The sequence below is a fragment of the Roseibium sp. RP-7 genome, from assembly GCF_053005225.1.
The window spans coordinates 283,031-398,373 of sequence record NZ_JBRKQA010000004.1 but is presented as its reverse complement, the minus strand read 5'-3'; the positions used below and the strand labels follow the sequence as shown (position 1 = coordinate 398,373).

Annotated in this window: 96 protein-coding genes (2 of these 96 running past the window's edge); 48 read left to right on the top strand and 48 right to left on the bottom strand. The window is 58.3% G+C overall.

Going from position 1 to position 115,343, the window contains the following annotated elements:
- From ACVDG9_RS28075 to ACVDG9_RS28055, 5 genes are all read right to left on the bottom strand, one after another.
- Positions 1 to 803, bottom strand: partial view of an FAD-binding oxidoreductase gene (locus ACVDG9_RS28075; RefSeq protein WP_161633227.1) — the 5' portion only. The gene continues 658 nt to the left of window position 1, outside the view; 803 of the gene's 1,461 nt are visible here — the first part of the coding sequence; its start codon is at positions 801 to 803; the stop codon falls past the left edge of the window.
- A gap of 114 nt (positions 804 to 917) precedes the next feature.
- Complete coding sequence (locus ACVDG9_RS28070) at positions 918 to 1,934, bottom strand: LacI family DNA-binding transcriptional regulator (protein WP_022999577.1); 1,017 nt, start codon at positions 1,932 to 1,934, stop codon at positions 918 to 920.
- Positions 1,935 to 2,089: 155 nt separating this feature from the next.
- Positions 2,090 to 3,430, bottom strand: a complete 1,341-nt coding sequence (locus ACVDG9_RS28065) for a sensor histidine kinase (protein WP_447239601.1) — start codon at positions 3,428 to 3,430, stop codon at positions 2,090 to 2,092.
- Positions 3,427 to 3,861 (bottom strand): putative pterin-binding protein, encoded by a 435-nt coding sequence (locus ACVDG9_RS28060; RefSeq protein WP_447239600.1) that lies wholly within the window; start codon positions 3,859 to 3,861, stop codon positions 3,427 to 3,429. The genes ACVDG9_RS28065 and ACVDG9_RS28060 overlap by 4 nt, the downstream gene beginning before the upstream one ends.
- A 442-nt stretch (positions 3,862 to 4,303) precedes the next feature.
- A complete protein-coding gene (locus ACVDG9_RS28055; protein ID WP_031268848.1) occupies positions 4,304 to 5,284 on the bottom strand; it encodes a hypothetical protein in 981 nt (326 codons plus the stop codon).
- A 201-nt stretch (positions 5,285 to 5,485) separates the two neighbouring features.
- On the opposite strand from ACVDG9_RS28055, the gene ACVDG9_RS28050 reads away from it, so the two are divergent.
- The 3 genes from ACVDG9_RS28050 (at position 5,486) to ACVDG9_RS28040 (ending at position 8,583) form a co-directional block, all read left to right on the top strand.
- Positions 5,486 to 6,607: a response regulator gene (locus ACVDG9_RS28050; protein WP_447239599.1), complete on the top strand. Its 1,122-nt coding sequence runs from the start codon at positions 5,486 to 5,488 to the stop codon at positions 6,605 to 6,607.
- 203 nt (positions 6,608 to 6,810) lie between these two features.
- Positions 6,811 to 7,782 (top strand): ATP-grasp domain-containing protein, encoded by a 972-nt coding sequence (locus ACVDG9_RS28045; protein WP_447239598.1) that lies wholly within the window; start codon positions 6,811 to 6,813, stop codon positions 7,780 to 7,782.
- A 129-nt stretch (positions 7,783 to 7,911) separates the two neighbouring features.
- The gene (locus ACVDG9_RS28040) at positions 7,912 to 8,583 is read left to right on the top strand and encodes an HAD family hydrolase (RefSeq protein ID WP_447239597.1); all 672 of its coding nucleotides are present in this window, start codon (positions 7,912 to 7,914) and stop codon (positions 8,581 to 8,583) included.
- Positions 8,584 to 8,608: 25 nt separating this feature from the next.
- On the opposite strand, the gene ACVDG9_RS28035 is transcribed toward ACVDG9_RS28040, so the two are convergent.
- The 20 genes from ACVDG9_RS28035 to ACVDG9_RS27940 all read right to left on the bottom strand — a co-directional run bounded on the left by ACVDG9_RS28035 (position 8,609) and on the right by ACVDG9_RS27940 (position 34,306).
- Positions 8,609 to 9,754, bottom strand: a complete 1,146-nt coding sequence (locus tag ACVDG9_RS28035) for a glycosyltransferase (protein WP_447239596.1) — start codon at positions 9,752 to 9,754, stop codon at positions 8,609 to 8,611.
- A gap of 4 nt (positions 9,755 to 9,758) precedes the next feature.
- The gene (locus ACVDG9_RS28030) at positions 9,759 to 10,589 is read right to left on the bottom strand and encodes a sulfotransferase family protein (RefSeq protein ID WP_075283062.1); all 831 of its coding nucleotides are present in this window, start codon (positions 10,587 to 10,589) and stop codon (positions 9,759 to 9,761) included.
- Positions 10,582 to 11,775 (bottom strand): glycosyltransferase family 4 protein, encoded by a 1,194-nt coding sequence (locus ACVDG9_RS28025; protein WP_447239595.1) that lies wholly within the window; start codon positions 11,773 to 11,775, stop codon positions 10,582 to 10,584. Before ACVDG9_RS28025 ends, ACVDG9_RS28030 begins: the two co-directional genes overlap by 8 nt.
- 13 nt (positions 11,776 to 11,788) lie before the next feature.
- Positions 11,789 to 12,958, bottom strand: coding sequence for a polysaccharide biosynthesis/export family protein (locus tag ACVDG9_RS28020; protein WP_447239594.1), 1,170 nt, complete (start codon positions 12,956 to 12,958; stop codon positions 11,789 to 11,791).
- A 240-nt stretch (positions 12,959 to 13,198) separates the two neighbouring features.
- Positions 13,199 to 14,458 (bottom strand): O-antigen ligase family protein, encoded by a 1,260-nt coding sequence (locus ACVDG9_RS28015; protein WP_447239593.1) that lies wholly within the window; start codon positions 14,456 to 14,458, stop codon positions 13,199 to 13,201.
- Entirely contained in the window at positions 14,455 to 15,792 is a 1,338-nt protein-coding gene (locus ACVDG9_RS28010; protein WP_022999565.1) for a lipopolysaccharide biosynthesis protein, read from the bottom strand. Before ACVDG9_RS28010 ends, ACVDG9_RS28015 begins: the two co-directional genes overlap by 4 nt.
- Positions 15,792 to 17,198 (bottom strand): pectate lyase family protein, encoded by a 1,407-nt coding sequence (locus tag ACVDG9_RS28005; RefSeq protein ID WP_447239592.1) that lies wholly within the window; start codon positions 17,196 to 17,198, stop codon positions 15,792 to 15,794. Before ACVDG9_RS28005 ends, ACVDG9_RS28010 begins: the two co-directional genes overlap by 1 nt.
- The gene (locus tag ACVDG9_RS28000) at positions 17,188 to 18,960 is read right to left on the bottom strand and encodes a GumC family protein (RefSeq protein WP_447239591.1); all 1,773 of its coding nucleotides are present in this window, start codon (positions 18,958 to 18,960) and stop codon (positions 17,188 to 17,190) included. The genes ACVDG9_RS28005 and ACVDG9_RS28000 overlap by 11 nt, the downstream gene beginning before the upstream one ends.
- A 295-nt stretch (positions 18,961 to 19,255) precedes the next feature.
- The gene (locus tag ACVDG9_RS27995) at positions 19,256 to 21,166 is read right to left on the bottom strand and encodes a GumC family protein (protein WP_447239590.1); all 1,911 of its coding nucleotides are present in this window, start codon (positions 21,164 to 21,166) and stop codon (positions 19,256 to 19,258) included.
- A 132-nt stretch (positions 21,167 to 21,298) separates the two neighbouring features.
- The gene (locus ACVDG9_RS27990; RefSeq protein ID WP_447239589.1) at positions 21,299 to 22,426 is read right to left on the bottom strand and encodes a glycosyltransferase family 4 protein; all 1,128 of its coding nucleotides are present in this window, start codon (positions 22,424 to 22,426) and stop codon (positions 21,299 to 21,301) included.
- Positions 22,427 to 22,429: 3 nt separating this feature from the next.
- Positions 22,430 to 23,419 carry a glycosyltransferase family 2 protein gene (locus tag ACVDG9_RS27985; RefSeq protein ID WP_022999559.1) on the bottom strand — a complete coding sequence of 330 codons (990 nt, stop codon included), beginning with the start codon at positions 23,417 to 23,419 and terminating at the stop codon, positions 22,430 to 22,432.
- Positions 23,416 to 24,378, bottom strand: a complete 963-nt coding sequence (locus ACVDG9_RS27980) for an NAD-dependent epimerase/dehydratase family protein (RefSeq protein ID WP_447239588.1) — start codon at positions 24,376 to 24,378, stop codon at positions 23,416 to 23,418. The genes ACVDG9_RS27985 and ACVDG9_RS27980 overlap by 4 nt, the downstream gene beginning before the upstream one ends.
- Before the next feature lie 9 nt (positions 24,379 to 24,387).
- Complete coding sequence (locus ACVDG9_RS27975; protein ID WP_447239587.1) at positions 24,388 to 25,632, bottom strand: class I SAM-dependent methyltransferase; 1,245 nt, start codon at positions 25,630 to 25,632, stop codon at positions 24,388 to 24,390.
- Between the two features lie 164 nt (positions 25,633 to 25,796).
- Positions 25,797 to 27,029, bottom strand: a complete 1,233-nt coding sequence (locus tag ACVDG9_RS27970; protein ID WP_022999556.1) for a DegT/DnrJ/EryC1/StrS family aminotransferase — start codon at positions 27,027 to 27,029, stop codon at positions 25,797 to 25,799.
- A gap of 30 nt (positions 27,030 to 27,059) precedes the next feature.
- Positions 27,060 to 28,196, bottom strand: coding sequence for a CDP-glucose 4,6-dehydratase (gene rfbG, locus ACVDG9_RS27965; RefSeq protein ID WP_447239586.1), 1,137 nt, complete (start codon positions 28,194 to 28,196; stop codon positions 27,060 to 27,062).
- A 10-nt stretch (positions 28,197 to 28,206) separates the two neighbouring features.
- Positions 28,207 to 29,013 carry a glucose-1-phosphate cytidylyltransferase gene (gene rfbF, locus ACVDG9_RS27960; protein ID WP_022999554.1) on the bottom strand — a complete coding sequence of 269 codons (807 nt, stop codon included), beginning with the start codon at positions 29,011 to 29,013 and terminating at the stop codon, positions 28,207 to 28,209.
- Between the two features lie 112 nt (positions 29,014 to 29,125).
- Positions 29,126 to 30,778 (bottom strand): ArnT family glycosyltransferase, encoded by a 1,653-nt coding sequence (locus tag ACVDG9_RS27955; RefSeq protein WP_447239585.1) that lies wholly within the window; start codon positions 30,776 to 30,778, stop codon positions 29,126 to 29,128.
- Positions 30,775 to 31,203 carry a GtrA family protein gene (locus tag ACVDG9_RS27950; RefSeq protein ID WP_447239584.1) on the bottom strand — a complete coding sequence of 143 codons (429 nt, stop codon included), beginning with the start codon at positions 31,201 to 31,203 and terminating at the stop codon, positions 30,775 to 30,777. The genes ACVDG9_RS27955 and ACVDG9_RS27950 overlap by 4 nt, the downstream gene beginning before the upstream one ends.
- The gene (locus ACVDG9_RS27945) at positions 31,200 to 32,489 is read right to left on the bottom strand and encodes a glycosyltransferase family 4 protein (protein WP_447239583.1); all 1,290 of its coding nucleotides are present in this window, start codon (positions 32,487 to 32,489) and stop codon (positions 31,200 to 31,202) included. The genes ACVDG9_RS27950 and ACVDG9_RS27945 overlap by 4 nt, the downstream gene beginning before the upstream one ends.
- Positions 32,489 to 34,306, bottom strand: a complete 1,818-nt coding sequence (locus tag ACVDG9_RS27940; protein ID WP_022999550.1) for a polysaccharide biosynthesis protein — start codon at positions 34,304 to 34,306, stop codon at positions 32,489 to 32,491. Before ACVDG9_RS27940 ends, ACVDG9_RS27945 begins: the two co-directional genes overlap by 1 nt.
- Positions 34,307 to 35,571: 1,265 nt before the next feature.
- Between ACVDG9_RS27940 and ACVDG9_RS27935 the strand changes: the two genes are divergently transcribed.
- Genes ACVDG9_RS27935 through ACVDG9_RS27920 form a run of 4 tightly spaced genes read left to right on the top strand, consistent with a single transcriptional unit; the run spans position 35,572 to position 39,003 of the window.
- Positions 35,572 to 36,192 carry a sugar transferase gene (locus tag ACVDG9_RS27935; protein ID WP_447239582.1) on the top strand — a complete coding sequence of 207 codons (621 nt, stop codon included), beginning with the start codon at positions 35,572 to 35,574 and terminating at the stop codon, positions 36,190 to 36,192.
- A complete protein-coding gene (locus tag ACVDG9_RS27930) occupies positions 36,189 to 37,109 on the top strand; it encodes a methionyl-tRNA formyltransferase (RefSeq protein ID WP_447239581.1) in 921 nt (306 codons plus the stop codon). Before ACVDG9_RS27935 ends, ACVDG9_RS27930 begins: the two co-directional genes overlap by 4 nt.
- Positions 37,106 to 37,795: a PIG-L deacetylase family protein gene (locus ACVDG9_RS27925; RefSeq protein WP_447239580.1), complete on the top strand. Its 690-nt coding sequence runs from the start codon at positions 37,106 to 37,108 to the stop codon at positions 37,793 to 37,795. The genes ACVDG9_RS27930 and ACVDG9_RS27925 overlap by 4 nt, the downstream gene beginning before the upstream one ends.
- An 11-nt stretch (positions 37,796 to 37,806) precedes the next feature.
- Complete coding sequence (locus ACVDG9_RS27920) at positions 37,807 to 39,003, top strand: DegT/DnrJ/EryC1/StrS family aminotransferase (RefSeq protein ID WP_447239579.1); 1,197 nt, start codon at positions 37,807 to 37,809, stop codon at positions 39,001 to 39,003.
- Between the two features lie 102 nt (positions 39,004 to 39,105).
- Here ACVDG9_RS27920 and ACVDG9_RS27915 read toward each other — a convergent pair whose 3' ends face one another.
- A complete protein-coding gene (locus ACVDG9_RS27915) occupies positions 39,106 to 40,197 on the bottom strand; it encodes an acyltransferase family protein (protein ID WP_447239578.1) in 1,092 nt (363 codons plus the stop codon).
- 1,120 nt (positions 40,198 to 41,317) lie between these two features.
- On the opposite strand from ACVDG9_RS27915, the gene ACVDG9_RS27910 reads away from it, so the two are divergent.
- The 3 genes from ACVDG9_RS27910 to ACVDG9_RS27900 all read left to right on the top strand — a co-directional run bounded on the left by ACVDG9_RS27910 (position 41,318) and on the right by ACVDG9_RS27900 (position 43,265).
- Positions 41,318 to 41,974, top strand: a complete 657-nt coding sequence (locus ACVDG9_RS27910) for a glutathione S-transferase family protein (RefSeq protein WP_447239577.1) — start codon at positions 41,318 to 41,320, stop codon at positions 41,972 to 41,974.
- Positions 41,975 to 42,110: 136 nt separating this feature from the next.
- A complete protein-coding gene (locus ACVDG9_RS27905; RefSeq protein WP_447239576.1) occupies positions 42,111 to 42,557 on the top strand; it encodes a VOC family protein in 447 nt (148 codons plus the stop codon).
- A 270-nt stretch (positions 42,558 to 42,827) separates the two neighbouring features.
- Positions 42,828 to 43,265, top strand: a complete 438-nt coding sequence (locus tag ACVDG9_RS27900; RefSeq protein WP_447239575.1) for a PACE efflux transporter — start codon at positions 42,828 to 42,830, stop codon at positions 43,263 to 43,265.
- A 70-nt stretch (positions 43,266 to 43,335) separates the two neighbouring features.
- Here ACVDG9_RS27900 and ACVDG9_RS27895 read toward each other — a convergent pair whose 3' ends face one another.
- The 3 genes from ACVDG9_RS27895 to ACVDG9_RS27885 form a co-directional block, all read right to left on the bottom strand.
- Positions 43,336 to 43,956, bottom strand: a complete 621-nt coding sequence (locus ACVDG9_RS27895; RefSeq protein ID WP_168687825.1) for a YdeI/OmpD-associated family protein — start codon at positions 43,954 to 43,956, stop codon at positions 43,336 to 43,338.
- 289 nt (positions 43,957 to 44,245) lie between these two features.
- Complete coding sequence (locus ACVDG9_RS27890) at positions 44,246 to 45,571, bottom strand: four-carbon acid sugar kinase family protein (protein WP_447239574.1); 1,326 nt, start codon at positions 45,569 to 45,571, stop codon at positions 44,246 to 44,248.
- Positions 45,568 to 46,836 (bottom strand): ribulose-bisphosphate carboxylase large subunit family protein, encoded by a 1,269-nt coding sequence (locus tag ACVDG9_RS27885; protein WP_447239573.1) that lies wholly within the window; start codon positions 46,834 to 46,836, stop codon positions 45,568 to 45,570. The genes ACVDG9_RS27890 and ACVDG9_RS27885 overlap by 4 nt, the downstream gene beginning before the upstream one ends.
- 116 nt (positions 46,837 to 46,952) lie before the next feature.
- Here ACVDG9_RS27885 and ACVDG9_RS27880 point away from each other — a divergent pair, with 116 nt between their 5' ends.
- The 8 genes from ACVDG9_RS27880 to ACVDG9_RS27845 all read left to right on the top strand — a co-directional run bounded on the left by ACVDG9_RS27880 (position 46,953) and on the right by ACVDG9_RS27845 (position 55,920).
- The gene (locus ACVDG9_RS27880) at positions 46,953 to 47,777 is read left to right on the top strand and encodes a phosphogluconate dehydrogenase C-terminal domain-containing protein (protein ID WP_022999529.1); all 825 of its coding nucleotides are present in this window, start codon (positions 46,953 to 46,955) and stop codon (positions 47,775 to 47,777) included.
- A gap of 110 nt (positions 47,778 to 47,887) precedes the next feature.
- Positions 47,888 to 48,826 carry a D-ribose ABC transporter substrate-binding protein gene (locus ACVDG9_RS27875; protein ID WP_152512465.1) on the top strand — a complete coding sequence of 313 codons (939 nt, stop codon included), beginning with the start codon at positions 47,888 to 47,890 and terminating at the stop codon, positions 48,824 to 48,826.
- 113 nt (positions 48,827 to 48,939) lie between these two features.
- Entirely contained in the window at positions 48,940 to 49,608 is a 669-nt protein-coding gene (locus ACVDG9_RS27870) for a DUF2291 family protein (RefSeq protein ID WP_447239572.1), read from the top strand.
- Entirely contained in the window at positions 49,605 to 51,167 is a 1,563-nt protein-coding gene (locus tag ACVDG9_RS27865; RefSeq protein ID WP_447239571.1) for a sugar ABC transporter ATP-binding protein, read from the top strand. The genes ACVDG9_RS27870 and ACVDG9_RS27865 overlap by 4 nt, the downstream gene beginning before the upstream one ends.
- The gene (locus ACVDG9_RS27860) at positions 51,164 to 52,228 is read left to right on the top strand and encodes an ABC transporter permease (RefSeq protein WP_447239570.1); all 1,065 of its coding nucleotides are present in this window, start codon (positions 51,164 to 51,166) and stop codon (positions 52,226 to 52,228) included. The genes ACVDG9_RS27865 and ACVDG9_RS27860 overlap by 4 nt, the downstream gene beginning before the upstream one ends.
- Positions 52,229 to 52,238: 10 nt before the next feature.
- Complete coding sequence (locus tag ACVDG9_RS27855) at positions 52,239 to 53,264, top strand: Gfo/Idh/MocA family protein (protein WP_447239568.1); 1,026 nt, start codon at positions 52,239 to 52,241, stop codon at positions 53,262 to 53,264.
- Between the two features lies 1 nt (position 53,265).
- Positions 53,266 to 55,095 carry a D-apionate lactonase gene (apnL, locus tag ACVDG9_RS27850; protein WP_447239567.1) on the top strand — a complete coding sequence of 610 codons (1,830 nt, stop codon included), beginning with the start codon at positions 53,266 to 53,268 and terminating at the stop codon, positions 55,093 to 55,095.
- A gap of 72 nt (positions 55,096 to 55,167) precedes the next feature.
- Positions 55,168 to 55,920, top strand: coding sequence for a transcriptional regulator NanR (locus ACVDG9_RS27845; protein ID WP_228148160.1), 753 nt, complete (start codon positions 55,168 to 55,170; stop codon positions 55,918 to 55,920).
- A gap of 221 nt (positions 55,921 to 56,141) precedes the next feature.
- Here ACVDG9_RS27845 and ACVDG9_RS27840 read toward each other — a convergent pair whose 3' ends face one another.
- The 4 genes from ACVDG9_RS27840 to ACVDG9_RS27825 all read right to left on the bottom strand — a co-directional run bounded on the left by ACVDG9_RS27840 (position 56,142) and on the right by ACVDG9_RS27825 (position 59,264).
- The gene (locus ACVDG9_RS27840) at positions 56,142 to 57,353 is read right to left on the bottom strand and encodes an HlyD family secretion protein (protein WP_447239566.1); all 1,212 of its coding nucleotides are present in this window, start codon (positions 57,351 to 57,353) and stop codon (positions 56,142 to 56,144) included.
- Positions 57,350 to 57,832: a hypothetical protein gene (locus ACVDG9_RS27835; RefSeq protein WP_447239565.1), complete on the bottom strand. Its 483-nt coding sequence runs from the start codon at positions 57,830 to 57,832 to the stop codon at positions 57,350 to 57,352. The genes ACVDG9_RS27840 and ACVDG9_RS27835 overlap by 4 nt, the downstream gene beginning before the upstream one ends.
- 443 nt (positions 57,833 to 58,275) lie before the next feature.
- Positions 58,276 to 58,968, bottom strand: coding sequence for a DUF899 domain-containing protein (locus ACVDG9_RS27830; RefSeq protein WP_447239564.1), 693 nt, complete (start codon positions 58,966 to 58,968; stop codon positions 58,276 to 58,278).
- A 2-nt stretch (positions 58,969 to 58,970) separates the two neighbouring features.
- Entirely contained in the window at positions 58,971 to 59,264 is a 294-nt protein-coding gene (locus tag ACVDG9_RS27825; RefSeq protein WP_447239563.1) for a hypothetical protein, read from the bottom strand.
- A gap of 104 nt (positions 59,265 to 59,368) precedes the next feature.
- On the opposite strand from ACVDG9_RS27825, the gene ACVDG9_RS27820 reads away from it, so the two are divergent.
- Together ACVDG9_RS27820 and ACVDG9_RS27815 are read left to right on the top strand one after the other, a co-directional pair.
- A complete protein-coding gene (locus ACVDG9_RS27820) occupies positions 59,369 to 60,589 on the top strand; it encodes a helix-turn-helix domain-containing protein (RefSeq protein WP_447239562.1) in 1,221 nt (406 codons plus the stop codon).
- 9 nt (positions 60,590 to 60,598) lie between these two features.
- Complete coding sequence (locus tag ACVDG9_RS27815; protein WP_447239561.1) at positions 60,599 to 61,243, top strand: NHL repeat-containing protein; 645 nt, start codon at positions 60,599 to 60,601, stop codon at positions 61,241 to 61,243.
- 106 nt (positions 61,244 to 61,349) lie between these two features.
- On the opposite strand, the gene ACVDG9_RS27810 is transcribed toward ACVDG9_RS27815, so the two are convergent.
- Positions 61,350 to 62,057 carry a GntR family transcriptional regulator gene (locus tag ACVDG9_RS27810; protein WP_296596446.1) on the bottom strand — a complete coding sequence of 236 codons (708 nt, stop codon included), beginning with the start codon at positions 62,055 to 62,057 and terminating at the stop codon, positions 61,350 to 61,352.
- Positions 62,058 to 62,232: 175 nt separating this feature from the next.
- Here ACVDG9_RS27810 and ACVDG9_RS27805 point away from each other — a divergent pair, with 175 nt between their 5' ends.
- The 6 genes from ACVDG9_RS27805 to ACVDG9_RS27780 all read left to right on the top strand — a co-directional run bounded on the left by ACVDG9_RS27805 (position 62,233) and on the right by ACVDG9_RS27780 (position 69,051).
- Positions 62,233 to 63,270 (top strand): C-terminal binding protein, encoded by a 1,038-nt coding sequence (locus ACVDG9_RS27805; protein ID WP_447239560.1) that lies wholly within the window; start codon positions 62,233 to 62,235, stop codon positions 63,268 to 63,270.
- Positions 63,271 to 63,354: 84 nt separating this feature from the next.
- Complete coding sequence (locus tag ACVDG9_RS27800) at positions 63,355 to 64,371, top strand: TRAP transporter substrate-binding protein (protein WP_447239559.1); 1,017 nt, start codon at positions 63,355 to 63,357, stop codon at positions 64,369 to 64,371.
- A gap of 231 nt (positions 64,372 to 64,602) precedes the next feature.
- Positions 64,603 to 65,199 carry a TRAP transporter small permease subunit gene (locus ACVDG9_RS27795; RefSeq protein ID WP_447239558.1) on the top strand — a complete coding sequence of 199 codons (597 nt, stop codon included), beginning with the start codon at positions 64,603 to 64,605 and terminating at the stop codon, positions 65,197 to 65,199.
- A complete protein-coding gene (locus ACVDG9_RS27790; RefSeq protein WP_447239557.1) occupies positions 65,192 to 66,520 on the top strand; it encodes a TRAP transporter large permease in 1,329 nt (442 codons plus the stop codon). Before ACVDG9_RS27795 ends, ACVDG9_RS27790 begins: the two co-directional genes overlap by 8 nt.
- Before the next feature lie 36 nt (positions 66,521 to 66,556).
- Positions 66,557 to 68,164 carry a GMC family oxidoreductase gene (locus ACVDG9_RS27785; protein WP_447239556.1) on the top strand — a complete coding sequence of 536 codons (1,608 nt, stop codon included), beginning with the start codon at positions 66,557 to 66,559 and terminating at the stop codon, positions 68,162 to 68,164.
- Positions 68,165 to 68,202: 38 nt separating this feature from the next.
- Positions 68,203 to 69,051 carry a fumarylacetoacetate hydrolase family protein gene (locus tag ACVDG9_RS27780; RefSeq protein ID WP_447239555.1) on the top strand — a complete coding sequence of 283 codons (849 nt, stop codon included), beginning with the start codon at positions 68,203 to 68,205 and terminating at the stop codon, positions 69,049 to 69,051.
- 255 nt (positions 69,052 to 69,306) lie between these two features.
- On the opposite strand, the gene ACVDG9_RS27775 is transcribed toward ACVDG9_RS27780, so the two are convergent.
- Both ACVDG9_RS27775 and ACVDG9_RS27770 read right to left on the bottom strand, forming a co-directional pair.
- Positions 69,307 to 69,555: an integrase core domain-containing protein gene (locus tag ACVDG9_RS27775; protein WP_366514590.1), complete on the bottom strand. Its 249-nt coding sequence runs from the start codon at positions 69,553 to 69,555 to the stop codon at positions 69,307 to 69,309.
- Positions 69,556 to 69,568: 13 nt separating this feature from the next.
- A complete protein-coding gene (locus ACVDG9_RS27770) occupies positions 69,569 to 72,352 on the bottom strand; it encodes an autotransporter outer membrane beta-barrel domain-containing protein (RefSeq protein ID WP_447239554.1) in 2,784 nt (927 codons plus the stop codon).
- 750 nt (positions 72,353 to 73,102) lie between these two features.
- On the opposite strand from ACVDG9_RS27770, the gene ACVDG9_RS27765 reads away from it, so the two are divergent.
- Positions 73,103 to 73,345, top strand: coding sequence for a WGR domain-containing protein (locus tag ACVDG9_RS27765; RefSeq protein WP_447239553.1), 243 nt, complete (start codon positions 73,103 to 73,105; stop codon positions 73,343 to 73,345).
- Positions 73,346 to 73,411: 66 nt separating this feature from the next.
- On the opposite strand, the gene ACVDG9_RS27760 is transcribed toward ACVDG9_RS27765, so the two are convergent.
- Positions 73,412 to 74,563, bottom strand: a complete 1,152-nt coding sequence (locus ACVDG9_RS27760; protein ID WP_447239552.1) for an RHE_PE00001 family protein — start codon at positions 74,561 to 74,563, stop codon at positions 73,412 to 73,414.
- A gap of 179 nt (positions 74,564 to 74,742) precedes the next feature.
- Between ACVDG9_RS27760 and ACVDG9_RS27755 the strand changes: the two genes are divergently transcribed.
- Complete coding sequence (locus tag ACVDG9_RS27755; RefSeq protein WP_447239551.1) at positions 74,743 to 76,011, top strand: tyrosine-type recombinase/integrase; 1,269 nt, start codon at positions 74,743 to 74,745, stop codon at positions 76,009 to 76,011.
- 1,170 nt (positions 76,012 to 77,181) lie between these two features.
- Here ACVDG9_RS27755 and ACVDG9_RS27750 read toward each other — a convergent pair.
- Both ACVDG9_RS27750 and ACVDG9_RS27745 read right to left on the bottom strand, forming a co-directional pair.
- Complete coding sequence (locus ACVDG9_RS27750) at positions 77,182 to 77,454, bottom strand: hypothetical protein (protein WP_447239550.1); 273 nt, start codon at positions 77,452 to 77,454, stop codon at positions 77,182 to 77,184.
- Positions 77,455 to 77,999: 545 nt separating this feature from the next.
- Positions 78,000 to 78,794: an IclR family transcriptional regulator gene (locus ACVDG9_RS27745; protein ID WP_228933149.1), complete on the bottom strand. Its 795-nt coding sequence runs from the start codon at positions 78,792 to 78,794 to the stop codon at positions 78,000 to 78,002.
- 372 nt (positions 78,795 to 79,166) lie between these two features.
- On the opposite strand from ACVDG9_RS27745, the gene ACVDG9_RS27740 reads away from it, so the two are divergent.
- The gene (locus ACVDG9_RS27740; RefSeq protein ID WP_447239548.1) at positions 79,167 to 81,269 is read left to right on the top strand and encodes a TonB-dependent receptor; all 2,103 of its coding nucleotides are present in this window, start codon (positions 79,167 to 79,169) and stop codon (positions 81,267 to 81,269) included.
- Between the two features lie 144 nt (positions 81,270 to 81,413).
- Here ACVDG9_RS27740 and ACVDG9_RS27735 read toward each other — a convergent pair whose 3' ends face one another.
- The 5 genes from ACVDG9_RS27735 to ACVDG9_RS27715 all read right to left on the bottom strand — a co-directional run bounded on the left by ACVDG9_RS27735 (position 81,414) and on the right by ACVDG9_RS27715 (position 87,010).
- Complete coding sequence (locus tag ACVDG9_RS27735; RefSeq protein ID WP_447239547.1) at positions 81,414 to 82,457, bottom strand: methyltransferase; 1,044 nt, start codon at positions 82,455 to 82,457, stop codon at positions 81,414 to 81,416.
- A 73-nt stretch (positions 82,458 to 82,530) separates the two neighbouring features.
- Positions 82,531 to 83,316: a 2,3-dihydro-2,3-dihydroxybenzoate dehydrogenase gene (gene dhbA / locus ACVDG9_RS27730; protein WP_447239546.1), complete on the bottom strand. Its 786-nt coding sequence runs from the start codon at positions 83,314 to 83,316 to the stop codon at positions 82,531 to 82,533.
- Positions 83,306 to 84,172: an isochorismatase gene (locus ACVDG9_RS27725; protein WP_075281848.1), complete on the bottom strand. Its 867-nt coding sequence runs from the start codon at positions 84,170 to 84,172 to the stop codon at positions 83,306 to 83,308. The genes dhbA and ACVDG9_RS27725 overlap by 11 nt, the downstream gene beginning before the upstream one ends.
- A gap of 9 nt (positions 84,173 to 84,181) precedes the next feature.
- Complete coding sequence (locus tag ACVDG9_RS27720; RefSeq protein WP_447239545.1) at positions 84,182 to 85,816, bottom strand: (2,3-dihydroxybenzoyl)adenylate synthase; 1,635 nt, start codon at positions 85,814 to 85,816, stop codon at positions 84,182 to 84,184.
- A 33-nt stretch (positions 85,817 to 85,849) separates the two neighbouring features.
- Positions 85,850 to 87,010 (bottom strand): isochorismate synthase, encoded by a 1,161-nt coding sequence (locus tag ACVDG9_RS27715; RefSeq protein WP_447239612.1) that lies wholly within the window; start codon positions 87,008 to 87,010, stop codon positions 85,850 to 85,852.
- Between the two features lie 101 nt (positions 87,011 to 87,111).
- Between ACVDG9_RS27715 and ACVDG9_RS27710 the strand changes: the two genes are divergently transcribed.
- From ACVDG9_RS27710 to ACVDG9_RS27700, 3 genes are all read left to right on the top strand, one after another.
- Positions 87,112 to 88,770 (top strand): condensation domain-containing protein, encoded by a 1,659-nt coding sequence (locus ACVDG9_RS27710; RefSeq protein ID WP_447239544.1) that lies wholly within the window; start codon positions 87,112 to 87,114, stop codon positions 88,768 to 88,770.
- 16 nt (positions 88,771 to 88,786) lie between these two features.
- A complete protein-coding gene (locus ACVDG9_RS27705) occupies positions 88,787 to 91,876 on the top strand; it encodes an AMP-binding protein (protein ID WP_447239543.1) in 3,090 nt (1,029 codons plus the stop codon).
- 77 nt (positions 91,877 to 91,953) lie between these two features.
- Positions 91,954 to 93,339, top strand: coding sequence for a condensation domain-containing protein (locus tag ACVDG9_RS27700; protein ID WP_447239542.1), 1,386 nt, complete (start codon positions 91,954 to 91,956; stop codon positions 93,337 to 93,339).
- Between the two features lie 88 nt (positions 93,340 to 93,427).
- Here ACVDG9_RS27700 and ACVDG9_RS27695 read toward each other — a convergent pair whose 3' ends face one another.
- A complete protein-coding gene (locus tag ACVDG9_RS27695; protein WP_075281880.1) occupies positions 93,428 to 94,447 on the bottom strand; it encodes a LacI family DNA-binding transcriptional regulator in 1,020 nt (339 codons plus the stop codon).
- A 140-nt stretch (positions 94,448 to 94,587) separates the two neighbouring features.
- Here ACVDG9_RS27695 and ACVDG9_RS27690 point away from each other — a divergent pair, with 140 nt between their 5' ends.
- From ACVDG9_RS27690 to ACVDG9_RS27640, 11 genes are all read left to right on the top strand, one after another.
- Positions 94,588 to 95,619: a Gfo/Idh/MocA family protein gene (locus ACVDG9_RS27690; RefSeq protein WP_023001540.1), complete on the top strand. Its 1,032-nt coding sequence runs from the start codon at positions 94,588 to 94,590 to the stop codon at positions 95,617 to 95,619.
- A 17-nt stretch (positions 95,620 to 95,636) separates the two neighbouring features.
- On the top strand, positions 95,637 to 96,569 hold the full coding sequence (locus ACVDG9_RS27685) for a sugar phosphate isomerase/epimerase family protein (protein ID WP_447239541.1): 933 nt from the start codon (positions 95,637 to 95,639) through the stop codon (positions 96,567 to 96,569).
- A gap of 47 nt (positions 96,570 to 96,616) precedes the next feature.
- Positions 96,617 to 97,825: an ABC transporter substrate-binding protein gene (locus ACVDG9_RS27680; RefSeq protein WP_075281840.1), complete on the top strand. Its 1,209-nt coding sequence runs from the start codon at positions 96,617 to 96,619 to the stop codon at positions 97,823 to 97,825.
- Between the two features lie 115 nt (positions 97,826 to 97,940).
- Complete coding sequence (locus tag ACVDG9_RS27675; RefSeq protein ID WP_023001537.1) at positions 97,941 to 98,843, top strand: carbohydrate ABC transporter permease; 903 nt, start codon at positions 97,941 to 97,943, stop codon at positions 98,841 to 98,843.
- Positions 98,844 to 98,854: 11 nt separating this feature from the next.
- Positions 98,855 to 99,670 (top strand): carbohydrate ABC transporter permease, encoded by an 816-nt coding sequence (locus ACVDG9_RS27670; RefSeq protein WP_447239540.1) that lies wholly within the window; start codon positions 98,855 to 98,857, stop codon positions 99,668 to 99,670.
- On the top strand, positions 99,667 to 100,743 hold the full coding sequence (locus ACVDG9_RS27665; protein WP_228873062.1) for an ABC transporter ATP-binding protein: 1,077 nt from the start codon (positions 99,667 to 99,669) through the stop codon (positions 100,741 to 100,743). The genes ACVDG9_RS27670 and ACVDG9_RS27665 overlap by 4 nt, the downstream gene beginning before the upstream one ends.
- A 576-nt stretch (positions 100,744 to 101,319) precedes the next feature.
- On the top strand, positions 101,320 to 101,937 hold the full coding sequence (locus tag ACVDG9_RS27660; protein ID WP_447239539.1) for a DsbA family oxidoreductase: 618 nt from the start codon (positions 101,320 to 101,322) through the stop codon (positions 101,935 to 101,937).
- Positions 101,938 to 102,001: 64 nt separating this feature from the next.
- A complete protein-coding gene (locus tag ACVDG9_RS27655; protein WP_152507773.1) occupies positions 102,002 to 102,322 on the top strand; it encodes a DMT family transporter in 321 nt (106 codons plus the stop codon).
- A gap of 59 nt (positions 102,323 to 102,381) precedes the next feature.
- Positions 102,382 to 102,753 (top strand): DMT family transporter, encoded by a 372-nt coding sequence (locus tag ACVDG9_RS27650; RefSeq protein ID WP_023001531.1) that lies wholly within the window; start codon positions 102,382 to 102,384, stop codon positions 102,751 to 102,753.
- Positions 102,753 to 103,241, top strand: a complete 489-nt coding sequence (locus ACVDG9_RS27645; RefSeq protein ID WP_447239538.1) for a nucleoside deaminase — start codon at positions 102,753 to 102,755, stop codon at positions 103,239 to 103,241. The genes ACVDG9_RS27650 and ACVDG9_RS27645 overlap by 1 nt, the downstream gene beginning before the upstream one ends.
- Before the next feature lie 81 nt (positions 103,242 to 103,322).
- Entirely contained in the window at positions 103,323 to 103,742 is a 420-nt protein-coding gene (locus ACVDG9_RS27640; protein ID WP_447239537.1) for a MarR family winged helix-turn-helix transcriptional regulator, read from the top strand.
- A gap of 38 nt (positions 103,743 to 103,780) precedes the next feature.
- Here ACVDG9_RS27640 and ACVDG9_RS27635 read toward each other — a convergent pair whose 3' ends face one another.
- The gene (locus ACVDG9_RS27635) at positions 103,781 to 110,428 is read right to left on the bottom strand and encodes an autotransporter outer membrane beta-barrel domain-containing protein (RefSeq protein WP_447239536.1); all 6,648 of its coding nucleotides are present in this window, start codon (positions 110,426 to 110,428) and stop codon (positions 103,781 to 103,783) included.
- Positions 110,429 to 110,701: 273 nt separating this feature from the next.
- Between ACVDG9_RS27635 and ACVDG9_RS27630 the strand changes: the two genes are divergently transcribed.
- Both ACVDG9_RS27630 and ACVDG9_RS27625 read left to right on the top strand, forming a co-directional pair.
- Positions 110,702 to 111,844 carry a sensor histidine kinase gene (locus tag ACVDG9_RS27630; protein WP_168687742.1) on the top strand — a complete coding sequence of 381 codons (1,143 nt, stop codon included), beginning with the start codon at positions 110,702 to 110,704 and terminating at the stop codon, positions 111,842 to 111,844.
- Positions 111,832 to 112,578, top strand: coding sequence for a LytR/AlgR family response regulator transcription factor (locus ACVDG9_RS27625; protein ID WP_447239535.1), 747 nt, complete (start codon positions 111,832 to 111,834; stop codon positions 112,576 to 112,578). Before ACVDG9_RS27630 ends, ACVDG9_RS27625 begins: the two co-directional genes overlap by 13 nt.
- A 75-nt stretch (positions 112,579 to 112,653) precedes the next feature.
- Here ACVDG9_RS27625 and ACVDG9_RS27620 read toward each other — a convergent pair whose 3' ends face one another.
- Positions 112,654 to 112,986, bottom strand: coding sequence for a VOC family protein (locus tag ACVDG9_RS27620; RefSeq protein WP_023001524.1), 333 nt, complete (start codon positions 112,984 to 112,986; stop codon positions 112,654 to 112,656).
- A gap of 27 nt (positions 112,987 to 113,013) precedes the next feature.
- Positions 113,014 to 113,460 (bottom strand): SRPBCC family protein, encoded by a 447-nt coding sequence (locus tag ACVDG9_RS27615; RefSeq protein ID WP_367021747.1) that lies wholly within the window; start codon positions 113,458 to 113,460, stop codon positions 113,014 to 113,016.
- Positions 113,461 to 113,509: 49 nt separating this feature from the next.
- Here ACVDG9_RS27615 and ACVDG9_RS27610 point away from each other — a divergent pair, with 49 nt between their 5' ends.
- The 3 genes from ACVDG9_RS27610 to ACVDG9_RS27600 all read left to right on the top strand — a co-directional run.
- Complete coding sequence (locus tag ACVDG9_RS27610) at positions 113,510 to 113,887, top strand: ArsR/SmtB family transcription factor (RefSeq protein ID WP_075281831.1); 378 nt, start codon at positions 113,510 to 113,512, stop codon at positions 113,885 to 113,887.
- Positions 113,888 to 114,733: 846 nt separating this feature from the next.
- Complete coding sequence (locus ACVDG9_RS27605; RefSeq protein ID WP_447239534.1) at positions 114,734 to 115,075, top strand: GNAT family N-acetyltransferase; 342 nt, start codon at positions 114,734 to 114,736, stop codon at positions 115,073 to 115,075.
- A 163-nt stretch (positions 115,076 to 115,238) separates the two neighbouring features.
- Positions 115,239 to 115,343: the beginning of a PAS domain-containing protein gene (locus ACVDG9_RS27600; RefSeq protein ID WP_081713180.1), read on the top strand. 1,074 nt of this gene lie beyond the right edge of the window; only the first 105 of its 1,179 coding nucleotides appear in the window; the start codon lies at positions 115,239 to 115,241; the stop codon falls past the right edge of the window.

Sequence of the window (115,343 nt, the reverse complement as noted above, 5' to 3'; positions counted from 1 at the left end):
GCGGTTTCCTTTTCGTCATAGAGACGAACGATGCGCGGATGCAGCCCCGCCTGCATGATGCGCTTGGCAAGCGAGAGGGCTGCGGTGCGATCGGGAAGTGCCAGCACGATCGCCTCTTCGGCGGGCGGCAGCGTCCAGATGCGCAGGGTCAGTTCCGTTATGACGGCAAGCGTGCCTTCACTGCCGACGATGATATCGAGAACCGATGGTCCGGAGGCCCGCTTGGGCAGCGGCCTGATTTCCAGCACGCGCCCATCCGGCATGACCGCCTTGAGGCCAACGACAATGTTCTCGATTTTACCGAAGCGGCTCGATTCCTGACCGCCGCCGCGGCAGGCGGCCCACCCGCCGACCGTCGAGATGGTCAGCGATTGCGGCAGATGACCGGATGTAAAACCTTCTGCGTTCAGCGCGTCTTCGAACACTTCGCCGTTCATGCCGGCTTCGACCGTTACCAGATGGTTGTCCCGGTCGATCTTCAGGATGCGGTTCATGCGCTGCATGTCGAGCATGACTTCGCCGCCCAGGGGAATGATCCCGCCGAGAACACCGGAGCCGCTGCCATAGGGAATGAGGGGGTGATCGGCCTTGCTTGCCTTCCCGACAATTGCCGAGACCTGTTCCGTTGTGGCGGGGCGCACGACGAGGCCTGGCAGCGTACCGACCAGGGCGCCTTCCCTTGCACGGAAGTTCGCATAGGGCAGACGGTCGTGTGCATAGCCGGCGCGCGAACCTTCGTCAACCAGGACGTTTTCCGCACCGACCAGCTCCGAAAGCTCGGAAACGAGATCACGATTACTCAAAGATTTTTCCTCCTCCATGCCCAATCGGATTGTCAGAAATCGCGTTGGGCAAACGTTTGCTCAAACACAAACAATTGCACTTTGGTCTGGATGTCAAGCCCGGTTTGCTGAATTTCAGATGGAGGCGACCGATGCGCGCACGATGAGATCGCCTGGAGGAAGAAGGAGACTTTCGAGCGCTGAGCCCTCGTCAGGCGCAGTTCCCTGGATCAGGTCGATGAGCCGGCTGGCTGCCGCGCGCCCCATTTCCTGGGAGGGTAAAGCCACTGTGGTCACCTGGGGATAAACGACCCGGGCAAGCAGGTCGTCATGCATCGTGACGACGGAAACATCTTCCGGCACACGGAGCTTGAGTTCGTGCAATCTGGCAATGGCCGCAGCTGCGGTCAGCAGCGTCGCGGCGTGAATAGCGGTCACGCCGCAGGCCAGCAGTTTGTCGACGGCCGCAGGTACGGCTGCAGGATCGTAGCCTGCCTGTGCAACGAATTCCTCGCCGTGGTCGAGGCCGGCGGCTTCAAGAGCCTGTTGCCATCCCTGGCGCCGCATGTCGCCATTGAACCGGCCGAGCCGCCCGGCCAGATGCCCGATCCGGCGATGCCCCATGGCGATGAGGTGCTCAACCCCGATGCGGGCTGCCTCGCGGGTATCGATCGCAACGCAATTCCGGTCACCGGCCAGATGTCGGTTGAGGATCACATGCGGCAATCCCGTGCTGTTCAGCATCTGTCGCAACCGGTCATCCTCATCGAAACTCGCGATGATGACACCCTCGATGATGCTTGATCGAGAAATGTCCGTGATGATCTCGCGCCCATCCCCCTTGTCATAGGAGACCAGAAGGGCAAAACCTTTCTCGCGTGCCTCGATTTCGGCTCCCACAATCGCCGACGCAAAGATCGGGTTTTCGATCTGGGGAACTACCATCAAAAGTGTCGAGGACTTTGCGGTTTTCAGGGCTCTCGCAACCGGGTTGCCGTGGTAACCGAGACGTTCGGCTGTTTCCAGAATATGGGTTCTGGTCTTTTGCGAAACACGTCCCTTGTTCTGAAGCACGCGCGAAACTGTCGACACGTTGACACCGGTTGCCTCTGCCACATCGCGCAGGGTTACAAGTGGTTTTTTGCGCTTCATTTCCCCTCCCCTGGAAACTGATGGATCACGAGCTCAGACCCTGATTTCGCAAAATCTGCGCAAGTAGGTTAGTGCTCAGATCAATGTTCGCGCTTCACGTGCGAACGAAAGCCGTGAATCCAGTCTCATAGCAGTTTTGGTGACAAGAACGCCATCTATTGCACACCCGGCCATTTCTCCGGCAATTTCAAAGTAAAGGCCGATCCTATTCCCGCCTGACTTTCAAAAGACAACTCTCCCCCGAGCAACCTTGCAACCTGGGAAGAGATGTTCAGCCCGATACCCGTGCCGGGAATTCCCGCCGTGCCCTGACCGCGAAAGAAGCGGCTGAACACGCGCTCCTGCTCCTCCGGCGGAATACCAACACCCCGATCGTGCACGGAGATGAAAATGGACCTGTTCTGCGCCCGGACACTCACTGAAACCGGCTCGGTGATCGGCGAATATTTCACCGCATTCGATAGAAGATTGTTGAGGATCTGTTCCGCAAGCAACCGGTCCGTTTCGATCGTTTGGGGAACCTTGTTGCCAATTTCCAGGGAAAAAGCCCGCTCCGGTGTTTCTTCACTCTGACGGGCGACGACCCGTTGAATGAGATCCTCGACATGGCAGTTTCCGGGTCTGGCCGTCACCTGTCTTTCTTCGAGCCGAACGACATCCAGCGTTGCTTCCAGCAGGCTTGTCAAACCCCGGACCTCGGAGCGCACCTGGCTTGCCCGTTGCCTGATTTCGTCGGTTGGCATCTGGTTTCCGCTTCGCAAGACGCGCTGCATCGCGGAATCGATGACGGCGAGTGGTGTTCGAAACTGGTGAGAAACCAGGGCAACGAAACTGCGATAGATCTCGGCGGTTTCGCGTTCACGCAAAAGCGACAGCCGGATGCGTTGCTGTTCGGCCATCGCCCGCAACATCGTGAAGGACAGAAAGGCGCCGAGAACAATGATCGCCACGATGGAAATGATGACCTGCACGATTGCGGCACGTTGATTGTCTAGTCGCGCACCCGTTGCCTCCCATTGCCGGACCATGGACTGGTTTCCGGCGCGGCCGAGATCCTCAATCAAGGGCTGGAGAAGGTCGTGAACGGCAGAAGCCGTCTGGACGTCACCATATGACATGTCCAGGATTTTTGCCTCAAGCGCTCGTAGCGCCCCAGCCACCTTTTCCAGTTCTCCGTCAAGGCCAAGCTCTCGCATGTAGCGTCGTTGAGGCCCCTCCGATAACAGGTTCAAGCGGCTCAGCATCACGTTGTAACGCTTGTCCAGTTCAGCTGCCTTGCGGGAGATGCTGCCGACATGACGGGAAACCTCGGCATCCAGCAGGAGCGCCGCGGACTGCGTTCGTGAGATCGCCCACAGCATGTTGTCCCCCTCGTTGCGCCGCAATTCCGCTTCGGTATCGAGAAGCCGTGCGAGGGAAAATACGAGCAGCAAGACGAAGGCAACGGATGCAGTGCCTGCAACGATATAGGCGACAAGATCGCTTCTGCGCGTCATTTGATCTTCAGTTGGATCAACTGCCACACCCAGCGATAGTCGTAACGGATGTCCTGAAGGTCGGAATGCTCGTCCCGGGGATAAACGATCCAGAAAGGGCCCTTGTCCGAGGGTTGTAGTCGTTCGCCATCCATATGGGTTGCGACAAGAACATCGTACCGCACGAAGTCTTCCATCGGGATGTCGATGGTATAATCGTTGAGTGCACTGGCGGTAACCGTTGTGCCGTTGGCGCCGACGAACTCAAGCAGGTCGCGCATCAGGAAGCCGTCGAAGTGTTTTACGCCATCCGTGACGACAGTTGAGGTCTCGAGTGTGTGACGGGGCAGTGCTTCCAGCATTGCATCGTCAAGAAGCGCTGCGGCCTCTGAGTTTGTCTTGCTGATATTGCCGGTGACCGTCAGCCGGACTTCGCCTGCTGGGGCGGTCAATGACATGTTTTCCGATCGAGCTGTCGCAACGGATAAACCGACACCGATCAGCATGAGCATTGTCCCTGCAAATGCCTTTGACCGTTTGAGGGAAGAAAGCAGATTGGTGAACCTGAAGGAGCAGCGAAGGTGACTGCAACACCGGTATAACGCCGCTGCCATGTCTTTTCGTCTCGTTGCCGGTAACGCTTGTTTTTCAAATGCTTCAATCAATGATCGGGCCCGCAAAGGTAAAAAAATCATTATGGCACCGGTTGTTGATGTTGCAAACATTCAACCGATGCCAGACCTCCGATGTTGCGCACGCCGAAAATTGCGTATTTCGCCCTGTCCCGAGTTCCCGCTACGCGAACAACAAGAAACAGGGCGTTGATTTGCCGGATGCCGGATGCCGGATGCCGGTGCAGACAGGACAAGGCAGTCCTGACTGCGTGCGTGATGATCAGCCAGCCGCCTTGACAGGATCGTTGATCCGGGGAGGCTGATAGGACGCCGCCTTTTCCTTCAGACTGGAAAATTTTGTCGAAAGCTGTTCGAGCTTGGCTTCCCAGGCCGGATCAGGCTGTTGCCCTTCAATTGTCCGGAAGTAGACCTCCATGATGCAGGTGACTGCAAAAGGCTCCAGCAAAGCGGACTTGACGGACCACGCGAACAAAATTGCAAACACGATGCCGCCCGCAGACCAGCTGCCAGGAACGAGATATGCGACCAGGGCGGCCGGAGCCAACATGACGAGGAAGACAAGAAACGACAGGCCGTAGACGATAAGAGTAAGCCAGGCGGCATTCTTGAGCATCGGTTTATAATTCTGGGCATAAAGCACCAGCCCGCTCCGGGACGAAGCCCACACGTTGTCCGAATTTGTCCGGATCGTATAGGCGAGGATGACTTCATCGATGAAACCGACGGCAATGCGCAGGAAGGCCTCGGCAATCGAGATCAGTTGCCGGGCACCGGGGATCGGCAGAAGCGTGAAGACGCCCCGCACCAGGCCCGTGATTGCGCGCAGCACACCCTTTATCAGCTGGTCCACGCCGAAAAGCACACTGGCCTGCATAAACCTTTGAGAGACTTCTTCGCGGGCGTAGGAAATTTGAGACCGCCCGCCCGGCATCTCCTTGCCGTCGAGCAGCTTGACCAGAACGGCAATGTGCCCGGCCTTGACGACATAGAGAACGTATTCTCTCAGTAAGTACATCACGACGGCGACTGCACCGAACCCGATGACGCCGCCCCAGGTCGTGGTCGTTGCCTGGAAATCGGCATCGCCGAACCCGCCGATGCCCCAGCCGACCCCGGCACCGACACCCGTTGCAAGAATGTAGGCAACGGCAGCTCCGAAATAGACCGCCATGCGCAAGATGATGAAAGGCAGTGTCTGAAACATCAGGCCTAATGCACGGCCAATAGAAAAATCCCACATATTTGGCGTCTCCTTGAACGCTCTGTTGCAATATGGCGGGAGAATATTGTCGAACGTGAATGCTGTCCCCCTGCGTTTGAACGGGGACAGGTGAATGAAATCGCGTCAAGAAAGACCGCCCATTGACGCCGCCATCCATGGAACCGACTATCGGGATCATCATGGTCAGATTTCAACGTGGTCTGGTTCAAAGAGCAGTTGATGCAATCGATGCCCAAATCCGGTTCGAAACTGACGGTTCTCTGTGTTGAGGACCAGTGCCATCTTCGCCAGGACATCATCGATGAACTTTCCGCTGCAGGCTATGACGCGGTCGGTGCAGCTGATGGCCGTGAAGCGCTGGACGTGCTGGAAACGATCCGCCCGCATCTCATCTTGTGCGATATCTCCATGCCGCGGCTCGACGGTTACGGCTTGCTCGAAACCGTCAGAGGCAGGCACACGCATCTCGCAGATGTTCCTTTCGTTTTCCTGACGGCTCTAAACCAGCGCGACGAGATCATTCATGGCAAGCGCGCGGGTGCGGACGATTATCTGGTCAAACCGATAGACTATGACCTGTTGCTGGCGACGATCGAGGCTCGCTTGCGCCAGGTCAGCCGGATCGATGACAGGCAAAAAAGCGAACTGGAAACGCTTCGACAAGCTCTGGCAGGCAGCGGATCGGACCGATCGCTTGGAATGAACGGCATGGAAAGTGTTCTCAACGTGCTTTCCTTCGGTATCGTGCTGGTGTCGTTGTCCGGTGTTGTCTTCGCAAATAAAGCAGCTCGGGAAATACATATGGCCAGGGACGGGCTGGTGATCGACCGGACGCTCCATACCGGTTCATCGCAGCTCGCCAACGATATCAGGAAACTGCTGGCGAATGCCTGTGAGGCTGCCTGCAAGGGCCAGGATCACCTTGCCAGCCTGACGGTGCAAAGACCGTCCGGACGCCGTGATTTTCTGCTTACGGTCTGTTCGCTCCCGGACAGGACAGGACTGCCGAACGATGACGCGAAGGCGGTGATATTCATTTCGGATCTGGCGCATCGGCCAAGGATGCCGGACGAGATCCTGGCAGGCCTCTTCGATCTGACGCCGACTGAATCGGAGGTCGCCCGTGCGTTGGCGCAGGGTCGGCGAAAGGAAGACATCGCGCAGGAGCTTTCAATCGCACCGACGACGGTCGCTTTTCATTTGCGCAATCTCTTCGAAAAGACCGGAACCAATCGTCAGGCAGACCTCATCGCACTGCTTCTCACCGGCCTTGTCTCGATCAAGGAACCGCAGGGGGACGTTGAGAAACGTGGAAAGGCTGAAGCGCTTCCAACAACGTGACGACACCGAGATGAGCATGCCGGCAAATTTGTTACGCAGGTGAATTTCAACAATCAAAAAGATCACGCTGACTTCATTACGTTCGTGAAACTGAATTCACAAACTAGCCAAGGCTGGTTATATTCTCTCTGCGGTCGAAATTGCCGCGTATACTGAATTGATATTCCATTTGAATTGCCTCTCACATTTCCGGAGAATTTGTTGTGCCGGTCAAAAAATTACGATTGCTGCTTTGTTCTGCGGGACGCCGCGTTGGTTTGCTTCAATGTTTCCGATCTGCTGCCGACCATCTGGGAATCCAGCTGGAAATCCTCGCCTGTGACCTTGCTCCGGATTTAAGTGCAGCATGCGCAGCTGCGGATCGGGCGTTTGCCGTGCCGCGTTGCGACGACCCGAGTTATGCCAACGCCATTCTCGACATTGTGCGTGACAACCGGGTCGATCTGGTGGTTCCGACGATTGACACGGAGTTGATGGCGCTTGCCTGCGTGTCCGACGCGTTCACCCGGCTGGGAGCGCGGGTGCATGTGGCGTCGACTGAAGTCATCGAAATTGTGAGGGACAAGCGGCTGACGTCGGAGATGCTCGAGGCGGCAGGCGTGCCGGTGCCGAAATCGCTGGGACACGAGGCGTTGCTGTCCGATCCGGATGCACTCGGCTGGCCGGTGTTTGCCAAGCCGAGCGGCGGTAGCGCCAGCCGGGGACTGCAGGTCTTTCAGGCAATCGAAGAGCTGCCCGGCCGATTTGAGGAACCAATGGTCTTTCAGCAGTTTCTGCGTGGCCCGGAATACACGATCAACATGTTCGTCGATTCAGGCGGCAGCCTGCGAACGGTGGTTCCTCATCTGCGCATCCAGATCCGCGCTGGTGAAGTCGAGAAGGGAAGAACGGTTCGACGGGATGACTTCCGGCAAATCGCCGAGGGCGTGCACCGGGCCTTGCCGAGCCTGACCGGCGTCGCCTGTTTCCAGGTGATCGACGACCCGGAACTGGGACCGCGTGTCATTGAAATCAATGCAAGATTTGGGGGCGGGTATCCCTTGGCCGACCATGCGGGTGCGCGTTTTGCACAATGGCTTCTTGAGGAAGTGTCGGGCTTCCCGTGCAGCGCAAACGATGACTGGCGAGAAAATGTCAAAATGCTCCGATACGACAGCGCGATCTACGACGGCTGATCGTCTCAGGTTTGCCGGAGCCGAAATGGTCTTTTGTCAGGACCCGCACCTCGGCTCTGTCCTGGCAGTAGAAGCCCTGGCCGGTAGCGTTGTCCGGTCGACCCCACATTCGTTAACTGGCGGATTGCGATGATTGTTTTTGATCTGGACGATACGCTCTATCTGGAGCGGGAGTTTGCGTTCAGCGGCTATCGTTTTCTCGACGGTTGGGTAAAAGAACGCGAAGGCCTGGAAGGCTTTGGCAACGCCTGCAAGGTGTTGTTCGAGGAAGGCGAGCGGCGTCAGATCTTCAACCGCGCGCTTGAAAGGCTCGGGCACTGCGGCGACAGCCATTTGATCGCTGATCTTGTTGCGGCTTACCGTGGCCACCCGCCGCAGATTTCGCTGGCTCCGGATGCGGCGCGTTTTCTCGAGCGTCACCGCGGTCCGTTCGGCCTGATTACGGATGGACCGGCGGAAACTCAAAACGCCAAGATCGTTGCCCTTGGTCTTGACCGCTGGATTGAGAATATCCGCAAGACCGGAGACTGGCCTCAAGGATATGGCAAACCACATCCCCGCGCTTACGAGGAAATGGAAGGACTTGCGGCAGACGACGGGCCGATGGTCTACGTCGCCGACAATCCCGCCAAGGACTTCTTGACGCCAAAAGCGCGCGGCTGGATCACCGTTCAGATCCGGCGGGCGGGCGCCGTGCATCCGCCGCACGCGAAAGATGATGCACACGCGGCCCATGTCGAAATAACGTCGCTGGATGAACTCGACGGCGCGTTGATGGTCCAGCCGGTTTCGATGAAATAGCTAACTGCGGGCCGCAAGTGTGCCTTCAGGCTGGACCACGCTGCGACAGAACCTCCTGGTATTCACCGAGAATGTGCTTCACCTGGTAGTTCGCGACGATGCGCTGCCGAGCCTTTTTGCCGAGATCGGCAAGCTGATCGGGGGGCATTCGGGCAAATTCGGCCATCGCATCGCACAGCGCATCCGGATCGCCCGGTGAAACAACCTTGCCGGTATCCGCGACAACCAGTGCCGCGTCGCCGACATTGGTGGTGACCACCGGGCGGGCATGGCTCATGGCTTCGGCGACGACATTCGGGAACCCTTCCGTTCTGGACGACAGGACGAGAACATCTATCTGCGAATAGAAATCCCCCATGTCACGCAGCTCCCCAAGCAATTTCAGACGTGCCGGATCAAGCCCTGCTTCTTCAATCATGGCCAGAACTTCGCTGTTGCGGTCATCAAGACCGAAACCTGCGGCAACAAAGCGAGCATCGGGAAATTGTGCGGCCATTTGCGCTGCGGCCCGGAAGAAGTTCAAGTGGTCCTTTTGAGGATGAAAGCGCGCGGCTATACCGAACACACGGGCCTTGCGCGGCGTGGGGTCCGCCTGCTCGGGAACCACGACGCCGTTCGGGATGACCTTTCCGAACCGCGCGGCATAGCCATACTGTTCGTGCTGTTCTCTTGCCCGTGCCGAATTGTAAACGATGCCGGCAGCGCGAGACGATAGCATGCGTGCCCCTGCAACGGCGAGGCGCGTGCTTCGCGTCAAGCTGCGCGGATCGTCAAGTGCCTGGCGCACCGTCCAGAAGACGGGCGGCGCCCCGGCCAAGCGCGCCGACAAGGTGCCGACAACCATTGCATGATACATCCAGCACAGCACCGCTCGTGGGCGCTTCTCCCGCATCAGCCCTGTCAGTTTCATGATTGCACCCGGCATGTGCACCGCTCCGCGTGCATTGAGCGGATGATATTCCACGTCCGGCCGTCCGGCCAAACTCAGGTTGCGCTCTGAAACGCCGATCAGAGGGACCACGATTGCCGGTTCGGAAGTTGCCGCCAGGAGTCTTGCCAGCATCGTTTCCGCTCCGCCGCTGGCGGCGAAATTCGTAATCACATGCATGACCGGCGCCGCAGCGTCCGTTCCAACCTCCAGTCCAGCACCTTCGCTGCCAACGTAGTCCATCAGGTCACGCCTTTCGTGCGCCCTGCCAGACGTCGAGCGGTCTGCCAATCCGCTGTTCAAGTTCGCTGACTTCCGGAGCGAAGAAGTCCTGCAGCCTTTTTTCCAGATCGGGGCTCAACGGCGGGTATTCCTGTGGCCGGGCGACGGCATCGCGAAGCACCCTCATTGGCCTGGTATGCCGAACGCCGTCCAGAACGGGGCGAAACGGCTTCAGGACCTTGCGCAGGGGCAGTGGAACGATGGCGGCGTTCTTGTCTTTCACCTTGCTGTCCACCGGAGGAGCCAGCGGTGCCTCATGACCGATATGCGTGGCAAGGCGGGCGAGCTGATTTTCAGGCTGGCGCCGGATATCCTCGAACAGCAGCAGCAGGATCTGCTCCGGCGGGAACAGATCGTAGAACCGGCGAAGATGCAGGGCATAACGGCCGTCGTTGATGAAACGCTGGCCCGCGGCCTTCGCCGGGTCGAGATGATCCTCGATGTTTCGAGACACCTCCCCGCGTCGCAAGAGCATGCAATAATCGGAGTAGGCACGCGCCGACGGTTCCCGCATCTGAACGATCAGCCGGACATCGGGAAGGTCCCGCCGGATGCGCTCTGCCGCCTCGGGCTGCGTGAGATAGGTATTCGACTTCTCTCCGACGATTGCGTCCGGTTTACTGAAGTCGAATTGAGACAGGTACCAGTCCGCTCCACGGTGATACTCATCGGAAAAGTAATGCAGCTCCGGGCTGGGCATCGATATCGTCGGACTGCGTTCCAGAGATCTTTGCAGCCAGGTTGTTGCGGACTTGGCCGCGCCGAAAATCAGAAATCGTATGTTTGAGTCAAGCATATGCGGTACCTGCTACCTGGGTGCCTTCGACGAGCTGTTCGTAAAGGCGGGAAATTTCGGAAACATGGCGTTCGGCGCCATACTTGGCCGCGGCATCTGCCTGCGCCGCGTCGGCAATCCGGGTTTGCAACAATGGGTCACTGAGCAGTTTGCAAATAGGTTCGACAAAGCTCTCCGGATCGTCCGGCTCAACAAGGAACCCCGTCAGACCGTCCGAGATCGCTTCGATGTTGCCACCGTGCCGTGTCGCGACGACAGGCGTCCCCAGATACATGCTTTCGATCAGGGTCCGGCCGAATGGCTCGTTGACAGCCGGAACAAGCATGACATCGACACCGCTCATTGCCTCGAAAACCGGTGAGCGGAAGCCCATGAAATGAAAATTGTCGTTCAGTCCCAGGCTACTGACCAGCGCCTTGCAGGTTTCGTCCAGGCCCCGGGTTGCATCGACGGTATCGCCGAACAGCAGTCCGTGCACCTGACGCCCCGGCAAGGCGCGGCGAACCGCATCGACCACCCGAACAAAGCCGTCGGGACGTTTGCGTTTGATGATCGAGCCGAAATACCCGAGCAGCACCGCGTCCCTCGGCAGGCTGAGTTCGTCGCAAAGCTTGTCATGGGAATTTGTCCGATCCGGCCGTATGGCTGGAAAATCGAAAGGACTTCGGATCACGCTTGCACGGTCGCCAATCGGCCGGATCGGACGTGATGGCATGGCGTAATGTGAAACGCTCACGATATGGTCGGCGAGCAAGGGGGCCAGCATGTTCGCCCCTTTCGCAGCCGGATCCTGGCGATGATGCCAGAGGTGGCGGCAGCCAGACAGTTTGCTCGGCATGATCCAGTTGGCGTGCATGCGTCCTTCGTTCGTATGCACGATATCGGGATCGATCTTTTTCAGCGTTCGTCGCAAGGCCGGCAGTGTTCGCGTCAGATAGCCGAGCCCGCCTACGCGGCCGGGCAGAGGCAGGCCGGGCGACGACATCAGTGGCGTGTCCTCCAGCACCTCGTACTCGAGCCCCAGCTCCCGTGCCTTTTGGCCAATGGCACCAGGCTCGAAATGGACGAGGACACGCGCCTCGAAACGGTTCGGATCCAGGGCGGCGGCAAGGCTGAGCGCCGAAATGTGGCTGCCGCCCAGGACAGGTCCGCCTACGAACGGAAATAATACTCGAATGCGTCTCATCACTGCTCCGGACCTACTTGGACGCTGGTTCAGAAATCGTCAGGTTGATCGTCAGACTGTCGCCCGGACGCATGAAGGCATTCAGGTCGACGTCCAGGCTCTGCATCTCGCCGTTCTCGAGCCGCGATATCCTGTAGGAAGGTGTGACAATGCTGTCCTGGACGGTGGTATCAACCGAGTTCGCGGACAGCGTCTCGGCGTAGACCTTTCGGGCCAGCTCAAGACGGGATTCGACCTCGAAACGCTTTGATTTCACCTCCGTGAGTTCGGAGAGCTTTTCCCCGCGGGTCCTGTCGAACAGGGTCGCGGCGTCTCTCGATGCAAGATTGAGACGCTGCTGTGCGTCGAGACGGGCGACTTCGAGCTGCAGACGTTTCGCCTCCAGATCGTTGAGCGCCGTATTGGCAGAGGACACGCGGGTCGTCACGGCCAGCCCCTTGTCCTTCAGATGCTCCATCGATGCGAGATCCTTGCGGGCCAGTTCGATCTGGTTGTCACGCAGGACGATTTCTTCGGACAGTTGAGAGATTTTCTCGTTCAGCAGGACACGAAGATCCTTGAGGCTCTGGAGCTCGGCCTTGATCACCTTGATGTTGGCGGAAAGGATCTTCGACTGCACAGGGTCGGATGATTGCGACTCCACGGCGTCTGGCAATGTCTCCGCCGAATAGAGCTGCACTTCCTGCTCGAGCCTTTTCTCCTGCTGCAACAATTTGGATGCGCTTCCGCGAAGCTGATTGATCTCCCCCGTTATTCGGGTGAGCGAGGTCTGTTGTGTCCCCTCTTCGTTCGGCAGGCGATAATAGCCACCGGCAATTGCCAGGGCCTTCTCGACCGTCATGCCGGGGATGAAGTCGAATTGTCCGGGAGCCGTAACCGCTCCGCCCACGAACACCGGGGCATACCGGGATACTTCGACGGAGACCGCGGGTAATTCCGTCAAGCCGACGATGCGCTGCATGCGGCTGGCAATAGTATCCGCGACCTCGTCCAGGGTCTTGCCGACAACTTCCACGGCTCCCGCAATCGGGACATGAATTTTGCCGTCCGGTGCCATCTTGTAGGAACCGGCCACGCCATCCCAGTTGGCAAAGGTCTTGTTTCTGGCATCCCAGGCGCCAGCACGCAGTTCCAGTGTCTCACCGCCGGACAGCCTGTACTGTTCGGCCGAGAGACCCGACACAAGAAAAGTCGATAATGAAAGTACGGCAATTATAAACCGAATACTCAATGCGCGATCTCCCATCCTTTAACTTAAATAAACAAAATTATTATCAATATATCCAAGATTATCACGAAAATCGGAAAACAACGAAAAAGAAATTTTTCCCGAAAAAGCGTTCATGATTCTTTCGGGATGCTTTAGTTGCATCCGGTTTATTCGATGGTCTCGACGAACGTTGGTAAGGACCTTTTTCATGGGTCATCTGTGCTCCCGTTTCCGGTGCCGGCGAACCCGGTAACCCGACAGACAGATCGCCGCCGGAAGCAAAAGGGGAACGGACAGGAACCTGCCGTAAACGTGGGTCACTCCGTTGAGGGCAACCGCGAACATGAGCAGTATCGTGAACATCAGGACCCCGGACCAGCGCGTGTCGGGATTGCTGAATGACCGCCAGCCGACGAATGCCAGTGTAAGCAGCAAGCAGACGAAACCGAGCAGCGAAACGAGGCCGCCTTCGGAAAACAGCAACAGATAGGTATTGTGAACCGGCGCTCCGTACTGGCTGATCAACCGGTGCTGATCCACTCCGACCCCTAACCAGATCGACCGATCGATCAGGTAAATTGCCTCCTGGATGAGAAGCAGTCGCCCATCGAAGGTTCCCGCCTCGCTGGAATCGCCGGTCGTCAATGCGCCGTAGACCCGCTCCTGAAACACCTCGGGCAGGAAATACTGTCCGAACAGGAACAGGGCCGCCAGTGCAAGAGCTCCAATCCCGATGAAAGCCAGGATATGTTTGGCGGAGCCGTGGAAAAAAGAGATTCCAAATATCCCGACAACCGCGACGATGAACCCTGAATTCGATGCGGACAACAACAGGCCGTAGGCAACGGGTGCCACCAGTGCCAGGAACACGATGCCGGATATCTGGGAGATGAAGTAAAGCCACATCACGTAGACGATCCCTACTCCGGCCAGGAGACCGACCCCGTTTTCCCGCTCGATCAGTCCGGTCAGTCGGCCGTTTCTGGAAAAGAAACGCGCATCGTCCGGGCTGAACACCGAATAGAGCACTCCGTGCAACATTACGAACACAAGGGAAAACGCCATCACCTTGCAAAGGAACATCGTCTCCCGCGCAGGACGCCCCAGAAGCAGCAGCGGTATGCATACAAACGAAAAGACGTACTGGATGACGCCAACCGCACCCGTAAGCGGATCGCCGTTCAACAACGATCCGGCAATCAGGCCACTGCAAAGAAGCAATACCGAGAACAGCCAGAAAGAGGTCATGTCCGCGAACGGGCGAAGCGGCACGCGCCTGTTTGCAATCATCACGACGAAAGCGGCGCTGGCGACGAGATCGGACAGCGTGAAGAACACGATGTCGGTTCGAAGATATGTCATTGGCGACAGGAACACCGCGGCGATGACAAGCAGGCGTTCGATTTCCTGGCTTGTCGTGCACCGGACAGGGGAACCGCTGTGGGAAGAGATCGGTATCGCGCTTGGGGTCAAGCCGGCCTCCTCACGGTGGGCTGTCGGCGCGACCAGTAAAGGACAAACAAGGTGCCTGCCACGAGCGTGCCATTAAACAGAACATGAGCGACTGAAGCCCCGACCGGCCCCAGCATCCCGACCAGTGGGGCGAAACAGGCCAGGAACATGACGCTTCCGAGCAAGGTCACCCACAGAAGCTCGCGGTCGCGCCCCATGCTCAACATTGCCGGATTGAGCACCATGGTTGCCAGGAGAAGTATGACCGCCAGCAACTGGACGTTGACCATGTTGGCGGCTTCGTTGAAGCCCGCGCCGAACATGACCGACAAGACGTATGGCATCAGGAAAGCGGCAGGAACCAGTACGACCACGCAAAGGCCAGCGATTGCCAGCAGCACGCCATTGACGAGCTTGTAAAACCCGCGTTCCTCGCCGGAGCTCCATTTGCGGGCCAGTTCCGGAAAGATCGCCTGGTTCAGCGGCCGTCCCAGCTTGAGCGCGCTGTCGGCAACCCGGCGGGCAATATGGAAAAATCCGACGAATTTCTCGTCAACGAGAACCGACAGCAGGATTACGTCAAGACGCTGGACTGTCTGGCGGATGATGACATTGAAGTTCGAATTCCAGAGAAACCGCAGAATTCCGGGGTTCTCTTCGCGTATGCCCCTGATCGGCAGTTGCATGAACTTGCCGTAGCCACGCTGATGGACATATCGGAGCGAATAGACGAACGGCAGCAGACTGTTCGCCAGGCCTTCGATCACCGCAACGAGGACAAACCCCCAAAGGCCGTAGCCCATCAACCACACGCCGGCCGACAGCACCAGACGCATCAGCGCGATACCGACGTCGACCTTGGCAAGAACATCAAACCGGTCGAAAATTCTCAGGACCGCGACCGCGGTCGGCTTGAGGTTCAAGAGAAGCGCCAGGGAAAACAAAGCCAGATAAGCCGCACTGTCCTCCGGCCAGCCCATCATTCGGGCGGTCACCTGAGCTGCAAGGATCGAAACCCCGGCAGCCAGCGTGCTGCCTGCCAGGTTCACGTAAACCGAACCCTTCAGCAACCGCATGAACCTGTCGCCGTCATCATCTGACAGTGCGTCGACACCGTATTTGATCACGGCTTGCCAGGGCTCCAGCCGCAGCAGCCGGTCGACAATGCGAACATAAGCCTGGAAGATCGCAAACAGGCCGAGGCCTGCCGGACCAAGCGACTGGGCCATGATGGCGAGGGTCCCGATGCTGATCACCCCGCTGACCGCCTGGGACGAGAAGACCCATGAAAAATTGCGCATGAGCCGACCGGCGGTCTGGCTGTCTTCAGCAGAGAGGTTGATCAGGCGGGCCATCAGTCATCCAGCTCCCGGTCGCCGGCAAGCTCTGCCAGCCAAAGCTGAATGTAGGACTGGTCCGTTCCTGCAACGATCTGCCAGGGATCGTCCGGCTGGCCGGCATCAAGCCCCGTTGTTGACTGCTCCCAAGTGTCAGGAAACCCGTCGCCGTCACTGTCCACGACCCGTTCTTCCGGTTGGAGGTCCGGCCAACCGCCGACTTCGGATGGGGAATCGATCACCTTGCCTTTGCAATCGCGAACGGTTTCGACAAGTTGCTGGTCGAGCGAGTCCCGGTGTCCGCCCGATGGCAGGCGGTCGCCGACCCGTTCAAGCACAAGGTCGAGCACTTCGCTTGCCTTGACGCGCGGGACGGACAGTGTGCCGGTCACACCCTCGATGATCTCCGCTCCGGGATCGGCATCGACTTGCCGAAAGGGGCGGTCTTGGTCGCAGCGTCCACGGTCGATTGCGAGAATGTCATCGACCTGAACTTCAAGTCTGTACTGGTCGCTTGCCATGATTGCTTCAACTGCTGCGGGCCGTCTGTCGACGGTGCTCGGGCCGGTCAGCGCAACATTGCCGGCATAGACGATAAACGCGTTGCCGTAGTAGTTTCGAAACTCTCCGAATTGACTGATCGGATTGTAGAATACGCTGTTCACGACCTCGACCGGTCCGTCATCATGGCCGTATATATCGGGATTTCGGTCCCGATTGTGAGCGAACAGGTTTCGCCAGAGGCTCACGCGTCCGCAATCGAAATCCCGGCCGTCTCCAGAGCAGATCAAGGCCCCCTTGGAGTGGCGCCCTTTCGGGTGGTTGGCATGATCCAGAGCCCAGGCGGAAATGCTGTTGGCGACCGTAATGTCGCTGGACCGTTCGCGGGAAACGTGAATACCGAGGTTCTCGTCGGTCGAAAACATCAGGGACAGATGATCAAGATAAACGCGCGTCGCGTTTTCAAGCGTCACCGCATCGACCGACGACGAAGGTTGCTCGCTCGGTCCCGGGCGTACCTTGAGAAACCTGACGACGACATCGCTGGCATTCTTGATGATGACGGGTGTGGCGCGGGACTTGCCCAGTCTGATCTGGATTCCCTGCCCAGGTGCCGTCTGACCTGCGACGTAGAGGTTTGAGCGAAAAAAGAGGGGGGTGTCGAGCGTGATCGTTCCGCTCACCTGAAAGACGCAGATCCGAGGCATTTCGCCCTTTTCCACACAGGCTCGCAGAGAGCCGGCGCCAGCATCTGCCAGCGTTGTGACGGGGATGACCTCCCCTCCGGTCCAGCCAGTTGCAGATGCTCCGAACCCGACCGCCCCCGGAAAGGCTCGAGGCGCGGCCTCGGCCGCCAGCGATTGCGACATCAAGAGGCCGAAGGCGATAAGGACTGCAGCCTGTGTTGTGTTCCTAGCCATCATTCACCACGATCCCGACGTTTGAGGCGTTGTTCAGTTCGAGTTGCTGAGCGGCTTTCGAAAGGTCTTCGAAGCGTGTCTTCTTCATGCGCGCGACCAGCAGCACTGCCTGCGCGACACTGCCGAGGCGGCATGTCGCGTCGTCGCTCAGTACCGGTGGGCAATCGACCACAATTAACGAGTACTTGCGGCGCAGAACGCTGAGTGACGCTTCGACACTGGACATGTTGTTGAACCGCACTGGTACGGGCCCCGATGCAGGGGCGACTATCGACAGATGCGGATGGCCGGGCAGATGCCACGCGGCTGCATCGATCCGCAAAGGGTTGCTCAGAAGATCGAGAAATCCGTTCGCAGTGCGTTTGCGCGAGAGGGTCGAGATCAAATCCCTCGGCGAAGGATCAAGATCGACCAGCAGAACATCTTCACCTCCCGCGGCCGCATATGCGGCAAGTGCGAAACTGAGTGTACTCCGGCCCTCCCGGCTCCCCGGTGACGTGATCAGAACCATTGCACCGGTCCCATTCTCGGTCCTGTTGTCCGCCCTGGTGTTTGTCCGCACGGCGGTGTGCAGGGGTGCGATCTTGTGCAGCGCCCGCCGCAAGTTCCCGCTCCTGGTCGTCCATGCCATACGGTTTACGAATTTCCGTGAAAGGGGAGGCAATTGTCCCAGAACCGGTGCGCGGAACGCGGTTATCTGCTGCGGCCACCGCAGACGTCCGCGAAGGTTTTCCCGCAAGAGCGCCAGAAGGAAACCGAAAGTGAGCCCGCTGATCAGCGCGCCCACCATTTCGGTTTTGGGAGAAGGCGAAACAGGTCTGGTCGTTGGGATAGCGATGGACACTTGCCGCGCGACCGGGGTCAGTAGCGCTTCCTGCAATGCGAGTGCTTCAAGCTGATCGAACAGAAGATCATCCTGTCTTCGCATCGATTCCAGTCTCCGTTCGAAGCCTGTTTTCTCAACTTCGGCCGCCGAACGTGCGTCGAGTTTTGCCAGCGTCGCATCCAGGTCGGCCTTGAGTTCTGCAGACTCTTGCAAGGGTACTCCGCGTTCTTCTGCCAGCGCCAATTGCGCCTGCAGGCGGCGAAGATTGTTGGTCAGGGTTTCCGTCTCGGTCAGATCGTCGAGATTGTTGGTTCTGGTGAATTCCAGAAGATTGGCTTCCGCATCTTTCAACGTCTCTTGCAGCGCGGATTGGCGCGACAAGATCGACATCTTGGTTCGTTCGACATCGGCGCGCTGGATCTCAAGCGTGTAGTCGACATAGTTCCGGGCGACAGCATTCGCGATGTCTGCTGCCAATTGCGGGCTGGCGTCCGTGGCGAGGATGTCCAGGGCGAAGGTCGTGGGATGCCAGATGATCTGATAGCTCTCCAGAATGCGATCGACCGTGCTTTCCCTTCCGGACAAGGCGCTCTGACCTGTTCCGGAAATCTCATCAGGTACGACCTCCTCCGCTACGCGAGCGGCGAATTCCCGTGACTTCATGACTTCGATTTCGGTGGCCAGTTGAAGCATCGACAAGGTTCTGGCCCGCAACCGGGCACCGAATGGATCGAGACGCAGGACCGCGTCATCAAGCACCAGCGTGGCCTGCGCACTGTAAGTCGGCACAACGGTGGTGAGCCGGAACCACATCAGGGCGCCAGAAGCCAGTATGCACAGGACGATCAGAACCGCATTTCTGAAGATCAGCGTCAGAATCTGGATATTCTCTGGTCTGAACTCGGCAGCACCTTCGGCATGGCGATCACGTTTTGACACCTGATCAGCCACCTTGCCGGCGGTTTGAGAGCTGGTGTTGATCAAAAACAGGGATCGTCTCCTTCATTGTGTCGCGCGTGTGCGCCGAACCATGCGATCGCTTGAAATTGCGGAACACCAGATCAGAACTTGAGCGGCGCCGCGGCACTTGATGCAATTTTCAATAAGCTGCGCGTGAAACACTGGTGCGCAGCGAAATGTCGAAAAACTCCAGATAAAACAGCATGTCAGACACGGCTTGTTTTTGGTGGAACGTGTCGACTGAAAGGGTCGCGCCACCGCGACGGAAGCTGTTTCAACTTGGCGGTTTGTAGATGTAGCCGTTGTTATAGGCGTAGTATCCTCCTGCCCGGTGAGCTCCATAGTCGCGGAGCGAATATCGCCGCATGTCGATGTCGTTCAACACCACGCCAGCGAGTGGGATCTGATTGAACCGCAAGGCTTCTGCCGCCGTTCCAAGCGCATCTTCCGACGTGCGTCCCCAGCGGGCGATGAGGATCACGAAGTCCGCAAGCGACGCCAGGCGGTTTGCTTCGTCGGCTGCCAAAACGGGGGCCGTATCAATCAGGATGACGTCATAGGACGCGCGCAATTTTCTCAAAATCGCCTTGCCACGAGGCGTATTGAACACGCGCCTTGGAATGATGGAATCCTGAGCGAACGACAGGAGATTGATCTGTCCGAAACGGGTGCAAGGCACTATCTGCGCGTCGAGGACGTTCTGATCCTCCCAGATTTCCTGAGGCGTTTCCTTTGGGATTTCGCAACCTGACATGCGTGTCAGGCCATGCCGGTGGATGTCGAGGTCGATCAACAGCACCCGGTGTCCTTCCTGGGCGGCGGAAACCGCGAGTGAGAACGTCAGGGTCGTCTTGCCTTCGTTGGCAAGTGCCGACGTTACGGCCATGACCATGCTGTCCTTTTTCCGGATCTGGTTGGAAAGCAGTGTGAGCAGGCTCCGCAACGCCAGCTGGTACGGTGAATTCTCCTGCCTGGAGGTTCTGCTCAGAAAGAGTTCCTGCTTGTCCCTCTTCCGCCAGTACCGGATCCGCGGAACGTAGCCGATGGTTCGCAGGCCCAGGTACTGCATCGTCTGGGTACCGGTCCAGACCCGGCGGTCGAACAATTCGCGCAACAGCACCAAGGCCAGACCGACAATCAGGCCGCCGGCAATCCCAAGCGCAAAAATGACGGGACGGTTGGGTGTCGCCGGTTTCAGCGGAGCGGAAGCCACCGTCACCTGCCGGGCATCGGGCTGAAGAAAGTCGATCTGTGTTTCCAGTGCGTTACGCCGGTCTACAAGTGCCTGGTACCTGGCAAGATCCGCATCCAGCGACCTCTGCAGCTTGGACTGTGTCAGTTCGGCGCGTGTTCGCTCCTCAAGCTTCGTTTCCACCTCGGCAAGGCGCTGTTTGCTTTCATTGATCCGGATGGAAGACGCATTCTGGTCGCGCGCCAGATTGAGGATAGACGTCAATCTGTTCAGCTCTGCCCTCAACTCGTCGCCGAGGCTGGTGTCGTCCAGTTCGTTTTCGCGAATGAGTTCCGCAAGACGCGCTTCCATCTCGCTCAGGCGACCACCGAGTAACGTTATCCGGTCCCACAATTCGGAGATTGAATACTGTACGGCTTTCTTCTTGTCCCGAAGAGAGTCATCGATGTAGGTGCTTGAGAGTGTATTGGCCAGTTGCGCAGCCATGACGGCATCTGGATGCCGCACACGAATATCGAGCGCCAGGCTCTCGCCTCGCCGTTCAACCGTGTAGCTGTTGAGCATGCGTACCAGGACCGCTTCGAATTGCTGTTCATCGGTGGGAACCGGTGTTTCGGTCGCCGAAAGGTACGGATTGAAATAGGTGTCTGAGATCAGGTTCAGTTCGCTGGCGACCTTGCGGGCGAATTCGACTGAGCGCAGAAAATCGATCTCGGTCTCGATGTGGATAAGCGACGTGTCGGAATTCTCGATTGTCGTCTCTGTCGGATTAATTCTCGTTTCGACCTTCGCCAGAATGATGGTCGACCGAGCGGCATATTTTGGCTGAATGACCTGAAGGGCAAGATAGGCGGCCCCCAGACCCAGCAACATGGCCAAGGTCAGCCAGATCCAGTTCCTTCGCAACACCTTGAAAATGGCAAAGAAACCGAACTGTATCGGACGTTCAGCGAATGCATATTGCTCCTGCTGCGAGTCAACAATACTGCTCATGAAGATCCCCCAAATGCCGACGAATTCCGCCGGATTGTCCTGGTATTGAAGTCGATTTTGCTGGGCGCTCCGATATCGGTTCGCACCAGGTCCGTTGCCACGGACATCGCGGTACCTGCAGAGCTGACAGGCTCACGCATTCGCATGTGAATAGCCCTCCCCTGCCGGTTTGCCGCGGTTGAATGCTTCCTTCCGGGCCGCGTCGGAAATCGTCCGGTCCCAGAGGGCTAGAATGGTCTCAGGTGCCAGCTTTTGCTGCAGGCGGACATTCGCATCCGCCATTGCGGCCCTAAGGGTCGGGTTGGACATCAGGCGGCCAATCGCGTCGGCCAGTGCCCCGACATTGCCGTCCTGAACCAGAAGTCCGTTCACGCCATCGAAGACCAGTTCCCGTGGGCCGTAGGCGCAGTCGAACGCCACGACGGGAAGCCCGCTGACGACAGCTTCGGCGACAACGTTCGGAAACCCTTCGAAACGAGACGAAAGAACCAGAATGTCGGAAGTCCGGATCCATTCTCCGTGCCTGGCGCTCTTGCCCGGCAGGGAAACAATATCCTGAAGACCAAGACGGTCACGCTGCGCTTCCAGGGAAGCACGGGCGGCGCCTTCTCCATAGATCGTCAGTCTTGCATCCGGCTGTTTTTCGCGCAGCAGAGACATGGCGTCGATGAGCAGATCAAAGCCTTTCTGGTGATCCAGTCGTCCAACGGCAACGAGCCTCTTTGCGCCAGGTGAAGGGGCCACACCGTCGATCGGCGCACAGGGGTTCGGGATCACCTGGGCACAGGGTTGTACTCGCGCCGGCAGGTCCTGCCGTGCCCGCTCGGTCTGCATGACCATCGCGGCGGCTCTGGGCATCAGGGCATTCTGGGCACGGCGCCAGAGCGGGTGGGCCTTTTGTGCCAGCGGATTGTTGCGCTCGGACGCGATCACAGGCACCGACGAACCGGTGGCCAGAAGGGTTAGAACGTTGACTTTGGTCAGGAACGAGAGGCACACATTCGGCGATAGAGCCCGCACCAGCTTGCGGATACTGGCAAGTCGGCGCAACGGCAGGGGAAGCAGCCCTCTGCCGTTGTCCCGATCGAGAACGTGCAGGACGACGTTGTCCGGATAGTCGAAATACGATCCTGCATCGGGGCAGGTCATCGCCGCGACGTGCACTTCATCGCCAAGCTCAGCACGATGTGCCGCCAGCATGGCAACGATCTTTTCCGTGCCGCCTGCGCCAAAACTAGCCTGAACGAAGAGCAGTTTCATGGTTTATTCCGCAGCCTCCACCATGGTACGTCGACCCTTCGGAACCGCATCATTCCGTTGTCCGTTGCCATTCAGTTCGATTTCAACCAGTGGCCGGTTCAGGTTCTTCGACTGCAGGAATATCCGTCCGACATATTCACCCAGAATGCCGAGAAACATCGCGTTCACAGTCATCGAAAGCAGGATCAGTGTCGTGGTCGTCGCAAAACCGGCGGGCCACTCCTGGCCGAAGACCAGTTTGCCGATGAGGTAGCCCGAAAGCAGCAGGAAGGCGCAAAGGCCGCCCAGAAGGCTGATCAGGGAAGCCAGCCGCAACGGCACAAGCGAATGGTTGATCAGGCCATCGACCGCGAGGGAAATCATCGCACGAAGCGGGAACTTGGAATCTCCAGCCACGCGAGCGTTTCGGTCGTACTCGAAACCGGTCTGGTTGAAACCCATGCCGCTGATCAGACCGCGGACATAGGGCGAGCGGTCTTCCACGCGGCGCAGCTCATCGAGAATGCGCCGGTCGGTCAGCCGGAATTCACCTGCGTTCCGGGGAAGGTCGTCCTCGCTGATCGCGTCGATCAGTGCATAGAAGGTTCTGCGCAGCCACGCGACGACCGGACCGTCCGGCAGGCTCCGCCGGATTCCGTAGACGACGTGGTAGCCCTTGCGCCAGGTATCGAGCATCTGCGGGATCAGTTCGGGCGGATCCTGGAGGTCGCAATCAAGCTGTATGGCGCAGGCGCCTTCTGCAGCCCTGTAGGCGGTCAGCACCGAAGCCTGGTATCCGACGTTCCGAGAGAACCGTATCACGCGAACCCGTGGGTCCTCGGCAGCGATTTCCGTGAGAATCGAAAAGGTCTCATCACTGGAATGATTGTCGGTGAAGATGAGTTCCGGCTCATAGTCGGGAAGCTGCTCGAACACGTCCATGACACGTTTGTAGGTGTTGCGAACGTTGTCCTCTTCATTCAGTGCCGGGATCAGGATCGAGACGAGAGTCATGTCTGCATCTCCGTTGCAAAGTTTGGAATGATGTTCTCTCGTGCCCATTTCACGGTCCTTTCGAGGCCATCTTGAAGCTTGATTTCCGCTGACCAGCCAAGGCGCTCGCGGATGCGTTCGGCAGAGACGATCAATTCGACGGGATCGCGGACTTGATCGCTGAATTTCACGAGATCGACGTCGGCGTCGGTCAATTTGATCAAGGTCCTCATGACCTCGGCGACCGTCGGGGAATCGCCTGTCCCCACATTGACCACCGGTCCGGCACCTTCGGGATTGTCGCCCAGCAACATGAGCGCCGTGGTCACGTCATCGACATGGATCAGGTCACGGCGATCCAGCGGGCTGCGGACACTCACTTTCTGGCCGGCCAGCAACTGAGTGATGGCGCGCGGGATCAGGAAACTTTCCGACTGCCCGGGTCCATAGGTCAGGGCCAACCGTGCGGTAACGGCAAAAAACGGAAGTCGCGGTTGCGCCATCTCCAGATAATGCGTCCCGGCCAGAAGTGAGGCGGCATAGGATCCACCCGGTCTTTCTCGCTCGGTTTCTGTAAAGGGTGTCGGACTGTCCCCGTATTCGGCGATCGTCCCCGTCCTGACGAAAGTCCGGGGCGGGCAATCGCAAGCGGCAAGGGCCGACAGGAGCGCGATCAGCGGCGAGACATTCTCCTCGACGCTGTCGGCGAGATCCTGCAAGTCAGGCCGGTTTTCGAAACGGGTGCGCGCACCCACATGGAAAACGATCTCCGGCCTGACTTTTGCCAGACAGCTGCGAAGAGCCCGAGCGTCGTTGACGTCGAGCCTGTAGAGGCCAACGCGCGACGCGATATCGGCGATCCGGCCCGTGGACGAACGGGGCCGCAAGATCACACTGACCTCGTCACCTCGCTTCAGGCAGGCCCGGGTCAGGTTTGATCCTATAAAACCGGAAGCTCCGGTTATGAGAACGCGCGCCATAGTTCTGCCTCAGGGAACGATTTTCGGCACCGGAAGGGGAACGATGAACTTGCCGCCCTTCGCTTCGAATTCGGCCATCTGCTCGCGGATTTCATCCAGGAAATTCCACGCAAGAACCAGCAGGTAATCGGGTTGCCTCTCGGCGACGGCATCCGGCGAGAGAACCGGAATATGCATGCCCGGAGAGAAGAGACCCTGTTTCAGCGTGTTCCTGTCGACCAGGAAATCGAGTGTCTCCGTGCCGATCCCGAAAAAGTTGAGCAATGTATTGCCCTTGGCGGGAGCGCCGTAGCCGGCAATTGATTTGCCTTCTGCCTTCAACTCCGCCAGCAGCCCGGTCAGATCGTTGCGGATCTGGTGAACCCGCTCGGCGAAATCCTGATAGGTCGCGGCCTCCGTCATGCCGGCCTGGCGTTCATCTTCAAGCATCTCGTCGACGATTGCCGCGCGTTCCACCTTCAAGGCTGCCGGTTGCATGAATATGCGCATCGAGCCTCCGTGCACCGGAAGCTTGGTGACATCGACCACATCGAGGCCGACGCTTTCGCCCAAACGGACAATCGAAAGCAGGCTCAGTTCCGACAGATGCTCATGGTAGACATTGTCGAATTCATTGGTCTCGAGGATCTCCTTGCCCCACGGCACCTCGATGATGAAGACACCGTCGTCGTCGAGAAGCGTCAGCACGCCCTCGGTGAAGCCGTGCAAGTCATCGATATGGTTGAAGGTGTTCGAAGTCGTGATCACGGTGGCGGGGCCTTCGGACGCCCTCAATTCCGCTGCCGTCTCGGGGTTGAAGAATGCCGTGTGCACCCTCACGCCGCGCTCCTGCGCGATTGTCGCAAGGTTCGCAGCCGGGTCCACGCCAAGCGTCTTGCCGCCCAGCCGGTTGGCGTGGGACAGCATGAGCCCGTCGTTGCAGCCGATATCGACGATCAGCCCACCGTTCGCCTTGCTAACGGCAACCTCCGCAAGCTCCGCGAAATGGGAATGCATCGTCGCGGCGCCGGAAGGTACATAAAGGTAGTTGGTGAAGAAATCGGCCGGCACCTGATCCGCAACCTGGATCAAGCCGCAATCGAGGCAGGCTTGCGTGTTGAGCGGAAAGGCAACCTGGGGCTGGTCGCGATCAGCCGCGCTGGCAAACAAGTTGGCCGGCGGATGAGCTCCCATGGGAAGGAACAGCAAAAGATCCTCGGAACCGCAGGTTCTGCAGGTACGGCGAATGGACTTGTCTAGCTCGAATTTATTCATTTTTTTCAATCGCTCTTAAAATGACTTGCATTGTCAGGTTCAGGTTCACTGCGAATTCCACCAGGCAGAATTCGCGGCAATTCAAGCTTTCGGCGCCGCTCCTCCCCGAAAGTCCCTGCCCATCGCCCGACAGGCACCTCCTGAAGGGTGCGGTAGGCTTGGCGTCATCCCACCCTCTCGTTGCCTGCCGCCATGGCACCGAAACCGGCGGAAAACCGGTTCAGGAAATCGGATACGCGCGCGTGCATGTATTCGACGTGATCGTCGTTGAGGCCGTGATGGCAGGCCAGAAGGATGCCGCCACGCATCACCTTGTCGGCGATCGGATAGCCGGACGGATCGACGCGGCAGTCGATGTTCTTCATTGCCGGCTGGCGCAGAATATTGCCGGTAAAGACCGGGCGGGTCTGGATGTCGGCCTTTTCGAGATAGATCTGAAGCTCGCGCCTGGTAAACGGCGCGTCGTCCCGAATTGTCAGCGGGAAAGCCAGCCATCCCGTCCTGGCACCTTCCAACTGGCGCGGCAGGACAAACCAGTCTTCATAGTCGGCGAAGAACCGCTTGTGGGCTTCAAAATGCCGTTCGCGCACTGCAATGTTGTGTTGCAGCTTTCCGAGTTGCACGAGGCCGAACGCCGCGCTGATTTCCGAAGGCTCCAGATTGTACCCCAGCGCTTCGAAGACGAACTTTGCGTCATATTCGATGTCATCAAGCCGGACATTGAACCGGTTCTCGATTGCTTCCGATTCAACAAAGAGCGATGAACTGCGTCCCCACGAACGCAGCAACAAAGCCTTGCGCGCCAGCTCGGGGGTGTTGACGCAAAGCATGCCGCCGTTGCCGGCTCCGTTGATGACGTGCGAACCGTAGAAGCTCGTCGTCGAGACATCCGAGTAGATACCCGTGCTTTCACCGGAAATCGTCGCGCCCAGAGTATCGGCACTGTCTTCGATCACCTTGAGGCCGTGGGCATCGGCGATCTCGCGAATGCGCTTCCAGTTCGGCAGATTGCCGATCAGGGACGGGATCATCACTGCGGAAGTCGCAGGTGTGATCATGCGTTCGATGGCTGTCTCGTCGATGTTGTAGGTGCCTTCGGCAGCGTCGACGAATGCCGGCACAAGGCCCTGGCGCACAAGCGGGGCAACCGTGGTGGCGAAAGTCAGCGCCGGTGTGATGACCTCGCTGCCCTTGGGTAGATCGAGGATCTCCACGGCCAGGTAATTGGCCGAAGAACCCGAGTTGACCATGATCCCGAAGTTCTTGCTAAAAAGCTCGGCGACCTTCTGTTGCATGTCACGGACACGCGGACCCATCTGGGTCGAGGTCTTGAGCACTTCGACCACGGCGTCGATCTCTTCCTGTCCGTGTACTGTCTGACCGTAATTAACTCGCATGTGTCAATTTCTCCGGTGATCTCGCGCTGTCTATTCAGCGACCATCGCGTAGCGCGTGAGACTGCTGCCAGCCATCAGGGCGCTGTAGCCGGCAAGCTGCTGTTCGGTGCAGTCGCTCATGTCGTCGCCAAGCGCGTGTGCCTTGTACCAGTCGATTGTCATTCCGATTGCCTCGGCAAGCCTGAGCTGCGGCCGCCATCCGAGGCGGGTGCGGGCCTTGGTGCTGTCGAGGCGCAAAATGCCGGCCTCGTGAAGCGCCGATGACGTTCCCGTCTGCTGCTCCGGAAAACGGACCTCCGGGGCGCCTTGCCCCCAGGCTGTCCGCACCATCTGCATCAGCTCGCGCACATTGACCGTGCTTTCCAGCTCGGGACCGAAATTCCAGGCGCCTGCAAACTCGGAGCCGTCCTCGACAAGCCGAGCCGCAAGCTGGAGATAGCCCGAAAGCGGCTCCAGTACGTGTTGCCACGGGCGCACCGCCTCGGGGCTGCGGATCTCGAGCGGAACGCCGGTTGACGCTGCCCGCACGATGTCCGGCACCAGCCGTTCCTCACCCCAGTCACCGCCGCCAATGACGTTGCCGGCCCTGGCCGTGGCCAGCTGCGGTCCGTTGCTATCGGCGAAGAAGGCGTGGCGGTAGGCTTGCGCCACAAGTTCGGTACACGCCTTCGACGCGCTGTAGGGGTCGTGGCCACCAAGCGGGTCGATCTCTCGGTAGCCCCAGGTCCATTCGCGGTTGTCGTAACACTTGTCGGTCGTGATCACGACGACAGCGCGCAGCGAAGGCATCTGGCGAACCGCATCCAGGACGTTGGCCGTTCCCGACACGTTGGTTGCAAAGGTTTCCGCCGGATGCCTGTACGAATGGCGCACGAGGGGCTGGGCAGCCAGATGGAATACGATCTCCGCATCCACGCCGCGCAGAGCTTCCTGTAACGCTCCCCGATCCCGGATGTCGGCAATCCGGCTGTCCATGCGATCGGCGAGACCGCACGATTTGAAGACACCCGGTCCTTCACTGGGTGGCAGGGACAGGCCAACGACATCGGCTCCCAGGTGCAGCAGCCAGGCCGAAAGCCAGCCGCCCTTGAACCCTGTGTGGCCTGTGACGAGAACCCGGCGGCCGGCGAAAGCTCGGCCAATATGAGGATCGATAAACTCGGACATGGTCGTCGTCTCAGATCGCGAGTGCCGGCATATTGGCTGGCATTTCCTCATTGAACCGCAACCACGGCGGCGGAAGCTCATCGCACAGCGAATTGAGCGTGTCCCGATCGCGCACGGTATCCATCGGATGCCAGAAACCGTCGTGACGGTACGCCATCAGTTCGCCGTCCTTGGCCATCTGGGTCAGGGGCGACTGCTCGAGCGGTTCGGCATCATCGACCATGTAATCCAGAACGCCCGGTTCGAACACGAAGTAGCCGCCGTTGATCCAGGTGTCGCGCTTGCGAACCTTTTCCGTAAACGCGAAGACCCGATCTCCCTTGAGTTCGATGTTGCCGAAGCGTGCAGGCGGCTGAACGGCGGTAACGGTGGCAAGCTTTCCATGTGACTTGTGGAAGTCGAGCAGGGCGTTGATGTCGATATTGCCCAGACCGTCCGAATAGGTGCACATGAAGGTTTCGTTGTTGAGCCAGTCACGCAGCCTGCGAATGCGGCCACTGGTCATCGTGTGGGAACCGGTGTCGACAACGCAGACGTTCCAGCCGCCCGGTTCCGACGGTACGAGACGCAGCTTTCCTGTATCCACCGAAACGGAAATATTGTTGGCAATAAGATGGTAGTTGGCGAAGAACTGTTTAATCAGCAACGCCTTGTAACCGGCCGCAACAACGAAGTCGCGATGGCCGAAATGACTGTAAATATCCATCACGCGAGCGATGATCGGTCGACCACCGACCTCGACCATCGGCTTGGGAATGGTAACTGTTTCTTCAGCCAGGCGTGAGCCTAACCCTCCGGCAAGAAGTACGGTTTGCATTTTTCTTCTCCCTGATTGTCTAAACACTGAAAACAACATCTTGGTGTGAAACGAAGTCAGCCCGACTGAAATGATCGCACTGACAAAACATTGAGAGCCACAGACCGGCGGCTCAGTCCTGGCCTCCCGTTGTTCGAACAAAAAGTCGGCCTTCTCCGTAACGGTTGCTCAGTTCGGCAACCGGAACTTCCAGGTAGTTGTTTGCCCGCACATACTCGAGCATCGGCGCTTCAAGGTCGGGGTCGTAGCCAATGAGGATGGCTGCCGGAGGCTGTTTGCCGAACAGGTCTCTCAGACCGTCGGCGCCGACCATCCGATAGAAAGCGGCAAGTTCGGCGTCCGTGTAAGGCGCGATCCGGTACGCGAACTGACCGGAGGCAAATTCCGGATAGATGTCGAGACCGGCTTCCATGGGGTAAAGCGGCATGAAGGTTGCCACGGGGCCTTCAGGCACATTGTGCGAGGCCAGCGCCTGCTGCAATTCCTGGCCGCCGCGAACCAGGCGCGCGGAGGTAAAGTCATCAGGTTTGGCAAGGCTTGCGAGCCCGGGCATGAGGCGCGGAAGCGTGATGACGAGCATGACAAACATGCTGGCACAAAGAACCGGCACCACTTGCTGACGGTCCCGTGTTCCGATCTGCCGGTAAAGCAACGCACCAAGGATCGGAAGGCAGACCAGCGGCTGAATGTAATACTGCGGAAAACCGGGTGTCGGAACGAAGCTTAGAACGGCAGCAAGAGCCGTGACTGCGAGGACGACAACGATCTGTCCGAGACATTTGCCGTCCTGCCGTTCACCTTTGTGCTCTTCCCGGAGCGACATCCAGAACAGGTAAACCAGCACTGTTGCAAGGATCAGAGAACCACCTGCCAGCCAGGCTCCGAACGCGAGCTGCAACTTGCCGCCAAGCCCCATCGCCAGGCCGGGTTCACTGGCGGCGTTCGCCGTCCAGTAGGCGATGTGCGGGCCGGTATGAAATGACAGAACATGCGCAAGAAAGAGCTGCGGATCGTCCAGCAGATACCAGAAGACGGGCAAGGCTCCGACCAGCCCGCCGGCGGCGAGCGGAAGAACAGTTCCGGTCAGGCGTGTGCGCAAGGAAATACGTGCCGGAAGCAGGAAGGCGGCAAGCGCGACCGGGGGAATGAAGACCACCGCACTGACCTTGCTGCCTGCTGCGAGCGAAAGGCATATTCCGGCAACGAAGATCAGACTGGATCGCGGCCGCCGTTCCATGGTTTCGACCACGAAAAGGCCTAGCCCCAGCACCGCAAACGGCAGCGGCAGCAGATTGTTGGTCGCGGCCATACCGGCCTGGCCGAGCAACGGATCCGCGGCGAGAATGGCCACGGCCGAGAACAGTGCCAGCAGCCAGGATCGCGAAATGCGCAGCGTGGTCCAGATAATCGCAAGGATCAGCAGCACCCAAAGAAGAAAGACGCCTGTCCTTGCCGCGCCCAGCAAACCCTGATCGCCGAAGACGATATGCATGGAGTGGAAGAACCAGGCGACATTCGGCACATGATTGAAGAAGACGTCCTGGTATAGCTGCCAGTCCGGCATAAATTGCGCGGGGGGAACGAACATCATCTCGTCCCGCCGCAAACCGAAGGTCATCAGCCTGCCGTAAAGAGCGCCAAGCAGCAGCGCGACGCCCGCAACCGACGCCACACTGACTGCAAGGCGCAGCCATTTCTGACGGTGTCCGGCATTTGAAGCCTGACCCGCCGCGGCGGCCAACTGGTTGGACTGCAGGACACTCATTGCTGTGCGTCCTTTCCACCCGCCCGCACGCCGAGGGCGCGGGCAACAAGAATATAGGACAGGGCCACGACAGGCGGCAGCGACAGGAGTTGGGCACCGAGCGCAGGTATCCCGGCGCCGGTCAGGACCGCAAGCAACAGCGCGTTGAATGCATAGGCCGCCACATAGGCGAGCCCGTAGAGCGGAAGCCTGCCAAAGCCGCTGACACCGAAAACAAACCGGGCATGGATGGAATAGTTCCAGATGACCCCGAGACCGAACTGCGCCACGAGAGCGACCTGCGGGTGCACACCTGCCAGGACGAGGATTGCGAAGACCCCGTATCCGAACGCCGTATTGATTATGCCGGCGCCAAGAAAACGCACCACCCGGGAAGTCATCAGGTCGGACAATGCCGTGCGGGCCGTTGTGACGGACTGCGTCATGGGAGCGCTACCTCCGAGACCTGGCAGACCAGTTCGGCTTCGGCCGGAGAACCCAGGCTACGCGAGCCGGAGGCATATCGGACGGCTTCGATGCCCATGAGCTGCATCAGCCTGGCATTCACCCGGTGAATATCATTCTTGCTGCAAACGAGTGCCCGGGCAGCCGCGCCCATCTTTGCAGCCTGCGCCGGTGTTTCGATGAAGCTTTTCATCGCTGCGGCGAGAGCCTGAACATCACCGCGCGGGACGACGAAGCCGGAAACGCCGTGTTCTATGGTCTCTCCGCACCCCGGCGCATCGGTGGTGATGACAGCGCGCCCGCAGGACATGGCCTCGAGAATGGAACGCGGAATGCCTTCCCGCAGCGACGTCGGTAGAACCAGCACGCTGCTCGCCTGAAGGAAGGGGACGACATCGTTTGTCGCGCCGCGATATCGCAGCAATCCTGCGCTTTGCCAGGCGTCGAGCTGCTCTGGTTCGATCGCATCGGGATTACTGTCGGTCGGGCCCAGGATGTCGAGCTCGAATTCGAGCCCCTGCGCCTTGAGGAGCTTCGCGGCTTCGGCAAGAAGAGCAAGCCCCTTGGACCGAAGCAGCCGCCCCACGAACAGGAAGCGGACGGGGCCCCGCGGAACAGGTGTTGCCGAAAAGCGTGCCGTGTCTACGCCTGAACCGGGAATGTCGTGAAGAGGCACCTGGTCCGGTATCAGCCGATAGTTCCGGATATCCCGGCGGTCCGCGCTGTTGTAGCAGAAAGCCGCGGTAAGCTTGCGCAGTGCGATCCGGTGCAGCAATACGGAGGCGCTGCGGACATAACGCCTGCGTCCGGTTGGATTTTCTTCCATGAAGGCATATCCAAGCCCGGTGAACAGCGCGTAGCGGGACCGGATGCCGACCAGTTGTGCTGCAAGGCAGGCATAGACGATAGGCTTCATTGTATATGCGAGGACGAGTTCCGGTTTTTCCTCGCGAAGTGCACGAATGAGAGCCCAGAGGCTGACAAGATCGCTGAAGGGGTTCGTCCCTGTGCGTTTCATGGGAATTTCGCGATGAGCGATCCCGTTCTCGTCCAGAATTCTGGCGGTCTCGGCATCGATCTCGGCGGCGAAAGCGGTCACCTCATAGCCGTTTGCCTGGAAGCGCCGCATCAGATCCAGCCGGAAATTGACCAGCGAATACCCCAGGCTACCGACGATCACAGCTCGCCGGCGGCGCCCGGAAGACCCTCTCCCCGACTTGGAAGACATACCGACCGCGTAGTCCATATGGTTGGCAGAAGCGCTCATTAGCCAGTACTCAGCACTTCAGGTGCACCAACCGGCCGAAGAACGGCATGGGGCGGAATTGGCAACTTCACGGTCATTTCCTTCGCACCTGACCATGCAGCGCTTGCACCAACTTTGGCCGGCTCCACCGCGCATGATGTTTTTGTGCCGTAACCAGGCACCAGGTCCCGAAGCAACTGGTTGACCAAGGACCCGTTCTGACACCGTGCGGCAAGCTCCAGCTTCAGGATCATTGCCCGCAGCCGCGCAATCGGAACGCCTTCCGGACGTGCGGCGCTGACACCGGGAATTCCGCAATCGGCGCGGGCTTCCGATTTGTCGAACAGTTCCTCGAACAGCTTCTCGCCGGGACGCATGCCGATGAAATTGATCTTGATGTCCTGGTGAGGTGTCAGTCCGGCAAGACGGATCATGCGTTCTGCAAGATCGACGATCTTGACCGGCTTGCCCATGTCCAGGACGAAGATCTCGCCCTGGCTGGTGTCGAACTTCAGGCCGCTCGCCGCAGATACCAGTGTCAACTGGACCGCTTCGCGGATCGTCATGAAGTACCGTTCCATCTTTGGATCGGTAATCGTGATCGGTCCGCCGTTTGAGATCTGGCGCTGGAACAGCGGTATCAACGACCCTGAGGACCCCAGGACATTGCCAAATCGAACAGAGAAGAACCTGGTGCGTTCTTCCGTCTCGTTGGTGATACGGTCTTGCGCCTGGACGTAGAATTCCGCGACGCGTTTGGTTGCCCCCATGACGTTGGTCGTGTTGACGGCCTTGTCGGTCGAGATCTGTACCATCGCGAGTGCACCGATTTCACGGGCCGCATCGGCAACGTTTCTCGATCCGACAACATTCGTCAGAACGCCTTCGCACGGGTTGAGCTCGACGATCGGCACATGCTTCAGGGCTGCCGCATTGAACACCAGTTCCGGACGGTGTTGCCGGAAGATCGAGTTGACGCGGTCCGCATCGACGATGGAGGCCACGTACATCCGCCGCGGTACATCGGGAAAATGCTGCGACAGATCCATATCGATCGAGTAGGCGTTGAATTCGCAGTTGTCGATGATCACGATCTCTGCCGGATGGAAGGACGCGATCTGCCGTGTGAGTTCGCTGCCGATCGACCCGCCGGCACCTGTCACCAGGACGCGTCGCCCCTTGAAGACTTCGAACAGCAACGAGCGTTCCACTGCCTTTTGCGGCCGATCCAGAATGTCATCCGGATCCACGGTTCTCATGTTCTGCCCTTCGCCCAGATCTGGGGAACCAAGATCCTCCAGCCCGTGCAGCCTTGAAACAGTTACCCCATGTCCACTGGCCCAGACAGTCAGTTTCTGGATGCCGTCGCTGTCGAAATGGGTCGTCGGTTCGGTCAGAAGCAGCCGCTGTGGCAGTACGTTCCAATGCGAAAGCCGTTCGATCACGTTTTCAGGATCTCTCAGCGTTCCGATGATCTGGACGTCGTGGAAGTAGAGCCCCTGGGTGTTGCGGGCATCATCGATAATTCCGACCGGAAGGTAGCGGGAGCCAGTATTGCGCAAGGAGCGCAGGAAGAGATCGCAACTTGCGCCGGTCCCCACCAGAAGTACCGGAATCCTCGAATCCACCTCTTTCTCCTTGAGGTGGCGGCTTTGACGGGTCAGCTCCCGGCCCCTGGCGATAACCCGCAACGCACCGAGCGCAGGCACGGCGAGGTAAAACTGAACGATCACGACAGGGATGGGAACGGAGGCTGTCACAAGGTTGAAACGTGACAGGATTGCAAGCGAAACGCTGGTGAGCAGGGCTCCCTTGAGCAGAACAACGATGTCTCTCAACGAAGTTGATCGCGTGTCCCGGCGGTAGAACCCGGCCAATGGGAAAATCACGAGACCGCAGACACACGCCAGCGCCGCAAATGGCAGTATCGCAGGCAATAACTGCTTTTGAGCCGATCCGGTCACCGTCAGGAGCACTGCAAGCGCTGCAGACAGTGTAATTGAAACGACGTCACCCAGGACAAGTCTGCGATTAGCTTTCAGCTCGGCCAATAATTGTTGGAACCACCGATTAATCTTCGGCTGGCTTTCCAAGACAGAGTGACCCGATGCTTTTATCCCAATCTTCGACGTCGTCTCAGAAGAATAAAAATCCGCCATAAGCAAACGCTCCGCTAAACACTTGAGGCACAAAAATAGCTGTGCCTCGCCGTCCGCTATTTTTTAACGGACTGATTATTCTTTGTTTTTTTTGCTGCGACGGTGGCGTATTTACAAAATGGAAAATAAATAAAACGATTCCCACTTCGTGAATGTAGTTTCGACAAATATTTTCAGTTTTTCCGAAGATTAGTCCCTTAAAAGGACGTCGATCATCTAAAATAATGATCAGGTTTCAAAAATAAAATCTTCAGAGCATGAAAAAATGCCATACGTCACAGCATTTCATGTTAAATTTAGTCTTGCAATTTCAACCCAAGGTGTAACACATAACGCAAGGTTAATAAATAGTTTTTTTCCACAAATTTCTTGGGCGGATTGATCCGATGGCCTTTTTAGCGTTTCCAAACCCCCAAAAAATACGGAAAAAACAATTAAAATCAGCCAGTTCAGGGTGCAGCATTCTGACAGTGCAAAAAACGTCATCGCCACTATCGCGGAGGCTGATTTATGATGAATTTGGGCCCTTCCTGTTGCCGTTCGAACCGCATTTGGATGACTCGTTTTCCCTTCGGTTAGACCTGCCGCCGGGGCGGCTGGAGCGAAGCGAGGGCGGCGGACAAACACTGTCCATGGAACTCTGTCAGGGGATTTCGAGGCACCTCTGTAAAGGTGTTGTCCAATTCTTTGCCGGCTTTGGAACGGTAAGTCCGTCCCTACCCTTCCGTTGCTGAATTGGCGGCTCCGGAAAGGAATTCCCAGGGCGCATTCGGTTTGTTGTCCAGGTGCTTAAACAATGATGGGACTTCCACTTGTAAATTTTGGCTAGTGTGTCAATATTGCGAGGTAGATGCTTATCTTAGGTTCGTAGTTTTCTTTCTATTTTGGTTTTATTGGCCTTCAGAATCTTCTCTGTTTTTTAATTTCAGGAGCCAAGGATTCCGATGAACAGGGTTATTGAAATTTTATTGTGCCTCTGTGCGCTGGTTTTTGCATTTCCGTTTTTCGTGTTCGCGGCATTGCTCACACTGCTTACGTTGGGTCGACCGGTTTTTTTCACGCAAACGCGAGCAGGAAAAGGCGGCACGGTGTTTATCCTCGCCAAGCTGCGCACCATGAGCGATGCGCGCGATGCCGGCGGGAACCTGCTGCCCGACGAAAGACGCGTCTCCACATCCGGTATTTGGCTGAGACGCCTTCGGCTCGATGAGTTTCCGCAGCTGCTGTCAATCCTTCGCGGTGAGATGGCCCTTGTCGGGCCACGCCCCTTGAAGCCCGAGACAGTGGCGCAATTCGGGGCAGACGGGGTCCGGCGCGGAGCCGTGCGGCCGGGGCTGACCGGATGGGCCCAGGTGAGCGGTAACACGTCCTTGAGCAACGAGGAGAAATTGCGACTGGACCTTTGGTACATCGCGCATCGCTCCGCAGTGCTCGATCTTCAGATTATCTTTGAAACTATCGGGGTTGCACTTTTCGGTGAGCACAAGAACGCGAGCCGGCTTGATGCGGCAAGCTCCTGGAAAGGTCTCGATAACAGGGCCGACAACAAGCAGGTTTCCGCATGAAGACCGTCTTTGTGGGTGCGGTCGAAGGGTCTCTTGAAGCTCTTGCCGCAATTTGCGCCGCCGGTCACGTTCCCGCCCTCGTGGTGACACTGCCGCCGCAGCTGTCCGGCCGGCACTCGGATTTTGCCGATCTCGCGCCGACGGCCGAAAAGTACGGCGTGCCCGTCCACCACACTTCACGATCCGACAGCGAGGAGACGCTCAAGGTCCTTCGGGAAGTCGGTCCTGACCTGATACTCGTTATCGGCTGGTCGCAGATTTGCGGGCCGGACTTTCGCGCCATACCACGGCTCGGCTGTATCGGGTTCCATCCCTCTGCCCTGCCGCGCCTGCGCGGCCGAGGTGTCATCCCCTGGACGATCCTCGTGGGTGAAACCGAAGCTGGCGCAACCCTGTTCTGGCTTGGTGAGGGCGTGGACGATGGCCCGATCGCAGCTCAGATGCGGTACGACATCGACCCGGAAACGATCACTGCTCGTGAACTCTATGACCGCGTGAGGAACGCAGTGTCGCAGATGCTGCCGCCCTTGTTGACCCGGATCCAGTCCGGCGAGGTGCCGTCCGAACCGCAGTCTGAAAACGGCGTAAGCATATGTGCGCGGCGGCGGCCGGAAGATGGTCTTATCGACTGGTCTCGCTCCGCGGCGGAGATCGACCGGCTTATTCGTGCCGTCGGTCCCCCCTATCCCGGAGCTTTTACGGAAACCTCTGACGGGAGCATGCTGACCGTGACCCGTGCCAGGCATTGCCCCCACAAGGGTCGTTACATCGGTCTTCCTGGCCAGGTCCAGGCGGTTGACGGTTCGGTATTTACCGTTGCATGCGGCGACGGCCAATGTCTTGAAATTCTCGAATGGACCGGCCCTGACCGGTGCCCAGGTCTTCACTCCAAATTCAGCAGTCGTGCAAAATCATGAATTCTCCAATTTTCACCGGCGACGGCCCGGCACTTGTAATCGCGCCCCATCCCGATGACGAAGTTCTGGGTGCCGGAGGCACAATTGCCCGTCTTGCGGATCAAGGCAGAGCGGTGCATGTCGCCATTGTCACACGCGGACGTCCGCCCAGGTTCTCAGCCGAGCAGATCCACAAGGTTCGCGAAGAAGCCGCAGCCGCGCACGCCCATCTGGGCATTTCGCAAACCCACTGGCTCGATTTTCCTGCCGCTGAATTGGCGGAGTATCCTCATGCCGACCTGAACGGCGGGCTGGGCGCGCTCGTTCGGGATCTCGACCCGACGCTGGTCCTGGCACCACATCCGGGCGACATCCATCTCGACCATCAGCTCTGCTTTCTGTCCACCCTGGTTGCCAGCCGGCCCCATCAGGCCCGGCATCCCTCCGTCATTGCGGCTTACGAAACTCTTTCGGAAACCAACTGGAATGCGCCGTACCTCACGCCGGCATTCGTTCCAAATGTGTTCGTGGATATTTCAGCAACGCTCGACCGCAAGCTCGAGGCTTTCCAGCTGTTCGCAAGTCAGGTTCGCGAGGCACCCCACGAAAGGTCGGTGGAGTCCCTGCGGGCGCTGGCCACCTTGCGCGGGGCGACCGTTCACCGTTCTGCCGCCGAGGGGTTCGTCCTTGTGCGTTATGTGGTCTGAGGAGAGAGGATATGGGCGGTTGGCCAGTCTACACTGACGAAGAGATCGATGCCGTTACCGGCGTCCTGCGGTCCGGCAAGGTGAATGCCTGGACCGGCCCGGACGTCTTTGCCTTCGAAACGGAGTATTGCGACTACACCTGCGCTGCTCACGCAATCGCAATGGCCAATGGTTCGGTAACACTGGACACCGCGCTGCGAATTCTCGACATTCAGCCGGGCGACGAAGTCATCGTGACCCCACGCAGCTTCGTTGCATCAGCCAGCTGTGTGCTCCTGGCCGGCGGCATTCCGGTGTTCGCCGACATTGATCCGGACAGCCAGAACATCACGCCGGAGACGATTGCCCCTCTCATCACCTCACGAACGGTCGGCATCCTGCCCGTGCATCTGGCAGGCTGGCCCTGCGATATGGACGGCATCCTGGCTCTTGCCCGCGCCCACAATATCTGGGTGATCGAAGATTGCGCCCAGGCACATGGCGCGATGATCGGTGAACGGCATGTGGGTACACTGGGTGATTTCGGATCCTATTCATTCTGTCAGGACAAGATAATCTCGACAGGGGGCGAAGGTGGGATGCTTCTCACCGACAATCCCGACCTTTGGTCTCGCGCCTGGAGTTTCAAGGATCATGGCAAGGGCTATGCGACGGTGTTTGAAAAAGACCATCAGCCCGGCTTTCGATGGCTGCATGATTCAGGCCCGGGCACCAACCTTCGCATGGCGGGACCTTCGGCTGCTATCGGGCGCATACAATTGTCGCGGCTCGCGGAAACCCGCGCCCACCGGACGCGCAATGCCTTGACGCTTGCCGAGATCCTCAGCGGATCGAGTGCGTTACGGGTTCCCGTTCCGCCTCAGTCCCTCACCCATGCCTATTATCGCTTTTACGCCTTCGTACGCCCGGAGGCCATGGCCGACAGCTGGTCGCGCGACCGGATCCTTGCCGAAATTGCCGAAGCGGGTCTGCCCGCGTTTTCCGGAAGCTGTTCGGAAATCTACAAAGAGGCAATGTTTCGCGACCGCGGGCTGGGGCCCGACAAACCGCTTCCCGTTGCCAGGCAGCTGGGCGAGACAAGTCTCGCTTTCCTCGTGGATACCACGTGGGAACAGGAGCGGATCATCGAGCTGGCCGAAAAAGTCGCTTCGATCGCTGATCGATCGCTTGCGGTGTCGCACAAGTCACCTGCAAAGGCCCCCGCCTGAAGCAACCAGCCAGCGTCATGCCGAACAACCCAGATTGGCCATAAGGCCATCAATGCCTCGGGTTCAAACGCGGTTCAGCGTTGATTGGCGTGCGCCACGTTATCAGGCGTTCTGAACCCTTCTGTTTCGGTAGATTTTCTGACCGAAGAAGATTTGGTACGGCAGTCTCTCGAGTATCAGATAGGAGAAGTGCGAGAAGATTGTTGTGAGAATAAATACGACCGCGCCAAAAATTAGAAGGGACACAAAGATATTGTCGCCAAACAGGCCGAGAGATGAGAAAATTTGCCGTGTAGCAAAGTATATATACGGATGAACCAGGTAGAAGCTGTAGCTTATTGTTCCGAAGAAGAACATGATCCTGTTGCTCAGTAATTTCCCGGTCAGGCTGTCTCTCGAAGCCGCAAAAAAGAAGTAGGTCGCAGTGGCCAGGACCAGGAGCGCCGGGGCGGGTATGATGGTCGGATAGGCCTCGTAGAACTCGTAGGTCCGAAACTTGAAGTCCCACGTGGAAGCCAGATAGACCCAGACGAAAAACGAAATGGCCTCAAGCGTTTTCGTGTACTTCAAGCCGTTGGTGATTTCGCTCCTGTACATCCAGTAGATGGCGGCCCCGGACAGAAAAAACAGCGCCTTCGGATAGTAGTAGGTAAACAGTACCGGTATCGCCAGGGAAGCGATCTTCCAGACGATGTTCATTTTTCTTGTCAGGAAAAAATACGTCATGCAGGCCAACGTATAAAACATCACTTCATAGGTCAGGCTCCAGGCGTTCGGGGCAACCTGCTTTGTTGTTGTGAACAAATCCAGGAATGTCAGGGAAAACAGGACTGACTCAAGGTTGTTCAGTTCCGGGTACCTGTTTGTCGCGCCATTCAGGACGGCAAAAAACAATGTCGACACGAGAAAGAGCGGATAGAGCCTCAGAAGGCGCCTGAGGGCAAACTCTGACGGAGAATACCTCATCACACTCGGCAGGATGACAAACCCGCTGATTACGAAAAACAACATGACGCCGGATGTGCCGAAGTTGTGAAACGGCACAATCCCTTCAACATATCCCGGCCTGTCATTGTAGATGTGTTCGGCTGTTCCACCGAGAATATGAGCGATCAGCACCATGATCGACGCAACGCCGCGCAGACCGTGTACGGAATAGTTGAATTGCGAACTTTGCGGCGAAGTGGAATTCATAGCGGACCATATTCAATTTTCGAAAACAAAGGTGATTAACGTCCATTGTCAGCCCTGGTTGGTCTGAAACGACGTGGCTGCTCGACATTCAAAAAGTGCAATCAGAAGTCTTGTATCGAGCCTGCTCGGCATATTTGGTCGCAGGTATCTCTTCGTTATCAACGACCGTGCGACTGCTAACGTTATTTTCAATTTCAAATTAGTATTTCAAAAATATTATCGAAAACAATAGCGTTGTCAATTTCGATTTGCCTGATGGTAGATCTCATCAAAGGCAGCGCAGTCTCCTCTTCAAAATTGCTTGAGGAGGCGTCTCTTTCATTTTTGTTGACTTTAGAGCATGTTGCGCTGAATCGGTTCGTATGGGGCACTTTTGAGCAAGCCGGTACATTGCGCCGCTATTTTCCGATCAATCACGGTGTTCTCTACTATACGGGTTATGTTGTCCCTCCACCTCTCTTGGTTCATCGCGTTGACCGGTCGCGGACAGCGGGTTCGAGCCGGTGGCAAAGTGATTGGGGGGGAAGGATGCAGGCGCGGTATTAGGTCCCGCCGCTCCCTTACCGTGTGCAAAGTGCAGGCGATTGCCTGACCCCCAGCATACTGCTTCACGCTCACTTGGGCGATGAACAAGCGAACGGCTTCTCTCTTTATTTGGACAATGAAGAGCCTGGCCTTGCAGGTCTCAACGCCAAGGAATCGCCAGCCACCGTTTGAGGTGACAAGTCAGCGGAAGGTGTTTGCAATTTGAACAGTTTTGGCCGTTTGATCGTTTTTTAATACTGTCAGTTGTTTTTTAATACTAGATCTGTCATCCTTCACTGGCGCACGATAGTCCTCCTACTTTGACTGGCGAAACAATCGCGGAGTGGGGAGCCAAAAGAGTGATCTTCACAGGGAAAAAGATCTGCCTGAGGTAGAGCCAAGGTCGAGGAAAACACCTGCGAGCAGTGCCAAGGTCGACGGTTTGTTGCCTGGAAGACTACTTTTTGTCTGCGGAAAGAATGCCTCTGCAAAGGCGATGTTGGAAATGTCTGGATTGATATTACTGCTAACGAAAAGGCCGCCGGGTGCAGTCAGCATTTCGCTTGGAATGGACGAACACCGGGAGTGATATGGAATGAAACTGTTCTTCAGCCGAAACCCCAATCCTCGACTGGCGGTCGCGGTGGCTCGCTATCTCGACGCAAATATCGAGTTCGAATTTGCCTCGCCCCTCGCCCCTGGTGAGGCTGAGAGGTTTCGACCGCTAAATCCCAATCTGTTGTTACCCATACTCTCAGACTCGGGAAAAAGCCTTTGGGAGACCGATGCAATTGCCTGCCGGCTTTCGCGCCTCGGACGTTCGAATTTCTGGCGCACCGGCGACGACGAACCGGAGATGATCCGTTGGCTGAGCTGGAGCAAAGAGAACTTCGAGAAAGCTTGCGATATTGTTCATTTCGAACGGGGGACCAAACAGCGCTACCGGCTTGGTTCGATTGACCCGAAGAAAATCGAGGAAGGTCTACGCCTCTTCCGCAGATCCGCGGAAATTCTCGAAGTCGAACTTTCTCAACGCGAGTGGCTCGTCGGAAATTCGGTTTCCTATGCCGACTTCCGAATGGCGGCGTATCTGCCCTTCAATGATGTCGCAGGACTGCCGATCGAAGACTATTCTTGCATCGCTCGTTGGTATCACGAGCTCGAACAGATCACTGCCTGGCGTGACCCCTTCAACGGCCTGGATGCGCCCCCATTGCCGACTATCGATCTGGCAGTGCATGCGGACGCCTGAAAATGAACCTCTTCCGCGATACCAACGACCGTGCCGCCGTTGCGCTTCTTGAAAGACAGGAGCAGCTCAGTTTCGCAATTCCGGGCTCGGTGTCTCGCGGGGAGCACCTGCAAACACCAATCGAAAGGAGACAACCGTGAAAATCGTTACCAGTCTAAGCTTCCGGGGCCAGTGTCGTGAGGCTTTTGAGTATTATGCGAAGGTACTCAACGGGAAGATTACAGCCGCCATGCCTTATGCCGACGCACCTCCAAGCATGCCCATCACCGATGAGGCGTACAAGACCTGGCTGATGCACTGCTGGTTGGAAGTTGGTGACCAGGCGCTGATGGGTGCCGATATGGACACCGGATGGGCGCCTGGCATCGATAAACCCAAAAACGGCTTCGATGTCACACTGCATACCGAAGACAAGGCAGAAGCGGAACGTTGGTTCGGTCAACTGTCCGAAGGCGGCAAGACGGTGATGCCGTTTGCAGAAACCTTCTGGTCACCAGGTTTCGGCTCTCTGGTCGACCGCTTCGGCATTCCATGGATGATCAACGTCATTCCATCGGCTGACTGGCGCCCGCAGCAGGGTTGAACTGGAACGCCCTCCGTCGAAGTGACGTGCCGTTTGGACCAGGGCTCTTGGCTTCCCAACTTGCTGCGGCACATTTTGGTGTCGCTTTTGCCCGAGAAGCCGCATTATGAGGCCGAATTTGATGGGTGACCATCTCAGGTCCAGGCACTTTCAGGCTGCATCTGTTCAACTTGAAAAGATCGTGCAGGATTTCTATATCGGCGCGTTGAGGACGACCTCATATGTGGAAATAACAAAGCGGGACGACCCGCTACCATTGTTGAGGTTTCAATGCGGTCCCCACTCGATCGTCTTCGACAAGCACTATGCTTCGAAATTATCGCACTCGTCCTGGCCGTTCCGCTCGGAACGGTCGCCTTTGGCGTGCCAATGCATGATGTTGGCGTCGTCGGCGTTGTCAGCGCAACCATCGCGACGCTCTGGAACGTCGTCTATAATTTCGTTTTCGACGTGACCTACAAGCGCCTCACGGGCGAGACTCTGAAGACGCTCATTGTGCGCATCATCCATTCGATTTTCTTCGAGATTGGTCTGCTGATCGTTCTGATGCCATTCATTGCCTGGTATCTGGGTGTGTCCCTTTGGCAGGCTTTGGTAATGGATCTGTTTTTCGTAGCGTTCTACCTGGTCTACGCTTTTGCCTTTAACTGGGTTTACGACAAACTCTTCCCGCTACCCGAGTGGAGAAATCGGCCCGTTACTAGGTAGTGGCAATCGAGAAAAAACGTCTGGATAGACTTGGACGTCCGCAACGGTTCCAGAGCTGTGGCCGCACATTCTAACGTTCCATGGCGCCCTTGCCGGCAATGATCTTGTGGCGGAACTTCTCGATTCGAGCGACACGTGTTGCGGACTGTTTGGCCTGGTTAAGATTGAACATGTAGCTTCTTTGCCGACCCGGCGTGAGCGCATAAAATGCATCGGCCAGCTCCCGGTCCGTTTGCAGGGCCTCAGCCAATTCATCCGGCATGTCAATTTCCGTTCGTACCTTTGGTGGCTTCGTGCCTTTTTCCGCATGCTCCATAAGCTGCCGAAGGTACGCGCGGATCACTGGTTCCATCTCTTCAACCAGGGCCACATCGGCAAAGCGGATTATGCTCGGCGTACGAGCGTTCGGTCCCTGTGGTTCAAGCACATTTTCCGTGTCATTCAGGAGACCGGCGTTCATGAAACTCAGACGAAAATCGCTGCGAAACGCCCCAAAAATCGCTATGTTTCGACCAGCGTGCATATAGGTGGGATGCCCCCACTTGACGGTTTCTTCCAGTTCCATGTCAAGGCAGATACGGCGCAGATGCCTCAGACCGTCGATCCAGGGACGGGTTGAACAGTCAGGCGTTTCAAAGCGTTCACAACGACCACAGCCCTTGGTAAAAAAATCTTCCGGATCCGTGATCATCGGCATCGGTTGCCAGCCCTCTTGCTTGCATTCTTCATTTTGGGTTTGCGGCCAGCGTTAGCCCGTGACCTGTTGATATGGTCGGGAACTCTCCACGGGAATATATCAAAGGTTGTGGCGATGAAAGGATCAAACGGCTTTTCAGGGTAGGTTGCCGCCGCTTGCCTGGTGTCAGGGAGCCGTAATTCCACCGACATACTACCCGTGGAAACTCCACCGTGAGTGGGGCTTCATTTGGGCGGATTTCAGCACGGAGAGCGACCACGCAATTGCTTTCCCGCCTTGGTCGTCAGGGCTTGAAGGTGCCGTCTCGAAGATCTGCAAAATAGCTGTCATTTCCGATCTGGCCGCCCTTTAGCGCAATTTCGAGTTCTGATCCTCCGCGGGTATGGGCGGTGCACACTGGCGAACCGGGTGTGGTCGGGATGGCTTGTCGGAGAGTCAGGGCGAAAATGTCCAGCTCCGCCAGAGCGTGGCTCGATGTGTCACCACCGGCAACGGCAACACGCTCGAGACCATGCCGGTCCTTGAGGGTAGCCAGAAGGCGGCCGAGGGTTTTGCCGACCTGATCGAGGTTCACGGACCCTGTTACCTCTTCGGTGGTCTTACCTTTGGCGGTGTAAAGGATCGGACTTTGCCCGGTTTCGAGTGCCTCGGAAGCGATCTGCAGCACGCGTTCGAATTCCTGCTTGATGCCGTGGCCGGTTGCCAGTGCATTGAAATCGACTTCGATGCCCTTGAAGCCCAAATGTTCCGCGGTTTCAATTTGGCGCGCGGTTGTTGGCGAGCAGCTTCCCGAGACAACTGCGATACGGGATTGGGACGTCAGAGGCGGAGATGGTTTCGGTGGCCGCAGCAGGCCAAGTTCGCGCCATTTGTGCAAGAGGGCGTATTCAACGCCGGACGAGCCAGCAATGAATGGACCCAGATCCTGCCTGCTTTCTTCGAGATAACTGCCCGCGGCCACCTGGGACAGGCTGTCGTAAACATCTATCAGGAGATTGGGGTTGCGCACCTGGCCGATGTCCGGGACCATGCCGTGCTTGGCGGCGATGGAATAGTCCAGTGGGGTCAGGCATTCAAAGGGCAGGTTCGTCTGTCCTGACAGGTGTTTTACCAGATCCGCTTCGTGCATCGGCGTTGCCGGGTGCCTGCTCATCACGGGATGCCTGTCTATTCTGTAAACTTCATCCCGGTAAGCCGCGAACAAATTGCCGAAATAGGTGTAGCGCCGAAGCTGGGGAGCCCCGACCACAACTGCTGTCCGTTTCTGGCTGAACGTTTCCAGGCCGATTTCCAGGGCACGGCCGATGGAGCCCTTCTGCGGCGAACTGTCGAAGGTCGAGCAGGTCTTGTAGTGGCAGAAACGCGCATCGAGCGTCCACAGCCAGGAGAAAATCGCCGGTAGGTGCTCCGACATCCACTCTGGTGTCTGGCTACGGCTGATGCCTGCCAGGCCGACCGCACGGCAATGCTTGAACTTTTCGAGCTGTTTTTCACCCGGGATTGACGTGAACAGGACGGTTTCGACGCCTCCGGTTGTCAGGGCTTCCATCACGTCCGTCGATCCGGTGAAATCGTCACCGTAATAGGAAATGAGAAGATCGCCGGTCATTTCCTTGCTCCGGTGCCGTCTTTTTTGCCGAACAGGTCCAGGGCCTCGGAAAGTTCCTTGTGATCTTTCGCGAAAACATGTGCCGGAATTCCGCCGACGGCAGCCTCTGCAGCCTGCTTCAGGCTGGCGACACCGCCGGCAACACCGCCGGGGTGTCCCATGATCCCGCCCCCGGCACAATAAATGAAGTCGGTGTGCCCTACGGCCCGGCAGGTCTCTTCCATTTGAACGGCTGTCTGACCCGACGAGAATACCGGCATCGCCTGATATCCGCGTTCTCCTGACAAGGGATCATCGAGAGAGCGGGCGTTTTCGATAACCGTGGTGTCGGCCTCTGTAAACTTGTTCGCGATCCCGTTGACATGCAGATGATCCGCTCCGGCGAGCCTCCAGAACTTCTGCCAGACACGAAACGAGATGCCGATATCCGGCGATCTGGAATAAATGCCCCAACCGTTTCTGTGGCAATGAAGTGGAAGATCAACGTGCTGCCGGATGGCGGTCAGTCCCGTAAGGCCAAGTGAAAACAGGCTGACCATCGCACAGGTGCCACCGGCTTGTTGCAGGAGGTCGGCATTACGGCGCATCACGTCCAGCTCGTCGGTGATGTTGAAGGCGTACATCACCTTCCTGCCGGTGCGGTCCGCATGCGAATTGATGACTTTCATGACTTCGTTCAGGCGATCCTCGAACGGGCAGTGAGGTCCGTTCGCCTGCAATTCATCATCCTTGATGAAATCGATTCCACCGTCGGCGAGTTTTGCGACAAGAGACGCTGTTTCGGCAGGTGAGAGACCGACGCTTGGTTTGATAATTGTGCCGATCATTGGCCGGTCCCTGACACCGGCAAGCGCCAGAGTTCCTTGCCGGCCGTAGGCCGGACCCGGATACGCGATGGCGAATTCTTCAGGAAACGAAATGTCCGTCAGGCGAAGCGCGGACACGTCTGCCAGTTCAAAAAGGTTGCCGGCAACGGTTGCCAGGACGTTGGGAAGGGATGTGCCCATGTTCTCGAGCGGCCAGGAAAGAACGACCTCGCCGCGCGTGTAGGTCTCCGCGCTGATCCGGCACGGCAGCGAGGGAACCCTGCTGTTCGATGTTGCCGTGACCCGCTCGACCCTTGCCCCGGAGAGCTCTTTTAACCGGTCTGTTTCACCCGGCAGCTTCAGGAATGTTCCCGAGGATTGTTCACCTGCGATTACCTCGGCGGCCCGCTCCAGAGTTGTTGGTGTTTCAAGATCATATGTTGCAAAGAGCCTCCCCATTCCCGTCCTCTGTCCTGTTCCAAGTTACGCATTGCTTATATGACTATCAACTTATCATACCAGTTGACAACATGATTTGTATGTGAATTTATTTGCTCAACAAATTTGGAGGACACATGAAAATCGCTCTCATCGGTGCGGGGGGGAAAATGGGAGTGCGGCTCTCCCAGAACCTGAAAGGCTCCCGTTTCAACGTTGCCCATGTGGAAGTCAGCGATGCAGGCAGAGACCGGCTGAAGGCGGAAGTCGGCGTCGACTGTGTCGACGTCGACGCCGCGCTTGAAGACGCACGTGCGGTTATTCTTGCTGTGCCGGACACTGCGATCCGGGCGGTGGCGAAAGGCATCATCGACAAGCTTGCGCCAGGAACGATGCTGATCGCACTGGACGCAGCTGCCCCCTTTGCAGGGCACTTTCCAGAGCGCAAGGACGTGACCTATTTCGTCACCCATCCCTGCCATCCGCCGATATTCAACGATGAAACGCAGTTGCCTGCGAAACGCGACTATTTCGGCGGTATTGCTGCCAAACAGGCGATCGTGAACGCCCTCATGCAGGGTCCGGAAGAGGACTATGCAATCGGGGAGGAGATCGCGAAAACCATTTTCCAGCCGATCCTGCGTTCGCACCGGGTCTCGGTGGAACAAATGGCGCTCCTGGAGCCGGGCCTGTCCGAAACCGTCTGCGCGACCCTTCTCGTTGTGATGAAGGAAGCAATGGATGAAGTCATCCGGCGAGGGGTCGACCCCGTGGCGGCCCGGGACTTTCTTCTGGGACACATGAACATTCTTGGAGCAGTCGTCATGGAAGAAGTCGACGGCGTCTTCTCCGATGCCTGCAACAAGGCCATCACCAATGGCAAGAAACGTCTCATGCGAGACGACTGGATCGGCGTGTTCAAGCCGGACGAAATCAGGGAAAGCATCCGGCAGATCACCTGATTGAGCGGTCCGCCATCTCGTATGGCGAACGTTCAGATTGGTGCCGTCGGGGTCTTGGAGGGACCCCGCGGGACCTGGCACGAGATTGAACCTATTGTTGGGAGGACAACATGAAATTCACGAGACGAATCCTGCTTGCCAGCGCTGCTGTTGCAGCTACCCTGCTTGCACCCGCTTACGCTTCCGCAGCCGACCTCATTGCAATCATCACACCGTCGCATGACAACCCGTTTTTCAAGGCGGAAGCTGAAGGCGCGCAGAAACGTGCCGAAGACCTCGGCTATGACACACTCGTGCTGGTCCACGATGACGATCCGAACAAGCAGAATCAGCTCTTCGATACGGCAATTGCCCGTGGTGCCAAGGCGATCATCCTGGACAATGCCGGTGCGGATGCGACTGTCGCTCCAGTCCGCCGCGCGAAAGAAGCCGGCATTCCGTCGTTCCTGATCGATCGCGAAATCAAGGAAACAGGCATTGCCGTTTCCCAGATCGTCTCCAACAACTACCAGGGAGCACAGCTGGGCGCGGAGGAGTTCGTCAAGCTGATGGGCGAAGAAGGCAAGTATGCCGAGCTGCTGGGCCGCGAAGCCGACACCAATGCCGGAATTCGCTCCGCAGGCTATCATGATGTGATTGACCAGTACCCCGATCTGGAGATGGTTGCCCAGCAATCAGCCAACTGGAGCCAGACCGAAGCCTACGAAAAGATGGAAACCATCCTTCAGGCCAACCCCGAGATCAAAGGTGTCATTTCAGGCAATGACACCATGGCCATGGGAGCCTGGGCGGCTCTCAAGGCAGCCGGGCGGACAGATGTGATCGTTGTCGGTTTTGATGGCAGCAACGACGTACGCGACTCCATTCTGGAAGGCGGCATCAAGGCAACCGTGCTGCAACCAGCCTACCGGCAGGCCCAGATCGCAGTGGAGCAGGCTGACCAGTACCTGAAGACAGGATCGACCGGTCAGGACGAAAAGCAATTGATGGATTGCGTCCTGATCAATGGTTCGAATGCAGGTAGCCTTGAGACTTTCGCGCTGAACTAGGCCCTGTGTCACACTGCGGCGGATGCCCCGCCGCGGTGTGATCTTTCCCACGAAAACCTGAAAAAGCCCTGCCGGATACCGCCGGGAAGGGTTCTGTTCAAGGAGGTTGCACAGTGGATCGCGGCGCAGTTCCTTCCCTGTTGTTAGTTTTTGCAGTTGCCGCCGGCCTGGGCGGCTGCAAACTCGAAAAGCACGTTGCCACGAATGACGGTGACGGTCAGGCCCAGCAAGTCGTTTCAAGCGATCCGGGCGGCGACATGGATGCCCTTGTCGCCGACATCTGGGCCAAACAGGTTTTGCCACATATTCAGCAAACGGCGACCGACATGGCCGTTCTCGGCGATGCGATCGCAGGAGATGTTGACGTCGCCGGCGAAGCACATGGTTATCGTCCGTCCAGCGAGGGAAGTCCCTGGAACTTTGCAGCCCGGGTACAGGGCACAATCTTGGCGGCCAAGACCGATACGCGTGCTGCCACCGCGGAAGTGGACGTCACCGCTGATGGCAAGGCAGATGTTATCCTGCAGCTTGGTCCGGTGATCCGCGGAACAGCACTCCGGGACATCCTTCCCTTTGTAGATTTCTCCTCATTTACCGATCAGATAGAGTTCGCCCAGCTCTCCCGCTCCCTGAATACACGCGCTTACGAAAGCGCTCTGAAAGATTTGCCCCGCGACGATCTCGTGGGCAAGACGGTTGACGTGCTTGGTGCCTTTACGGTGCGCGGTGATGGTCCGCCGTACCTGATCACACCCGTTGAGACAAAAATTGGTGGGTCATGACAGAAGCAATGCACCAGATCGGCTTGTCCGTGCGCGCCGCCAACAAGGTCTATCCAGGTACACACGCGCTGAAGGACGTGGACTTCGATGTCCGGCTTGGCGCAGTGAATGTGCTCGTTGGCGAAAACGGCGCTGGCAAATCCACCTTGATGAAAGTGATCGCCGGCGTCGAGCAGCTGACCTCGGGCGATATTCTGATGGGAGAGAAAAAGGTCTCTTTCCCCGATACGCGCACGGCCGCGGCACACGGGATCGGCATCGTCTTCCAGGAACTCAACCTGTTTCCCAACATGTCGGTTGCCGACAATATCTTTATCGCACGGGAAAAGACCCGCGCCGGAGTGGATATCGCCGCCAGCGACCAGAGGTCGGAAGCCGCAGCGTTGATGCAGCGTCTCGAGCACGACATTTCGCCCGATGCGATGGTGTCCGACCTTCGCATCGGGGAGCAGCAGATCGTCGAGATCGCCAAGGCGCTGGCCCAGGATGCCCGGATCCTGATCATGGATGAACCGACATCTGCCCTCAGTGCGGCAGAAGTCGAAATCCTCTTCCGGGTCATCGCGGACCTCAAGAAACGCGGTGTCGGCATCGTCTACATTTCGCACCGCCTGGAGGAACTGATCCGGATAGGCGACTACATCACGGTGCTCAGGGACGGTGCACGAACCGGTGCCAGGAGCATGGACGGCGTCGATGTGCCCTGGATCGTGCAGAACATGATCGGTGCAGCGTCAAAGGACTTCGCCAAGACGGTCGATCATGACTTCGGCGACGAAGTGTTTCGCTGCGAGAACATCAGCCTGATGGGCCGGACGGGAAAGTTCGTTGTCGATGACGTGTCGTTGTCCCTGCGGGCTGGCGAGATTGTCGGCATCTACGGCCTCATGGGCGCGGGGCGCTCCGAATTGTTCGAGTGCATCATGGCCCAGCATCCCCATTGCACAGGGGACTTCTACGTCGAGGGACGCCATCTGAACGAACCGGACGTTGCTGGGCGTATCGGACGCGGGCTGGCGCTAATCCCCGAAGACAGGAAGTCGGAAGGTCTGATCCAGATCCTGCCGATCCGGGAGAACATGTCTTTGTCGAGCCTCGGCAGGTTCGTGAAGGGCATTCACCTCAGCCTCAAGGCAGAGCGGGAGACGGTGAAGCGGTTCGTGAAGGACCTGGCCATCAAGATTGCCAGCATGGAAAACCCGGTCAGCTCTCTTTCGGGAGGCAACCAGCAGAAAGTCGTGATCGGCAAGGCTCTGATGACCTCGCCAAAGGTTCTGCTCATGGACGAGCCGAGCCGCGGTATCGACATTGGCGCAAAGGCCGAGGTCTTTCGCACCATGCGGCGGCTTGCGGCTGAAGGACTGGGAATTCTGTTCGTCACCTCGGATCTTGAGGAGGTCATGTCCCTGTCCGACCGGATCATCGTGATGTCGAACGGCAGCATTACGGGCGAGTTTGAGGGCGCCGACGTGCGGGAAGAACAGATAATCGCGGCGTCTGCGATCGGGCACGCTCCTGCCTCCGAAGCAGGTCATTTCATTGGGAGAAGTAACGGATGACATCAGTCACCACCATGCAGCCTTCAGGCACCTCCGGCGGACAACCAATGATCCTGCTGCTCCTGAAGCTCAGGACCTTCATCGCCCTGATTGCGGTGTTTGCGTTCTTCTCGTTTGCGGCTCCGAATTTCCTCAGCACCGCGAATTTCGTCATCATGTCCAAGCACGTGGCGCTGAACGCGTTTCTGGCGATCGGCATGACCTTCGTCATCATTACCGGCGGGATCGATCTCTCGGTCGGGTCGATTGTCGGCCTTTGCGGAATGGTGGCCGGCTATCTCATTCTCAACGGTGTCGATCTGGGGATCGGGTACTCGCTCTATTTCAATATCTTCGAGATCATTCTCATCACGCTCGCCGTCGGTGTTTTCGTGGGAGCGATAAATGGGGTGCTGATAACGCGTCTCAATGTGGCACCTTTCATCGCGACGCTCGGAACGCTTTACGTGGCACGCGGGCTAGCGCTGCTTTCCTCTGACGGGGCGACGTTTCCAAACCTCGTCGGCAAGGAGGCCTATGGATCAACGGGTTTCTACATCCTCGGCACGGGTAGCTTTCTCGGTATCCCGGTGTCCATCTGGCTCTTGATAGCTGTCGGATTGATCGCCGCGTATATAGCAGGCCGAACGCCACTGGGACGGCACATCTATGCGGTTGGCGGCAACGAGAAGGCAGCCGCCCTCTCAGGTGTGAAGGTCAACCGCGTCAAGATGTTCGTCTACATGTTCTCGGGCTTTTGCGCGGCCATTGTCGGCCTTGTCATCTCGTCACAGCTGGTGGCTTCGCATCCGGCGACGGGTGAGACCTTCGAACTCAACGCGATTGCCGCGGCGGTCCTCGGCGGCACATCCATGTCAGGTGGACGCGGACGGATCGGTGGAACGATTGTCGGCGCATTCGTGATAGGCGTTCTGTCCGACGGACTCGTGATGATGGGGGTCAGTTCCTTCTGGCAAACCGTTATCAAGGGCCTGGTGATCATCGCCGCCGTAGTTGTCGACCAGGCGCAGCAAAAGCTGCAGGCCCGTGTGGCACTACAGCAGCAGGCCGCGGCAGCTTGAGGAGAATTTCATGAAGAAAGGCGCATTGATCGGCTGCGGTTTTTTCGCCCAAAATCACATGCATGCATGGGCCGATGTCGACGGAGCAGCCATCATCGCGCTGTGTGATCGCGACGACAAACGCCTGAAGGAAACGGCCGAACGCTTTGGCATTGAAAGGACCTATTCCGACGCGGTCGAGCTCATGGAATCGGAAGAGCTCGACTTTGTCGACATCGCGACGACAGTTCAGACCCATCGGCCGCTGGTGGAACTCGCGGCGAGGTCGAAAGTGCACATCATCTGCCAGAAGCCTTTTGCGGACACACTGGAAGACGCCACAGCAATGGTCGATGCTATTGCTGCGGCCGGCGTGACCCTGATGGTGCACGAGAACTTTCGCTGGCAGTCGGCAATCCGCGCGGCGAAAGCTGAAATCGAAAAGGGAAGTATCGGAACGCCGTTCTGGGGGCGGGTCAGTTTCCGCTCCGCCTATGATGTCTATGCCAGCCAGCCGTATCTTGCGACAGATGACCGTTTCATCATCCAGGACCTTGGGATTCATATCCTGGATATCGCCCGCTTCCTGTTCGGTGACGCGCGTACCATCTCGGCAAGCACCAAGCGGGTCAATCCGGCAATAAAGGCGGAAGACGTTGCCACCATGATGCTGGTTCATGAAAGCGGCGTCACCAGTGTTGTCGACTGCAGTTATGCATCACGGCTGTCCCGGGAAAGCTTTCCGGAAAGCCTTCTTGAAGTGGATGGCAGTGAAGGGACGCTGAGGCTGATGCCTGATTACAGGCTGGTGTTGCACAATGCGTCCGGCACCAGGGAACTGGATGTTTCACCCCCATTGCTTTCCTGGGCGGAGCGCCCCTGGCACAACATTCAAGAAAGTGTCTACAACATTCAACGGCACTTCATCGATTGCCTGAATACTGCCAGCACGCCAGAAACATCTGGAACGGACAACCTGAAGACGCTGGAACTGGTCGAGGCTGCGTATCTTTCCGCCGCCGGGAACAGCCGAACAATCATACTGGGCAGCGCCTGAGATGAGTGCCGTGAGCCGCATGCGCCTGTATGGAACGGAAAGTGCGCCGGAGCCTTTCCGGATATTGCGCGCAGGACCGTTGGAAGTACGGCTGGAAAACGGAAACCTGCGCTACGTCCGTTTCGAGGGCCACGAAGTGCTGCGCGCTATTTCCTACGTGGTGCGTGACAAGGACTGGGGCACGCTGGCCGGAGCCATCTCCGATCTCGTTGTTCTGGAAGAGCCTGGGAAGTTCGAGATTTCCTATGTTTCCCGCTACAAAAACCAGGGGGCGGGTCTCAACGTCACAGCACGTATCACCGGCACGGAAACCGGTTCCTTGAGATTTGCCTCCTCGGCTGTTGCCGACAGCGCCTTCGAAACCAACCGCTGTGGTTTCACGGTGCTGCATCCGATCAATGGAGTAGCCGGTGAACCTGTCGAAGTGGAGCATTGTGATGGTTCGGTCGTCCAAACCAGGTTTCCAGACCTCATAGATCCCTGGCAACCGTTCAAGTCCATCCGGTCGCTGACCCACGCACCTGCGCCGCACTTGAAGGCCCGATGCCAGATGGACGGCGACACGTTCGAAATGGAGGACCAGCGCAACTGGTCAGACGCTTCCTACAAGACCTATGTGAGACCCCTGGCGCTTCCGTGGCCATATGTCATTGAAGCGGGCAATGAGGTCGAGCAGTCGATTACCCTTCAGATAGAAAATCTTGCAAACGAGACTGCCCCATCGACCAGAACACCGCTAAGCACCTCCACCGGGGGTGTCGAACTTAAAGCGGGAAAGAAAACAAAAAGCAGGTTTCCGCGCATCGGTTTGTTGATCAGCCCGGAAGACCTGAAGTCTGCCATCAGTCACATTGAACTCCTGAGGAAAGTGAACCCTCCAGCAATCCTGTGTCACCTTGATCCCACTGCTTTGCGTGGGCAGGAGGCGCTCGAGGGTTTCAGGGAGCTGCAAGTTCGTTTCCCGGCGTCTTATGAACTTGAATATGTGGTTTCCTGTAAGGGAGACCTCTTGGCCGAGTTTCAAAACCTTGCCGACATGATTGATCGAAGCGGGCTCGAGTTGGCTTCCATTGCGGTCTGTCCTTCCGTTGACCGACAATCGACACCACCTGGAAGCGAATGGCCGCAATGTCCTCCCCTGGCGGACATCTATACGGCTGCAAGAAACTGCTTCCCCGGCATGAGGCTCGGGGGCGGCATGTTCAGTTATTTCACCGAGTTGAACCGCAAGCGACCTCCGGTGTCGTTGCTTGATTTCGTGACCCACGCGACCAATCCGATTGTCCATGCTGCTGATGACGAGAGTGTTCTCGAAACACTTGAGACCCTGCCGCACATCACGCGCACTGCCCGTGCGATCATCGGCAAGGACAAGGAATACAGACTGGGACCGACAACCATCGGCATGCGCCAGAATCCTTACGGTTCGCAGACATTCGCCAATCCCGGGAACGAGCGCATCTGCATGACCCACGACGATCCGCGTCAGCGCGGCCTTTTCGCCGCTGTCTGGACCATGGGGTACGCTTCCGCAGTTGCCACGGCTGATATCCGCCAATGGATCCCGGCCAGTTTCACAGGCTCGAGAGGAATCGTGGACACAGAAAGCGGATCTCTTCTGCCTGTTGGTGAAGTTGTCTCGCTCCTTGCTGGGCTAAGCGAAGGAGATGTCATCGATTGCAACGATGAAACACCAGCCAGCGTAGCTGCTCTTTGTGTGGAGAAGGACGGTGAGGTCTTGCGGTTTGCTGCAAATCTGACAAATCGGGAACTGGAAATTGGCTTTGGTGAACGCAGGACGTTTGGTCCATTTGAAGTTATCCGGCTATAAGTCTTCCCAAGGGTGTTGAAGCCGCTGGCGAATTTGACGCCGTGCTTGTCGCGACGTTCAGACACCCCAACAATGAAGAGATCAGATTGGCGGGTCATGGAAAACTGGAACGGCTTGGGGGCCGGTGACGACAAGATTGTCCGGCGAAAACTCTCCGATCAGGTTTTCGATCGATTGCGTGAAATGATTGTACGGGGTGAGCTTGGACCCGGTGATCCCATGCCGTCTGAGCGTGAACTGATGCAACGTTTCGGCGTCGGCCGGCCCGCGGTGCGCGAGGCCATGCAGACGATGCACACCCAGGGTCTCATTTCGATCTCGCAGGGTGAGCGCTCCAGGGTCAGTGAGCTTTCGGCCGATCTTGCGTTTCGGCAGATGGATATGGTGGCACGCATGCTGCTGTCTGCGTCTTCGGACAATCTGGAGCACCTGAAGCAGGCGCGTAGACTGTTTGAAGTCGGCATGGTCAGGATCGCGACGGAAATGGCAACGCCCGAGGACATTTCCGAGCTCAAACACCTCATAAGCCATCAAGAGGACATGCTCGACAGTCCGTCCGACTTCATCAAGGCCGACATCGCGTTTCATAGCAAGATCGCCTCGATCTCAGGTAATCCGATTTTTGCAGCAGTGAGTGACGCCATGCTCAACTGGCTGTTCAATTATCATACGGACCTTTTGATCTGGTCGGGACGGGAGAACGTCACGCTTGCCGAGCATTCGAAAATCGTCGAGTGCATCGAAGGCGGCGTTGCTGAAGAGGCCGAAAGCGCAATGCGCTCGCACCTGAACAGATCCCAGGACCTTTACCGGCATCACATTTGACACTGCACCAAAGGTTTCGTTGCGCACGCGGTTGGTGCCATCGGCGCCTGCCAGCCGGCAAAGCGTCCCCATATCAGTCTTTCGGCGGCTCTCGTCAGGATCCGGAAACCGGACGCAATCATCAGCGGGGAATGCCCGCAGTTGGCCAACAAGTTCAATTTGCGCTGTCCGTGCGGATGACATCGATCATCGCGTCACGGATCTGACGTTTTTCTGCCAACTCAATCTCCGCCGATCAGTCCCGTTCCAGCGAAGAGCATGATCCAGACCTTCATCCGCATGATCAACGCCTTTTCCAGCGCCCAGGCCTGGATGATGCCACCCATGAAGGTGCCCTGAAGCGAGCCGGAAATATGGGTGGTATAGGCCTGTACCAGGCATCTGGCACCATCAACCAAGAGAGCGTTCTGTTCGGGATATTCGAGCCGAACATGTACGACAAGGTCACCGGGGCCGCGACGGTCTGACGGCTGCATCAGGACGCCGGTCGGACCGAGCTGGCCGGTCGCGATAACGTCCTGGATGCGGACGATGCGCGCTGCCAGCACCGTGTTCGCCATGCCGCTGTTGATGTTGTTCTCGCAGGCGACCTCCGCAGGCATGCCGACATGCAGAACCGCGCTGTTTGTCTGGCTGAAACCAGCGACGATTTCAATGGGATCGGTCTTGTCGCGATCCGGCACGATGACCATCGCCGGATTAACCGAGAACTGCGCGGCGCGAGCGCCGACATTCAGGGTTAGCTGCTCGATCTTGCCGGAAACCGACGAATACACCTTGGTCTTGGCAAGATTGACGTTGGCCTGGTCTAGGGCGGCTTCTGCGGATTTCAGTTCTGCAGGCAGGACCTGATCAAGCTGCACTTGCAGCGCTTCCATCTTGGAGTTGGCGGCGTTCACATTGGCGGCTGCCTGCTCCTGTGCGGCCTTTGCGTTTTCGTACCTGTTCAGCGTGTAGGCGGGCGAGTTCTTGTCCTTGAGGTCCTGCTGCTCCGACAGGGTCAGGTTGGCGGTGTCGAGAGCCGCTTTCGTCCGGGCGAGGTCGGCAGCGGCTGCCTTGATCTGTGCCTTGACGACATCGATCTGGCTGTTGACCTCGCCGACCGCGGTCTGGGCGGTCGCGACCGCCGCCTTTTCGCTGCTGTCATCGACCGTGAAAAGCAGATCGCCGACCTTGACGGTTTGACCGGCTTTAACGGGCACTTCGGTAACCGTGCCACCACGTTCGGTGACGATCGGCACGACACGGTAGGGGATCAACGCATTTGGGGTGTCCGGATGATAATACTCGACCGTGAAGATCAGCGCGACGAACAACACAATCCAGACGAACAGTGCGCGGTGGACGTTGTAGAGCGTCACGGGGCGTCCCCGCCAGCGCAGATAGGCCATACGCAGCAACAGCGGAAAGCAGGTGATGAGGAGCTCGATCATGCGCTGGCTCCTTTTCCTTCGACCGGTGTCTGCAGATCCGCAACTGACTGCTCTGCTATCGGTTGTTCTTTGGCAGGGGGCGTCCCATTGGCTGGCGAAACGGTCTCGGCGGCTGCTGTTTCCTCTTCCTGCAATGTCTCGTCCGCGGCCGGTTCCGGCTTCATCCAGAGAACGACGTCATAGGCAAAGGCGGCAAAAATCAGGGTCAACGGCAACAGAAGGCTCACGTCCCGCAAGGGCGGCACCAGATCATAGGCAAGGCCGATCACCAGCATGGTCGGGATCGTGGTGCGGATCGGCGTCCTCGATCCCTTGTGCTCCGCGTAGCGGTCGAAAACGGCATAGAGGTAGATCACCAGGAAAAGGAGCAGCAGCAGTGTGATCAACCCGGCCGTGGCAAAGCCGTCGCTGGCGCCGGGCGCAACCCAGGAATCCGGCGGTGGGTCCAGTGTCTGCGCCGTCGTTGCCGTTGTGCTCATGAATGTTCCCCCACCCGATGTGCTGTGACCCAACGTCACCGGAAACATAATGTCTGCAGGAATTACCGATTGAAACAAGAAATTGCGCCTCTGACCGAGGACACGTTAGGTCGGCCTTATCCGCAGTCGGTGTGACACGCACCTTCCGAGGCTGGATCGAAGGGTTTCAGGCAATGTCTTTCCGGAATGACGAGATGATTGGTTTAGACGTCCCGAGCGGCGCTCAGGATTTCGACTGTGGTCGCCGTGATGGCACGCTGGCCGCAGCGATGGTTTGCCTCAGGTCGTCCGCTTCCAATCAGCCGTTCGCCCTGGTCGCAGCTGTCCGGAAAGAAGCCGGTGGGCCTAGAGGCTAATTTGCAAATTGCCGGGCCTGTGCAGGCCCGGCGATCTTACCTTTTCCGGCGATGCCGACATGCATTGCGCACTCAATTCCCAGGTGCTTATTCGTAGCGATCGTGTCGGCGCACCCAGTCCATTCCCCTCGCCTCATTGCGCCCCTTGGGCGTCAGGTCGAGCATGGCATAAGTGCCCATCATCACTTCGACACCGCGTCCGTAGGTCGAATATGTGCGAAAAACTTCGCCGGCCTCGTTCTTGATGAAGGCGCTGACGCCGGGCCATTCCTCGCCCGTCATGTTCCAGCCGCCGAAATTGTAGTCGATGTGCCCGCTGGCGACTTCCTCGGGGGTGAAACTGACCTGGAAGTCGTAGTTGAAGTCGCTTCCGAAGGACGAGACCCATCCGAACGTCCAGCCCATGCGTTTGCGGTAGCGTTCGATATCGGCCAGGGGTGCGCGGGAGACAGCAATCATGGTCACGTCATGATTGGCAAGATGCAGGTTCATGCCGTCGGTGTGGTCGGCCATGAAAGAACAGCTCGGGCAGCCTTCCTTCCATCCCGGCGCAAACATGAAATGCTGTACCACGAGCTGAGACCGTCCCTCGAAAAGCCCGGCAAGCGAGCGCGGGCCGTCAAGTGTATCGAAGACATAGTCCTTCTCGATGCGTTCCCACGGCAAGGCAAGGCGCTCGCTGGCGACACTGTCGCGCAGGTGCGTGAGTTCCTTTTCCTTTTGCAGCAAGTCCCGCCGGGCGGCGAGCCAGTCTTCATGTGAAACAACCGCGTTTTGCATGATCATTCTCCTTCAGTTTGGGTGGTGGGGATATCGAAGCGCCGCGAGCGGGCGGACATCAGCCTGAGCCAGGGCGGCAGGTGGAACAGGCCCATCAGGACGTACATCAGGGTCATGTCATTCACAGGCAGGAAGCCTGGAACGGATGAACAGATCTCCCACCCCTGCACTCCGGTTGCGGAAATCCATGCCATTGAGCCAAAGGTTGGCGCGGCGGCCAGCCGAAGGCACCCTGCTGTGTCGCGGTGGTGACCAGAGGGTCCTTGTGTCTTCCCTGTACCTGCAAACATCGTCATTATCGGTCCTCCGTATGATCCGGCGTTTGCGACCATCGCCCGGTGAGCAAAGACATAGATGCGGAGACGGGGCGGGTGAGAGTTACAAGTTTGGCGGGATTTCCATGGACATGCTGATCGCCGCGGCGGCGCGCGCCCTTTCGTCCGGAGATCCTCTGGCGGTATTGAAACGGGTGGCACTGCGCAACGACGCGCCGGCATTGGCGTTGCGCGGCATTGCCATGGCCCAGCTCGGCGACCTTGCGCGCGCCAGAGAGCTGCTGAAGGATGCGGCCCGCGCCTTCGGGCCGGATGAGCCGATGGCGCGTGCACGCTGCATGGTTGCCGAAGCCGAGATCGCTTTGGTTTGCCGCGACCTCGGCCGTTCGTTTCAAACGCTCGGTGCAACACGCGCGACGCTCGAAGCCGGTGGTGACCAGGTGAATGCCGCACATGCCGGCTATCTCGAAGCCCGTCAGCTTCTGCTCATCGGCCGGCTCGAAGATGCCCAGAGGACACTCGACAGCATCGACATCGACGTCTTGCCGCCTGCGTCTCGAGCCGGCTACGGTCTTGTGGTCGCCGGCATAGCCATGCGACAAATCCGGACAGGGCCTGCACGAGCCGCACTCCAGCAGGCAGCGCGTGCTGCCCGCGATGCCGGTATTCCCTCCCTCAAGGCCGAGGTTGAAAAGGCAAGGCATGCGCTGGAGGCACCGGCCGCCCGTCTTGTCTCTCGCGACAGGCAAGACTTGCTGCAGCTTGACCGGGTCGAGGCTCTGGTTGCCTCCGATACGTTTATTGTAGATACCTGCCGAAATGCTGTGAGGCTTGGGGAAAAGTTGATCTCACTCGACCGCCGTCCAGTCCTGCTTGCTCTGGCCCGGGCGTTGGCAGAGGTCTGGCCGGAAGATGTTTCGCGCGAAAACCTTCTCATGCACGCCTTCGGGGCAAAGCATGTGGACGATTCGCACCGGGCGAGGTTGCGTGTCGAGATTGCCCGCCTTCGCAAGGTCATCAAACCCGTCGCCGCGGTAAGGTCAACGAGCCTGGGCTTTGCTCTCAAGCTGTACGGCGCTCACCAGGTTGCCGTGCTGGCGCCGCCGGTGGAAAGCGACCACCCGGAGGTGCTGGCGCTGCTCGCGGACGGCGAGGCCTGGTCGAGTTCTGCGCTGGCCATGGCACTCGGCGTAAGTCCACGCACGGTTCAAAGGAAGCTTGAAGACCTTGCTCTTGCCGGGAAAGTTCGTTCCTTCGGACGAGGGCGGGCCTGCCGCTGGATCCTATCGAGTGTTCCCGGATTCCCGACAAGTTTGTTACTCCCCCATGCAATCACCACCGGTTAGAATTGCCACATGAAACATAGAACAGCAGAGATCATCCGGGAGTTCGGCCCCTTCCCCGGCATCGATGACATTGCCGGGGTCAGCTTTGGTCGCGAGCGGGTCTGGTTCGCGTCCGGAGACAGACTAAATGCGCTTGATCCGGAAAGTGGAGAGATTACGGGATCGATCGCGACCGCCGCCGATGCCGGTACCGCCTTCGATGGAACTCATCTGTTCCAGATTGCCGATGATGCGATCAACAAGATCGACCCCACAACCGGAGAAGTGCTGGCCACGATACCGACCCCCGGTGACGGCGGGCATTCGGGACTGGCTTGGGCCGAGGGGTTCCTTTGGGTTGGACAGCATCGGGGCCGCAAGATCCACCAGGTGGATCCAGAAAGCGGCAAGGTTCATCGTACAATTGAATCGGATCGCTTCGTAACCGGCGTCACATGGGTGGATGGCGAGCTTTGGCACGGCACCTGGCAGGACGGCGAAAGCGATATCCGGCACATCAATGCCACGACTGGAGATGTGCTGGAGTGTTTGCAAATGCCATCGGGTTCCGGCGTCTCGGGACTTGAATCCGATGGCGGTGATCGCTTTTTCTGCGGCAGCGGAGATGCGGGAAAACTGTTGGTCGTCCGACGGCCAGGGTCAGATTCTGAATGATCTGTTCCCCAAAAGACCCTCGCTATTGAGGTCAGGGCGCCGCGACTATCGCCGGGCTTGTCGCAAGCGCTTAGCCGCAAAAATTGCGGCTACTCACCGAAGACAGTCATCCCTGACTTTGAAGAAGCAATTCCTGGCACTCCTGGTCCGAGCGCAGCTGTGCTTTCTGGCGGACCTGGGTGTTGGTATCCGGCAGGGCCAGGGATCGATTGATGATCAGGATATGCTCTTGCAGGAGTGCGTGAGCGGCGTCGAATTCGCCTTGATCGATCAGGTCGCGCATGCGGGTGTGCTCGGCGTAGGAGCGGTGCCAGTAGTCGCCTTCGCCTGACTGAAGGCGTGCTCTCAGCGCGGCCAGAGCAGTTGCGGTCAGATCATAGGCCTTTTCAAGATACCTGTTTCCGGCAATCTGAAGAATGACCCGATGAAACGCGCTGTCGGCCGTGCTGTAGCGCAGCCGGTCGCCACTTTCTATCGCGTGGTCCATCTGGGAAATGGCGGCGGACAACTGTTGCACCAGCCCACTTCGGTTCCGCTCCAGCGCCATCTGGAGAGCTTCCTTTTCTAGCATGGCCCGGAATTGGCTCATTTCCTCGACGTCTTTTCGCGAAGGCGTAAACACGTAGGTTCCAGCCTGTGGGACAATGGTCACCAGACCCATGTCACGCAATTCCATGAAGGCGGCTCGAACCGGTGCCTTGCTCATCCCGAGCGCTCTTGCGATTTGCTCTTCCGAGAGCCGCTCACCGAATTCAAATTTACCGGACACGATCGCATCGCGAATGCGCTCGCTGGCTTCCTGGGTTAGCGACACTCTCTTCTCCTCGCATCCACCTGGCTCACTACACCACGGTCTAGCAGACCTGTAATCGCCAAAAACCTTGCTTTTTTCATAGTTTCAAAAATTTGTTTGACATTCGAATAAATTCTAGAATTCTAGAAGGGCCAATGCAAACACAAAATGCACTTTGAAGTTCAAGAGGTATTTCATGTCCCGCCTGCGTCTCCTGACCCCTGATGCCCAATACCCAGACGATGCCTTGATCGAACGGGCCACGGCGGGTGACGATGTGGACTGGGATATTTACCGCGAGCGCTCTCCCGAGCAGTTGCCTGAAGAGGTTCTGCGGTCGTGTGATGCGATGGTGGTCTGGCATGAAATGCCGGTTTCACCCCAGCTCATTTCAAAGCTGGACCGGTGCAAGATCATTGTGAGAGCCGGTGTCGGATTTGACCACATCGACCTTCATGCAGCCGCCAATGCAGGCATTCCGGTGTGCAATACACCGGACTACGGCACCAGCGAAGTTGCCGATCATGCCATTGCCCTGATGCTCACCATGCGGCGCGGTATCGCCAGCTACCACCGCAACCTCATGCAATCGCCCCAAGACGGGTTTGACCATGCCCGGGCGCCACTGCTGGCGCGCTTGCGCGGCAAGACGTTCGGCGTGATCGGCCTCGGACGGATCGGCATTGCCACGGCGCTTCGGGCCAAGGCCTTCGGCATGCGTGTTCTGGCATATGATCCGTTGGTGTCCCGGGGTACCGAGATCGCCGCAGGCGTCGACCGGTGCGACCATCTCGAAGAGCTGCTGTCCCAAAGCGATGTCGTCAGCCTGCATTGTCCGCTGACGGCGGAGACCCGCAACATGATCAACGCCGAGCGACTGTCGATGATGCAGCCGCACGCAATTCTGATCAACACGGCACGCGGCGCGATCATCGACGTGAACGCGCTTCTGGACGCCTTGCGACAGCAAACGATCGCAGGTGCCGGGATCGACGTGCTTCCGGTCGAGCCGCCTTCCAAATCCGATGAAATCGCCCTTGCCTATGCCAATGGCGCCGATCCGATCGTCGGCGAGCGCTTGTTCGTGACACCCCATGCGGCCTGGTCCAGCCCGGAAAGCGTCGCCGACGCGCGGCGCCTTTCGGTGGAAACGGCCATGCAGTTCCTGCGCGAGGGCCGCCTTCGCAACCTCGTCAATTCACCGGTCACGCCAGCTCTCAGCGGGGCGGCCTGACGCAAAGCTCCTGCGGGACCAGCAACCCGCAACATGATCCGAGGACATGGGATCACCAAACATGTCCAATTCAGGGAGGAAAGTATGAAAGTGACGTTTTTCAAGACGTTCATCGCAGCGTGCATGTTCAGCAGCACCTCGGTCGTCGCACAGGATTTCGAATTGACATTCCAGTCGGTCGATCCGGCCGGAAACCCGAACTTCGCCATCCAGCAGGCCTGGACAGAACGTGTAAAACTGATGTCAGGCGGCCGGTTGTCGATCGAGCTTCTGCCGGTTGGCTCGGTTGTCGAATACAATGAAACCCAGGACGCAGTCGGCAATGGCATTCTGGACGGCCACATCACCGACGTCAGCTATTTCTCCGGCAAGGATCCTGCGTTCGGGCTGATCGCAAACCCCATCGGCGCCTGGGCGGCACCCGACGAAATGTTCCGCTTCATCAACTACGGCGGTGGCTATGAGCTGATGAACGCGCTTGAGGAGCCGTATGGTCTTCATTTCATCGGCGCCACCACCACGGGGCTTGAAGGTTTCGTTTCCAAACGTCCTCTGGACGGGGTCGATGACCTGAAAGGCCTTAAGGTACGGGCCCCGGAAGGCCTCATTCAGGAAGTCTTCGCAGCCGCCGGCGCGGTTCCGGTCAACCTGCCCTATTCCGAGGTTTACACAGCGCTCGACAAGGGCGTTATCGACGCTGCGGATTCCACCGTCTTTTCAACCAATCACCAGCAGGGCCTGCACAAGGTTGCCGAACACCCGGTCTATCCGGGGTTCCATTCCATGCCTCTGGTGGAAGTTTCCATGAACCTCGACAAATGGAACGCCCTTCCCTCTGATCTTCAGGAAATCCTGACAGTCTCCGTTCGTGACTTTGCCCAGGATGCGGTTGCCATCTTGTCGATGAACGACCTGAAGACCTATGCGGAAGCGACTGCTGACCCGAACATCACCGTTCACAACTGGTCGGCAGAAGAACGGGCGAAGTTCCGCAGGATCGCGATGGACCAGTGGGCCAAGGTGGCCGCGCGCTCCGACAATGCCCAGAACGTCTATGAGACCCTGACCTCCTATCTCGACAGTCAGGGCATGTTGAAGTGACACATGTTTTCGGGCGCTGCCTCAGCGCCCGAATTCCTCCTTCGAACTTTTGATAAGCCACAACCGGCAAGCAACCCTTTGAGGGCGTTGGCTTGGACAAATGCGTCCGGGAACCGGGCAATCGCGTCAGGCCCCGACACGCTGCCACCTGCCGACCGGTTTCAGGGGACGAACGATAACGTCCCTCGTCGTTGTGGTTGATCCCCCATTCTCAGACTGGAGTGGCTGTCCATGCCTCTGCCGCCAGAACGTGCCCCAGTGCCGGATCAGGCCGAACCTCTTGTGCCGGCTCAGGAATATTTGCCTGAATCTGGCCGATTGGGTTGGGCCATCACCCGCCTTGCCCGATTGTTCGCGGTTGGAATCATCATCGCCATGGCGGTGCTGGTCGTCGAAATATTCCTTCGATATGTCTTCAACTCGCCCACTATCTGGGCGCATGAAACAACCACCTTCCTCAGTGCCGTCACCTTCATCTTCGGTGGTCTTTTCTGTGTCGCTCGCAATTCGCACATCCGGGTCGTGCTGATTTACGACGTGGTCAGCCGGCGTGCACGCAGGGTTCTGGATGTGCTGATTTCCATGGCCAGTCTGCTGGCGTGCCTGTTCTTTGCCTGGGCATCCTGGCTCATGGTCAAGAAAGCGATGTTCCGTCCGGATGGGTCCTTCTTCCTGGAAACCAGCGGAAGTGCCTGGAACTCACCCGCACCGGCCCTCCTGAAGATCTTCCTGCTCGCGGTGATGGTCACCATGAGCATCCAGTTCCTGATCCTGACGGTGAATTACCTGCGCCGACCACTCCGGACAGGGGGAGACAGCGATGCTTGACCTTCTCGATATTGGTCTGAACCTCAAGGCACTCGGCATCGGTTGGGGCACATTGGTGATGTTCGCCCTGCTGGTCGGACTTCTTCTGACCGGCATGCCTCTTGCCATGGTGACCTTGCTGGTTGCCCTTCTTTTTGCAGTTGGCTGGTTCGGACCGATGGCCGTTCCGTTGATCACCAGCCGCGTCTACAGCTTTGTCTCATCCTTCGTCTTCATTTCAGTGCCCATGTTCGTGCTGATGGCAGCGATCCTCGACCGGTCCGGCATTGCCAGGGATCTGTTCGATGCGATGAAACTCGTCGGCGGACGGCTGCGTGGGGGCGTGGCGGTCCAGACCATATTCGTGGCTGTTATCCTGGCTGCGATGAGCGGCATTATCGGCGGGGAAATCGTGCTCCTGGGCCTCGTCGCCCTGCCGCAGATGCTGAGACTTGGCTATGACCGCCGTCTGGCCATCGGTGTTGTCTGCGCCGGTGGTGCGCTCGGCACAATGGTGCCTCCGTCCATTGTTCTCATCATCTACGGACTGACAGCAAACGTCTCTGTCGGAGACCTGTTCACTGCGGCGTTCGTCCCGGGCTTCATGCTGGCGGGGCTTTATATCGCCTATATCCTGTTCCGTTCGTACACCGATCCCAAGGTCGCGCCTCCCCCGCCTGAAAATCGGATTTCGCTTTCAGAACATCTGCCCCTGCTGCGTGGCCTGGTCTTGCCGATGGCGGTGGTGTTCGTGGTCCTGGGTTCGATCTATGGCGGCATCGCCTCGGTGACGGAAGCCTCGGCCATCGGGGTCGCCGGCGTGATCGTGTCGACCATCCTGCGGCGGGAGTTTTCCTTCTCCATGTTGCTGGATGCGTCGATGCACACATTGGCAACCGTCGGCATGATCATGTGGATCGGCATCGGTGCCAGCGCCCTGGTGGGCGTCTACAACCTGATGGGCGGCATCCGTTTCATCTCCCAGCTCATCACGGGTATATCCGACAATCCGACCGTCATCATCCTGTTCATGATGCTCATTCTCTTCATACTCGGAATGTTCCTGGATTGGGTCGGGATCGCACTTCTGACGATGCCGATCTTCGTGCCGATCATCAAGGAACTTGGCTATGACCCCGTCTGGTTCGGCGTCTTGTTTGCCATGAACATGCAGGTGTCTTTCCTGACGCCACCTTTCGGACCAGCCGCATTCTATCTGAAGAGCGTGACACCACCCGAGATTTCCCTCGGAGAGATCTTCCGGTCCCTGGTTCCGTTCATCGCTCTTCAGGTCATTGCGGTAGGGCTTTTGGTGATGTTCCCGGCCCTCGCACTGCACTGACGCACATCCCTCAAGAATGGTAATCGAGACGACCTCATGAGACGCAGGTTAGACGGCGAATACGACTACATCATCATAGGAGCCGGAACGGCCGGATGCGTGCTTGCCAATCGCCTTTCGGCAGATCCGGCCAACAGGGTTCTGCTTCTGGAAGCGGGCGGCAAGGATAGCTACCCCTGGATCCATGTTCCTGTCGGGTATCTCTACTGCATGGGCAATCCGCGTACGGACTGGATGCTTCGAACGGAGGCCGATCCGGGGCTGAACGGCAGATCCCTCGCCTACCCGCGGGGGAAGGTCCTCGGCGGATGCAGCTCCATCAACGGCATGATCTACATGCGCGGTCAGGCAGCCGACTACGACGGCTGGGCGCAGATGGGAAACACCGGCTGGAGCTGGCAGGACGTGCTGCCCTACTTCGTGCGGTCCGAGGACAGACCGGATGCGGATGGCAGGCTGCATGGTGCGGGCGGAGAGTGGAAGGTCGCGCGGCAGCGGTTGAGATGGGACCTCCTGGATGATTTCCAGAGTGCCGCAGGCGAAATGGGCATTCCCCGAACGACCGATTTCAACGCAGGAGACAACGAAGGCGCAGGTTATTTCGAGGTCAACCAGAAAGGCGGCCGCCGCTGGAGTTCTGCACGGGGCTTCCTGAAACCGGCGCTGAAACGCGGAAATCTGCGGCTTTTGACCGGTTCCACAGTCGAGCGGATCATTCTGGACGGCCGCCGCGCCACGGGCGTTGCCTTCGGTTGCGCAGGACAGGAGCTCATAGCCACGGCCGGAAAAGAAGTCCTCCTTGCGGCGGGAGCCGTTCATTCTCCCGCGCTGCTTGAACTGTCAGGCATCGGCCGGCCGGAGGTCATCAGGAAGGCCGGCATAGATGTGGTGCATGCCCTGGATGACGTCGGTGAGAACCTCCAGGACCACCTTCAACTGCGCATGGTTTTCCGGGTCCGCAATGCCCGGACCTTGAACCAGGTCGTCAATTCGCTCTCAGGCAAAGTGTCGATGGCTGCCCAATATCTTTGGTCGCGGTCGGGTCCGCTTTCCATGGCGCCCAGCCAATTCGGCATTTTCACCCGCAGCAGCCCGGACGTGGCGACGCCCGATCTGGAGTATCACATTCAGCCTCTGTCAACCGACCGGCTCGGCGAGCCACTGCATCCCTATCCGGCCGTCACCGTTTCGGTCTGCAATCTCCGGCCGGAAAGCCGCGGCACGGTGCACATCGCTTCCGACAGCCCTGAAACCCCACCGAAAATAACACCGCGCTATCTGTCCGCTCCTGGTGACAGGACGGTTGCACTCAGATCCCTGCGTCATGCACGCGCGTTGCTGTCCATGCCTTCCTTGAAAAAATACGAGCCGGAGGAAGCTCTGCCCGGCCCCGACGTCCGGTCCGATGAGGCGCTCATGCGTGCTGCGGGCGACATCGGGACAACCATTTTTCATCCTGCCGGAACCTGCAGGATGGGTGTCGATGACAAAGCCGTCGTCGACCCGGAACTGCGGGTGCGGGGCATTGAAGGACTGCGTGTCGTGGATGCTTCGATCATGCCGCGCATTGTTTCCGGCAACACGGCATCACCCGTCGTGATGATCGCCGAAAAGGCCGCAGACATGATCCTGCTCTCTGCCTGACAAAAACTCCCCAAGAAACAGAACCACGAGGATTTCACATGAAGTTTCTTCGCTTTGGCCCGTTGGGTCAGGAAAAACCTGGCTGTGTTGATGCCGAAGGCCGCATTCGTGACCTGTCCGCTCACATAAGCGATCTGACGCCCGAAACACTCACAAAAAGCACCCTTTCCGTCCTGAGTGCCCTGGACACTGCAAAGCTGCCGGTCGTGGATCCGGACGTGCGCCTTGGCGCTTGTGTGGGGGGTGTCCGGAATTTCTACGCAGTCGGGCTGAACTATGCCCGGCACGCAAAGGAAACAGGCAATCCAAATCCCTCCGAACCGGTGCTGTTTTCCAAATCCACCTCATGCATCAGCGGTCCGAACGATCCGATCATTTTGCCGAAGGGATCGGAAAAAACCGACTGGGAAGTCGAATTGGGTGTCGTGATCGGCAGCGAATGCCAATACGTTCCAGAGCAGGACGCGCTGGAAATGGTCGCCGGCTATTGCGTCATCAACGACGTCAGTGAGCGGTCCTATCAGATCGAGCGCGGTGGCCAGTGGATCAAGGGCAAATCCGCACCAAACTTTGGCCCGATTGGTCCCTGGCTGGTTACACGGGACGAGATCCGGGATCCTCAGGACCTTCGATTGACGCTCTCGGTGAACGGAGTGGTTCGCCAGGACAGCTCAACCGACGATATGATTTTCACCGTGGCGAAAATCATCTCCTACATGTCCAATTTCATGCGTCTGATGCCCGGTGATGTCATTGCCACTGGAACGCCGGAAGGCGTAGGCCTTGGACTCAATCCACCGCAGTTTCTCAAGCTTGGTGACGTTGTCGATCTGAGCATCTACGGCCTTGGGACACAGCGACAAACCGTTGTCTCCCAGCCGGCTTGATTGACCGGCCGCCTATCAAGTCTTGTCAGGCGCAATCCCGTCGTGATGTCACCCTTGGCCAGATTAAGGCATGTTGGACGCCATCCGAATGTGGCTGAGAGCCTCCGCCTTTGGCGGTGTTCGTCCCAGCCACTCATCATCGATATGAATCCGTTCCTTCGCATCGATTCCAATCATTCATTGGACCGCTGTTCGGAGACCTTTGAAAATGAGGTCATGGGACCCGGTGACGATTTTCTTCTCCCAGCCGGCAGCCTAGCGCGGAAAACTCCAGTCAAAAACAATCCAGTTTTCGGGGATCAGAGCATGATATTTTTGGCCATATGTCGCCCGTGTTTGCAGTGTCATTTTCAGGGCACATTCGCAGGAAGCGAGATTGTCCGGGGATGAGTGGTGTCTGTTTCGGTTGTGGTCACCCTTCCACGAGGTGATTTGAGATCGGTATTCGGAGAGTGATGTGAATAGTGTGTCGTTGAGGCATGCGTCCCCGAACGCTTTCGTCAAGAAGGTGACCGACCTAGAAACGGAACGTCAGGTTGGCCTTTAAATCATGCAATGCACTCTCTCCGGAGAGATAGCCGCCGTAGGCAACACCGAACGTGGTGTTTTCAGCGAGGTCGATGTCTAGCCCGGCATCGACGGTCAAGACATCGCGTGCGATAGGCGCGCCCCAAACCGTAAAGTCCGCGCCACCTGCAAAACTATTTTGGACCGACGGGTTCAAAGGTCCGAAGGCGTGCTGCCAGCCGAGGCCACCATGAAAATTCACCGCCGCCTGGTCGAAGTTGACAACACCAGCTGCACGCAAGCCAAGGGTCGTGAAGGTAGCGGAAGAGGTCGCGGCATTGACCGTCAGGGCGGCGGCGCCGCCGCTCTCGGTGAAACCGTCCGTGTGCAGGTTGACATGGGCCAGCCCCGCAAAGGGCTCGAGCGAATAGGCACCGAGACCAATCTCGTACCCGGCTTCAGCGAAGGCCTGGAGGGTTCGCCCGGTATAGTCCGCAGACAGACTGTCGGAGAAATTGCCGACGGTGACATCGCGGTCGGTGTCGATGCCATGCCAGGAATAGGAGCCACCGAAACGCAGAGCCAGCTGGTTCACGCTGGTGGAGCCATAGGCCCCGAATAGATAGCTGTCCACTTTCGACGTGGACGAGCGCGCCTTCACATCGACATTTGCCCTCTGGTATCCGGCCATCAGGCCGAGATGCACGGCATCGCCCAGAACACCGTCGGCCCCAGCCAGGAAGCCACCGCTTGAGCTGGAAAGACTCGCCGTGTTTCCGGTCGAGGACCAGTCCCCGAAACCGCCGATCGCGGTCATCCAGAGGGCGCTGCCCGCAGCGGAAAAGCTGTCCCCATAGGTGGCGGTTTGCGCTGTGGCGCCTCCCGGTTCCAGGTCTACCGCGCCCATATGGGTCCTGACGGCACGGCTTCGGTCATAGGCGGCATTGCGCAGGAACCGTGCATCCTCGATCACAACCGTTGAAAGAGACGCGTGGATTTCGCCCGACAGGTCATCAAAAGCGGCGCGTGCGCCCGAAGCACTTTGCGAGATAACGGCGTCATAAAGGCTGGACCCGGTGCCGAGATCCACGATTGCAGACGCCGTCTTTGTCTGGTTGAGGGTCTGCGCGACACTTGTCAGGCCTGCGGCGTTACGGGTCAGCGTAAGGTAGACATTCAGCGTGTCGTAGCTGAGCGCTCCGTCCAGGAAGGCGAAGTTTTCGCTCAAGGACCCGAAGGTTCCGGTAATCCCACCAGACGCGGTCAGGATGGTGTAGGTCGATACAGCGGCATAACTGGAACCATTGTCAGTGCCGTTTTCGGCCAACACGGTGACGGAGGCGCCACTATCGAGAGTTGCTGTGCCCGTAACGGAAATCAGGTCGTTGTTCGTTCCAGCCGTCGTGCCGCCGTCATTGACCTCGACCTCGTAAACCGAGCCACTCGCGAAATTGACATCGCCGGAAACTGTTGTCGTGCCGATGGAATTACCCGGTGCGAATGTGCCGCCAGATTGCACAACGACAGACCCGACTGTGCCGGAACCGCCGAGCTTGCCACCGCTGACGGTCACACTGGCATTCGTGATCGTGCCATTCACGGACAAGGTCCCCGCATCAAGGGTCCATGACTCTGCGGCAGTGTTGCTCCCGGTCAGTGTCCAGGTGCTGCCGCCGGTCTTCTGAAATATGCCAAAACCCTGATACTGCGCACTGGCACCGATCTGCGATACGTCAAAGCTGCTGTTGGTGCCCCCGCCAAGACGCAAGGTGTCGGCAGAACTGAACGCACTGACGTTGCCAAGGATGTTGGACCCGGCCTGCAATTCCAGGGTGTTGGTCCCGCCGGTGAAACTGATGGCATCGGCGCGTGTCGCTCCATCGCCCGAGAGACCACCGGCGATGGTGCCGCTATTGTAGATAGTGAGACTGGATCCAGAAACGCCCGCTCCGCCAACGCCGGCTTGACCCGCCGTACCAACATTTGTTGTGCCCGCTGCACCACCATTGCCGCCGGTAATCGAACCCGTGTTCGTGACAACGAGGTCGGATGCCACGATGCCCGCGCCACCGTTGCCACCATCGCCACCGTTGCCATAAAAAAATTTGCCACCTTGCCCTGCGCCTCCACTCCCGCCAGCGCCTCCCGCAATAGTGTGCCCATTCAGGAAGACGTTGGACGTAGTGACAAAATCCAGCCCGATCCCACCACTGCCGCCATCGCCACCGCTGCCGCCGCCCTGTCCCCCTCGACCGCCTGCACCACCAGTGCCTCCGGTCAAGGTAGCATTGTTGGTCAGCGAAAGACTGGATCCCGTGATGACCGTGCCGTAGCCACCTGCACCACCGCCGCCACCGCCACCGATATTCCCGGTCGGGCCCCCTACCGGAAAGCCCCCGCCGTTCCCACCGTTTCCACCGTTCCCGCCGGAAAGTGTGCCGGAGACCGAGACAACTGCACCATGTGCGCCGCCACCACCGCCGCCACTGCCCGTTCCTCCGCTATTCACGTTGCCGCCAGCAACCCCATCCGCTCCCGGGGTTAAGCCGCCAGCACCGCCAGCACCGCCAGCACCGCCAGCACCAGCTCCACCAGCACCGCCTGTCACACCAGCACCGCCACCGCCACCACCAGTGACGACGCTAGTGTCCACGACTCCGTTGCTGCCGCTGTCACCCGCAGCCGTCGCACTGTCGCTTCCTCCAGGAACCCCCGTTGCAGCGCCCCCGCCTCTGCCGCCGTCCGCGAATGCGGGCGTTACCAAGACCAACCACAGGGCCAGTCCGACTGGCATGGCCATTCTTGTGCTGCAGGGCGCGGACCGCATGGCAAGCTGGCTCACCTGTGAGCGCAGGTTTCCGAATTGAGTCGAAATGAAGGATGCTCGCCCTGCAGCAGCGGTCACGCAACGATCTGAACTCTTTACACAGCCCATGGATTGGTCCTTGTAGTCGGCACTTCTGCACGATTCAAAAGGTGAGAAAACGATATATTCAACGTTACAGTGCTGGCTCCTGCGATCCGCCGTAATTGACGGTCACATCGATCGGCTAGTCTCCGACGGAAATGATTGTCATGTGTACGCCGGCGTCATCGCCTTTGAAATTCGGAGCGTGCAGGAGCAAACTGTCATCAATTATCTCTCCAGAAAATGCCGGGATCACGATGAAATGAAGCTATTTATTGAGGCGCATAATTCGAAATTAAGATATCAGTAATTGAGTTTGTGACAATCGTCGCGTGTAATTATTTTGTACTGTCCGCTGCCGTTTAAGCCAGTTCAGTTGGTCTGCCTTCACACCACAATACTGTTTGGGCCACCGCCAGCAGCTTTTCTCGTCTATAGCATCTGCGGAATGGTACAATGGAAAGCCGTGGCTGCTGCATGCGTTCAAAAGACATGCGCTTCAGGCATTCTCGGACAAAAAACATGACAAAGCCCATTTAAGGTTCTCCATCTCCCATCATCCATTTGAATCCGTTCCTTCCCATCGATTCCAATCATTCATTGGACCGCTGTTCGGAGATCTTCGACACTGCGGTCATGGAACCAGATGACCATCTCCTTCTCCTCAAACGCGTGGACCCGGGCCGGAACATGAACCGGTTCTATCACCTGTCGGTCGAGCCGACCTTGTTCGGCGGATTTGCCGTTCGCCGGACATGGGGGCGCCTGGGCACCTGGGGGCGAACGCGGCTTGATCTGTTTGCGGATGTGTCATCCGCTCTGGCGCATCAGGAGAAGCTGGCGGCACAAAAGCACAGGCGCGGGTATCGCCCGGAATGAGGCTGTGGCGTTGTGCCTGATCCCTGTTCCATGGGATCTTCCTCGGGCAGATCACTCAATCAGACGTCACAAGATACCCCAGGCCCTGTATCTGTCTCGGCCTGTAAGCTCGCGGGGGAGCGCGGGGCCGAGTTGGCGGATCATGCGGTCGACGGCAGCGGCGGTGACGCCGAGGTCCTGGCGGGCCATGGGAATGGTCACCAGGGGCCGGGACAGAAACATCCGGGCAAACTCCGGCAGCCTGGAGTGGCTTCGGCAAGACTGGCAATGGCGAGCCAATTGCTCCTGGGCAATCGATAGCCGGTCCAGCTGATCCATGGTTTCCTGGGCGGCTTTTTCGAAACCTGACAGGAAGCCGGCGATGCGCACCTGGAACGTGTCCTTGCGGCGCCAGCGAAAGGGCGACTTTCGCAATCCCGCTGACAGGCTTGGCAAATGAGACGTGGTCACCTGTGTTTTCAGGAAGAAAGCCGACAGCAGGCGGCCAAGTTCCGGCCATCCGTCCAGTGGCTGCAGCACCTGCCATGCATCAAGCAAAATTGCCGCCGCCAGAACGGGCGGTAATTTCAGGGCTTCAGCTTCCGTTTTGACAGTGAGCCAGTCGTCCAGACGGTCACCCCGTTCCGAAAACCGAGAGAAGTGTACGGAAAGTATGTCTCCGGATTGGCGGGACGAGACAGGTCTTTCCGGGACGGTTCCCTGTGCCAGCTGTCTGGAGCGTTCAAGTACGGCGTCGATTTCGGCAAAGAGATTTTTTTCCGTATCGGTAATGTCCTGTTGGGCCGAGGTTGAGGCGGCAGGTCTCCTCCCCTCCCCCGAGTTTCTGATTGTCGTTGTCTCGAACTCGGCGTCATCTGTCGGCCGGCCTACAAGTGTCAGAAGACCGTCCCGGCTCAAGATACTGTCCGGGGGGTGCCGGTCGACCCGTCTGCGGAGCGCCAGGAACCTGGCGGCCCGTGTCAATTCGTGGGTGGGCGCGCGTCTGTCGGTGCCGGCGTCGTGCAGGACAAGGTCCTCCAGATGAACAAGGTCTCCATCGAGGGCCATGGAGGCACAGGTCTCAAACAGGTGGGACCGGCTGCGCACACCGTCTTCCAGCGCGGGTGTCCGGCGCAATCTCTCGTCTGCTCGGGTCAGTGACCGGCTGGCGCGATCGAGCGGGTCGGCCAGATCGAGCCAATCCAGTGATTTCAGGGACTTGTGGAGATCGTAAACCATTGACATCGGCTGATAATATTTCATTAACGATAATCAACAAGCAAAAAAGTATCATTACATGGATATCTGTCAACTCAGGATCATAAGCAATGATAATTAAAGCTTATCGATGGTTAGACTTTTCAGCGACCTCATGCTAAACATTGGCCCCTGTCCCGACCCGCAAAAGCCTGTCAGCCATGCCCGAAAGCCCCCTCCCCGCGTCCCGTCTCTCGTCGCAGCCCGCACGGAACGAGGTTGCACGGAACGAGGCTGCGGATCAGACAACGCGCGACAAGATAGAAACCCTCGACACGTTGTCCGCCATTCTGCCAGCCCTTGCCGGGTCGGACCGGGCAGAGCAGCTGGCCCGGCTTCTGACCAATGAGGACATCGACACCCTGCGCCACCTTGCCAGGGAAGGCATGGGCGAGAATTCGCTGCGGGCTCTGACCTCCGACTTTTCCTATCTGGAAGGCTGGTGCCTGGCGGCAACCAGAAGCCCCCTGCCCTGGCCCGCGCCGGCGCCGCTCATTCTCAAGTTCATCGCCCATCACCTGTGGGATTCTGAGAAGAAGATGTCTGATCCCGGTCACGGGATGCCTGAAGACATTGCGAGGCAACTTGAGGCGCAAGGACTGCTCCGCAGCGCGAAAAATACGGCGGGCCAACGGCCCCCGCATGCACCGGCGACTGTGCAGCGGCGGTTGGCCTCCTGGTCGACCTTGCATCGCTGGCGGGGTCTGACGGGAGACTTCTCCGCGGCGGAAGTGCGCTCCGCCATGCGTCTGGCTGTCCGTGTCGCCGACCGGCCGCGCGCGCGGAAAAGCCGCAAGGCGATCACGGCCGATTGCCTGGAGCTGCTGCTCGCGACATGTAACGGCACGGACTACGCCGCGCCAAGCCTGATGGACATTCGAGACAGGGCCTTGCTGCTGGTCGGGTTTGCCTCCGGTGGCCGCCGGCGGTCCGAGTTATCCGGAATGCGGTTTGGTCAGATCACCTGGGAGGACTTTTTGCCTCTGGACCCGAGTGATCCGGATAGCGACCTCCTGCCTGCCGCCAGCCTGCGACTGGGGCGCACCAAGACGGAAGAATCTTCTGACGACAATTCGGTTCTACTGATCGGACGGAGTGTCGACGCGCTGAAAACCTGGCTGGAAGCGGCCCAGATTCAGGAAGGGGCGGTCTTCCGCGCGATCGATCAATGGGGCAACCTGAAAACCCGCGCCCTCACCCCGCAATCGGTGAATGCCATCGTCAAGAAACGCTGTGCCCTTGCCGGTCTGGACCCGCAGGACTTTTCCGCGCATGGCTTGCGCTCAGGCTTTCTGACAGAAGCGGCCAACAGGGACATTCCGATCCAGGATGCCATGCTGCAGTCCCGGCACAGGTCCCTCGCCCAGGCGTCCAGCTATTACAGCGATGCCGGGCGCAGCAGACGGCGGTCGGCCAGATTGTTGGGGTGATGTTCAACGCGAGGGAAGCTCATGAGGGAGATCCGGGCAGGTCTTGAAAGTGGCCCGTCCGGATCATTTCTCCTCAATCATTAGCTGATCCATCAGTCGAGTTGAACTCCTTAAAAAACAGTTAATAAACTCTCATATTCCCTTGCGGTATACAAGCGACGAGAGGTTGTTGTCATGGCCAAGGTGCATCCATTTCGTGTTGTGCAGATTTCGGCTGGCTCTGTTTGCTGTGAGGTCGTTCTTGGGTCTGGCGTTTTGCATTGCACGGGACTGCCGCGCAATTTTCCAATGTTGTTTAGCGAGGCATGATCATTGAGCGTAATGATTGGTGCGCGTCATTGCGCGTAATGCCTCTTTTGGTGGTCGTTTGAATTCTGTTCGCAGGGCCGGCCGGTCAGGTCGAAGCCATCCAGTCTGCAATCATCTTTGTGAAAACAGGTCGTCCTGTTCCTGTCAGGCCGGCTGCGCAATTTCAGCAGCTAGCGTTTGCAGGACATGTATCTGGTAGCTCCTAAATACGTGACCACTTGCTCCTCTCTTGAGTTGGTTCATTCTCTTCAAGATTTCGTTCGGATAGGTGACGGCTGATTGGGGAAGCAATCAGGAAACTGAAGTTTGGTCGCATAGCCACAGTGGGTTTCACCAACACAAGTTGAGCTATATTGGGGCAACAAGGGAGCCGTCGGCTTGGTCCATGCTTGTGTTGCCGGTTCATTGGTTTCCGGTCTGAAAATACTTAGTTGTGCGATACGGGAGAACTCGAGGACAGGCTCGGCTAATTGATTGCTTTTTGGGATTTGCTAGTTGTGTGAAATGGCCTTTAGCGCGATGGGGTTCGTTCTGTGGGTATAGCGCCCTCCCCAGATGAGATGCGTTTCTTAGCTTGAAGAAGTTTTCTTCAAGCGCCGCGTAGTTTTCGTTGGACTAATGATCTCTGATCCGGAGTCCGGTTGTTGCCATACAGGCGGCTCGTCGTTCAGCCTTGAATTGAAGCTGCCGATTGATTGAGCTCTTTATTGTCACGTGGTTTGCGGTAGGTGTTGCGGAGCACCCATCGGTGGATGGAGCGTTAGACGGGGTGGCGCTGGAGGAGTAGATGTTCCGGTCGTTTCAGCTGGATGCATTGTGAGAAGCGGTGGCGTGTGTCTCTAGCTAGAGGTCGCGTTACTTTCATCGTTCGGTGTCACCTCCCTGCCCGCTCCATTTTGTCCTGACGCGCTTCAAAAAAGGAATATCGAGACAGTCCACGCCTACCGGCGCTCGTTTTGCCAAGGCCAACTTTTCGTCCGATGCCTTGTTCAGCTTGAGGTGGTTTTTGATCTCTTTTTTTGAATTGGGTGGCGCGACGTTCTGGTTCTGAGAATGCTCACTGGAAACCAGGCGGAGGCTCTGTGATAGGGCTTTCTTCGAAAGGTCCAAGGACTGGGGGATTTTGATGGCCATCGGCAATGTGATGCCCGTTCAGTATTTTCGCAAGTTTCAGGTTCACAGTCGCCGACGCCTCATAACGTTTGCAAACGTTTCAGACGCTGCCATGGGCAAAACGTTGTGAATATAGCAATTGCTATATCAGCTGATTTTTCCGGGTGTGGAGCATGGCCCCTCAGTGTTAAAAGTCGCTCCGCTAGAAATTATAGCAATTGCTATAATTGGCCGGTGCTGTGCTGAGCGTTCGTAGAGGCGCAAAGAGCCTGACGCCATTTCGTCGATTTTCCGGCTGTGGTCGTGGTTTATAATGCAGGGGTTCCAGGCGAAATAGTCCTGCGATGCATGGCAAAAATACGCGGCAAAAAATTGGGCGGACGCTCTATGAGGGCGGCTCGTCAGATGCCGGGGCTGACCTTACTCCCGTAGATTTTTCTGGCCGATTGGGCAACGAGTGCCAGGTGGGCTTTTAGATGATCACCGACCTTTTGATTGGAGCCGATCTGGCCAAAAGCTTTTTTGTGAGCCTGCTGTATTGCAAATCCCCGGAGAGGGGAGGGGGCTTACAAACCCGTGAACGCATCCAGGCCACCAGTTTCCCGCGCCGCTTGCCGGGCACAGTCGAACAGAGCCTTTCTGTCCTCGGGCTTGTGCATGAGGCCGAGATTTGTGACCGTCGTCATGACGCAGGCAATCTCCTGCTGTGCATCAAACACCGGCACGGCCTGTCCCGTAATACCTGGTAGCAGGTGGTCGGTCAGTTCGGCCCAGCATTCGGCGCGAACGGTCTCGAGGATCTTGCGCGAGGGTGGTTTGCCTCGGAAATGAGGAGGCTGCAATTTCCTGGCAACGTTGATCTGGCTTTCGGGAAGGAATGCCTGGAAGACCAGACCGCATGCGGAATTGTCGACCGGCAGAACGTCACCAAGCCCAACGGAACTGATCGAAAAAAGTGCGCTACGATACCAGCGCACGACTGTTGGGCCGCGCTCGGTCCAGATGGCGATGCCCGCACTTGCGGCGTAGCCACTGGCGAGTTGCTTCGTGTGCCTTGCCGCGATCTCCACAGGGTTTACACGTTTCAAGGCGCCAATGCCGATACTCAGCGCTGTCGGGCCAAGATCGTAGTGCCCGGTCTGGGGGTCTTGCATGACGAGCCCCTCCTTCACCAGGCTTTGAAGGTATCGGTGTGCAGTCGGGCTGCCGGTGCCGGCCTGTTTGGCGATGACGCCAAGTGCCATGGCTTCGGAACCATTGGCCAGGATGTTCAAGAATCGCGTGGCAATGGAAACGGATTGAATGTTACCGGAGCGTTTGGGTGATTGTCCGGTCATTTCGCCATCTGCGTCTTCACTCATTGCCTGGCACCTTAATCGGCTGATGCCCGGATTCGTCGTGCAACCAATCTGAATATTTCGACAACGCACACCCCTCCCATCTCACCGACAGGGTATTTGGCAACCATTGCAAGTTCAATCGTGAATGCAGCAGATTTTCCGTTGAAATTCAGTTTGTTGACTAAAGGTGTTGCCGGTTCGCCACATTTATTTATGAGTTTTATACTCATGTTGAAATGTGTAATGAGTTCTGTATAGTGAAATTCAGTTGATCCGGTCACCGGCGGCTGGGGCAAGCATGAGCCGCAACCGGTGACAGGGTCGTCTCTCCCCAACTGCTCGTGGGCAAGGCTTTTCCAGCTCGCGCAGTCATAAACTCATCAGGATCAAGAGATGAAACCGACTCGTATTGCGACGATGCTTGGCAGCACCGCCGTGCTCACCGTTTCACAGATGGTTACCAGCATCGCATGGGCTCAAGATGCAGGAACCGGAACTGCTGCTGACGTAACTGTCCTCGATACGATCCTCGTGAGCGGCGAAAAGATTTCGCGCAGCCTTCAGGAGACGGCCAGCTCGGTTGAAATCATTACGGGGGAGGATCTGGAAACACGGCCGGATGAGGAAAATGTCCAGAGCGCCATTCAGGACGTTCCCAACGTCTACTATCCCGGCACGGCAGGCGTTGCGCCGATTATCCGCGGGCAGGATACGCAAGGGCCGAACACTGGCGCGGTCGCGTTTTATTCAGGTACCGTTCCTCGGGCGTCCATCAACATTGACGGACACTACCAGACCTATTTCGAAACGGTGTTCGGTGCGACATCGATCTGGGATGTGGACCAGATCGAAGTGTTCCGGGGCCCACAGACAACGTCTCAAGGTGCGAACAGCATCGCCGGTGCGATCATCGTCAAGACCAAGGATCCCACGTTCACGCCGGAAGGTGCGCTGCAGGCTGAATACGGCAGCTACAACACTCACCGTGTGTCGGGCATGCTGAGCGGACCGCTGAGCAGCCAGCTCGCCGCCCGTGTCGCGCTGGACTACTACGGCCGTGACACGTTCATCGACTATATCAATTCAAGCTTCACGGATGACGAGACCAACCTCGACATCATGTCCTTCAATGGACGGGCGAAGTTGCTCTATACGCCTGACGCCATTCCGGGTCTGACGGCAAAGCTCACCTATGCGACCGCTCAGAACAATCAGCCGACATATGAAGCTGCGACGGTCCAGCCCTACGACCGGCTTGAAAACAGCCAGGCAAACGTGCCGAGCTTCTATTCCCGTTCACACACCGGGATCGCCGACCTTTCCTATGAGTTCGAAAACGGAATTGTCGTCAGCAACGTCACCCAATACACCGATCTGGAAGTGAAGCGGAGCGTCGAAACAGTCGGCAACGGCGATGCGACCATCGACCAGCAGAACTGGTCGAACGAGACCCTGGTGAACTTCGGAACCCAAGACAGCACCTTCAGTGGTGTTGCGGGGCTTTATGCAGCTCATACACAGTCAGACGAAACCCTGCTCTTGCCTTTCAACGGTTCGCCGGATTTCGAGGATTCCAAGACCAATCTGGGTGTATTCACCGAGATCGATTACCGGATCAGCGATGCCTGGACCTTGACAGGCGGCTTGAGGTTCGAGAGCGACCGGATCAAGCGCACCGGCCTGTCGTCGACGGTTGCGCCCAGGCCCGTGGATTTCGATTACGACGAGACCTTCAACGCGCTTCTGCCGAAGATTGCACTCGCCTACAACATCACGCCGGACGTTACCGTAGGCGGCCTTGTCAATCGGGGTTTCAATCCAGGTGGTGTTGCCTTCGACTTCCTGAATGGAGAAGCCCTGCCGTTCAAGGCGGAGACGTCCTGGAACTATGAAATTTTCGGCCGTGCCAATCTTCTGGACGACAAACTGTTTGTGTCCGCAAACCTGTTCTACACCGACTATCACGACTCCCAGCGTTACTTCCAAACGGTGTTGCCTGGCAGCAGCGTGACGCAGCTCCTCACGTTGAACGCGGAACGGGCCCACGCCTATGGTCTTGAAGTGGCGATGAACTACCAGGTCCTGGACAATCTGCGTGTGAATGCCAATGCCGGTGTGCTTCAGAGCGAGATCTCCGAATTCGACACGCTGCCGTCGGTCGAAGGCAATGAATTCGGCAAGGCTCCGGGCTATATGCTGGGCTTTGGTGTGGACTGGAGTGTGCTGGAAAACCTGACCCTCTCGGCAAATGTCGAGCATTTCGACGGATACTATTCGGACGATCTCAACACGCCGGCTTTCCAGGTCGATCCCTATACAATCGCGAATGCACGGGCGACCTACCAGGTTCACGATCATTTCCAGCTTTATGGCTACGTGAACAATATCTTCGACGAGCGTGTTCCAACCTATCTCGAGAACCGGCCGGGAGTCGCTTCCTTCGCCACCATGACGGCACCGCGCATGTTCGGCATTGGTGCAAAGGCAACGTTCTAAATCAGGCTTCACGACACAATTCTGCCGGCGGCACGGGGTTCCTCAGCCGCCGGCAGCACATTGATTTCTTAAGAAACTTAGCCGTTTAAATATCTATCTGACGTGAACCGATTTTCCGAGCGAGAGGGGAGGGGAGTGGCTGCATCAACCTGCCAGCCTGAATTCCAGAATGCTGACGGGGCTGGCCGTCGGAGTTATGGAAGAAGTCTCAAAACCTGCCTTCGCCAACAGTTCGGTAAATTCGTCCGCCGTCCGCTCCCTGCCACCGAGCTGCGTCATCATGAAGATATCCTGGGACGATCCGCGGGCGCCGGCAGCAGCGTCGCTGGTCATCATGTCGATCAGGTAAAGGCGCTCTTTTCCGCTCAGGGATTGGCTGGTGTTCTGCAGGATGGTGATCGCAGCTTCGTCGTCAAAGTCATGGAAGACCCGGCTGAACAGATAAACATCGGCATCACCTGGTACATGCTCGAAGAAGGATCCGTTTTGAGTAGTTGCCCGGCCGTTTGACCGCATCTGCTCGAACAGCGGATCGTGGTCTTCGACACCGCGCGGAAGCTCGAACAGAGTTCCCGTGGTTTCCGCGTTCCTGACCAGAATTTGTGCCAGAAACGACCCGTTGCCGCCGCCGACATCCATGATCCTGGTGCCCGGTGCGAATGCCAGTTTGTCGACGACGACAGCACCAATGCCTTTTGAGGCCCCGTTCATCTGGTCGTCGAACCGTTTTTGCGCGGCCTCATCCTGTGCGTGCCAATGGAAAAACGCGGAGCCATGGGCCAGATCGAAGGCAGTCGTACCGGTTCGCAGTTGTTCGGGCAGGTTTTCCCAGCTTCGCCAGAGCAACGGGTCGAGTTCACAGGCCACCCAGTTGCGAAGGCTCTGCGGATGCCCCGGCACGAGGTGGCGGGTGACAGGGGAGGGGAGGTAATGCCCCTGGGAATCCAGGGAAATCACTTCTTCATTGACCAGGTGCCTGAGCACTCGTTCCAGGAGACGGGGCTTTGTTCCAGTGATTTCCGCAAGCTCTCCCAGCGATCTCGCCCGCTCGACCAGGAGGGCGGGTATCCCGAGCTCGACAAGAGCACGAATACATTGAGACGTACGATATGCCGTGATCTGTGCCATCAGCTTGAAGGGCGGAACGGGGGCAGGTTGTTCGGAAGGTGTGGGAGCTGGTGCTGTCAATTTTGCAATCCTTGTAAATGAAAATTTGCCGGAGGGTCCGGCTCAATGGAGGGCAGGGGAGGGGCGCTGGCTGTCAGGCGCCCAGGGTCGCGCCTCCATCGACCACGATGTCCTGTAGCGTGATGTGCCCGGCTTTGTCGGATGCAAGAAACAGCACCGTCTCTGCAATATCGTCCGTCGTGGCTACCTTTTGCAGGGGAATGCCGAGTTTGAACCGATCCGGTTGGCCCGCGACCAGCTGTCTGTAGCCGGATCCTCCACCCACCATTTCGCGCAGCATCGGTGTATCGGTCGAACCCGGCGAGACAAGGTTGCAGCGGATGCCGAAGGGCGCGAGTTCCAGCCCGATACAATGGCTGAGGCTCGCCATCGCCGCCTTGGACGCGCAATAGGCAGTCATGCCCGTGCGAGGCACATGCGCCGCATTGGAGGCAATGTTCACGATCGCCCCGCTTTGCCGTTCCTTGAACACCGGTATCCATTGGCGCAGCAGGTAAAACGGTCCGCTGACGTTGACGTTCATACAGGCCTGCCAATCCTCTAGCGACAGATCCTCCGCCGCCCCGGTTCGCAGGACACCGGCGGCATTCACCAGGATGTCCGGGTACCATCGGTCCGCCATGAGCCCGCTAGAGATCTTTTCAACCTGACGGGCATCGGCAAGGTCCGCTGTGAGAATGCGAAATGGCAGGGTGTTGTCGCCTGCCTGTCTGTCGAGACCAAGGACCGTGGCTCCCTCGTCACAAAACCTTTCGGCGATGCGCCGACCGATGCCGCTTGCGGCACCGGTTACGAACACGCGCTTGTCTGCGAACTGCCGAGTTGACGTGTCGGAGCGCTCTGCTGTGTCAGGCTGCAAGGCGCTTGCTTTCAATGAGCGCCCACCAGCCGTTCAGGGTCGGGACACGCGCCAGTTCGTCAAAGCCGACCACAATGCCGCGTTCCTTCAGTTCACTGGCAAGTTTCATGACCTGAATGGAATCGAGGCCATAGAAAATCAGGTTTTCTTCCGGATCGAGATCGGCGTCGTCTTCGATGAGCTCCAACACGCGGCTGTGCAGCCAGTCCCGCATCGGCTCAGACTTCTGGGCTGCACCTGTGAGGCTTGCCGTATCTGTGACCGCACCGCAGCGGGTGGCGACATATTTCAGGGCCATCTTGTGTTCGGCCTCGGAAAAATCGGCAACCGCATCGCCGATCATGAAGGCCTGAATGTCGTTCATGAACGCATCCGCAACAGTCATCAGGCAGCCGATATGTGCGTAGATGCCACCGACGATCAGTTGATCGCGGCCAAGGGATGCCATGCGGGCCTTGAGGTCGGATCGTTGAAATGCACTGTAGCGCCATTTCGTCAGAACCACGTCGTTTTCGCCGGGCTCCAGTCCCTTGACCACCTGCTGCAGGGCCGGGTCGGCCACGGTCAGGCCGGGACCCCACATGTCGTTCAGGAGTGCTCGGTCTTCCAGCGGCTGGTCATGAGGCTGAGCCGTGTAGATGACCGGGACTTTGTTGGCGTAGGCCCAGTTGCGAACACGCTGCAGGTTGGCGATCAACCGCGTCATCAGTTCGCCGTCGGCGTTGTAGTAGCGGAGGAAATAGTCCTGCATGTCGTGGATCAGGAAGACAGCACGCGCGGTATCCGGTTTCCAGCCGGTCTTGTTCGCTGGAAAGTCCTTAGGCATCGGGTAGTCGGAAATTGTCGGGATGGTCATTGGGAACCTCTACTGTGTCAGAGCGGGAGTGAATTTCTGCGCGAGATCCATGCGCAGTTTCTTCTTGTCGGGTTTGCCGAAGGCTGTGAGGGGAATGGCGTCCGCAAAACTGAAGCGGTCAGGCAGCTTGTAATCGGCAACTCCGAGCGACATCAGGTGCCTGCGAAGAGCAAGCGGCTTGATGCAGGAGTTGTCCGAGACAATGACAGCGCAGCTTTTCTCGCCGAGTGCCGGATCCTGGATGGCGACAAGGGCCGCTTCACGCACATCAGGATGAAGCAGAAGCAGGCTTTCCACCTCTTCCGCGGCTATCTTCTCGCCGCCCCGGTTGATCTGGTCCTTTACCCGTCCAACCACCCGCAGATAACCTTCACCGGTGCGGCACACCAGGTCTCCGGAATAGTAGAACCCGTCCTCATCGAAGACGTCGGCATTGTGTTCCGGGCTTCGAAAGTAACCGCGGAAGGTGTAGGGACCACGCGTCGCAAGTCTGCCCGTTTCGCCGTCGGTAACAGGTTGCCCGTCTTCTCCGACAATCTTGATTTCGTCGTCAGGGCTGATCGGGCGTCCCTGGGTCGTGAAGACAAGCTCATCCGGATCATCCAGACGGGTGTAATTCACCAGTCCTTCCGCCATTCCGAAGACCTGTTGCAGCTTGCAGCCAAGTATCTGAGGAACCAGACGCGCATGGGACTCGGGAAAATGTGCGCCGCCCACCTGCAGGAGTTCCAGGCTCTCCAGCGCATTGCGATGATCAGGCGCTGCCTGAAGCCAGAGATTGACGGCGGAAGGCACAAGACCGGCCATCGTCACCTTGTGTTTGCGAATAAGCTCGAAACAGGCAAGAGGTTCCGGATTGGGGGCGAGCACAACGCAGCCACCGGCATGGAACACTCCGAGTGCACCCGGTGAACTGAGCGGAAAGTTGTGCCCAGCCGGCAACGCGCAAAGAAACCGCGTTTCGGGTGTCAGGTCGCAAATTTCCGCGCTGGCCCTGACGCTGTAATCGTAGTCGTTGTGCGTGCGTGGGATCAGCTTCGGTGTACCCGTGCTGCCGCCGGACAGTTGGAAGAAGGCGACTTCGCCTGGGGGTGTCGGTCCGTAATCGGGGGCAACGCCGTCCGGAGCACTTTCGATCCAGTGTGACAGGCTCGAGGCGGGATCTGCTTCGTCCATAAGAAGAACAGTGAGAGCACCGTCCTGCATTTCCTGCAGGCTGCCGATGAAGTCTTCCGTCCGGAACAGCTCATGTTGGCGGCTGGCGATCAGAAGTTTCGGTTCGATCTGCCGGGCATAGGCCGTCATCTCGTGACGTCGATGGCTGTAAAGCGCGTTGACCGGTGCAATGCCGGCCTTCAGCAGCGCAAAAAAGGCGATGTAGAACTCGGCGAGGTTTGGCAGCTGCACCAGTGCGGTGTCACTGGGACCCAACCCTTTTGCCGCCAATCTTGCAGCCAGATTGGAGGACAGCCGGTCGAGTACGTCATAGGAAAGGGTTCGTTCGCCGCACACGATCGCCGGCGCGGAGGGACGCGTTTGCCTTTGTTGATCCAGAATTCGGGTCAATGGTTGATCGATCCAGTAGGCACAGGTGCGGTAATGCGCTGCCAGATCCTCTGGCCAGCGCTGAAATTCGACGTTCATTGGAAAACCTGATTGTTTTGTAAGGTCAGGGGCTCAGGCGGCGAGGCCGCAAGCCTTGAGCATGGTGCCCAGTTTGGTTTGGACTTCGGCCCATTCGCAGTCCGGTTGAGAGGCCTCAACGATGCCGGCACCTGCGAAAAGCCGCACGACTTCACGCTCAACGATGCCGCAGCGGATGGTGATGGCCCATTCGCCGTTCCCCTGGGCATCGCACCAGCCGACAATTCCGGTGAAAAGCCCGCGCTCGAACGGTTCGACAAACCGGATGAGACGGTGAGCCAGCTCGGTTGGATATCCGCAGACAGCAGGCGTCGGATGCAGGAGGCATGCTAGCTGCAACACGGTCATCGACGGGTCGTTCAGCTGTCCCTCGATCCTGGTGGACAAATGCCACAAAGCCGCTGTGCCAAGAAGCGACGGCTGATCCGGCACATCGATCTGTGAGCAATAGGGTTGCAGCAATCGGTGAATGTCCTCGACGACCAGCCTGTGCTCGTAGCGATCCTTTTCGGAGCGAAGCAATTCAGTGCCGGCGTCCTTGTCGGCGGCGAGTTCGGGCAGGCGCCTGGTTGACCCCGCTAGCGGGTTAGACGTGAACGAGCGGCCGTTCTTGCGAATGAGCAATTCCGGACTGACGCCGATCAACTCGCTGCCATCCGGAAGTGGCACCTGGAACTGATAGCCGTCGGTGTTCTGAGCCCGCAGGCTTGTCATGAGCCGCTCGACATCGACAGGCTCTGCAAATTGCAGTTCCCGTATGACCGAAAGGACGGCCTTGCGGACATCACTGTGCTGGAAGTTGACGATGGCGTGTTGGACGGCCCGTTTGAAGCCGGCCTCATCCGGATAACTCCGCTGTGCGAGCAGCTCCGGCATGATGCGTTTGGAGACGGCGCCTCCGTTCGGCTCCTTGCAGGTGCGCCATTCATGGCGTTCAGGCACGTAGAGGCAGGACACCTCACCGAGATCGAACGGAATGGCACCAACGACAATCGGGTTTTCCTGGCCAGCATTGCGGGCGCGTTCCAGGGCTGCGCCAACCGTGGCTTGAAACAGGTCCCCCGAAGTTTTTCCGGGCCGGGCCGGGACGGCAATCCGCTCACGAATTCCGTCTGCATGCAGTTCGTTTCCGCCTGAAGTGAACAGAAATTTTCGCTTGGGATCAGGCTGGATGGCCACGTCTTCGTGACGCATCACTCTCGCTCCGGTTGCCATGGAGCATCTCCTATATGAATGGTTGACCTGCTTCAATACTTGAGTATGATACTCATGTTTTGTCAACACCAAAAGTCGCAATGAAAAATCTTACACCCATGCAGGCCGCTTACTGGACCGGGCGCGAAGCCAAGGGCTTCCTCGGAAATGTATCAGCTCATCTTTATGTGGAATTCGATGGCAGCAACATCGATCCGGCCCGGCTGGAGGGCGCGCTTCGCAAACTCTATGAGACGCATGCCATGCTTCGCATGCAAATCGCGGTGGATGGCCGGCAAGTCATTGGAAAACCAAAAGAAAGCCTGTCTTTCGAGGTCGAGGACCTGAGCCGTCTCAAGCCGCAAGCACTCGCCCATCGACTGGCGGAAAAGCGGGAAAGCTGGACCAGTCGATCGCTGGACCTTGCCAGCGGTGAGACGTCCGCATTCGGACTTAGCCTGCTGCCCGATGGTGCCAGCCGTTTGCATGTCGACACGGATATGGCGGCGATCGATCCGCCGAGTTTCTGCCTCCTCATGGAGGACCTTGCCCGGTACTACGAAATGCCCTCATTGCCGGTGGAGCCCGGGGAAAGCAGCTTTTTCGACTGGCTGGACGCCAAAGCCGATGATGCGGATTTGCACAGGCGTCAGCAGGAAGACAAGCGCTGGTGGCAAGAGCGTCTGGATGACATGCCGCCGGCTCCCGATCTGCCGGTCGTTGCCGCTGGCCAACGGGTCAAAAGCGGCAGGCTCGCCGCCTATCTGTCGCCTGCTGAACGCAGATCACTGGAAGAGACCGCGCGCCGGCTGCGCGTGACGGTGTCGGCGTTGATGCTGGGGTTGTTCGCCGCCGTTGTGGGCGGGGCCACCGGCAGCGGCCGTTTTCGTCTCAACGTGCCGATGTTCTGGCGTGCTCCTTACACCGCCGGAGTCGAGCGGCTAGTCGGAGACTTTTCCAACACCCTCATTCTGGCGGTCGATCTACGGCCCGGGGAGACCTACGAAGAGGTTTGCAAATCTCTGGCCGGCAGAATGCTGGACCTGCTCGCCCATTCTGCCTATCCGGGTGTCAGCGTGATGCGTGATCTGTCGCGCCATCAACGGTCCCTGCAGTCTGCGCCCATCGTGTTTACCTCCGGCCTCGGTCTGCCGGGGGGAGGCCTCTTTTCCGAACGTGTCCGTCAGCATTTCGGATCGATGAACTGGGCCGTGTCACAAGGGCCGCAAGTTGCCCTGGATGCTCAAGTTGCGGAACTGGACGGCGGTATCCTGGTCAACTGGGATATCCGATATGACGCACTGCCCGAAGCCTGGGTCGATGCCGCGTTCAAGAGCTATGAGCGGCTCGCGAGGAAAGTTGCGGCCGACCCGCGGTCACTTGGCGAACAGGCAGTTTGCAGCGTCATGACGTGCGGTTCTGCAAGACGGCCGGCCACATACACCGAAGACATGCTTCTGGAACTGTTGAACCGACTGGCGCCGGGCAGAGTGACTGGCAGTGACTCTGACATGCATCTCCCTATCCGGGATTTCGGACTGGGCGAGGGCGATCTTGCGGACTTCGTCACCTTTCTCAATCGTTACATTCCGTCTGCAGCCATTGCACCGGAGGACATTGGGCCTGAGAGCACAACCGCCGCCCTGGCATCCCTGATCAACGATCGCTCCGGCAAGGCGTCGGACAGCATCGCACGAGCTTTTCTGCAGGCGGTTGGCGCAAGTAGCCGGATTTCGCTTGCAGCTCAACCTGCCGAATAGATCCGCTGGAGGCATCATGACATCCGAACTGACGTCGCTGCAGCGCGCGTACCTCCTTGGCAGAAGCGAATATGTGCCTCTCGGCGGCGTCGCGATGCAGGAGTTTCGCGAGTATCGCGGTCGCTTCAACCTCGCTCTTCTGGAGCGCCGGCTGCTCCATCTGGCGGAGCGATATGACAGCCTGCGGACGGTTGTCGATGGCCAACGCCAATCGAGACACGTCCTGGCAACGCCGCAGGTCGATTTCCTCCGCATCGATCTGTCCGACCAGACGCCGGAAAGTGCTGAGCAAAAGATCGCCGAGTTGAAGCAGGGGTTTACCCATGAGCTGTTCGATCTGACTGCACCGCCCTGGCGGGTCGTCGCGTTCCAGCTGCCCGAAACGGCCGGCAAGACCGGAGATGACTGTGCAATCTTCTTCCGGTTCGATGCGCTGATCCTGGACGGTTTTTCCATAGCTGCGCTGATGGTCGAACTGTTCGAGGATCGACAGATCGAATCCGCGACAAGCTTGCCTGTTCCTTCTGCCATACAGCCGATCAAGAGCCAGAACGAGGCTGATGCAAACTATTGGAGGGCCAAGCTCCGGTCTTACGAAGGCGTGCCGAAGCTTCCCTGGGCGAAATCTCTGGAGACCATTGGAACCTCTCGCTATGCGCGCGCCGGTTTGACGATCGATGCAGCGCGATTCCGCAAGCTCACGCGCATGGGGGCAAAGGCGGGCCTCTTTCGCAATACGGTGCTGTCGGCCGTGATCCTGGAAGTTCTGTCGCACTGGTTGAGCGAAGGGGGGCTTCATGTCGGCGTACCGGCGGCCCCGCGAACGGAAGGGGGCTACCAAAACGGGTCGACGTTCTTTGCCGTCGCTTGGGACGGGCAGGGAACAGACGATTTTATTGCCAGGGCAAAGGCCTTGCAGGACGACGTTCTGGAGGGGCTGGATCACCTGTCGTTTGCCGGCGTCGAAATCAGCCGGTTCCTGATGGACCTCGGAGGTGGTGCAAGTGGTGTCGCCTTGCCGGTTGTCCTCACGAACGGGCTGTCCTGGCCAGTGCTCTCGTCCGATGCGCACGTTCGCCTGCATGACGGCCTGACACAGACACCGCAGGTCGCATTGGACATTCGCCTGGGTGCGTTGGCCGACGGAGGTCTGGTGATCGATATCGATCACGCTGTCGAGGCTATCGAGCGCACCGTCGTCGACGATATTCTTGCAGCCATCGACAAGGCCGTGACCGCCATCTGCGAAAGCGAAGAGCTTCAGGTCGAAGCGCGAAACGTGCTGGATTTCGACCACTATCGGTTCAACATGCGGGAGGAGACTTATGCCGCCTGCGGGTTCCTGAGGCGCATTGCCGACAACATGTTTTCAGCACCGCCGGAAAACGACTCGCTCGTCTGCGGTGCCCGTCGGGTCTCCTATGCAGAGCTCGGCAGGGGCGTGCACAAGGTGCTGGCGTCTCTCGCGGCCCGAAACCTTCAAAAGGGAAATGTTGCGGTTCTTGCGCTGCCGCGTTCTCCTGAGCAGACGATGGTGACGCTGGCCTGTGCGCTCCGTGGGGTAATCTGGGTTCCCGTGGATGCTTCTGCCCCAGAAGAGCGCAGAAAATTTCTCTGCGACAATTGCAAGCCAGACCTTGTCGTCGGAACGCAGCCGATTGAGGGCTACGACGTCGTTTCTGCCGAGACGCTGCTGCAGGGAGAACCGTCCGGCGACGTATTTGACTTCATGCCGCCGCTTCAGGAGCTCTCGTCCAGTCCGGAGGCCGCGTACTATCTTTATACCTCAGGCACGACCGGGAAACCGAAATGCGTCGTGCTGTCCAACCGATCGACCGACAACGTCATCGGCAGCACCAATGCGGAGTGGGAAATCACTTCGGGTGACGTCTTCATTTCAGTCAGTCCGTTGCATCACGACATGTCTGTCTATGAGGTCTTCGGGTGTCTGACCGCTGGCGGAACGCTGGTTCAACCCGCTGAGGGCGAGGAGAAGGATGCGGTTCGGTGGAACCAACTGATTGACGCGCACGACGTAACAATCTGGTCGTCGGTTCCGACCATCTTCGAGATGCTGCTTTCCTGCCGTCAAGAGCCGGAACTTGCCAACTTGCGCCTGATTAACCAGGGCGGCGACTACCTCAAACCGGCGGTGATCGCTGATGTAAGGCGCAGCAACCCGGCTATCCGACTGAGTTCAATCGGCGGACCGACCGAAACCACGATCTGGAGTATCTGGCACAGGATCTGTCCAGAAGATACAGGCAACATACCTTATGGCCGCCCGCTGCCGGCAAACCGGTATTTCGTGCTCAACGAAAAAGGCGAGCACTGCCCTGTCGGTGTTGTTGGCCGTATCCATTCTTCGGGTGTGAACACGGCGCTCGGATATCTGGAAGACGGCGAGTTGCGGCAGCATGACTTCGTCACGATCCGGGATGAGCACGGAGAGCCGGTTCGCGCATTCCGGTCTGGAGATCGGGGGCGATACAGGCGCGACGGCCTGATCCTGTTCGACAGCCGCGTTCAGGGCTACGTCAAGGTGCGCGGCGTCCGCATTTCCATGCCTGACGTCGAGAATGAACTTGTGAAACACCCTGACGTCGCCCGCGTTCTACTGACGGATCTTGGAGACGAACGCCGTGGGGAAACCGAATTGGGTGCCCTTTATGAACCGGTTCCAGGAAGCGGACTTTCCGATGCGGACCTTCGGAATTTTGCAAGACAGCACCTGCAGGAATCCCACGTTCCCGCGTACTTTTTAAAGGTGGATAGCATTCCTCTGTCTGCCAATGGAAAACCGGATCGAAGGGCTGCGAGGCAATTGCTTGCAGATTTCCCTTCCAGACGACCGGTGCCGCGAAGGAAAACATCCTCGGCAAACCGGCGGCTTCTCGACATCTATCTGGAGGTCGTCGGCTGCGGATCAACGTCAGCCGTAAATGGGGCTACCGACTTCCTGTCGATGGGGCTGTTACCGTCGCATCTCAAGTCGATCGCTCAGCGCATCTCCGACGAATTCGGCGTCGCTTTGCCGCCAAAGCAACTTCTTATGTGCCGAAACGCGAACCAGGTGGAGGAACTCGTTTCCCGAGAGCTGCCTTGATTGGCCTCAAGACGTTCCGTTTTCCAACCGTGCGAAAAATTCCGTCGTCATTTGAAATCGTAAAAGGAGTTTCGTTCATGCCGGACATCGGTCCAACCGGTGAGATGCCGCTGACGCTGCCACAGCTCGACTTCTGGGAAGAATTCACCTTTCATCCCGACCAGCCCGTGTCGACGGTCGCGCATTACATCGAGCTTGAAGGCGACATTGACGAGCTTGCGTTGACCAGGGCGATCACACGCACCATCCGCGAGGCCGAGATCCTGTCGGCACGGTTCCGGGTGAGCCCGGATGGTGGAGCGCCGGTTCAGGTTTGTGATCCGGAGTTTTTGCCCGCGCTTATACGGGTGGACTTGCGCGAGGAAGCCGAGCCACTGGAAGTTGCCAGAAAGCGGATGGAAACCGATCTGGCCGCAAAGCTGGATTTGCGGCACGATAAACTGTCGGCGCATGCGCTTTACCGCGTCGGGGAGAGAAACTACCTCTGGTACATCCGCGCTCACCATATCATCGTCGATGGCTATGGCCTGGCGTTGATCGAACAGCGCTGTGCCGAGCTTTACAATCATTATCGCGGCCAGGGCGATGCCGGTCTGCCATTCCATCCGCTGGCAAGTTTCCTGTCTGAAGAGGCTCGATATCAGGAGAGCCGGCAGTGGAACGACGACAAGGCGTACTGGTCGGACTATTTCGCAAGAGCCGTCGACATCGAAGTTCTTGAGAGGGGAGATGAAGACTATGGTGGCGCCGGCTATCACGCTCAGGTTTCCCTATTTCCGGAGTTCACGCGAAACCTGCAGGCAACCGCTGCGGCGGTTGAAATTGGCTGGCCGGATCTCCTGACACTGCTCTGCGGTCTCTATCTTCTGCCCGAACGGCCCGGTCGGCAGATGCCGCCCGAGAATGCGTTGACACTCTGGCTTCCATTCATGAGCAGGTGGGGCAGTGTGGGGGCGCATTTGCCGGCGCTGCTGGTCAACATTCTGCCGTTCCGGATGGAGGTGAACAGAACCGACACCCTGGCAGATTTTCTGAAAGGCTCGGCCGCTGAGCTGAAACGCCAAAGGCGATACAGCCGCTACCGTATCGAGCAGATTTCACAAGACCAGGGGCTGACAGAAGGTGGCCGGTACTTCTTCTCTCCCCTAATCAACGTGCTGCCCTTCAATGCACCGGCTTTCACCGGTTGCAGGTCTCGCCGCCACATTCTTGGCAGTGGCCCCGCTGACGGCTTCAATCTCACTTTCCGAGGGGAGGATGACGCAAGCAACCTGACCCTGTGCCTGGACGCCGATCCCAGCATGATGAGCTCACAGGCTTTCAGCGAGCACGAAAAGAAACTGCCGTCATTCCTGTCAGGTGCACTTCAACCGGAATGGCTGACACGACCGGTCGGCGATGTCCTTGGAACAACCTGCTCGTCCGCTCTGTTTGACGCAGCTGTACAGCGATTTCCGATGTAGTGACGCGTCATCGAGACTGACTGCCTTTGGGAGGGGAGGGCAGCGTCCGCTGAAAAACAAGTGGCAAGCCGGTCGGATACGAGTAGGACTACCGGCCAGGTGGGGGCGCGAAACTCTCGGTTATGGCCATCGTGGCAGGCCAGACAATCCTGGTCTTGTGGCTGTTGTCGCGCAGCACTTGCAGAACTTCCCTCGCGATTGTTCGCCCGAGCTGCTCCAGATCGATCTCGAATGCCGTTACCGGCGGGTTGAGGAAGCGAAGGAGCTTGCTTCTGCGGAGTGTTGCAACCGACAGGTCCTTGCCCGGTGACAGCCCGGCTTCCTGAAGGGCCGAGTAAACGCCAAATGCCATCAGTTCGTAGTTCAGCAGCAGCGCGGTCGCCCGGTTGGGCATTTCCAGGATCTGGCGGGTCACCTGATTGCCGCCGGACTCGCTGACTTCACACTCGAAAATCAGGCCGGGATCGAATTCCAGCCCCGTTTCGGCAACTGCGGTTTCATAGGCTTCGCGCAACACACTGGCGATGTTGGATCGGGTCGGCGGCACGGTAATGGCAATGCGTTTGTGCCCGAGGGCCACCAGCTTGCGGATTGTCTGATCGACATATCCTTCGAAATCGAGATCGATCCAGGGGTGCTGGTCTTCCAGGCGTGACCGTCCGAGTGTCAGGAACGGGAGCCGTGACTTGAGCAGGAACTCGATCCGCGGATCGTTCTTCATGGTCGCGGTTACAACAATGGCATCCGCCGTGCCTCGCGCGATAACGCGTTTCAGAAACTCCGTCGGATCGTTGGCGGAATGGCAAGGCAGGATGATGAGATCATAGCCCTGATCATCGAGTTCGGCCTGCATGGCGTCTATCACGCGCATGAAGAAGTTGTCGCCGCTCCTGAGTTCCGACTGCCCGGTTTCAAGCATGAAGGCGATTGTCTGCGTTGTTCCACGACGCAGCGAACGGCCCGAAGCGTTCGCACTGTAGCCGAGTTCAACTGCGGCATTGAGCACACGCTCTCGGGTCTTTGCGTTTACATCCGGTTTGTCGTTCAGCGCTCGCGAAACGGTTCCGATAGAGATCCCAAGATGTTGCGCGAGGTCTTTTATGTTCAAGGACAGGGGCTCCTGAAAAGATTTCCGAAAACGTTTACGAAACTTCTTGACACAAAGTTCCATCGTAATCTAGCGTCGTAAACGTTTACGGAGCCCGGAAAGACGAAAGGTCACAACCGCGCCCGATGGGAGGAAATCACATGCAGACCGCCGTCATGGTGGGGTGCGGAGCCATGTCCGAGGGCTGGCTACGTGCACTTCAGGACATCAACTCTTCCGGCAAGCGGGTCGAGATTGTCGGCTTTGTCGACCTTGACACGGACCTTGCGCAAAAACGTGCTCAGACCTCCGGATTCGGCAACGCAGAGGCCGGAAACGATCTGACGGAACTGCTGTCCAGGCTGAAGCCAGACCTCCTGTTCGATATCGTCGTGCCATCCGCCCGCAACGAGGTGGTGACCCAGGGCTTTGCTGCCGGCTGCGATGTGCTTTCCGAAAAACCGATGGCGAACTCGCTGGATGAGGCAAAAGCGCTGCTCGACGTGCGACGGGATCAGGGCAGGTTGCATGCCGTGATTCAGAACCGCCGGTTTCTGCCCGGCATCCGGCGTGCAAAACAGTTTCTGGACCAGGGTGGCATTGGGCGGATCGCGGAGGTCCATTGCGACTTCTTCATCGCACCGCATTTCGGCGGGTTCCGGGAGGAGATGGATCATGTGCTGTTGCACGACATGGCAATCCACACTTTCGACGCGGCCCGTTTCGTCGCCGGGCTGGAACCACGCCGGGTCTTCTGTCACGAGAGCAATCCGTCCCATTCCTGGTACCGCCACGGAGCCAGTGCCGCCGCCATCTTCGACTGCCATGACAATGTAACCATGACCTATCGCGGCTCGTGGTGTGCGGAAGGCGCACGCACGGACTGGGAAGCCTCCTGGCGGATCATCGGATCGCGCGGAACTCTTTTGTGGGACGGCAACGAAGGCTTCCGAGCCGAAATCGTGAAATCGGCTGAAGGCTTTCTGTATCCGCTGGAAGAGGTCGAGGTGCCCGAATTGCCCGCATCGCTGGAGGCCACCGGCCATGCAGGCGTCATTGCCGATTTCCTGGACGCGCGCGAGACCGGCAGGGCCGCTCTCACGGATTCCGCCGACAACATCCGCTCACTCGCCATGACATTTGCTGCAATCCGGAGTGCCGAGGAAGAGCGCTTCGTCGAGATAGATATCTGACCCGAGGAAATTCATTCATGAGCAATCCTGCAAAATCCATTCGCATCGGAACGATGATCGCCGCCACGGGCGGAGAAGCTGCGAAGCGGATCGATGAAATCGCCGATCTCGGGTTTGAAAGCTTCGAGCCGTTCTTCTGGCAGACGACCAACGGGCAGGACCTGGCCGAGCTCGGCAAGCGCTGTGTCGAGGCGATCGGAGACCGGGACATCACCATCTCGACCCTGGGCATGTTCGGGAACCCGCTGGAAGATCAGCCGCTGGACCGGGACACCCTGCAGGGATGGAAGGACTGTATCGATAACGCCCATCACTTCGGCGCCACTTGCGTCGCCGGCTTTACAGGAAGGATCCGTGGCAAGCCCCTGGAAGACAGCCTGCCCAAATACAAAGAAGTCTGGTCCGAGCTTGCAAAGCGCGCCGCCGACAAGGGTGTCAGGATCGCTTTTGAAAATTGCGCCATGGACGGGAACTGGCAGACCGGTGATTGGAACATCGCCCATAATCCGGATGCCTGGGAACTGATGTTCAACGAAACGACGGACGACAATCTCGGCCTGGAATGGGAGCCTTGCCACCAGCTTGTCTATCTGATCGATCCGTTGCCGCAGATCCGCAAGTGGGCCGACAAGATCTTTCACGTGCACGGCAAGGACGCCACGGTCCGCCATGATGTCATCCGGGAACACGGCATTTTCGGAAAACATCCGTTCGTCTTCATGCGCACGCCGGGTTTTGGCGATAGCAACTGGACAGACATCATCAGCGAGCTGCGTCTTGCAGGGTATACAGGCTCCATCGACATCGAGGGCTGGCACGACCCGGTCTATCGCGACGAGCTCGAAATGACCGGCCAGGTGCATGCGCTCAACTATCTGAAAACTAGCCGGGGCGGTGCCTTCATACCGGGAACCGGCAAATACGAAGGCGGCGATCCCTCACTGACCTAGGGCAACGCCGTCCGTCATTCATGTCGCATACAGGGAGGAGACCCAACATGGACTTGAAATCAATAGCATTGGCAACATCCGGGCTGATCGCGCTGGCTTCAACCGCCGTTGCCGATCCGGTCGAGCTGGATCTGTGGACCATCGACGACCCGGGCGAATATCACTACGTCATGGCCGACGAGTTCATGGCCAAGCATCCCGACATCAAGATCAACGTGCGGACCGTACAGTTCGAGGACATGGTCAATGACCTCGCACGCGGCGTGGCGACGGGCGATGCTCCCGACATCACGTACATCGACAATCCGGAAGTGGCGCTGTTTGCTTCTCGCGGACTGTTGCTCGACCTGAAACCCTATATCGAGCAGTCCGATATCGTGAATGCCGACGACATCTTCCCGGGACCGCTGTCATCGGTCAGCTACGAGGGTGGCATCTATGGCATTCCGCGTGGGGCGAACACGATCGCTCTCTACTACAATGCCGACATGTACCGTGCGGCCGGGCTCGACCCTGACAACCCGCCACGCACCTGGGACGAGCTTTACGAAGCCGCCAAGGCGCTGACCAAGCCGGAAGAGAATATCTACGGCCTCGCTTTTTCTGCGGTTGCGACCGAAGAGGGCACTTTCCAGTTTCTGCCCTGGCTGCAGATGACCGGTGGGGATTACGACAACGTCGACACGGACGGGGCGGTACGAGCGCTTTCACTCTGGAAGAAAATCCTCGACGAAGGACTGGCCTCGCCGGACACGCTCATTCGCGGTCAGTGGGACAGCACCGGTACTTTCAATGCCGGGACCGCCGCAATGTCGATCTCGGGACCCTGGGAGCTGCCCCGAATGAGCTCGGAAGCCAAGTTCGATTTCAGGGCTGCGCTCCTGCCCGCTCCGGACGAGGGAGCGGACCGTGCCTCGGCGCTGGGGGAGGGAGACAACGTCATTCTGGCCAGCACCGACAATCCGGATGAAGCCTTCCTGTTCCTGGAGTTTCTCTATGACAACATGGACCGCGTCTGGAATGAATTCGGCTACCTGCCGGCTTCCAAGGTCGAGGTGAAGGATCCCAAGTATCCGGAAATCTATGCGGTCTTCGAAGAATCGATGAAATATGCCCGCAACCGCGGACCTCATCCGCAGTGGCCGCGCATCAGCAAGGCGATCCAGACCGCAATCCAGTCGACACTGACCGGTCAGGCAACGCCTGAAGATGCTCTCGCTGCCGCGCAGACCAGCATCGACAAGGTCCTGAAGTAGGGTCTGTTCAGGCGGGGTTTTGCGATGTTCGCCCTGCCTTGGGGTGTGTGCTCGCGAGCCGTCCGACCGGACGGGAGCGCACACCCTTTTTCATCCGCCATGGAGGAGGAGACGGATGCTCAACTTTACCAGACCGTTCCGGGACGGGGCCGGTTTCGACACGATCCTCGTGACGCTGGCACTCGGGTACCTGGTTCTGTTTTCGGGTTTTCCGCTCGTTTACAACCTCGTCATGTCGTTTCAGGAAGTGGACCTGTTTTCACTCGGATCCTTCGACAGGCCCTATGTCGGTCTCGACAATTACGTTGATGTACTGTCACGTCCCGAGGCCTGGGGCATCTTCCTCAACACCGTGAAATTCGTCGGCATCTCGGTCGCAGCGCAATTGTCCATCGGATTTGCCCTGGCAATGTTCTTTCAGCAGAATTTTCCGGGAAGCACCTGGCTGCGCGGGTTGTTCCTGGCAGGCTGGATCATGCCGGCTCTTGTTGTCGGCGCTGTCTGGAGCTGGATCCTTGCAGGGGATTTTGGCGTTCTCAACCATGTCCTGTTGTCTCTCGGCCTGACCGGTGAGCGTATCTTCTGGCTGTCCGACCCGAACGTGGCCCTTTATTCGGTCATCCTCGCCAACATCTGGCTGGGTGTTCCGTTCAACATGATCCTGTTGTCCGTCGGTCTGGCGGGAATTCCGGAGGATATCTACGAAGCCGCCGAAATGGACGGTGCGAATGCCATCCAACGGTTTTTCACCATCACCTTGCCAATGATGCGCGCCCAGCTCGGAGCGGTGATCTCACTGGGTGTCATTTTCACCCTTCAGCAGTTCGACCTGTTTGCAGCCCTCACGCAGGGCGGTCCGTCGAATGCTTCCAATGTCTTCCAGTACTGGAGCTGGCAATTGTCGTTTCAGTACTACGAGATTGGCGTCGGTTCGGTGATTTCGGTTCTGATGATCCTGTTCGTGATTTTCGTTGCCGCGGTCTACGTGCGGTCCACGCGCCACGAACAGCTAGCTTGAGGCGTCGAGCGATGATGAAAAAATATGGCCTGACCGCGATCGCGCTCTGTCTGGTGAGCTTCTATCTCTTCCCGCTTTACTGGATGTACATCACTGCCCTGAAAAGCGGCACGGAAATCTTCGCCAATCCGCCGACGTTCTGGCCGGAAAATCCGCAATGGATGGTTGGCGAAGTCTGGACGCGCCTGAAGATGGACGTCTACCTCTGGAACTCGCTTCTGATTGCCACGGGGGTGACGATTATCGTCGCCATCTGCGGCACGGGTTGTGCCTATGTTCTCTCTCGCATCCGCAACCGCTGGATGGACGTGGTGCTCTTCATCGTTCTGATGATGCAGGTCTTGCCATCTTCCCTGATGATCACGCCGATTTTCGTTGCCTTCAACCAGGTTGGCCTCAACGAGGTGCCAAGAACATCGGTGATACTGGCGCAGGCGGCGAAGGTTCTGCCGCTCTATATCGTGCTGTGCCGCGCAACCTTTCTGCAGGTTCCAAGGGAGCTGGAAGAAGCCGCGCTGGTCGACGGCAACTCGCGGATCGGTGCCTTCCTGTCCATCATCGTCCCTCTTGCAAGAAACGGCATTCTGGTGACGTCGGTGCTCATCTTCCTGCAGTCCTTCGGGGAATATGTCTATTCGCGCTCCCTGATCACGCAGCGGGCGCTACAGCCGGCGACCGTCGGTCTGCAATCCTTCATGGGCCCCAACACGTCCGACTGGTCCGGTGTGATGACCTACTCCGCGATCTACGTGACGCCGGTTCTCATCATATTTGTGTTGCTGCAACGCCAGATCGTCAGCGGCCTGACCTCCGGAGCCCTCAAATGAGCTATCAGATCGAGCTGGAAAACATCCAGAAATATTATGGCGCCTATCACGCGCTCCGCGACGTCTGCCTGCAGATCCCCAAGGGACAATTCGTTGCTCTGGTCGGGCCTTCGGGATGCGGCAAGTCCACCTTGTTGCGCACCATCGCCGGACTGGAAAAAATCACCAGCGGCACGATGCGGATCGCGGGGGATGCGGTCAATGACAAGGCTCCACGCGAGCGGGACCTGGCGATGGTGTTCCAGTCCTACGCCCTTTATCCGCACATGACCGTTCGCCAGAATCTGACCTATTCCATGCGGCTTCGGAGACGCCCCAAGTCCGAAATCGAAAAGGCGGTGGAGGAAATTGCCCGCGTGACCGGGTTGGGCGAACTTCTCGACAGATATCCGCGGCAACTCTCCGGTGGGCAGCGCCAGCGCGTTGCCATGGGCCGGGCCATCATCCGCAACCCGAAGGCGTTCCTGTTCGACGAACCGCTTTCCAATCTGGATGCGGCGCTCCGGGTGCACATGCGCTCCGAAATCCGGCAACTGCACAATCGCCTCGGTGCGACGTCCGTCTATGTGACCCACGACCAGATCGAGGCGATGACAATGGCCGATCAGGTGGTGGTCATGCGAAGCGGGGTAATCGAACAGAAAGGCGCGCCACTCGACCTTTACGACAGGCCAGTGAACAAGTTCGTTGCGGGCTTTATCGGCTCCCCGGCGATGAATTTTGTCGATGGCGTCGTAGCGGAGGGGGGCAAGAGTGTTGGTCTTGCTCTTCCCGGGACACCGGAGATCGCATTTGAAGGACTGCAACTGCCCGGTCAGAAGGTAACAGTCGGACTGCGGCCGGAACACCTGATGGTGGGGCAGGGGGATACCGGAAATGAAATGACGCTTCCGGTATCGCTCGTTGAGAGAACGGGGGCAGTCTCCTACGTGCTCACCGACACGGATCCCGGGCTCCTGATTACTGCTCCGGTTCGTGTCGAAGATGGCGTTCGGTCGGTCTCCGTTTCGATCAAACCGGAACACATCCACCTGTTCGATAGGGACACCGGCAACGCCCTCCTGCACGCGTAATATCCCAGCCGTCCAATTGAGTGTCTGCGGATCGGAAACTCCTGGCAAAGAGGCTCCTGTCCGCTGGCGACCGTCGTGACTATCGATGTTGCGGCGGCTGGGAAAATGATCGTTTAAACAGATCATTCTGATAGAAATTATATCACTTAAATAAAACGTTCGATCGGTGCTACTTCAGGACCACCCAATGACCTGAAGTGTTGCAGCGTTAATGACCCGGCTAAATTGCTCTTCCATTCCTTTTGCGCTCCCAATGAGGGATGGCGCCGCCGCAGGGCTCTGGCCTTGCGGGCATTTCCGTCGCGCTGTTTGCCCCGCGGATTGAGCCTTTGAGCAAAATCCCTTTGTAACAACTTTTGGCGAACCACCGCGATTGCGAGACCTCTCAAGGGTCGCCTGTCACCTGCGCCTGTTGGCAGTGCCGCACGGTCTCTCCGTGAGGCTTTGGCAGCGGCAAAAAGAAGAGATTTTTCACTCGCAAGGCAAAAATAAACATGCATGCGCATGCAAATATATTGACGATGGCGAGGCTCTAATTATATTGCATGCACATACAAATAAATGAAAGCCTACCTGATGAGTGCCGTTACAGTTTACACCGACTACGTCTGTCCCTTTTGCCTGCTCGCAGAACAGGTCGTGACGACGGCGATCGGTGACAGGAAGATCCCGATATCCTGGCGAGCCCATGAATTGCGGCCCGACCCGGTGCCAACGCTGAAGCCCGAGGATCCTTACCTTCCGGCGATCTGGAACCGGTCGGTTTATCCGCTTGCGGAAAGCCTTCAGGTGCCAATCAAGCTGCCGTCGATTTCGCCTCAGCCACGCACCAACAAGGCTTTCGAGCTTCTGGCCCTGGCACAGGATCAGGGGTTGGATCATCCCTATTCGATGCGGATCTTGCGCGCCTTCTTCCAGGAGGATCGCGACATCGGCGATCCCGAGGTTCTTGTCGCATTGGCTGCGGAAGCAGGGATCGATCCGGATGAAGCCCGGCAGGCTCTCGAAAGCGGGGCCTATCGCGAACGTCACCGTGAAGCACTGCGCCATGCCCGCGAAGACATGGCGATCACGTCGGTTCCCACGATCGTGGTCGGCGATCAGATTTTCCGGGGAGTGCCCCCGCTGGACGAGTTGCTTCAGGCAATCGACCGGTTGGAAAGCGCCCCCGGCAATAGCGGCCGGTCCCGTTAATCGACGCGGCCAAGTCTAAAGGCATCCGCCTTCACACACTCTCAATCTACGAAAGGAACATGCAATGAGTTGGGTTTATCTCGGAATCGCCGTGATCTTTGAGATCGCGGTCGCAATAAGTGCCGGAAATGCAAAGGGGTTCACACGGTTCGGGTGGACCGTCGCAACCCTCGTGAGCGGCGCTATCGCCACCTTCTTCCTGAGCCTTGCGCTCCTCACCTTCGATGTCGGTGTCGGGTACGCAATCTGGACCTCCGTCTCAGGTGTCGGGATCGTCGTCCTGGGGGCGCTGTTCTTTGGTCAGCAGCTCAACTGGAAGAAAGGCCTCGGCATTGCCTTCGTCATCGGCGGCGTTGTCGGCCTGCGCCTGAGTGGTGCTGCCTGAGCACCTGAAACACGAAGTATCTCCTCCAATTTTCTTCTGATCAAAAGGAACAGCAAATCATGGATACGCTCCAGAAAACCCAGGGCAATGGCGGTGCATGGGGCATGCTGATGCTCGCCAGCGCGTTCGAAATCGGCTATGCGCTCAGCGTCGGCGGCAGCCAGGCCTTCACCATTCCGAGCTGGTCGATTGCCGCCGTCGTTTTCTTCCTGCTCACGCTTTACTTCCTCAGTGCCGCGCTGCGAACCATCGACGTGGGGATCGGCTATGCGGTGTGGGCAGGCATCGGCTCGGTCGGGGCTGCCGTCTTCGGCAGCTTCTTGCTCGACCAGCCGTTGACACTGATCCAGGCAGTCTGGCTGGCTGTCATTATCGTAGGTGTCGTCTGGCTGAAGCTGGCCGACAGCCCGAAGCTTGCGGCGACAGCCTGATGGGGATGGATCGTTCAGAACGCCTCGACCAGCTCATGGAGGAGGCCGTGGCCTTCTCCGTGGATCATGTCCACAAAGGCGGCATTCCCTTCACCGCTCTTGTCGTTGACGGAAATGGCTCAGTAATCGGGCGCGGTGTCAACCGCGTTCGGGATCATCATGATCCGACCGCGCATGCGGAAGTCGACGCGATCCGCGACGCTTGCCGCACGCTTAAAGCTCCACATCTGCATGGGGCCATTCTGCTTGCGTCAGGCGAACCTTGCGCGATGTGTTACATGAGCGCGCTTTATGCAGGCATCGCGCAGGTATTCTTTGCCGCCGATCGTGATGAAGTGGCAAGGCACGGCTTTGATTATCGAGGTTCCTATGGGCTGTTTGTCAGTGATCCGTTGGCCTGGCAGTCGCCTCGCGTGGCCAAGCTGGCCGTGCCCAAAGCCATGCGGCCTTTCCAGAACTTTGCCGCGATGAGCCGCATTTCCGACTAATGGCAGTTACTTGTTTCTGCGCTTGCATGAGCATACAAATGATCTGCGCAAGCGCAGAACACTCAAAGGCCCAGATTGATCATGTCCAATAGCAGTGGTTCGTGGCTCAGGTTGATCCACGCGGTCGCCAACGTCGAAGCAGACCTCGCAAAAGTCCTGCAAGACCGGCATGGCCTTGGTCTGTCGGATTATCGCGCACTCGAGATCCTCTCCAAATCGCCCACGTCCGAATTGCGAATGCAGGAACTGGCCGCCCATCTGCAGTTGAACCAGAGTTCCGTATCACGCATGGTCGAGCGTCTGGAGCGGGGTGGCTTCACGGTTCGTGATCTTTGTCCGGACGACAAGCGAGGTGTCTACACCGTTCTCACCGACAAGGGACGTACACATTTTCTCACTGCGCAACCGGATTATGAGAATGCACTGGAAAATGCCCTCAAGGAGCACGGCGGTGCCGAGTTGCTGCTTGCACGATTTGGAAATGCGGAAGACGTGGTCTGATTGGCCATTTGCGGTTGCGTTGCCGACCAACGCCAAACTTAAAACGGAATGCTGAGCCTGAGAGAGCCGCTGTTAGTGGCCAGATTTTCGGAGAATCGGCCATTGTATTCCAGGCGCAGGTCGACCCCTTCAATGGATGTGAGCTGAAGGCCGGCCCCGATCGAGGCAAACAGATCCTCATGTTCGAGAGACGTCTTGAACGACCCGGTTCCCCCTGCGCGGTTGGTGAAGCGTGCATCTGTTTCCCATTGGTCACTGGACAGGAACGACACACCGAGTTTTCCATATACACGCAGGTCCTTGCCGTCCTTGTACCGCAGGCGGCTTCCGATCTCGATAGAAGGCGTTGCGGCAAAATTCCAGTGGCCGGTGGAGTCGAATTCAAGTCCGTAATCTCCGCTTTCCCGGTAGTCGCCGACCCTGGAGTAGATAGCGTCGAAGTCGACATAAGGTTTAACGTAGACGTTGGTTGCCGCGAAGGTGCGTGCGATCCGTGCTCTGACGGAGCCAGCCAGCACATCGGGAGAGCTGGAGATCGTCTCGGAAAGATCGGAGATCGACAGGTTACGGTCGAACCTGGTGGCTCCGTAACTGCCAGCGGCAGCGGCCGAAAGGGTCCAGGCCCCTATCTCCCGCTTCAGGCTTGCCCCGAGATACCCCGCCTTGCCGTCTCCTTTCACGGTTCCGGAGGCCTGTGAAATCCATGTTTGCTGAAAGGCAGCAGCGCCACCGATGAACCAGCCGGGCGCTATTTCCCGTTGTCCTCCCAGCTGGTAGGTCAGCGCATTGGCGTTATAGCTCGGTGAATTGCCGATGGCTGAGCGGTGGCCTGTTCCGCCGGTTGCGCGTGCCCAGCCACAGGAGCCTTCGGTTATGCCTGCGCCATCGCCTTCGAAGACAGGACAACTCATCAGGCTGTCGCCGAAGGACAGCATTTCGAAGGTCTGTTCGACGACGGCAGCAAGCCCGGTGCGCGGCAGAAGCTGGTTCAGGGTGTCTGCATAGCTTCCGGATTGATTGTCGACCTCGTCGGCAATGGCCCCGAACAGTGTTCCGAAGATGTTGTTGCCGCCGCGATCCCAGATATTCTGCAGGTTTTCCGCAACGGCCTTCTGATCCCGGTTTAGTTTCACCTTGCCGTTGGGGGTAAAGTCGGCGCCGGTTACCTGGAAATAATAGTCGGAGCCTTCCGGATTGAACAGGTAATCGAAGATGAGAGAGTCCTGCGGGGTGAGGGTGCCTGTAACAGACCCGCCGACCGACAAAACTTTCGTCTTCCTTTCCGGAAGAAGGCTGATGGTCTTGAGGCCGAGTGTTCCCGCGAGCGTTGCGTCGCCGCGCACTTCCAGCCAATCGGAATTGAAATTGTTCAGGTCGATGTCCGCGACCAGAAACCCTTGTGCGCTTTGCTTGAAGTTGCCGGTAATCACTGTCTTGCCGGGGTCGCGTGCGCGCCCCAATACGAAGCGGCCGTTGTTGACCACATTTGCATCGTACAGATAGCCGTCAGCAAGGGTGTTGGGTGAGTTGTTGGTGACTGTACCGGCGCTGCCGCCGTCGGCATTGGTCAGGACGACATCCCCGTAAAGAGACGCAGTGTCGTTGACGGTAACATTGAGGATTGCCCCGTCAGCCGTCGTGCCCGTTCCGGTATACCAGACCGCATAGGAGCCGGTGTCGTCGGTGCCGTTGCGAGATGCGCCTGACTGGACAATGGCATTGTCGTTCAGAACCAGCGTGTTGTTGAGCCCGTTGGAGACCCTGATGGCGGCCGCGTCCGTATCCGTGCCCCCCTGGACGTTGCCTTGTCCGTCAACCGTGATCCCGATTGTGCCGTTGCCGTCAGCGCCCTGGCTTTGCGCAAAGACACCCGACGAACGCGATCCGGAGGCATAGACCTGACTTGCGATTTCCAGATCGATAGCGCCCGCGGTTCCCGTGCTGTCTGTTGACATGAGGCCAGCCACGCCGCCGGTGCCGGTTCCGGATATACCGCCGCCGCCGCCGATGGACTGAGCGATAATACCGATGGACTCGTCACCCGTGACGGTGATCGGCGCGTCGATATCCAGTGTGATCTGGCCACCATTGCCGCTGGCGCCGCCGGAGGTCAGGTTCGCGGTGGCGTTGGTCATGGAACCGCCGGTCGCATCGCCCGCCAATCCACCGCCACCACCGATGGATTGTGCCACCAGGCCGAAAGCGCCGTCGCCGCGGGTCTGGATGCCGGCGCCTCCAGTTAGCTGGAACGTCACCGCGTCACCGTTGCCTGCCGCACCGCCCGTGCCGCCAATTGCCAGATCAAGCCCGCCTTCTACGCTACCGGTGACGCCATAACCACCGCCGCCGCCGATGGACTGGAGCAGAACACCATGAGAGCGGTTGCCGTAGGTGGCAATCGTCGTGTCCATTGCCAGATCGATTGTGCCGCCATTGCCGGCCACACCGCCAGAACCGCCAACAGAGACGCTCAGCTCGCTACCGTCGACACGGGTTGTCTCCGCACTGCTGCCGACCCCGCCGGTGCCGCCGCCACCGCCGATCGATTGGGCAACCAGAGCAGCAGCATCATTGCCGTTGGTGGTGATCGTTACCGCGCTGGTGTCATAGGTGTGAACCTGGCCGCCATCGCCGCCTGCACCACCTGTGCCGCCGCCGTCGCCACCGATCGCCAGTGTGCCGGTCTGGTTGTCCGAGCCGTCGCCACCCTGGCCGCCACCGCCACCGATGGACTGCATCGTCATGCCGGTGGCTGCAAAACCTGCCGTGTTGATGAAATTGCTGTTGCCGTCTGCCAGCCAGACGGCGACTTCACCGCCGTCCCCGCCGGAGCCGCCCCTGCCGCCGACGGCAAGTTCGATGGAGGCACTGACTTCGCTGCCGCTGGCGGTGGACGAGCCGCCCTGACCGCCGCCGCCGCCAATGGATTGCAGCACGACCCCGTCCGCCCAGGCACCTTTCGTGATGATCTGGCCATCATGGTAATATCTGACCTGATTGCCGTCACCGCCAGACCCGCCGCCGCCACCGACATCGACCGTGAACGAATAGGAAGCTCCCGCATCCGACAGGCGCTTGATCTGTTTCTTCAAGGCCCCGATGGCGTCAAGAACCTTGTGGGACGACGCGTCATTGCCGAGCGATCCGCCGATCCCGCCGCCGCCGCCGATGGATTGCAGCACGACACCGTCCGAGTCGCCGCCGAAGGTTTCGATGCGGCCGTATTGTTCGGCGTAGATGGTACCGCCGTTGCCGCCGCTTCCACCAATGGCTCCAACACCCAGGGACATGCTGCCGGAGACGCTGCTGGCGCCAACGCCAAGGTAGACGGTGCCACCCTGCGAATTGCCGCCACCACCACCGATGGACTGTCCGACCAGGCCCTTGGAACCCGATCCCTGCGTCTGGACCGTGTAGCCGGCAAAGTTATGGATCTCGACGGAGGAGCCGTCACCGCCCGAACCACCCTGGCCACCCAGGGAAATCTTCGCTTCCAGCGACGCGATACCGCCTTGCGAATAGGCGTTGCTGTTGCCCAGGCCGCCGTTACCGCCGCCTCCGCCAATCGATTGCGCCAGTACGCCATGAGCCCCGTCGCCGAAAGTGAAAAGCGTGCTTTCCGGGGCCAGGCTTGTCAGTTTCGTTGCGGTGGTGCTGCCTGAATTGGAAGACGAGCCGTAGGTTCCCAAGGTTATGTTGACTTCCCCGCCATTGCCGCCACCGGATGTCGTAAACGCATAATCCATATTGAAGTCGCTCAGGACATTGCCGGTGCCGCCCCCCAGAGCAACGGTAGCGGTGGATTCCACAGTGTCCTTGTCGCCAAGCGTGGCTGTCAGCGCGGACGCATCGCCGCCGTTGCCGCCGCCGCCGCCAACCGATTGAGCAAGGATTCCGTGAGAGGCGTCGCCGATTGTCGTGAGCCTGGAGGGTTGATCATAGGTGACGGTCACGTCGCCGCCGGCTCCCGCATTGCCGCCGTTGCCACCAACGGTTGCCACATAGTTGAAGGCGAGGGGAACGCCGGTGCCGGTTGGAGCGGCAACCAGAAAATCGCCGGCGGATGTCGAGCCGCCATTGCCGCCACCACCGCCAATCGATTGCGCCAGAATGCCGGTGGCATTGTTGGGGGCGTATTTGGAGGTGGAAGACGCGGAAAGTCCGGTGGCGATGGTGCCGCTTGAAAGATCGATTGTGACGTCGTCCCCGTCGCCTCCGTCGCCGCCGCTGCCGCCGAGAACAAAGGCTGCGTTGAAGCCGACGGTCGCGTCAAAGTAATTGGCGCTGCCGCCCGTGCCCCCACCACCACCGATGGACTGTGCGAGGACAGCTGTCGACTGTGCGCCGGAGGTCGCGGCGTAAAACTGGTTCTGGGTCAGGGAAACGGTTCCCCCGTCACCGCCATCGCCGCCGCTGCCCCCCATCTGGAAGGCGAGGAACGAAAGGACGCTGAAATTCTTGACGCTGCCGCCGTTGCCGCCGCCGCCGCCGATGGACTGGGCGATCAGCCCAGGTGCGAATACGCCGGTTGTGGTGATGTGCGCGTTGCCGTTGCTTGTGGCAGCCAGAAGTGAGGGAAGGTCGGAGTAAACGCATCCGCCGGTGTTGTCGACGCAGACCTCGCCGCCGTCACCACCGAGGTCGGCGGAACCGCCGACGCCGATGGAGGCGATGGTCGACAGGGTTTGCACGCTGCCGCCGTTGCCGCCACCGCCGCCAACAGACTGGAAGATGGCTCCAGGAGAATAGCCGCCGGAGGTGACGATGGTTCCGATGTTCGGAATGGCGACCGTTCCGCCCTTTCCGCCCGCTGAGCCCTGGCCGCCTACGCCGACAGTGCCGGTGGCATCGCCACCCGAGCCACCGCCACCGCCAATCGATTGCGCAAGGATTCCGGTAGAGGAGTCGCCTTTGGTCGTGACCTTCTGCGTATTCGAAACGCCGACGTAACTGCCATTTGACGTTGTCGATCCGGCAGCGCTGCCACCAACGCTGACAAACCCGCTGGAAGATCCCGCGGCTCCGCCGCCACCGCCAATGGACTGGGCGATGATGCCGAGCGAGTTGAAGCCGTTGGTCGTGATGTCAGCGCTTGAGTTGACCGTTACGGTACCGGCTGCGCCTCCACCGGCGCCATCGCCGCCCAGTCCAACCAAGGTTGAGGCATCGATCCCGCCGGTTCCGCCACTTCCTGCGATCGACTGCGCGACGACACCGAAGGCATGGTCTGCTGCCGTTGAGACTGTTGCATTGCCAAGCGAAAGGGTGACGTTTCCGGCATCGCCGCCATTGCCGCCGTTGCCGCTCTGACCGCCGAGAACACTCTGAAAATCGCTCCCCGTTCCGCCGCCGCCGCCGATGGAGTGCAGCGCGATGGCTGCGGAAAAAGCGCCGCTTGTCTCAATACTGGTATCGCCTGAGACAGTGACGGAAACCGCGCCGGCATCGCCGCCGAAACCGCCGCCGCCACCGGTGCCGGCGAGAGCCGTGCCGTCGCCGCCGTCTCCGCCTTCACCGCCGATACTCTGTGCCAGCACGCCGTACACATTAGCGCCACTTGTCTCGATGGATTTTCCGTCTTGAAGAGATACCGACACGGATCCTGCCGTACCGCCATCGCCGCCGCTATGATCCTTGGTGGGGCCGGTGCCACCCTTGCCGCCGAGGCTTTTTGCACCGATTGCTGCGCTCGGTTCGTAGCTGCCGCCGGTAACATCGAGGACGAGCCTGGCTGAGTTGGTGATCGAGACGTTGCCGCCGTTGCCACCATCGCCGCCGTCGTCGCTGTTGTCAGTCGAGGCGGTCCCGGCGCCGCCTTCGCTTAACCCATAGAGAACGAACAGGCCGTCGCCCCCGGCCGTGGTGACATCCCAGTAGATGTCGCCGTTCATGGCGTTGTTGATCGTGACTGTTCCACCAGCACCGGCATTGCCGTTGTTATCGCCGCCTCTGCCGCCAAAGGATCTGGCGATGAACCCGCCGCCTTCTCCAAGCCCCTGAAAGCGGTTGCTGCTTGAACCGACGGTGAAGCTGCTCGGGGCGGTGTTGTTGACGGTGACGCTGCCGCCGTCACCGCCCTTGCCGCCATATTGGTCGGACAGGACGCTGTTGTTCTGGTTGCCTCCTGTTCCGCCGTTGCTTTCGGCAACGAAAATAGCAAATCCGAAATTGGCGTAACCAATGGCGGTATAGCTTGCAATGCCGTAGTTGGTAACCTGAACCGAGCCACCGTTGCCGCCCGCGCCGCCGTTCGAATTGTTATCCCCGTTGGATTGATCGCCTTCGCCGCCGCTGGATTGGGCGAAGATGCCCATTGCAAATTGGCTGACTTCCGACACGCTGATGTCGATATTTGACTGATTGACGATTGTAACTGTTCCGCCAGCGCCGGCTGCGCCGGAGTCCTCGCCTGCCGCCCCCCTGGACTCGACATACCAGTTTGCATAGATGCCCTCGCTGGTCGGGATAACCATATTCTGCTGGCCGTAATTCTGGATCGTGATGCCAGGGGCCTGGGCGCCAGCGGATGCACCCGTTGCAGTCAGATCGACGTCGGTGACCTCCGTGCCGGAATTGAAGGTGCAAACCCATGGATCGCCGGACTGGTCGCACAGCGAATTCGCCAGGGCGGGGGCTGAAAGGCACAGGCTCGCAACGGATGCGGTGGACAGCAGCAGCGATTTCACGCGAATGTTTTTTCTGACCGAAGGACGGGAGACCTGGTCTTTTCCTTCGGTTGTAAGGCCGAGGCCCATTTTCATATCCCTGAAACAATTGGCTTAAAAAGTTTTGAGACGGAACTTTTTGCTCTTCCTCGTCAGGAATAACTATGGTTGCAGGGCAGCTGGTTTCACTGCAAATTCGATGAACCAGCTGAAATCATCGATGAAATTGTGGGCCGCGCCACCGGAGCGGTCCTATATTGAAAGTTACCTTTCCAGTACGAGATTGCTTGTAACATGCTTTTAGATGAAGCCGTTCCGGCGACGACACGCAGGACTGTCTCCACTCCAGAAGAAGACGTCCGCGTGCACGCGGTCAGTAAGTCTCATCACGAGGAGCGCCTGCAGCCAGAGACCGAGCATCTCTTCTGGAAACTTCAAATCGGCGGCTGGTTGTTCATAGCCGTTTATGGCTTTTTCGCCCGGGTGGTGACGTTCTCCGACTTCCGGCTTGCGTTCACGTTGACCCTTTCGATGGACCTGGTCGGCTTTCTGCTGACGAGCGCTGCGCATCACTATGTTCTCCGGAACGTCCAGCGGCTGATCACGATTCCGGTGTTCCTGGGGGCGGCGGCGTTTTCGCTCGCGTGTGGCACCTTGCAGATGTATCTAGCCTGGTATCTGCGCGACCTGATTTTTCCTGAAGCCCTGCCCTTCAACACGCCTCTGACGCCGGTCGTTTATTACACTTCGGTTCTGCTGGGCTGGATGCTGGCCTATTTCTGCCTGAGGTCCGATTACGAGGCGCGGATCGCGCGGTTGCGGCGCAGCGAGGCGCTTGCGGAGGCCATGCGTTCCGAACTGGAACAGCTGCGGCTGCAACTGGCGCCTCACTTCCTGTTCAATGCGCTCAATTCCGTCGCTTCGGAAATTCACGAACGGCCCGACACCGCGCTTGAAATGGTGAGGGAAATTGCAGGTTACCTGCGCTATTGCCTGAACCAGCAGCGCCGGGACCTCTGTCCGCTGTCGGAAGAAGTGGAGGCGATGAACGCCTATCTGCGCATCCAGGAAATCCGGTTTGAAGACAAGCTACAATGCACCGTCAGCGTCGATGAAACCGTCAGGGACATGATCGTTCCCCACATGATTCTGCAGGGGCTCGTGGAAAATGCGGTCAAGCACGGGTTAAAGCATCAGTCGAACCGTATCGACATTCACGTCTCTGTCAGCCGTCTCGGCAAGGATGAGGTCGAGGTTTCGGTCACTAACTCAGGGAAGATTTCGGAAACGGACCCGACACGGAAATCGATCGGTCATGCCAACCTCAGAAAACGCCTGCAGCTCTACTATCCGGAAATGCACGAGTTCAGCCTGCGTGAGGGGCAGGGCATGGTCGTTGCCCGCATCTTGCTGAAAGGTCCGGCATGCTCCGTGTAGTTCTGGTTGACGACGAACCTTCCGCCAGGCGCGGCCTCAGGCGAATGCTTGCCGAATTTCCCGACATTGCTGTGAGTGGTGAAGCAGGGGACCTCGAGTCTGCCCGGCAAGTGATGCATGAGGTCCGCCCGGATGCGGTTTTCCTTGATGTGGAACTGACCAACGGCAAGGGTCTTGACCTTGCAACGGACCTGCCGCCCGAAACCTTCGTGATCGTCGTCAGTGCATACGATCTATATGCGATCGACGCCTTTGATGTGGCCGCACTCGATTTCCTTGTGAAACCGGTCAAGCCCGAGCGGCTGGAAACAGCGATTGGTCGTCTGCGAGAAAGACTGCCGCCGGTTCCGGCCACTCCGGATAACAATGTGTCCCCAACCTTGGTCACAGCGCAGGGTCGGCTTCAATTCAAGACCAGTTCAGCGTCGATCCTGGTGTCCCACGATGCAGTTGCCTTTCTGCGGGCGGAAGGGGACTATACCCGCGTCTATCTGGAAAACGGTCAGCAACACCTCGCCAATGGCCTCCTGCGCGTTTTCGAAACCAGGCTTCCAGCACCGCCTTTTCACCGGCTGGATCGTTCCACTATCGTGAACTGCGCACAGATCCAGCGCGTCAATTGGCACGCTAGCGGACGCAGCAGCATTCATTTCTCGAATGGGAACAATGTCGTTGAAATTGGGCGCCCGGCATCAAAGAGATTGCGCTCCATTTTGCAGCTGAGCGGAGGCTGAAAAACCGGCGATTGGCGTCCTGGCTCTGGTCGCTGTTGCCAATCCTGGAGCGTCCGACAAGGAACGCCAGGCAGTTCAGGAACCTTTCCGAAGCAATATGACGGTTCCTGCCGGATCGCATGTCCAATGGCCTGTGACATCTGTCAGCGGCTCCAGTTCATCGCGTTTGGGAGATCCCAAAGCCGCAAGGGCATTCGTGGGATCCTCATCGAACAGTTCTATCCAGACGTCCGTCTGGCTTTGATGCGGCACGCGGTCGATCCACAATGTCATGGGGCCAAACGAGAAGCCTGTGCTGTCCTTCAGTTCACGCGTCACCTTCAACCCGATCTTGTCCCGGTAAAAGGCTACGGTTTCGTCCCACCGATACAGCGGCACCTTGATCGCGATGTTCTTGCCCGGTTCCATTTCCAATTCCCTTTCAATGCGTATTGCCTATTTGTAAAATCCGTCGCGTAGCCTGATGCCGTTTTCGAGCCAGACCTTCATGGCGCAGAGCATACCCGTCCAGCCTTCGCAGTTGCCGAAACAGGACTTCAGACCCGTTTCGGTTCCGGGCCAGCCAAATTCGTTGATGCGGACATAGGTGCGTCCGTCTTCCAGCTCCTGAAACGTGATGGTCACGGTCGTCCAGGTGCGGGCGTCATCTCCTGCCTCCCACTGCAGAACGACTTTTTCGTTCGGCACCACCTCCTGCACCAGAACAGGGAAAGCACCGGGAAAGTCATGAAAGTCCCAGGTCACCTCCGCACCCGCTTCGATGCGGCCTCGAGCTCCTCCGGTCGTGAAGAATTCCGAAAGCTGTGCCGGGTCGACGACAGCCTCAAACACCTCCGCGACGGGTTTAGAAATCCTCCCGCCGACTGTGAATTTCAGTTCCATGGCCCTGTTCCTTGTTGCCTTGCGAGCTATTATGTTATAAAAATATAACATGTCAACAGATGATCAGGATGACGCGCTTTTCAAGGCGCTTGGCCACAGGGCGCGCAGGCACATGCTTGACCTTTTGAAGAAGGGTCCGCTAACCACAGGCCACCTTTGCGAGGCGCTGCCGAAGATAGACCGCTGCACAGTCATGCAGCATCTGAAGGTTCTGGAAAAAGCCGGGCTGGTGGTGGTCGAGCGGCGTGGGCGGGAGCGGTGGAACCACCTGGATGCACTGCCAATTCAAGCAGTTCACGAGCGCTGGATCGGTCCCTACGCTGCTTATGCAGCCAGCATGCTGGGTGCTCTCAAGAAGAGCGTTGAACAGAGCGAGGAAACTCACGCTGCAGCCGAAACCACCAACGGTGATACGAAAGGTACGTGATGACGTATCAGGTAGGCGCAAGCGCTCTTTTGGTGTGAGCGCTTGCAAGGGGCGTTCTCGTAAAACGCTGACCTCGCTCCGGCGGTGTTATTGACCGTCGCCGGACGAAGAACTTGCGTCTAGGCGTTTTCCGCGCTTCTCGAAAGGCAGCAGACCCTCGTCTCGGGATGACATTGGTCAATCGCGAACAGATTGATTTTGGTGCTGACGAGGTAGAGTGGAAACGCTCTTCCAAGCGTCTGGATCCAATAATCAATTTCCAGAGAGTTAAGGTCATTGCAAGACTTGCAATAACTGGAGAGTGAGTACCCTTTTTCCTGCAAGTCTTCGAGCGTTGTGCAGCTGCTTGTTTCCAATGGCTCAAGAATTCTTATGTTTAAAGACATTTTTGGCACACCGTTTTTATTGTCGTAAGCAGCTTCAAGGGCGGTGTTCTTGGTTTTGGGCGATGGGAGCACTTGAAACTTGCATCTTTTTTACCGGTGATTGGGAACGTTCTCAATTCGTGGGAGTACTTAAGTATTATTTGAAAGGGGTGTGGCCCTCCCAGGGTTCGGGCAACCGGAAATCATGGCACGATTTTTACGTATTTAGTCCTGGAACCCGATTGCTTCCCAGACAGGGTTTCCGCCACATCTGCGGGTCGACATTGAACGCGGAACTTCAAATGCCCCCAGTTTCAAAACAGGCCTTCGTTGCTAAATGCCCCCACGGAATTGCCGTGGGCATGCTGCGAGCCAACCGATGATGGTTCGGACCGCGCGGTTGGAGGATACCCCGCAACTTCTCCGGTTGATCCGAGATCATGCGCAGTATGAGGGCGGGAGAGCCACTATCGACAAGTGCGTGTTGGAACGACTGCTTCAGGTCGAGGAGCCACCGGTTCGGATCCTTGTCGCTGAATCAGATCAGATCGCGGGATATGCCGCGTTGACGACAGACTATTCGCTCTGGTCCGGAGCGCGCTACGGGCATCTCGACTGCCTTTTCGTTGCGAAGGAATATCGCGGCAGGGGCGTCGGCCAGAAACTTTTCCTGAAGGTGCGTGAAGAAGCGCACTCTGCCGGGTGCGTTCGGCTTGAATGGCAGACGCCGGACTGGAACCGTCAGGCAACTGAGTTCTACAGAAGAAACGGCGCTGAATGTTTGTCGAAAACCCGCTTTGTCCTGCAGCTTGACGCAGGGTAGAGGAGGGTAGAACTGACAGTGTGGTCGTACTGGATTAAATCTTCACGAGTGCAGAACTTTTTCGATTAAATAGACCCGGTTTAGAAATGCGGATTCAGGCTTTTTTCAGCTTTGCCGTGCTCAATACTTGAGTGCAAGTTGGCGCTAATGACGAAGACGCAGCATGTCTACAGAAGTCAACATTCTTATTCGGTCCATGCGTCAGCTGGTTCCCAATCCGGAAACAAGCGCGATCCTGACTGCGATGGGTGTTTCCTACTGGGCTTAC

Bases quoted from the DNA above. Each gene is read 5' to 3' on its own strand.
- ACVDG9_RS27705 (WP_447239543.1), top strand. From the start codon at position 88,787: ATGACATCCGAACTGACGTCGCTGCAGCGCGCGTACCTCCTTGGCAGA.
- ACVDG9_RS27665 (WP_228873062.1), top strand. From the start codon at position 99,667: ATGAGCTATCAGATCGAGCTGGAAAACATCCAGAAATATTATGGCGCC.
- ACVDG9_RS27785 (WP_447239556.1), top strand. From the start codon at position 66,557: ATGAGACGCAGGTTAGACGGCGAATACGACTACATCATCATAGGAGCC.
- ACVDG9_RS28035 (WP_447239596.1), bottom strand. From the start codon at position 9,754: ATGGACTACGTTGGCAGCGAAGGTGCTGGACTGGAGGTTGGAACGGAC.
- ACVDG9_RS27790 (WP_447239557.1), top strand. From the start codon at position 65,192: ATGCTTGACCTTCTCGATATTGGTCTGAACCTCAAGGCACTCGGCATC.
- ACVDG9_RS27950 (WP_447239584.1), bottom strand. From the start codon at position 31,203: ATGACGCAGTCCGTCACAACGGCCCGCACGGCATTGTCCGACCTGATG.
- ACVDG9_RS27955 (WP_447239585.1), bottom strand. From the start codon at position 30,778: ATGAGTGTCCTGCAGTCCAACCAGTTGGCCGCCGCGGCGGGTCAGGCT.
- ACVDG9_RS27795 (WP_447239558.1), top strand. From the start codon at position 64,603: ATGCCTCTGCCGCCAGAACGTGCCCCAGTGCCGGATCAGGCCGAACCT.
- ACVDG9_RS27615 (WP_367021747.1), bottom strand. From the start codon at position 113,460: ATGGAACTGAAATTCACAGTCGGCGGGAGGATTTCTAAACCCGTCGCG.
- ACVDG9_RS27765 (WP_447239553.1), top strand. From the start codon at position 73,103: ATGGAACCAGATGACCATCTCCTTCTCCTCAAACGCGTGGACCCGGGC.
- ACVDG9_RS27985 (WP_022999559.1), bottom strand. From the start codon at position 23,419: ATGACTCTCGTCTCGATCCTGATCCCGGCACTGAATGAAGAGGACAAC.
- ACVDG9_RS27690 (WP_023001540.1), top strand. From the start codon at position 94,588: ATGCAGACCGCCGTCATGGTGGGGTGCGGAGCCATGTCCGAGGGCTGG.
- ACVDG9_RS27680 (WP_075281840.1), top strand. From the start codon at position 96,617: ATGGACTTGAAATCAATAGCATTGGCAACATCCGGGCTGATCGCGCTG.
- ACVDG9_RS27890 (WP_447239574.1), bottom strand. From the start codon at position 45,571: ATGACCGGCGATCTTCTCATTTCCTATTACGGTGACGATTTCACCGGA.
- ACVDG9_RS27935 (WP_447239582.1), top strand. From the start codon at position 35,572: ATGAACAGGGTTATTGAAATTTTATTGTGCCTCTGTGCGCTGGTTTTT.
- ACVDG9_RS28065 (WP_447239601.1), bottom strand. From the start codon at position 3,430: ATGACGCGCAGAAGCGATCTTGTCGCCTATATCGTTGCAGGCACTGCA.
- ACVDG9_RS27630 (WP_168687742.1), top strand. From the start codon at position 110,702: ATGCTTTTAGATGAAGCCGTTCCGGCGACGACACGCAGGACTGTCTCC.
- ACVDG9_RS27835 (WP_447239565.1), bottom strand. From the start codon at position 57,832: ATGAGCACAACGGCAACGACGGCGCAGACACTGGACCCACCGCCGGAT.
- ACVDG9_RS27660 (WP_447239539.1), top strand. From the start codon at position 101,320: ATGAGTGCCGTTACAGTTTACACCGACTACGTCTGTCCCTTTTGCCTG.
- ACVDG9_RS27725 (WP_075281848.1), bottom strand. From the start codon at position 84,172: ATGACCATCCCGACAATTTCCGACTACCCGATGCCTAAGGACTTTCCA.
- rfbG (WP_447239586.1), bottom strand. From the start codon at position 28,196: ATGTCCGAGTTTATCGATCCTCATATTGGCCGAGCTTTCGCCGGCCGC.
- ACVDG9_RS27715 (WP_447239612.1), bottom strand. From the start codon at position 87,010: ATGCGTCACGAAGACGTGGCCATCCAGCCTGATCCCAAGCGAAAATTT.
- ACVDG9_RS27945 (WP_447239583.1), bottom strand. From the start codon at position 32,489: ATGAGCGCTTCTGCCAACCATATGGACTACGCGGTCGGTATGTCTTCC.
- ACVDG9_RS27875 (WP_152512465.1), top strand. From the start codon at position 47,888: ATGAAATTCACGAGACGAATCCTGCTTGCCAGCGCTGCTGTTGCAGCT.
- ACVDG9_RS27670 (WP_447239540.1), top strand. From the start codon at position 98,855: ATGATGAAAAAATATGGCCTGACCGCGATCGCGCTCTGTCTGGTGAGC.
- ACVDG9_RS28005 (WP_447239592.1), bottom strand. From the start codon at position 17,198: ATGATGGCTAGGAACACAACACAGGCTGCAGTCCTTATCGCCTTCGGC.
- ACVDG9_RS28040 (WP_447239597.1), top strand. From the start codon at position 7,912: ATGATTGTTTTTGATCTGGACGATACGCTCTATCTGGAGCGGGAGTTT.
- ACVDG9_RS27720 (WP_447239545.1), bottom strand. From the start codon at position 85,816: ATGAACGTCGAATTTCAGCGCTGGCCAGAGGATCTGGCAGCGCATTAC.
- apnL (WP_447239567.1), top strand. From the start codon at position 53,266: ATGAGTGCCGTGAGCCGCATGCGCCTGTATGGAACGGAAAGTGCGCCG.
- rfbF (WP_022999554.1), bottom strand. From the start codon at position 29,013: ATGCAAACCGTACTTCTTGCCGGAGGGTTAGGCTCACGCCTGGCTGAA.
- ACVDG9_RS27675 (WP_023001537.1), top strand. From the start codon at position 97,941: ATGCTCAACTTTACCAGACCGTTCCGGGACGGGGCCGGTTTCGACACG.
- ACVDG9_RS27930 (WP_447239581.1), top strand. From the start codon at position 36,189: ATGAAGACCGTCTTTGTGGGTGCGGTCGAAGGGTCTCTTGAAGCTCTT.
- ACVDG9_RS27825 (WP_447239563.1), bottom strand. From the start codon at position 59,264: ATGACGATGTTTGCAGGTACAGGGAAGACACAAGGACCCTCTGGTCAC.
- ACVDG9_RS27990 (WP_447239589.1), bottom strand. From the start codon at position 22,426: ATGAAACTGCTCTTCGTTCAGGCTAGTTTTGGCGCAGGCGGCACGGAA.
- ACVDG9_RS27845 (WP_228148160.1), top strand. From the start codon at position 55,168: ATGAAGAGATCAGATTGGCGGGTCATGGAAAACTGGAACGGCTTGGGG.
- ACVDG9_RS27980 (WP_447239588.1), bottom strand. From the start codon at position 24,378: ATGGCGCGCGTTCTCATAACCGGAGCTTCCGGTTTTATAGGATCAAAC.
- ACVDG9_RS27805 (WP_447239560.1), top strand. From the start codon at position 62,233: ATGTCCCGCCTGCGTCTCCTGACCCCTGATGCCCAATACCCAGACGAT.
- ACVDG9_RS27995 (WP_447239590.1), bottom strand. From the start codon at position 21,166: ATGAGCAGTATTGTTGACTCGCAGCAGGAGCAATATGCATTCGCTGAA.
- ACVDG9_RS27740 (WP_447239548.1), top strand. From the start codon at position 79,167: ATGAAACCGACTCGTATTGCGACGATGCTTGGCAGCACCGCCGTGCTC.
- ACVDG9_RS27700 (WP_447239542.1), top strand. From the start codon at position 91,954: ATGCCGGACATCGGTCCAACCGGTGAGATGCCGCTGACGCTGCCACAG.
- ACVDG9_RS27820 (WP_447239562.1), top strand. From the start codon at position 59,369: ATGGACATGCTGATCGCCGCGGCGGCGCGCGCCCTTTCGTCCGGAGAT.
- ACVDG9_RS27710 (WP_447239544.1), top strand. From the start codon at position 87,112: ATGAAAAATCTTACACCCATGCAGGCCGCTTACTGGACCGGGCGCGAA.
- ACVDG9_RS27900 (WP_447239575.1), top strand. From the start codon at position 42,828: ATGCGGTCCCCACTCGATCGTCTTCGACAAGCACTATGCTTCGAAATT.
- ACVDG9_RS27910 (WP_447239577.1), top strand. From the start codon at position 41,318: ATGAAACTGTTCTTCAGCCGAAACCCCAATCCTCGACTGGCGGTCGCG.
- ACVDG9_RS27645 (WP_447239538.1), top strand. From the start codon at position 102,753: ATGGGGATGGATCGTTCAGAACGCCTCGACCAGCTCATGGAGGAGGCC.
- ACVDG9_RS28070 (WP_022999577.1), bottom strand. From the start codon at position 1,934: ATGAAGCGCAAAAAACCACTTGTAACCCTGCGCGATGTGGCAGAGGCA.
- ACVDG9_RS27925 (WP_447239580.1), top strand. From the start codon at position 37,106: ATGAATTCTCCAATTTTCACCGGCGACGGCCCGGCACTTGTAATCGCG.
- ACVDG9_RS27830 (WP_447239564.1), bottom strand. From the start codon at position 58,968: ATGCAAAACGCGGTTGTTTCACATGAAGACTGGCTCGCCGCCCGGCGG.
- ACVDG9_RS27840 (WP_447239566.1), bottom strand. From the start codon at position 57,353: ATGATCGAGCTCCTCATCACCTGCTTTCCGCTGTTGCTGCGTATGGCC.
- ACVDG9_RS27625 (WP_447239535.1), top strand. From the start codon at position 111,832: ATGCTCCGTGTAGTTCTGGTTGACGACGAACCTTCCGCCAGGCGCGGC.
- ACVDG9_RS27920 (WP_447239579.1), top strand. From the start codon at position 37,807: ATGGGCGGTTGGCCAGTCTACACTGACGAAGAGATCGATGCCGTTACC.
- ACVDG9_RS28050 (WP_447239599.1), top strand. From the start codon at position 5,486: ATGCAATCGATGCCCAAATCCGGTTCGAAACTGACGGTTCTCTGTGTT.
- ACVDG9_RS27750 (WP_447239550.1), bottom strand. From the start codon at position 77,454: ATGGCCATCAAAATCCCCCAGTCCTTGGACCTTTCGAAGAAAGCCCTA.
- ACVDG9_RS27650 (WP_023001531.1), top strand. From the start codon at position 102,382: ATGGATACGCTCCAGAAAACCCAGGGCAATGGCGGTGCATGGGGCATG.
- ACVDG9_RS27640 (WP_447239537.1), top strand. From the start codon at position 103,323: ATGTCCAATAGCAGTGGTTCGTGGCTCAGGTTGATCCACGCGGTCGCC.
- ACVDG9_RS28010 (WP_022999565.1), bottom strand. From the start codon at position 15,792: ATGGCCCGCCTGATCAACCTCTCTGCTGAAGACAGCCAGACCGCCGGT.
- ACVDG9_RS27610 (WP_075281831.1), top strand. From the start codon at position 113,510: ATGTCAACAGATGATCAGGATGACGCGCTTTTCAAGGCGCTTGGCCAC.
- ACVDG9_RS27745 (WP_228933149.1), bottom strand. From the start codon at position 78,794: ATGAGTGAAGACGCAGATGGCGAAATGACCGGACAATCACCCAAACGC.
- ACVDG9_RS27855 (WP_447239568.1), top strand. From the start codon at position 52,239: ATGAAGAAAGGCGCATTGATCGGCTGCGGTTTTTTCGCCCAAAATCAC.
- ACVDG9_RS27800 (WP_447239559.1), top strand. From the start codon at position 63,355: ATGAAAGTGACGTTTTTCAAGACGTTCATCGCAGCGTGCATGTTCAGC.
- ACVDG9_RS27885 (WP_447239573.1), bottom strand. From the start codon at position 46,836: ATGGGGAGGCTCTTTGCAACATATGATCTTGAAACACCAACAACTCTG.
- ACVDG9_RS27780 (WP_447239555.1), top strand. From the start codon at position 68,203: ATGAAGTTTCTTCGCTTTGGCCCGTTGGGTCAGGAAAAACCTGGCTGT.
- ACVDG9_RS28030 (WP_075283062.1), bottom strand. From the start codon at position 10,589: ATGCTTGACTCAAACATACGATTTCTGATTTTCGGCGCGGCCAAGTCC.
- ACVDG9_RS27815 (WP_447239561.1), top strand. From the start codon at position 60,599: ATGAAACATAGAACAGCAGAGATCATCCGGGAGTTCGGCCCCTTCCCC.
- ACVDG9_RS27970 (WP_022999556.1), bottom strand. From the start codon at position 27,029: ATGCGAGTTAATTACGGTCAGACAGTACACGGACAGGAAGAGATCGAC.
- ACVDG9_RS28025 (WP_447239595.1), bottom strand. From the start codon at position 11,775: ATGAGACGCATTCGAGTATTATTTCCGTTCGTAGGCGGACCTGTCCTG.
- ACVDG9_RS27620 (WP_023001524.1), bottom strand. From the start codon at position 112,986: ATGGAACCGGGCAAGAACATCGCGATCAAGGTGCCGCTGTATCGGTGG.
- ACVDG9_RS27770 (WP_447239554.1), bottom strand. From the start codon at position 72,352: ATGCCAGTCGGACTGGCCCTGTGGTTGGTCTTGGTAACGCCCGCATTC.
- ACVDG9_RS27895 (WP_168687825.1), bottom strand. From the start codon at position 43,956: ATGATCACGGATCCGGAAGATTTTTTTACCAAGGGCTGTGGTCGTTGT.
- ACVDG9_RS27755 (WP_447239551.1), top strand. From the start codon at position 74,743: ATGCCCGAAAGCCCCCTCCCCGCGTCCCGTCTCTCGTCGCAGCCCGCA.
- ACVDG9_RS27685 (WP_447239541.1), top strand. From the start codon at position 95,637: ATGAGCAATCCTGCAAAATCCATTCGCATCGGAACGATGATCGCCGCC.
- ACVDG9_RS27655 (WP_152507773.1), top strand. From the start codon at position 102,002: ATGAGTTGGGTTTATCTCGGAATCGCCGTGATCTTTGAGATCGCGGTC.
- ACVDG9_RS27760 (WP_447239552.1), bottom strand. From the start codon at position 74,563: ATGGTTTACGATCTCCACAAGTCCCTGAAATCACTGGATTGGCTCGAT.
- ACVDG9_RS28055 (WP_031268848.1), bottom strand. From the start codon at position 5,284: ATGTGGGATTTTTCTATTGGCCGTGCATTAGGCCTGATGTTTCAGACA.
- ACVDG9_RS27975 (WP_447239587.1), bottom strand. From the start codon at position 25,632: ATGAATAAATTCGAGCTAGACAAGTCCATTCGCCGTACCTGCAGAACC.
- ACVDG9_RS27860 (WP_447239570.1), top strand. From the start codon at position 51,164: ATGACATCAGTCACCACCATGCAGCCTTCAGGCACCTCCGGCGGACAA.
- ACVDG9_RS27865 (WP_447239571.1), top strand. From the start codon at position 49,605: ATGACAGAAGCAATGCACCAGATCGGCTTGTCCGTGCGCGCCGCCAAC.
- ACVDG9_RS27915 (WP_447239578.1), bottom strand. From the start codon at position 40,197: ATGAATTCCACTTCGCCGCAAAGTTCGCAATTCAACTATTCCGTACAC.
- ACVDG9_RS27880 (WP_022999529.1), top strand. From the start codon at position 46,953: ATGAAAATCGCTCTCATCGGTGCGGGGGGGAAAATGGGAGTGCGGCTC.